We start from the raw sequence: 115,343 nt of genomic DNA, 5'->3' as shown, positions 1-115,343 counted from the left end.
AGTTCCATGTGAACGCCTGGGGCCTGCCGCACGCCACGTTCATGACCGGCATCAACATGCTGATGCCCGACCGCTTCCTGCAGCCCGCGCCCATCGCGGAGATGATCGAGCGGGAGCGGCCCTCGCACGCCGCGGCCGTCCCCACCATCTGGCAGGGACTGCTCGCCGAGGTGACCGCCAACCCCCGCGACCTGTCCTCCATGACGCAGGTCACCATCGGCGGCGCCGCCTGCCCGCCCTCCCTGATGGAGGCGTACGACAAGCTCGGTGTGCGGCTGTGCCACGCCTGGGGCATGACCGAGACCTCCCCGCTCGGCACGATGTCCCACCCGCCGGCGGGTCTGAGTGCCGAGGAGGAGTGGCCGTACCGCATCACGCAGGGCCGCTTCCCGGCGGGCGTCGAGGGCCGGCTGATCGGCCCCGGCGGCGAGACCCTGCCGTGGGACGGCGAGTCCGCGGGTGAGCTGGAGGTGCGCGGCGCCTGGATCGCGGGTGCGTACTACGGGGGCGCCGGCGGCGACGACTTCCGGCCCGAGGACAAGTTCAGCGCGGACGGCTGGCTCAAGACCGGCGACGTCGGTGTGATCAGCCCCGACGGCTTCCTGACGCTGACCGACCGGGCCAAGGACGTCATCAAGTCCGGCGGTGAGTGGATCTCCAGCGTCGACCTCGAGAACGCCCTCATGGCGCACCCCGAGGTCGCCGAGGCCGCCGTCGTCGCCGTCCCGGACGAGAAGTGGGGCGAGCGTCCGCTGGCCACGGTCGTACTGAAGGACGGTTCGACCGCGGACTACGAGTCGCTCAGGGCGTTCCTCGTCGAGAGGGTCGCCAAGTGGCAGGTGCCGGAGCGGTGGGCATTGATTCCCGCGGTGCCGAAGACGAGCGTGGGCAAGTTCGACAAGAAGGTGATCCGCAGGCAGTACGCGGACGGTGAGCTGGACGTCACCCAGCTCTAACGGTCACACCGGGCCCTGGTGCCCGGACGCGAGGGGCCGGCGGTCACGACCGCCGGCCCTTTCGCGCGTCCGTGGAACGCCTCTGCCCGGCGCCCTCAGTTGGTGCCGATCTTCGCGAGAAGATCGACGATGCGGGCCTGGACCTCGTCGCTCGTGGACCGTTCCGCGAGGAAGAGCACCGTCTCCCCCGACGACAGCCGCGGCAGTTCCTGCGGGTCCAGCCCGGCCGAGGTGTAGACGACCAGCGGGGTGCGGTTCAACTGGCCGTTCGCACGCAGCCAGTCGACGATCCCGGCGCGCCGGCGGCGCACCTGCATCAGATCCATCACCACCAGGTTCGGCCGCATCTGGCCGGCCAGCGTGACCGCGTCGGCATCCGCGCTCGCCCGGGCCACCTGCATCCCGCGCCGCTCCAGCGTCGCGGCCAGCGCCAGCGCGATCTCCTCGTGCTCCTCGATCAGCAGTACCCGCGACGGGTGCTGCTCGCTGTCGCGCGGGGCCAGTGCCTTGAGCAGGACCGCCGGGTCGGCGCCGTACGCGGCCTCCCGTGTCGCCTGCCCGAGTCCCGCGGTCACCAGTACCGGCACCTCGGCGGCCACCGCCGCCTGCCGCAGCGACTGCAGCGCCGTCCGGGTGATCGGGCCGGTCAGCGGGTCGACGAAGAGCGCCGCGGGGAACGCGGCGATCTGCGCGTCGACCTCCTCGCGCGAGTGCACCACGACCGGGCGGTAGCCGCGGTCGCTGAGCGCCTGCTGCGTGGAGATGTCGGGAGCCGGCCACACCAGCAGCCGGCGCGGGTTGTCCAGCGGCTCCGGGGGCAGTTCGTCGTCGACGGGGCGTGCCTGGGGCTGGTTGGACACCTCGACCGCACCGCCCGGGCCGTCCAGCGGCTCGGGTCCCTCGGCGCCCTCGTCCGGTGCGCCGATCGCGTACGCACGCCCCTGCGAACGGTCCGGGGTCAGCCGCTGACCACCCGGTGCCGCCGGTCCCGGATCGGGGACCGGCACCGGAGCCGCGGGCGGCACGGGAGCCGGGACCGGGGCGGCCTGGGGTTGCGGATGCGGGTGGACGGTGTGATCGGCCCGCCCGGTGTCGGGCGGCGTCGCCAGCTTGCGACGGCGGCCGGCGCCGAGTGTCTGCGGCGAGGGCTGGTTCTGCTGCTGGGCGATCTGCTGGGCGAACGGCACCCCTTGGCCGAGCGTGCGTACGCTGAACGCCCGCCCTTGCGTGGAGTCATTGGCGGCCGGTTCTTCGGCCGGCAGAGGCTGCGCCGCCCGCGTGGGGGCCGGCCGTGCGGGTGTGGCGGGGGGCAGCGGCAAGGACACGGAGCCGGTCCCGCCGGTCTGCGCGGGTGCGGCGGGAGTCGGGCCGGGCACTGCAGTGCCCGCATTCCCGCGAGCATCGGCCGTCGGCTGCTCGCCCGTCGACCCGCCTGCCGGTCCGCCGTCCGGGGCGGCCGCGGCGACGCCGCGGCCGGGGGTGTCGCTCGGCACCCACGCCGCCTGGCCGGAGGCCGTCGGACCGGACGGCGTCGGCGTCGCCGCCGGTGCCTCCGTGCCCTGCTCGGGCAGCGGCCCGGCCGACGGCGCCGCCCCGGGCGCGCGCCTGCGGCCCGTCGGTGCGGGATGCTGCTGCGGCGGAGTGTGGTGCTGGGTTCCCGGCTCGGTTGCCACGGCGTCATGCCGGTCCGGCAGGGATGCGTCCGTCGTGTCCTGCGCCGGGGCCGCTACCCGGTCCGCCTCGGCCGGCGGCAGCGCGAACGCGGTGCGCGCCTCGCCCTCCGTCCGGGCCGTCCTGCCCGTGGCCGTACCTTCCGGGCCCTCGGCCGGAACGGCCGCCAGCGCGCGCCGGGCCCGCCGCCCGCTCGAGGGTGCGTCGACAACCGGCGCGGACCCTGCCGTGGAAGCGGCAGGAAGCGCAGGCAGCCCGCCCTCCACGGCCTGCCGTGCCCGCCGCCCCGAAGGAGCGGCCGCCAGGCCGTGGGCATCGACCGGCATACCCTGCGGCGGTACGGTCTCGCCGCGCGCCGCGCGCCCGCCCGCACCCTCCGCGGCCGTCACCACCGCACCCTCGGCAGGCTGCGCGGCGGCCGGCACGTGAGCCTTCTCGGCCGGGCTGGGCCTGCCGCGCCGCCGCCCGGTCCCGCTGCTGCTGCCGTGGCCGCCCGAGTCCTGCGCCGGGATGAGGTCCTTGTCCACCTGGGCCGCCCGGCGCCTCCCGGTCGGCTGTGCGGCCACCGGGTCCTCCATGGCCACAGGGCTCTCCAGGAACGCGTCCGTGGAGGCCCGCCTGGCACGGCGGCGCCCGCCGCCGGAGGTGACCGGCGCCGGCTCGGACGACTGCTGGGCCGGGAGCGCGGGCGTGAGGTTCTCGGCGGGGGCGGGCGGCACGGTCCCCGCGCCGTCGCCCAGCGGCACCTCCAGTACGTACGCGCTGCCGCTCATTCCGGGCACCTCGTGCGTCTGCAGCACCCCGCCGTGCGCTTGTACGATCCCGCGCACGATCGGCTCGTGCACCGGGTCTCCCCCGGCGAACGGCCCGCGCACCTCGATGCGTACGACATCGCCGCGCTGCGCCGCGGCGACCACGATCGTCGAGTCCACGTACCCGCCGCCCGGCACGACCCTCGCCTTGCCGGTGGAGTCGACCCCGGCCACGTCCGCGACCAGATGCGCCAGCGCCGTGGCCAGCCGGACCCCGTCCACCTCGGCCTCTATCGGGGGCGCGTGCACGGCGAACTGGGCCCGCCCGGGACCGATCAGCTCGACCGCGCCGTCGATGCCGGCTGTGACGACGGCATCGAGCAGCACCTTGGCCTTGGTCAGTTCCTCCGCGCCCGTGTCGAGCCGCTGGAAACCGAGGACATTGTCGACGAGTGTCGTCATCCGGGCATAACCGGCGGCGAGATGGTGCAGGACCTGGTTGGCCTCGGGCCACAGCTGCCCCGCCGGGTCGGCGGCCAGCGTGCCCAGCTCGGCGCGCAGCTCCTCCAGCGGCCCGCGCAGCGACTCGCCGAGCACGGCGGTCAGCTGCGCATGCCGGGCGGCCAGCTGCGTGTACTGCTCATCACGCGCCTCGAGTTCGGAGGTGTACCGCTCGGCCTTGTCGGCGAGCTCGGCCTCGTACTCCTCGGACTTGGTCTTGAGCTCCGCGGTGAGCCGCTCGGAGGTCTCCGCGATCTCGGCCGTGAGCCGGTCCGTCGTCTCCGTCAGCTCCGCCGCGTGCTGCTGCGCCTGCTCCTCGAAGGGGCGCCGGTCGGTGAACGTCATCACCGCGCCGACGAGCTGGTCCCCGTCCCGCACCGGCGCGGTCGTCAGATCGACGGCGACCTTGTCGCCGCCCTTCGTCCACAGGACCTGCCCGCGCACCCGGTGCTTACGGCCGGACTTGAGGGTGTCCGCGAGCGCCGACTCCTCGTACGGGAACGGCTCGCCGTCCGCGCGCGAGTGCAGGATCAGCGGATGCAGCTCCTGCCCGCCGAGATCGCTCGCGCGGAAGCCGAGGATCTGTGCGGCGGCCGGATTGACCAGGACGACCCGCCCGTCGGTGTCGGTGCCCACGACGCCTTCGGACGCCGCCCGAAGGATCATCTCGGTCTGCCGCTGCGAACGCGCCAGCTCCGCTTCCGTGTCGACGGTCCCCGAGAGGTCCCGCACGACAAGCATCAGCAGCTCGTCCCCGGTGTAGCCGGTGTGAGAGTCGTAGGCCTCGCGCCCGTCCTCCAGGCTCGCGCTGGTGACCTCGACCGGGAACTCGCTGCCGTCCGTACGGCGCGCGATCATCCGGGCCGGCTTGGTGCGCCCGTGCTGGTCGGCGGCGTCGGGCCGGCGCATGGAGCCGGGGATCAGCCGGGAGTCGAACGCGGGCACCAGGTCGAGCAGCCCGCGGCCGACGAGGGCGGTACCGGGGGCCTCGAAGAGTTCGAGCGCGATGGTGTTGGCGTTGACGACCGTGCCGTTGGCATTGACGAGGACGAGCCCGTCCGGAAGGGCGTCGAGTATGGCTGCGAGGCGAGCAGCGCCTCGGGATGGCCTGCTGCTCACGACGACCGTTCCTCCCTGACCTACTGCATATTGCGGACGGCCGATCCCATCTTGCCCCTCGGGCTGCGACCTGTCACTGGAGCGAGTCTAAGGGCAGCAGGGACGCGGGTGGCGGTGGATGAGGGGGAGCTCTCACCAAGGATGTGTGCACATGCGTACGCCTCTGGCCTATGACCTGGTGTTCGGCAGTACGGGCTCCAGTGACTGCCAGCGTGAGATTTCGCAGCCGTCGGTCCGGCTGAACGAGGAGTCCACCTGACGCCCCCGCCAGATCCCGGTGATCCGCGCACTGGCCGGCCCACCCGACTGCTGGGTGCACATCTGGTCCTGGGGCGACGGTGCGAAGGGGTCGAGCCCCTTCCCCGCCAGCTCGTCGAGCCGCGCACACGCCGGCTCCGCCGCGGGGTGGGTGCCGCCCGCCGGCCCGCACTCCAGCTGGAACGTGCCGTTCGTCCGGAGGTTCCCCGTCTCCGAGACCGTCACGGTCAGCCGGTCCCGGTCCTCCACCGGCTGGGGCAGCGGCAGCGGGACGGGAGCGTCCGCGGCTCCCGCGGGCACGGCGCCGGCCAGCGCGGCGGCAGAGACGGCAGCGGACACGGCGGCGGTGCGTACGAGGCGGCTCAGCATGGGGGCTCCTGGGGAGAGTCACGGGTCCGGCCGGGGGCCACGCAGGCCCCCGGATCTCTAACGCTGCTCATGCCGCGGCGTTGCGCAACCGCAGATGCTTTGCTCTGTGGCCCGCGGTCCTAGTACCGTGGACAGCGATTGGTGACAGCCCACTGGGCTGTGTCATCATCTGCACGCACCACTCGCGTCCGCGCGGGTGTGCTGGAGGCGTCGCCTAGTCCGGTCTATGGCGCCGCACTGCTAATGCGGTTTGGGCCTTAAAGCCCATCGAGGGTTCAAATCCCTCCGCCTCCGCGCATCGATCACTGAAGCCCCGGCCAGACGGCCGGGGCTTCAGTCGTTCACGCGGTGTCCGCGAGGGGGCCATCCGGGTGTTTTCGCAGGTCAGATTGGGTATGGCTAATGGATTTCGCCCTACGGCGCGGGTCATGTAATGTTGTTCCCGCAACGCCGACCGGGCAGAAAAGCCCGGGAAGTAAGCACTCGTAGCTTAACGGATAGAGCATCTGACTACGGATCAGAAGGTTGCAGGTTCGAATCCTGCCGAGTGCACACAGATCAGAAGCCCCTCGGGATTGTCCCGAGGGGCTTCTGACATCAGCGGGTGACATCAACATCTCCGCCAGCGAACTCAGGCACCGGTGTCCGACTCAGCGTCGTCCCCGTCAACCTCCTCCGGCTCGTCTACTCCGAGCGCGTGGCCAGGGCCTCGTTCATCTTCAGGACGAAGTTCTCACCCGCACCCCAGTCCCAGTGGTCCAGCTCCACCTCGTAGCCGGCATCCACCAGCTGCCAGGCCACCCACTCCGCCCACGCCCGGTCCGCCCCCGCATGACTGACGAACACCCGACCGCCCTCGCCGACCAACCCACACCCCCGACGCAGCCCCAGCACCAGACCACCGACACTAGGCCGAACAACCCCACACCCGCCCACACATCACCTCACTCCCGACAGATTCACCAGCGACTCCCGTCGACGGCTCGAGCAGCGACGGCGCTGCCGGCTGCTGCACCACGGCCCGGGATACGCTCGGTCGCGGGCCCTGCATCCGGGGGTGCACGCGCCTACGGATCAGGTTGCGGGTTCGAGTCCTGCCGAGTGCACAACAGGCCAGGCCCCGTCGGAAGACCGACGGGGCCTCTGGTGTTTCCGGTGGCTTCTGGGAGGTGGGCATGGCCTGGCGGTGTGCCGGGATCAGTTGGCCGCGAGGCGCCCGGACGGGGGTGCTGGTGTGGGAGGGCGGGCGGGTCAGTCCGTTGGTGGCCGGGAAGGCGGTGGGGTTCCGGGCCGAGGGGGAGCGGCGCTGTGTCGGGGCGCGGGGCAATCCCTGTCCCGTCGGGGCCGTCGTGTCCGGGCGGGCAACGCAGGCGAGGTGTGCCGAGTGCGCGCGGCTGGACCGGGCGCATTCGGTGGCCGCTGACACCATGGCCGACGACCCGCGCACGTACCGTGTGTATCTCGCCTGGTTCGGGCCCGGGATGCTGAAGGTGGGGATCACCGCCGAGGAGCGTGGCCCGGCGCGGCTGCTGGAGCAGGGGGCCGTGGTGTTCAGCTGGCTGGGCCGTGGGCCGTTGATGGCGGCGCGGCGGACCGAGGAGCTGCTGCGTACGGCGCTCGGGGTGCCCGACCGTATTCCGTACGCCGCCAAGCGGGCGGCCCGTACGGCACTGCCCGGGACGGCGGAGCGGGCTGCCGAGGTCGCCGAGTTGCACCGGCGGGCCCTCGCGTTGCCCGAGTGGGCCCAGTCGCTCGAACGGATGGACTTCGAGGCGGTCGACCACACCGGGGTGTTCGGGCTCGACGGGCTGGAGCCCGCGAGCGCCGTGGTGCGTGAACTGATCGACGGCGGAGTCGTCGCGGGGGAGCTCGTCGCGGCGGCCGGGCCCGATCTGCATCTGCGTACGGCCGGTGAGGGGATCGTCGTGGTCGATACGCGGCTGATGACCGGGTGGTCGCTGACTGCAGCCGAGCCGACCGCGGGCGTGAGCGTGCCCATGACGGATGTACGGGCGGGGGATGTCCAGGGCGGACTGTTCTGACCGCGAAGGCAAAGACTTGGATCCCGTTCGGATCCCTTCCGGTCAACACCCTGGACACCGCCGTGACCTGCGACGGAAGGTGAGTGCCATGAGCATCCAACCTGTCGCGGGCATCGAACCGCCCTATTGGACCGTCGTTTTCACCGCGCTCCGTCCGGACGTCGCCGAGGGGTACGCCGAGACCGCCGTCCGGATGCGGGAGCTGGTCGAGGACGTGCCCGGGTTCCTCGGGTACGAGTCGGCCAGGACACCCGGAGGGCTCGGGATCAGCGTCGGGTACTTCCGCGACGCGGAGTCGATCGCGGCCTGGCAGCAGAACCTGGAGCACAGGGCGGCGCAGCGGCTCGGCCGGGCGCAGTGGTACGACAGCTACAGCGTGCATGTGGGCAAGGTCGAGCGGAGCTACAGCTTTGTGCGGGACTGAGACCGGGAAAGCGGCGGGCACGGCGGGCGAGGCCTCGGACGTACGGGCGTTCTGGGAGCGGCTGGGACTGCCGGGACTCGTCGACGTCCACACCCACTTCATGCCGGAGCGCGTGCTGCGCAAGGTGTGGGCCTACTTCGACGCCGTCGGCCCGCTGACCGGCATGGAGTGGCCCATCGCCTACCGGCGCGAGGAGGACGAACGGGTCGCGCTGCTGCGGGAGTTCGGGGTGCGGTCCTTCACCTCGATGCTCTACCCGCACAAGGCGGGGATGGCCGCCTGGCTCAACGGCTGGGCGGCGGACTTCGCGGCGCGGACACCCGACTGTGTGCACACGGCGACGCTCTATCCGGAGGAGGGAGTGGAACGGTACGTACGGGAGGCGGTCGAGGGCGGGGCGCGGATCTTCAAGTCGCATCTGCAGGTCGGGGCCTACGACCCGGGTGACCCCCTGCTCGACGCGGCGTGGGGACTGCTCGCCGAGGCCCGGATCCCCGTGGTCATGCACTGTGGATCCGGCCCGGCGCCCGGCAAGTACACCGGCCCCGAGCCGGTCGGCCGGCTGCTGGCGCGCCATCCCCGGCTGCGGCTGATCGTGGCGCACATGGGGATGCCCGAGTACACGGAGTTCCTGGATCTGGCCGAGCGCCATGCGGAGGTCCGTCTCGACACGACGATGGCGTTCACCGACTTCAGCGAGCGCCTCAGCCCGCTGCCGGAGCGCGAGAAGGCGCGGCTCGCGGACTTCGGGGACCGGATCCTGCTGGGGACGGACTTCCCGAACATCCCGTACCCGTACGCTCATCAGCTCCATGCGCTCGAGCGCCTCGGACTCGGGGACGACTGGCTGAGGGCGGTCTGCCACGACAACGGCGCGCGGCTCCTCGCCGGCCCGTGAGCGCGAGCGGCTTTCTCAGGGAATTCACAGGTTCGGGAAAGAAAGCCCTCAGGGTGAGGCCGGAGTGTGGCGGGTATGACCACGATCTCGCCCCGAGGGCGCACCGAACTGCTGAGGCCGGACGGTAGCCCTGTCCGCGTGCTCGTCGTGGACGACGAGGTGTCGCTCAGCGAGCTGTTGTCGATGGCACTGAGGTACGAGGGGTGGGAGGTGCGCAGCGCCGGCGACGGTTCGGGGGCGATGCGCACCGCCCGCGAGTTCCGCCCCGACGCCGTCGTGCTGGATGTGATGCTGCCCGACATGGACGGCCTCGCCGTCCTGCAGCGGCTGCGGCGCGAGCTGCCCGATGTCCCCGTGCTCTTTCTGACCGCGAAGGACGCGGTCGAGGACCGGATCGCGGGGCTGACTGCGGGCGGTGACGACTATGTCACCAAGCCCTTCTCGCTGGAGGAGGTCGTGGCGCGGCTGCGCGGGCTGATCCGGCGTTCCGGTGCCGCGACCGTACGCAGCGAGTCGCTGCTGACGGTGGGTGACCTCACCCTCGACGAGGACAGCCACGACGTGACGCGGGGCGGGGAATCGATCCATCTGACGGCCACCGAGTTCGAGCTGCTGCGCTATCTGATGCGCAATCCGCGGCGCGTGCTGAGCAAGGCGCAGATCCTCGACCGGGTGTGGAGCTACGACTTCGGCGGCCAGGCCAATGTCGTCGAGCTCTACATCTCGTACCTGCGCAGGAAGATCGATGCCGGCCGGTCCCCGATGATCCACACCCGGCGCGGCGCGGGATATCTGATCAAGCCCGGTGAGTGAGACAGCTGTGCGGGGGAGGGTGCGGCGGCGCTGGTCGCTGCGGACCCGGCTGGTGGTCTCCGCGGTCGCGCTGATCGCGGTGGTCGCCGCCGTCATCGGCACGGTCACATGGATCGCCTTCCGTACGCATCTGTACGGGCAGTTGGACGTGCAGCTGCGTGCGGTGGCGGCGCGGGCGGCCGGGCCGCCGGACATCGTCCTGGAGCCGCCGCCGGAGTTCCCGAAGGGAAAGCGGCCGCTCGATTTCGTCACGGGCGGCGGGGCGCCCCTGGGCACGGTCGGTGCTCAGCTCGCCGAGGACGGCACGATCACCGACGCCGTGGCCAGCACCGAGGCGGGGCCGCACCCGTACGGGCCGACCGCGGCCCGGCTCAGCAAGGCACAGAAGGCCGCCTTGGCGGAGGTGCCCCGGGACGAGACATCGCACACGGTGGAGCTGCCGGGGCTGGGCGACTACCAGATCAGGTACGAGGACGGGGTCCGCGGCGCCTATCTCGTCGGTGTGCCGACGGCCGATGTGCAGAAGGCGCTGGGCACGCTGGTCGTGGTCGAGCTGAGTGTCACCGGCGCGGGTCTGATCGCCGCGGGCATCGCGGGTGCCTCGCTCGTCGGGGTCGCGCTGCGCCCGCTGCGGCGGGTCGCGGCCACCGCCCGCCGGGTCTCCGAACTGCCTTTGCACAGCGGTGAGGTGGCGCTGCACGAGCGGGTGCCGGGCGCGGAGGCGGATCCGCGCACCGAGGTCGGCCAGGTCGGGGCGGCACTGAACCGCATGCTCGGGCATGTCGGGTCGGCGCTCGCTGCCCGGCAGGAGAGCGAGACGCGGGTACGGCAGTTCGTCGCGGACGCCAGCCATGAGCTGCGGACGCCGCTGGCGTCGATCCGCGGGTACGCCGAACTGACGCGGCGCGGGCGGGAGAGGGACACCGTCGGTCCGGACACCCGGCACGCGCTGGGCCGGATCGAGGCGGAGGCGAATCGGATGACGGGTCTGGTGGAGGATCTGCTGCTGCTGGCCCGCCTGGACGCGGGACGCCCGCTCTCGTACGAGAGCACTGATCTTTCCCCGCTCGTCGTGGACGCGGTCGCGGACGCGCGGGCCGCAGGTCAGGACCACGGATGGCGCCTGGAGCTGCCGGCCGAGCCGGCGACGGTTCGGGGCGACGCGGCCCGGCTCCATCAGGTGCTGGTCAACCTTCTGGGCAACGCCCGCGTCCACACCCCGCCGGGGACGACGGTCACCGCGCGGGTGGACATCAGGGCGGGGCGCTCCGGTGCGACAGGTTCCGTCGTCGTGCTCGAGATCGAGGACAACGGGCCCGGAATCCCGGCCGAGTTGCTTCCCCATGTCTTCGAGCGCTTCGCCCGCGGTGATGCCTCCCGGTCGCGGCATGCCGGAAGCACCGGGCTCGGTCTCGCCATCGTGCAGGCGGTGGTCGCGGCGCACGGCGGCACGGTGACCGTGCGGTCGGTGCCGGGACGCACCGTCTTCGGCGTCGAGATGCCGGCGGCGTGCGCGAGTCCCGCGCTCGCGGCCGTGCCGCGCCCCTCGGACGGGCTCGCGTACGGCTCACGGCTCGCGCACGACTCAGAGCCCGCGTACGACTCGGAGCCCGCGTACGACTTGAGCTCGCGCGCGACTCACAGACAAGGCACAGGCTGAGCACACAGCCGTGACAGCCCGCCCGTCGAGTGTCGTCAGCATGCGAACCGACACCCATGCGGGGACCCTGCCGGCCCGCGAGCATCTGCTCGCGGAGCCCGCCGGTCGGCCCGTACTCGACGTGGTGATTCCCGTCCACAACGAGGAGAACGACCTCGAGCGCTGTGTGCTGCGGCTGCACGAGCACCTCACGAGGACGTTCCCCTACAGCTTCCGGATCACCGTCGCGGACAACGCGAGCACCGACCGTACGCCCGAGGTGGCGGCCCGGCTGGCCCGATCGATGACCGAATTGCGGATGCACCGGCTGGAGTTGAAGGGCCGCGGACGTGCGCTGCGGACCGTGTGGTCGCACTCCGACGCGCCTGTGCTCGCCTACATGGACGTGGATCTGTCCACGGACCTCAACGCACTGCTCCCGCTGGTCGCCCCGCTCATCTCCGGGCACTCGGACCTTGCGATCGGCTCCCGGCTGACCCGCTCCTCGCGTGTGGTCCGCGGCCCCAAGCGGGAGTTCATCTCGCGCGCCTACAACCTGATCCTGCGCGGATCGCTCGCCGCGCGCTTCTCGGACGCCCAGTGCGGGTTCAAGGCGATCCGGCGGGACGTGGCCGAGCGGCTGCTGCCCATGGTCGAGGACACCGGGTGGTTCTTCGACACCGAACTGCTGGTGCTCGCCGAGCGGGCCGGGCTGCGTATCCACGAGGTGCCGGTCGACTGGGTCGACGACCCCGACTCCACCGTGCACATCGTGAGCACGGCGACCGAGGACCTCAAGGGCGTCTGGCGGGTCGGGCGGGCGCTCGCGGTCGGCGCCCTGCCGCTGGACCGGCTGGCGCGGCCCTTCGGGGACGACCCGCGGGACGGGCAGCTGACCGGTGTACCGGGCGGGCTGGCCCGCCAGCTTCTCGGGTTCTGCGCCGTGGGCGTGCTGTCCACGCTGCTCTACCTCGCTCTCTACTCGTCCTTCCGGGCCGGGGCGGCTCCCCAGCTCGCCAACGCGGCGGCCCTGCTGCTCTCCGCCGTCGCCAACACCGCCGCGAACCGGAGGCTCACCTTCGGGGTGCGCGGCCGGGAGCGGGCCATGCGCCATCAGGCGCAGGGCCTGGTCGTGTTCGGCATCGGACTGGCCCTGACCAGCGGCTCGCTCGCCGCCCTCGACGCGGCGGCGGGCAACCCCTCCCACGGCACCGAACTGGCGGTCCTGATCGCCGCGAACCTGGCCGCCACCGTGCTGCGGTTCCTCCTCTTCCGGGCGTGGGTCTTCCCCGAACGCCGGTACACCCACGACGACATGAGGTACACCCGATGACCACGAGCACGACCAGTCCCCCGCACGGCGGGCCGGCAGGGTCGGGCGCCGCACGCTCCGGCCGCGCCGCACGGCTGCTGCGCGGCCGCCCGGAGGACGCCCGCTGGGTGCGCCCCTCCTTCCTCGCCCTGCTGCTCGCGACCACGCTGCTGTACGTCTGGAACCTGGACGCGTCCGGGTACGCCAACTCGTTCTACTCCGCGGCCGCACAGGCCGGCAGCGAGAGCTGGAAGGCGTTCTTCTTCGGTTCGTCCGACGCCGCGAACTCCATCACCGTCGACAAGCCCCCGGCCGCGCTGTGGCCGATGGCCCTGTCCGTGCGGTTCTTCGGGCTCGGCTCGTGGCAGATCCTGCTGCCCGAGGTGCTGATGGGCGTCGCGACGGTGGCCGTGCTGTGCGCGGCCGTACGCCGGAGTTTCGGCGCGGCGGCCGGACTGATCGCGGGTGCCGCATTGGCTCTGACCCCGGTCGCGGCCCTGATGTTCCGCTTCAACAACCCGGACGCTCTGCTCGCGCTGCTGATGACGGTCGCCGTGTACTGCGTGCTCCGTGCCCTCGAAGGGGCGCGGACGAAGTGGCTGGTCTGGGCGGGCGTCGCGGTCGGGATCGCGTTCCTGACCAAGACCCTGCAGGCGTTCCTGATCCTGCCGCCGCTGGCGCTGGTGTACGCGGTGTGCGCACCGACGACCCTGCTCCGCAGGCTCGGCCAACTCGCTCTCGCCGCAGTGGCCGTGGTGGTCTCCGCCGGCTGGTGGGTGGCGATCGTCGAGCTGTGGCCGACGGCCTCACGTCCGTACATCGGCGGCTCGCAGACCAACAGCTTCCTGGAGCTGACCTTCGGCTACAACGGCCTCGGCCGGATCAACGGCAACGAGACCGGCAGCGTCGGCGGAGGCGGTGGCGGCCGCGGCGGCGGTGGCTGGGGCGAGACCGGCATCGACCGGATGTTCAACGACACGATCGGCGGCCAGATCTCCTGGCTGCTGCCGGCCGCGCTGCTGCTGCTCGTGGCGGGTCTGGTGCTCACCCGCAGGGCCGGGCGGACGGACACGGCACGGGCGGCGTTCCTGGTCTGGGGCGGCTCGCTGCTGATCACGACCGCGATCTTCAGCTTCATGGCCGGGATCTTCCACGAGTACTACACGGTGGCGCTGGCGCCCTGCATCGCGGCGCTCGTCGGCATGGGCGCGACGGTGCTGTGGGAGGAGCGGGCCGAGCTCGTCTGGTCGGCGGTGCTCGCCGGCACGGTCGCGGTGACGGCCTGGTGGTCGTACACGCTGCTCGGCCGGAGCGCGGACTATCTGCCGTGGCTGCGCCAAGTGGTGCTGATCGGCGGCCTGGTTGCCGCGGTGGGGCTGCTGCTCGCGGGCCGCGCAGGGCGGACCCTGGCGCTCGGGGCGGCCGGGCTCGGGCTCGCGGTGTCGCTCGCGGGACCGGTCGCGTACTCGCTGACCACGGTGAGCGAAGGGCACGCGGGCTCGATCGTGACGGCGGGGCCCGCGGTGGCGGGCGGTCGTGGGGGGCCGGGCGGCGGCGGTCCGGGTGGCGGCGACGGTATGCGGATGCAGCCCCCCGGTCAGGGCGGACAGGTTCCTGGGCAGGCCCAAGGACAAGGACAGGGGCAAGGGCCGGCGCAGGGACAGGGACAGGGTCCGCAGGGCGGGCCGCCGGGCGGCGCAGGGCAGCTTCCGCCCGGCGGCGGACCAGGCACCCTGCCCGGTACGGACGGACGCACGGGCCGGGGCGCCCAGGACGGCTCCGGCCGTGGCGGAGGTACGGGCGGACTCCTCAACGGCGCGAGTGTCGACGCCGAAACGGAGGCCGCGCTGAAGGACAACGCAGAGGACTACACATGGGTCGCCGCGGCCATCGGTTCCCAGAACGCCGCGAGCTACCAACTCGCCACCGAGCAGCCGGTGATGCCGATCGGCGGTTTCAACGGCAGCGATCCGTCCCCGACCCTCGCGCAGTTCAAGCAGTACGTGGCGGAGGGGAAGATCCACTACTTCATCGCCGGCATGGGCGGCGGGCCGGGCGCAGGCGGCGGCTCGGAGATCACCTCCTGGGTCGAGGAGACCTTCACCGAGGTCACGGTGGGCGGTACGACTCTCTACGACCTGACCGACGAGAAATAGCGTTGTACACCAGCGGCTCCACCGAGCGGGGCGAGTCGATCACCTCGGCCGTCCCGTCGGTCCGCACCCACGGGCCGTCCCACTCGTCCGGCAGGACGATCACTCCGACCCGCTCGTCCCGCGCGCTGTTACGGGTGTTGGCGTGCTCCGGGCAGGTCGCCGCAACCGTCCGTCCCGAGTCGTCGACGCCGCAGGTCGGCGGAGAGCTCTGGGGGAGTACGAACTCCGGCAACTGTTCACGCTCCACCGCGGTGTCGGTGGCGACGCCGGGGTGCCATGTGCGGCACCTTGCGGGCCAACTGCCACGAAGGCGGGGGCGGCAGGCCGTCCCTTGCCTGCCGCCCCCTCTGGGGGAACACCCCCGTGCCCGGCCGCGTATCCGCTCGGACGCGGCCGGGGGTCCGGTCACTCGTCCGGGTGCACGAGTTCGATGTCGTGGCCGTCGACTCCACGGCCGCGGACGGTCAGTGCCCCGGCCACCGGGGGATACCCCGTCGCGACGACCGTGTACTCCCCCGCGTCCAGGTCGGCGAACGCGTACGCCCCGTCGTCCCCGGTCGTCACGGTGGCGAGCACGTCGCCCGCGGCGTCCACCAGCGTCACCCGCGCGTCGGACAGCGGCCGGCCGGCGGCCCCGCCGCGTACGGTGCCCCGCACCACGGCGCCGGTGAGCAGGGCCGCCTCGATACGGGTCACGCCCTGCCCAACGATCTCGACGGGCATCGCCAGCGGCCGGTGGCCGTCGGCGTGCACGGCGAGGGTCACCGCACCCGGGACCAGGTCGCTGAAGGAGAACTCACCCCCTGCCGCGGTCGTTCCGGTGGCCAGCACCTCGCCGCGGGCATCCGTGACGACGACCATGGCTCCCTCGACCGGTGCGTCGCCGTCGGCGGCCCGCACGGTCCCGGTCAGCCCGCTGATGCAGTCCAGATGGATGTCGTACTCCCCAGAGGCCTTCGGCCCGGGAAGTGCTCCGCGCTCGTCGCCGACGGACACCGTGGCGGCCTGGGGCTGGAAGCCGTCGGCCGAGGCGATCAGTACGTACGAACCGGATGCGGGGGCATCCAGCGCGTAGCTGCCGTCCGCGTGGGCGACCGAGCGGCCGAGCTGGCGGCCGGCCGGTGAGATCAGAGTGACCACGGCGCGGGGCAGCGCGGCGCCGTCGGAGGCGCGCACCACGCCGCGGATCCCGGGGCCGGCCGCCTCGCCGGCAGGGACGGTGGGACCGGCGGTGTCGCCGGAGGCCTCCAGGGTGCTGTCCGCCGCGCTGCTCTTCAGTGCGACCTCCTTGATGAACAGCGTCACCAGGAAGGCGAGCAGCGCGAAGGGCGCCGAGTAGAGGAAGACGTCGCCGACGCCGTGCCCGTACGCCGTCTCCATCACCGTACGGATCGGCGCGGGCAGCGCGTCCAGGTCGGGGATGCCGCCGCCGCCCGTACCGCCGTGGCCCAGGGCCGCGCCCTTCGGGCCGAGTTCGGCGAGACCGTCCGTGACGTAGTGGGTGACCCGGTTGGCCATCACCGCGCCGAGCGCGGAGACGCCGATCGCACCGCCGAGGGAGCGGAAGAAGGTGACGACGGAGCTGGCCGCACCGAGGTCCTGGGGTGCCACCTGGTTCTGCGTGCACAGCACGAGGTTCTGCATCATCATGCCGAGGCCGAGCCCCAGGACCCCCATGAAGACCGCGATGTGCCAGTACTCGGTGTCGTGGCGGAGGGTGCCCAGCAGCCCGAGGCCCGCCGTCACCAGGACGCCGCCGCCGACAAGCCAGGCCTTCCAGCGGCCGGTCCTCGTGATGATCTGGCCCGAGACGGTCGACGAGACGAACAGACCGGCGATCATCGGGATCGTCATGACGCCGGACATCGTCGGCGACTTGTCGCGCGCCAGCTGGAAGTACTGGCTGAAGAAGACGGTGCCGGCGAACATCGCGACACCGACGAAGAGGGAGGCCAGCGAGGCCAGCGTGATGGTGCGGTTGCGGAAGAGCCGCAGCGGGACGAGCGGGTCGCTCGCCTTCGACTCCACCAGGAGGAAGAGCAGGCCGATCAGGACCGAGCCGCCGACCATCGCGTAGGTCTGCCAGGAGATCCACTCGTACTTGTCGCCCGCGAAGGTGACCCAGATCAGCAGCAGCGAGACGGCGGCGCTGATGAAGAACGCGCCCGCCCAGTCGACCTTGACCTTGTGTCCCGGGCCTTCGGCACGGGGGCCGGCGACGGGGAGCTTCAGGGTCTTCTGCAGCACGATCAGCGCGATCACCGCGAACGGCACGCCGACGTAGAAGCACCAGCGCCAGCCGAGCGAGTCGGCGTCGGTGATGACTCCGCCGAGCAGCGGCCCGCCGACGGTGGCGACGGCGAAGACCGCCCCGAGGTAGCCGCTGTAGCGGCCGCGCTCACGCGGGGAGATCATCGCGGCCATGATGATCTGGGCGAGGGCGGTGAGGCCGCCGACGCCGATGCCCTGGACGACACGGCAGGCGATCAGCATGCCGGTGCTCTGGGAGAGGCCGGCCACCACCGAGCCCGCGACATAGATGATCAGGGCCACCTGGACCAGCAGCTTCTTGCTGAACAGGTCGGCGAGCTTGCCCCACAGCGGGGTGGTCGCCGTCATCGACAGCAGCGCCGCGGTCACCACCCAGGTGTAGGCGCTCTGGTCGCCGTCGAGGTCCGTGATGATCTCCGGCAGCGCGTTGGAGACGATCGTGGACGACAGGATCGCGACGAACATTCCGAGCAGCAGCCCGGACATCGCCTCCATGATCTGGCGGTGGGTCATCGGCGCGGCGTCGCCGTCGGAGGCGTGACCTCCAGGCCGGGCGTGACCGCCCCGCACACCGGCTGGTGTGGTCGTAGCCATGGACTTCCTTCGCTGTGTCTAGGTCTGGGTGCGGGTGGTGGGTGCGGGGGTACGGACGGCGTGGGCCCGGCAGTCCCCGAAGGAGTTCCGGAGGCGGGCCAGCAACGCGCTGAGCTGTCCGACGTCGTCGTCGGACCAGTCTGTGAGGTGGTGGGCGAACAGGTCCGCGGTCCGACGGCCGAGGCCGTCGAGTACGGCCCTGCCCGCGGGGGTGAGCCGCAGGATGCGCGAGCGCCGGTCGTCCGGGTCGGGCGAGCGCTCGATCCAGCCGCGCTCCACGACATGCGCCACATGGCGGCTGGTCACCGACATGTCGACGGCGAGCAGCTCGGCGAGGCGACTCATCCGCATCTCTCCGTACCGGTCGATAAGGGCCAGTACGGACGCGGAACCGGAGGGGCACTCGGCGGGCAGCATCCGCGAGAGGCCCCGTTTGACGGCACCTATGGCACTGATCTGCCGGGCCAGCTCTTCGTACTGACTCCGCTCGGCCATGAGCACCCCCATCTTGTTGCTTAGGGCAACGATATAAGCGGTTGGTTGCTGCAGGCAAACGAAATGGGACCGTTTCGAGTAAAGGAACCCAAAAGGCTTTGCATATGCAGAGTCAGCTCACGTCATGGGCCGGTCATGGCCGTGACCGGTGACGATCGGGCCCCTGCCCGGGGTTGGGCCGAGGGCCCGGGTTCGCTAGGGTCCTGGCCCATGGCACACAACCCCCATGCTCCCCACGGCCAGGGCCCCGAGGGCAACTACGACCCCGCGGGCAACACGCAGATGTTCCGCGCCTTCGTCGACGAGGGCGCCCCGCAGGGCCGCCAGTCCGCCGCCGTGGCGCCGTCCTCCTCGCGGGCCGGGCTGATCGCCGGTGTGATCGCGGCGATCGTGATCCTGGGCGCGGTGGCCTGGCTCGCCCTGGGCTGATCGCCTGCGCCCCCCACGGCCGCAGAAGCGCCCCCACCTCCCCACAACTGCACAAAAGCTCCGGTCCGGGGCGCCTCGCACCCGCCGGCGCCCTGCCCGTCCCTGCCCCACGGCGAACCGCCGGGGTCACTTCCAGTCCGCGGTCACGTCCTGCGTCTCGATGTGCATGCCCAGCGGCACCCGCCATGCGTCCACGCAGACCGTGTACGCCTTCTTCCGTGCGGTGCCGGGCGCGATCGGGGCCGGCAGGGGCTGGGACGACTCGACCGTGGCCCAGTCGATCCCGAGCGCGCCGATGATGTGCGTGGCGAACGTGACCGTGCCCGAAGCCGCGGGCGTACCACCGGTGTTGCGGAACTCCACCGTCACTTTCTCGCACCAGCGCTCGTCCAGAGCGGCGCGGACCGGCTCGGCGAGCTGGAGCACGGCCGGGTCTGAGGGAGCGGGTGCCGGGGGCGGAGCCGGGCGGGTCGTGCTGCCGGGCGGGCCCGGGGTGTTCGGGGTGGTCGGTGGGCCGGGCGCCGGGCCGTCCGTATCGCCGGAGCTGCCCGTGCCTCCTCCTGTGCCGTCGGCGTCCGGGCGGTCGGGCAGCGCCGGTCCCCCCGACGCGTCGGTGGTGCCCGGCCGGGACGTCCCGGGGGGCGCCTTCGGGCCCTCTGGGTCTTCCCTCCCGCGCGGGCCCTCCCGAGAGCCGTCCAGCGGCACCAGGACCACATCGCCCTCCGGTGGGACCGCGGCCGTCGGGGACGGGCCCGAGCCCGCCGCACCGACCGGCACGCGGCCGTCGCCACTGCCGCCGCCGCACGCGGTCAGCGCCCCGCCCAGGCAGAGCGCCACCGCTGCGATCCCGGTCCGTCGTCGCATCGCGCCAGTGTGACTGGCGGACCGTCAACAGTGAACCCTCAGTCGGAAATCAGGCCTTCCCGCAGCTGCGCGAGCGTACGCGTCAGCAGGCGCGAGACATGCATCTGCGAGATACCGACCTCTTCACCGATCTGCGACTGGGTCATGTTGGCGAAGAACCGGAGCATGATGATCTGCCGCTCACGGGGCGGGAGTTTGGCCAGCAGAGGCTTGAGGGACTCGCGGTACTCGACGCCCTCCAACGCCGTGTCCTCGTAGCCCAGCCGGTCCGCGAGCGAGCCCTCGCCTCCGTCGTCCTCGGGGGACGGCGAGTCGAGCGACGACGCCGTGTACGCATTGCCGACGGCGAGTCCGTCGACCACGTCCTCCTCCGACACCCCGAGCACCGCGGCCAGTTCGGGAACGGTCGGCGAGCGGTCGAGCTTCTGGGAAAGCTCGTCGCTGGCCTTGGTGAGCGCCAGACGCAGCTCCTGCAGCCGGCGGGGCACCCGCACCGACCACGAGGTGTCGCGGAAGAAGCGCTTGATCTCGCCGACGACCGTCGGCATCGCGAACGTCGGGAACTCCACGCCCCGTTCGCAGTCGAACCGGTCGATCGCCTTGATCAGCCCGATCGTGCCGACCTGGACGATGTCCTCCATCGGTTCGTTCCGGCTGCGGAAGCGTGCCGCCGCGTAGCGCACGAGGGGGAGATTCAGCTCGATGAGGGTGTCGCGCACATAGGTGCGCTCCGGGCTGTCGTCGGCCGCGCCCTCGCAGTCCAGCGAGCGCAGCCGCAGGAAAAGGGAGCGGGAGAGAGTGCGGGTGTCGATGGCTTCCGAGCTGTCCGGCACGACAGGTGCGGGTGCGCCGGGAGCGCGTGTGAGCACCTTGGAGCTGCCCAGTTCTACGGACATGCCACCCCCTTTGAGGTCGCGGACGGTCGCGGTGGCCGCGACCATCGGAGGAACGCAGCCTCCACCTGAATACCGGCGGCGAGGCTGCGGCAAACGCGGTTCCGGCAGAATGTCACATGTCGGCAACACGCTGTAGTGACATGTCGACATGTACCAGGTGAGAATGCCCAGGAAAATGAAGGCATACAGCTTTTGTGACGGCTCGTGAGCTCCCGGAAGGGTGTACCCGTTTCGGCTACGCTTCGATCCTGTTTGCGGATCGAAGTCGCGCGAAACTTCGCGCCAGCAGCCTTGACACGTGCATCTGGGAGACACCCAGCTCCTGGCTGATCTGAGACTGCGTCAAGTTGCTGTAGTAGCGCAGCATCAGGATCCGCTGCTCGCGCTCGGGCAGCTGGACGAGCAGATGACGGACCAGGTCGCGGTGCTCCACCCCCGCGAGCGCCGGGTCCTCGTAGCCGAGGCGGTCCAGCAGCCCCGGCATTCCGTCGCCTTCCTGAGCCGCCTCCAGCGAGGTGGCGTGGTACGAACGCCCGGCCTCGATGCAGGCCAGCACCTCGTCCTCGCCGATCCTCAGCCGCTCGGCGATCTCGGCGGTCGACGGGGTCCTGCCGTGAGCCGTCGTCAGGTCCTCGGTCGCGCCGTTGACCTGGACCCACAGCTCGTGCAGCCGGCGCGGCACATGCACCGTGCGCACGTTGTCACGGAAGTACCGCTTGATCTCGCCGACGACCGTCGGCATGGCGAACGTCGGGAACTGCACGCCCCGGTCCGGGTCGAAGCGGTCGATCGCGTTGATCAGGCCGATCGTGCCGACCTGGATGACGTCCTCCATCGGCTCGTTGCGGCTGCGGAAGCGGGCGGCGGCGTACCGCACCAGCGGCAGATTGGCCTCGATGAGCGTCCCGCGTACGCGCGCGTGCTCCGCGGTGCCGGGTTCCAGCTCCTTGAGCCGGGCGAACAGGACCTGGGTCAGGGCCCGGGTGTCCGCGCCCCGGCTCTGTGGCTTGGTCTCGTTCTGGGGTGGCACCTGAGGCGCAGTACTGGCCGGCACGGTCACGCCACCCCTTTGCGGTCAGAATCGGTCAACTCATCCGTCAAAAGCGGTCATAGCATCACAAGACATGTCCACTGTGTGCAAGCACCCGATAACTCCGTGTTGACGGCGTAAATGCGGCCGATGGAGGTGGGCGCAATGGAAAAGCCCCTCGCCGGGAAGGCGGGGGGCTCGGAGGCGGTGCGGCCGGCGGGGCCGGCGGGGGATCAGAACTCGTAGTCGGCGATCACCCACGTGGCGAACTCGCGCCACCGTCCGGCGGCAGCCTGGTGCGCCGGGTGCTCCAGGTACCGCTTCAGCGCGTCCTTGTCGGCCACGGCGGAGTTGATCGCGAAGTCGTAGGCGACCGGCCGGTCGGTGATGTTCCAGGCGCACTCCCAGAACTCCAGCTCGGGGACGAGTCCGTCCAGATCCCGGAAGGCCTTCACCCCGGCGGCGACGCGCGGCTCGTCGCGCTCGACACCCTCGTTGAGCTTGAAGAGGACCAGATGGCGGATCACGGGGGCTCCCTGGCTGTACCGGCGGAAACCGGCTGGCTTAGTTGACGAGCTCGGTCATGAACTGTCCGACGCCTTGAGCGGCGCTCGATATGCCCTCGAACCCTACCTGGACCATGTCGGCGGCCTTGGCGGGGGACGTGATGATCGTGTACAGCACGAAGACGACGACGAGGTAGAGAGCGATCTTCTTCGTTTGCACCATCAGCCTCTGCTCCCCCTGCTGCCTCAGCCCTGCTCCTGCCCACGCGTCGCGTGAGTCTAACCGTTCGATATTGCACGGAGACTTCCAGGACCAAGGGCCCTCGAGCACGGGTCCTTTGCGCCCATGCGGACGGCTCGACCGGCGCACGAGGGAAGCGGGCCCGGCCGGGTGCGGCAGGAATCAGGCCGGGCGGGAACCGCCCCTCGCTGCGGGGTCCGCGCCGCACGTTTCCCGTGACTGTGCACGGACTTGAGGGACGGTTCCGGTCGGCTGGGGGTGCGAGTCGAATACTCCGAATTACTGATCATCTGGTGAGTTCCGGCCGGGGGTGACGAACTACCGGCTGCCTGAGGGTCAGGCTCAGCCCTGGGTCGAACTCGTCAAAAAGATCGGAAGAGGATCAAGTTCATGAATTCAGATAAAAGGACGGTGCCCCCGCTGGGGCCTCTGCCCCCTCGAGGCAAGTGGATGGCCGGCGGCGCGCTCACCTCGCTTGCGCTGGTCCTGGCTGCCGGAGTGGCCGGCCCGGCCGCGGCCACGGCTCAGAACACGGCTGACGGCGTGAGCGTGTCCAGCAGTGAGGGAAGCGGAGGCGACAAGTGCAAGGGCGGGTCGCACGGCGACGAGCTGAAGTCCCAGAAGGGTGACTGCAAGAGGGGAGCGACGGGTCCGACGGGTCCGACCGGTCCGACCGGTCCGACGGGACCGACGGGACTGACCGGAGCGCCGGGTACGCCGGGTACGCCGGGCGATCCGGGTTCCACCGGTCCCACCGGGCCTACCGGTCCCACCGGACCCACCGGTCCGACGATCGTGCGCGAGGTGGTCACCGAAGGCCCCTTCAGCCTTCCTCCCGGTGCGGCCGACTTCCAAACCCCGGAATGCCCTGCAGGACTGGAGCCCGTATCGGGGGGTGCAAGGTCCGGCACTGCCGCCACGACGATCGCTCAGTCGTACCCTGACACGACACTCAACGGTTGGTCGACCAACGTGCGTAACGACTCCACCGACCAGAATCCCGAAGTGACCTGGTTCACCGTCTGCGAAACGATTGCGTAAACGTCGGCCTGCCAGGACTCCCGTCGGTTCGCGGTTCCTCGCGCGGCAGGTCGATGGACTCATCTGGAAGCCTGCCGGAGGCGGCCCGGACGACGATGACGACGGGCTCGCCGGAGCGCTCGTAACGGCCGACCGAGACGGAACTGAGGCGGAGAATGATGAAGGGCGGTCCCGTTCGGGACCGCCCTTCATCTGCCAGCGGTAGCGGAGGGATTTGAACCCTCGGTGACTTGCGCCACACTCGCTTTCGAGGCGAGCTCCTTCGGCCGCTCGGACACGCTACCGGGAGAGAGCTTAGCCCAAGGTGGGCCGTGCTCTGAAATCCGTATCCGTCAGCGGTCGGTCCCGCGCTCCCGGAAGAAGCTCCGGAGCTGCGCCGAGCACTCCTTCTCGAGCACTCCGAGCACCACTTCGGGCCGGTGGTTGAGCCGCCGGTCCCGTACGACGTCCCATAGCGAACCGGCCGCGCCCGCCTTCTCGTCCCGGGCGCCGTAGATCACCCGTGCCACCCGGGACTGCACGATCGCGCCCGCGCACATGGTGCACGGCTCCAGCGTGACGACGAGCGTGCAGTCGGTCAGCCGCCACTCGCCGATGCGGGCGGCGGCCCTGCGGATCGCCAGCACCTCGGCGTGTGCCGTCGGGTCGCCCGTCGCCTCGCGTTCGTTGTGCCCTGTCGCCAGGACCGAGCCGTCCCCGGCCAGCACGACGGCGCCGACCGGCACATCTCCGGCCTGCGCCGCGCGCTCCGCCTCGTCCAGGGCGAGACGCATCGGCGCTTCCCATGGATCGCGTACGGGGTCGGGAACGGGAACCTCCACCCTCCGGGACACCGGATCGGGGACACCGTCCGGTGACGGGTGCCGTTGCCGGCCCTCGTCCTGGCCCTGGTCTCGGTTCTGGATGCGGTTGTGATGCGGTTCCGGTGCCGGGTCGGCAGGGACAGCCACTAGCGGACGGTCTCCAGCACTTCGCCCGCGCCGAGCGCGTCCGCGATCTCCATGAGCGCGTCCGTGTCCAGCGCCAGCAGTTCCTTCTCCGACAGGCCCAGGTCCCTGAGGATCTCGCGGTCGCCGACCGGTCCGGCCGGGACGGACTCGCCGGCTGCCACGGAGACGCGGTCCTCGTCGTCCGGGTCGTCCGCTTCCGGCTCGCCGTCCTCGGTGCCGTCGAGATCCAGCGCGTCCAGATCGTCGGCGGGGTCGTCATCGTCCCCGCCGAGCAGTTCATTGGTCAGGATCTCCCCGTAGGAGGAGCGTGCGGCCGCGGCCGCGTCCGAGACGAAGATACGAGGATCCTCCTCGCCCTCCACCCGGATGACGCCGAACCAGGCGTCCTCCTGCTCGATGAAGACGAGCACCGTGTCCTCGTCCACCGAGGCCTCGCGGGCCAGGTCGGTCAGATCCGACAAGGTCTCCACATCGTCGAGCTCTGTGTCGCTCGCTTCCCACCCGTCTTGAGTGCGCGCGAGCAGTGCGGCGAAGTACACCGTGACTCTCCCACTGATCAGAGGTGTGACGACCGGCGGTGCGCTGCTCTGCCCCGCCCACTCGGAATCGTGGCAGAAACATTCGCGATGCGAGAGGTCTTCCGTCGTTGCGTCGGCCATCAGTTCTTGAGGGCGGCTACCAGCGGAACGTCCGCATACGCATCTGCTGGCGCATCCGGGCGGCCCTGGCGCGCCGCGGCTGGACACGGTCACGCAGCGCCTTGGCCTCGTTCAGTTCGCGCAGGAACTGGGCGCGTCGCCTCCGGCGCTCCGCCTCGGTCTCCGTCTCTTCGCCCCGGTCGGGCTCGGGCTCCGGCATCGGCCACACCACCCCACGGCTGGATCCGTATTCCCCCGCGGCCCTGCGGCCTGGGGGGACCCCTCAACCACCTTCCCTCCGGAACCGTGGTTGACGCCAGTGGCGGCTACTGTGGGGCGCATGCGGATCCATGTCGTCGACCACCCGCTGGTGGCGCACAAACTCACCACGCTGCGCGACAAGCGCACCGACTCCCCGACCTTCCGGCGGCTCGCCGACGAGCTGGTCACCCTGCTCGCGTACGAGGCCACCCGGGACGTGCGCACCGAGCAGGTCGACATCGAGACCCCGGTGACTGGGACGACCGGCGTGAAGCTGTCGTACCCGCGGCCGCTGGTGGTGCCGATCCTGCGGGCCGGACTGGGCATGCTCGACGGCATGGTGCGGCTGCTGCCGACCGCCGAGGTGGGCTTCCTGGGGATGATCCGCAACGAGCAGACGCTGGAGGCCTCGACCTACGCGACCCGTATGCCGGAGGACCTCTCCGGCCGCCAGGTGTACGTGCTCGACCCGATGCTGGCGACCGGCGGCACGCTGGTGGCGGCGATCCGGGAGCTGATCAAGCGCGGCGCGGACGATGTGACCGCGGTCGTGCTGCTGGCCGCGCCGGAGGGCGTCGAGGTGATGGAGCGCGAGCTCGCGGGTACGCCGGTGACCGTGGTGACGGCGTCGGTCGACCAGCGCCTGAACGACCACGGGTACATCGTGCCCGGGCTCGGTGACGCGGGCGACCGTATGTACGGGTCGGCGGAGTAGCCGACGCGGACCCGGGGCGCCGGGTCCGTCAGCACTTCTTGGAGGGCGCGGGTGCGGGCCTGGTCAGTGCGGCCAGGGCCACGTCCGCGTCCTTCTTCGCGTCCAGGGACCTGAACGCCGTGCCAAGGATCAGGTCCACGTCCGCCGTCTCGCGTGCGTCGGTCTTCAGCTCGGAGCCCCGCAACTGCGTGGCCAGCACCCGGAAGGCGCCCTGGTAGGCCTCCGGGCCGCCGAGCAGTATGGCGGCGCCGGGGACCTTCTTGTCGTACGCCGGCGTGGCGTTGCCGACCTTGCCGATCGTGAACCCGCGTTTCTTCAGCTCGTCGGCCGCCGCCTTGGCGAGTCCGCTGCGCGGCGTCGCGTTGTAGACGTTGACCGTCACCTGCCCCGGCTTCGGAGGCGGGGGCGCGGCCGAGACGGTCGGGGTCGGGGCGGGCTTGCAGTCCGGGCCGTGACTGCTCGCCGTCGTGTTCTCGGCGCCGCCGGAGAACACATCGATGAGCTGCAGTGTTCCCCAGCCGGCCAGGCTGAGTGCGACCGCCGCGGCGAGGCCGGCGAGGACGATCCTGCGGCGGTTGCGAGGGCGTCGCATGCGCGGGTACTTGTCGCCCGTAATGCGGTACTTTCCGCCCATGCCTGGCGGAGTGAGCATGCTCATGGGCGCAGCGTAGTGCCGCCCGATGGTTATGCCTACTAAACGATCAATGGATTGCGTCCGTACGGTGCCGAAAGAGCCCGAAAGGGTCAGTCGGCCGTCCGCCGGGTCCTGGGATCAGCCCAGTTCGAGGACGCGGGCGTGCAGCACCTGCCGCTGCTGGAGCGCCGCGCGCACCGCCCGGTGCAGGCCGTCCTCCAGATACAGGTCGCCCTGCCACTTCACGACATGCGCGAAGAGGTCGCCGTAGAACGTCGAGTCCTCGGCGAGAAGTGTCTCGAGATCCAGCTGGCCCTTGGTGGTCACGAGCTGATCGAGGCGGACCGGGCGCGGCGCGACGTCCGCCCACTGCCGGGTGCTTTCCCGGCCGTGGTCGGGGTACGGCCGTCCGTTGCCGATGCGCTTGAAGATCACACGGAAAGCCTACCGGTCAAGAGGCTCCGGGCGCAGCCATGGAACCGTAGTGCGATCCTGTACAAAGTCTGGCAAATCGCGAAACAGGGGTCCCTCATGACAGCTCAGGAGCCGGCCGGGCGGGCGGTTTCCGAGGAGATCGGACGGGCCGCGGCGCTGCCGCAGCCCGCTCTGGAGATCGCGGCGGGCTATGCCCTGACCGGCCCCGCGCTCGATCTCGGCGCTCTGGTCTGGGACGGCCGGTGCCTCCCCGATGCCCGGATCCGTGTCCCGCTGTCCATGCTCAACCGGCACGGTCTGGTCGCCGGAGCCACCGGTACCGGCAAGACCAAGACGCTCCAGCTGATGGCCGAACAGCTCTCGTCGGCAGGTGTGCCGGTCTTCCTCGCCGACATCAAGGGCGATGTCTCCGGCGTGTCGGCGCCCGGCCAGGAGAGCGACCGCGTCCGCGAGCGCGCCGCGCAGGTCGGGCAGGACTGGTCGGGGCAGTCGTTCCCGTGCGAGTTCTACGGGCTCGGCGGGATCGGCCCCGGTATTCCGCTGCGCGCGACGGTCACGGACTTCGGCCCGCTGCTGCTGGCCAAGGTGCTGCAGCTCAACCGGACGCAGGAGCAGTCGCTCGGGCTGATCTTCCACTACGCCGACTCCAAGGGCCTGGAGCTGGTGGACCTGAAGGATCTGCGGGCCGTGGTCGCCTTCCTCGTGTCGGACACCGGGAAGGAGGAGCTCCGGGGTCTCGGCGGCATCTCCACCGCCACCGCCGGGGTGATCCTGCGCTCGCTCACCGCCCTGGAGCAGCAGGGCGCGGCCGCCCTGTTCGGCGAGCCCGAGTTCGACACCGCCGACCTGCTGCGGACGGCGCCGGACGGTCGTGGGGTGGTGTCCGTACTGGAGCTGCCCACGGTCCAGGACAAGCCGCAGCTGTTCTCGACGTTCCTGATGTGGCTGCTCGCCGATCTCTTCCACGATCTGCCCGAGGTCGGCGACGTGGACAGGCCCAGGCTCGTCTTCTTCTTCGACGAGGCGCATCTGCTGCTCAACGGTGCGTCCAAGGCGTTCCTGGAGTCGATCACGCAGACCGTGCGGCTGATTCGCTCGAAAGGGGTCGGGATCTTCTTCGTCACGCAGACGGCGAAGGACGTCCCCGTCGATGTGCTCGCCCAGCTCGGCAACCGGGTGCAGCACGCGATGCGCGCCTTCACGCCCGACGACGCCAAGGCGCTCAAGGCGACCGTGAAGACCTTCCCGAACTCGGCGTACGACCTCGAGGAGGTGCTCACCGGTCTGGGGACGGGAGAGGCGGCGATCACCGTGCTGAGCGACAGAGGGGCGCCGACACCGGTCGCGGTGACCCGGCTGTGGGCACCGCGGTCGCTGATGGCGCCGATCGGTGCGGGTGCGCTGGACGCGGCGGTGAAGGCGTCGCCGCTGTACGCGCGTTATGCCGAGCCGGTCGACCGGGAGTCGGCGTACGAGAGGCTGACGGCCGAGCAGCGGGCCGCGGAGGAGGCTGCCGAGCGAGCTGCTCGGCAGGTGGAGGAGGCCCGGGAGGCCGAGAGGGTGCGGCAGGCGTCAGGCGCGCCGCAGCGGCGGGTCGGGCGCGAGGAGTCGCTCGCCGGGCAGGTGATGGGGAGCGGGATTTTCAGATCGCTGGCGCGGTCGGTGGGGACGCAGCTGGGGCGGGAGATCACACGCTCTCTCTTCGGAACGGCGCGCCGCAGGCGGTGAGCCTGCGGCGCACCGCGCCGGAGATGACGTCCTACTCGGTCACCTCGTGGTCGTGACCGTCGTGCAGGCCGCCGCCGCTGCCCGCGTCACCGTCCGTGGGGACGGAGGTGACCGGCTTGCGCAGCGAGCTCAGGTCGTGGGTGTAGGTGCCCACCGCATTGGCGATGACGCCGATGTTCACCCGGAACGCCGTCATGTTGATGTTGCTGAGGTTGTCGCCCTTGGCGTGGTAGTTCACGTCGTACGCGACGCCCGCCGTGCCGCCGAACTTCGCTGCCTGCGCCTCGGTCTTGATGCCCTCGGCGCCGGTGAAGGTGCCGCCGGAGGGGATGCCGACCTCGATGAACGGCCCGTAGTCGGAGCGGCCGGTGAAGTCGGTGCCCTCGTGCGGGGTGCCGCGCTTGTCGAGGAACTCGTTGATGTCGCGCTCGAGTTGGGCCGAGCCGGCAGGACCCGCCGGCGAGCCGACACCGTCGGAGTTGTCGCCGTCGTAGACGAAGAGCCCGTAGTTCGGCGAGGCGATCATGTCGAAGTTCAGATAGAGCTTGATCTCCTTCTTGCCCAGGTCGCTGAGGTTCGCGACATAGTGCTCGGAGCCGAGCAGGCCGTTCTCCTCGGCCGACCACCAGGCGAAGCGCACCTTGTTGGCGGGCCGCTTCTCCGCCTTGGCCAGTTCCTCGGCGACCTCGAGCAGACCGGCCGAGCCGGAGCCGTTGTCGTTGATGCCGGGGCCGGCGGTGACCGAGTCGAGGTGCGCGCCGAGCATCACGGTGTTGGCCGCGTTGCCGTGGCGGGTCTCCGCGATGACGTTGTTGGTGCTCCGCATCTGCTGGAACTCGCGGATCTCGAAGGAGATGTTCACCGGGCCCTTGGCGAGGTCCGCGGCGAGCTTCTCGCCCTCGGCGAGGGTGACGCCACCGGTCGGGATCTTGCCGGCGGCGACCTCGCCGAGGGTGCCGGAGAGCGCGCCCTCGGTGTTGTTGTAGATGATGGCGCCGATCGCGCCCGCGTCGGCCGCGGCTGCCTGCTTGGCGGCGAAGGTGCACCCGCCGCGCTTGATCAGCGCGATCTTGCCGGTGAACGTGCCCGACGCGTAGTCGGTGGCCTCACAGCCGGTGGTGGCGTCCACGGGCACCGCCGCCAGATCGGCCTTGACGCCGCCCACCGGGGTGGACTTGGTGTAGGTCATCGCCTCGATCGCGATGTCACGGGGCGCGGGGGATATGACGGAGAGCTTCTCGGCGAGCGTCTCGGTGTACATGAAGTCGAAGCGCTGGTACGAGACGTCGTACCCGTACTTCTTCAGCTGCTGGTACACGTACGCGGCGGACGCGTCGTGCCCGAGCGAACCGGCGGCGCGGTGTCCGTCGGTCGTGTCGGCTATCTGCTGGAACTTCTTCAGATGTTTGTAGGCGTCCTGCGCGGACGACTTGTCGACCAGCTTCCGTGCCAGCTTCGACGCGTCCTTGGCCGCCCGGTCAGCGGGGTCCAGACGGTGCGCTGCGGACGGGGAGGCGGATGCCAGCAGGAGCGGGGTCGCGAGTGCGGCTGCGGCCAGGGTGGCCACGGCTCTGCGATGGGATGCGTTCACAGAGGTCCTTCCCGGTGCGAACGTGGGTTGAAGGGAAGTTAGCGATCTCTGCGGATTCTGGGAACACCTGAGCCACAACTGACGGCGTATTTCGTGTCATCGGCCCCCGGAGCCGAATCATCCACTTCAACCCGGCCCGGATCAGGCCTTTTTGGCGGTCGCTGCCGCTTTTGCGGCACGCTTCATCTCCTGCTTGTGCTCCCGCACCTTGGCGAGCGACTCCGGCCCGGTGATGTCGGCGGCCGACCGGTAGGAGCCCTTCTCGCCATAGGCACCGGCCGCCTCGCGCCAGCCCTTGGGCTGCACCCCGTACTGCTTGCCCAGCAGCGCGAGGAAGATCTTGGCCTTCTGCTCGCCGAAGCCGGGCAGTGCCTTGAGGCGGGCGAGCAGTTCCGCGCCGCTCGTCACGTCCCGCCACACGGCGCTCGCGTCGCCGTCGTACTCGGCGACGAGGTACTGGCACAGCTGCTGGATCCGCTTGGCCATCGACCCCGGGTAGCGGTGGACGGCCGGCTTCTCCTTCAACAGTTCGGCGAAGGCCTCGGGGTCGTACGCGGCGATCTCCGCGCAGTCCAGATCGTCGCTGTCCATACGCTGCGCGACGGTGTACGGGCCCAAGAACGCCCACTCCATCGGTACCTGCTGATCGAGAAGCATCCCCACCAGGGCGGCGAGAGGGCTGCGGCCGAGCAGTTCGTCGGCCTCGGGCTGCTGGGCGAGATGAATGGTGGCGTCCATGGACCGATGATCGCCCGGTGGCCTGGGCGCCGCCAGTGACAGGGGCGCGGACGGGTTCCCGGCAGCTGCGGGGAATCCGAGTGCGCGTGCGAATGCGGCGCTCATAGACTCCCGGATGTGATCGAAGAGCCCCATTCCCGCGCCGATTCCCACGCCGCCCCGCCGGTCTCACCCGCCGGACAGGACGCACGCGCCGTGCGCGTCGCCGTGGCCGCCGCGCGGGCGGGGCTGGTCGACCGGGAGATCGTGTCGGAGACCGTGGTGCTCTGCGCCGTCGCCGGTGAGCACCTGCTGGTGATCGGGCCGCCCGGAACCGCCAAGTCCGAGGCGGTACGACGGGTGTCGCAGCAGCTCGGCGGGCAGCTCTTCGAGTATGTCCTGGGCCGGTTCACCGAGCCCAACGAGCTTTTCGGGCCGGTCGACCTGCGCCGGCTGCGCGAGGGCGTCGTCGAGGTGGAGACCACGGGGATGCTCCCGGAGGCCGACGTCGCCTTCCTGGACGAGGTGTTCCTCGGGTCCACCGCGATCCTCAACACCCTGCTGGGGCTGCTCAACGAGCGCACCTTCCGGCGTGGCAGCACCTCGGTGGACGTACCGCTGCGGGTCTGTGTCGGCGCCGCCAACACGCTGCCGGACGACCCGGCGCTGGGTGCGTTCGCCGACCGCTTCCTCGCCCGGATCTTCGTGGAGCCGGTCCCGGACGCACGCCTGGAGGAGCTGCTCGAATCCGGCTGGTCGCGGTCGGCGGCGCCAGGTCCCGCCGACAGCCTGCTGCCCGTCGTCGACCGGCTGGCCGCGGCGGCGCGCGACTGCGACCTGAGTGCGGTACGGCCCGCGCTGGCCGCCGCGGTACGGAGGCTGCGGTCGGCCGGAGTGCCGCTGAGCGACCGGCGCGCGGTACGCACCCAGCGACTGGTCGCCGCCGCCGCGGTGCTCGACGGGCGCGCCGCGGCGACCGAGGCGGACCTGTGGGTGCTGCCGCTGGTGGCGCCCACCGCGGACACCCAGGCGCTCGCCCGTGACACCCTCGCCGATCTGCTGGGCGCCGCCCGCAACCAGAGCCTGCTGCACGCCGCCGAGGAACTGGGCCGGGGCCCGCTGGCCCGCGCCGAACGGCTCGCCCGCGCCGGCTCCACGCTCCTCGCAGGCCTCGGCCTGCCGCCGCACCCGCGTGACGACCGGATCCGGGTGGAGGCGACGCTTCGCGAGATCGACGCCTCGTTCGCGGCGGATGCGGTGCCGGACCAGCTGCGCGCGGTCCGTGAACGCCTGGTCGCCGCGGTCACGGGCCCATGACGCGCTCCGTGCCGGGGGCGGCCGGGACCCTGGGGCCGTCGGTACCGCCCTTGCCCGGGCGGGTGGCTGTTCCCGCTGTCCCCCCTGTCGCCGCGGAGCCGGGGATGCCGGTGCCGGAGGCGGCCGGGGCCCGGGTGCCGCCCGCTGGGCCCGTGACGTCGTCGGGCGCAACGGCCGTGCCGTCAGACGAACGGGCCGTAGCCGGCCCGGTCGTGCGGCCCCGTTGGATCACCCGTGAGCCTCCCCTGCCCGCCGTTGCCGTGGCTGCCGAGGGGGCCGGTGCCAAGGCGCTCGCCGCGGCTGTGTCCGCGGGGCTCGACGACGGACACGGCGCACGGCTGCGTGCCGTACGCGGTGACGGCTGGCTGGTCGTCCTGTCCGACGACCCCACCGGCTCCGACCTGCCCTGGGCCGACGGCGTCCACTGGCTCGGGCGGGACGGCGGTGGTCTGCTGCTGCCCACCCATCTGAGCCTCGACCCCGCCCCCGACCTGGTCGTACGTGCCGCGGCCCGGCGCGTCCCCGCGTCGCACACGCTGCTGGTGATGCTGCCCGGCCGGCTGCTGTCCGGGCCCGCCCCGCAGCGGCCGGTGACGCGAGAGCTCCTCGTATGACGGGTCGGCTGCCTTCTCATCTCGCCCCCTGGGCCGGGCAGTTCGACGCCCTCGACCCCCGGTGTGCCGTGGCGCTCGGGCCGTTCGTGCGTGCGCTCGACACGCTGCTGGGCGGCGATGCGCACAGCAGCGGCAGCCAGGGCGAGTTCGACGGCTACGACGGACTGAGCCGGTCCGGCACCCCGGAGCGGCTGCTGATGTCGCAGTGGCTGCTGGCGGAGGCCGCCCCGGAGGAGTTCCTGCGGCGTGCGGCCCAGCGCGAGCTGCTGCATCTCGCCCCGGCCCGCCGCTCCCCGGAGCCGCGCGGCAGCATCGCCGTACTCGTCGACACCGGCCCCTCCCAGCTCGGGGCCGTCCGGCTGGTCCAGCTGGCCGCGCTGATGGTCGCCCACCGGCGGGCCGCAGCCCGTGGCACCGGGCTGCGTCTCGGCCTGCTCGGCCGGAAGCCGGGCGACTGGCACGAGGGCGCCGAGCTGCCCGAACTGCTGCACGGCTGGCTGGCCGCCCGCAGTGCCGTCGAACCCGACCCCGTCGATGTGGAGGCATGGAGGGATTCGCTGGACGCCGCGGACGAGGCCTGGGTACTGACGGGCGAGCCGCTGGCCTCCCGGCTCGTGTTGCCCGGCCGCCACAAGGTGCTGGCCGGCCGGGAGAGCGCCTGGTCGGACAAGGGTGCCGCGGAGATCACCGTCACCCTCGGCGGGCGGACGGCGCGGCTCGCGCTCCCGGATCCGCGCACCGGCGCACGGATCCTGCGCGGCGAGGGCTGGCGGCGGACCGGGGCGCCCACGCCGGGCAAGGCCCTCAGCGGCGGCGTACGGCGGATGGCCTTCGTGGGGGCCGGCCGGCAGCTGCTGCTCGGGTCGGGCGATCCGGCACAGGTGATGACCGCCCGGGTGCCGCACAAGGCGCGCGGCGACCAGCAATACACCGTGCGGCGGCACACGTTCCCCGCCCCGGTCCTGGCGGCCGGGTACCACGGCCGCCGGCTGGTGGGCCTGTACCTGAGCCGCGGCACCGTACGGGCGCATGTGGTCGGCAAGCCGTGGCCGACCGCGTCCGGCTTCGCGGTGCCCACCGATGAACTGGACATCTCGGAGGAGCGCCTCACGGCGCTCGCGCACGAACGGATCACGCCGCTCGTCGTCGACGAGCGGCACATGCTGTGCTGCTGGGACGGCGACTGGTACCGCTTCGGCTGGGACGGTTCGGCGGCCCGGGTCACGGACCTGGTGGCCGCGATCCCCGGCGGTGCGACGGCCTGCCGGGAGGGTGAGGCGCTGCGCCTGCCCCATCTCGGCCCGGACGCGCCGTCGTTCAGGGAGCATCATGTGATCCTCGGCCCTGACAGCTCCCACGCGCGTTCCATGGCCGGTCAGGTATGGACACTCGCGGGCCCGGCGAACGGGACCACCTGCCGCCTCGAGAAGGGTGAACAGCCCCTCGGCTTCGTGCTGCTGGGCGGCGAGCCGCGCCTCGTGACCCGGTCCGCCGCCGGTCACCTGGTGCGCATCCGCGGCGGCAGGCGGGACACCGTGCTCACCAAGGCGTCCGGTACGTCGGATGCGCCCCTCGTGCACCCGGTCCTGCCGCTGCTCGCGCTGCGCCGTGACGACGGCACGGTCGAGGTGTTCGACCTGGAGTCCCTGGAGCGGGTCGTGATCCTGCGGAAGGGCCTCGCATGACGACGCTGAATCCGCCGCCGGCCTTCCGGGGGCGGGTCGAGGCACACGCGCTGGTGCTCTTCGCCGCGCTCCTCGGCGAAGCCGAGGCCCGGGCCCGCGTGCTGGAGCTGTGGCTCCCCGGCACCACCGTGTACGCGCTGCCGGACGGCGGTGACTGGCTCGTGCTGTTCGGGGAGGCGCGCTCACTGCGCGCCGAGCATGCCCTCGGGCTGCCGATCGCCACCGCTGCGGCCGGCGGCCGGATCGACCTGCCACGGGCCGGTCGTACGCGGACGTACGACCTCCAGAGCCTGCCCGTACTCGACCCGGCCGACTGGCTCGGCCTGGACGGCTTTGCCCGGCACGCTCTGGCCCCGCTGGAGCCGCCGGAGCCCGCGCCCGCGGCCGTCGTGGCGCCGCAGCGCACGGCCGGACCCGACCTGCGGGCGGTCGCCGGGGTCGGGGAGGCATCCGCGCGGACCGCCCGCCGGCTGCAGGAGACCGGGCCTCGTGGCGGCACGGCCGCGGGCCGGGCGCCGACGGGTCCCGTGCGCGACGGCCTGCTGGCGCGGCTCGTGCTCGGTACGCCGGCCGAGGCACTGGTGCGCAGCCGCCACGAGCGGTATCTGCGCCGCCTCACACGGCAGTTCGAGAACCGCAGCTGGAACGAGGCCTTGCGGGACGCGGTCGCGCTCGGCGGAGGTGCGGGCGGCGGGCGGACGACGCTGCGGCTGCCCGGCCACCGCGGCGGCCCGCTGCTGCCCACCGCCGTGCGCACCCCGGGCGGTGCGGTGATCCCGTACGGCGCGTCCGCGCAGCAGCAGCTGCGGGTGCTGTACCGCGAGGCGGTCACGGCGCTGGAGAAGGAGAGCCGTATCGAGGAGGCGGCCTTCGTGCTCGCCGATCTGCTCGACGACGCGGCCGAGGCCGTCGCCCTGCTGGAACGGCACGACCGGCTGCGTATCGCCGCCGAACTCGCCGAAGGCCGCGGCCTGGACGCCGCCCTCGTCGTACGGCTGTGGTGGCGGGCCGGGGAACGGGCGCGTGCACTGGACGTGGCGCGGCTGCGCGGTGCGTGGGCCGCGGCCGTCGACCGGCTCGGGCAGCTGGACGGCGACGCGGCGCGGCAGCTGCGCGCCGAGTGGTCAGCCGAGCGGTACGCGGCGGGTGATCTGCTGGGCGCGATCGAAGCGGCATGGCCGGATCCGGAGTTGCGGCCGGGGGCGGTGTCGCTGGCCCGCCGGGGACTCGACGGCGACACCCCGAACCGGGCCGCGCTGCTGTGCTACGCCCTGTCCCGGCAGCCCGACCCTGCCCATCTCGACGAGGCGCGGACCCTGCTGGCGACGCTGTACCCGGACGAGGCGGACCGGCGCGCGCAGCGTGTCCTCGTCCGTACGCTGCGCGACGTCGTACCTGAAGTGCCCGCTGTGGACCGTGAGTTGAGCACGGGCGCGCTGCGTGCCCTGCTGCGCGGAGCGCCGCACGAGACCGATCCCGCAGAGCGGCAGCGCATCGTCAAGGCGCTGCGCCGGCGCGCGGATCCGCTGTACGTCGCCGACCTTGTGCCCGCCCCGCCGCCGGCCGACCGCGCCACGCTCCATCTGAGCGCCGAGCGGGAACCGGGACAACTGCCGCTCGTCGACGCGGTCGCGCTCTCGCCAGGGCTGATGCTGACCGCGCACGGCGATCTGGGTGTCCGGCTGCTGGGCCGCGACGGCCAGGTCAAGGCCCGCTGGGACGTACCGGCCCACCGGCTGGTCGTCGCGGACCACGGCGGCACCGCGCTCCTGGTCGCGCGCCGCGGGGAAGTGCACGACATCCGCCGCCTCGATCTCGCGACCCGGCGGGTCCGGCCCTGGACGACGCTGCGCGCGAAGGAGGTCGCCTCCTCGTACGACGGCAGCGTGCTCACGGTCGTCGACGAGGACGGCATCGCGTTCGTCGCCACGGACGCGGACCGGCCGCGGGCCCTGTGGCGTGAGCTGGAACGCGACCAGGACGTGGAGTCGATCGCCCGGGGTCCCGGTCATCTCGCCGCGGTCGTGCGGACGCCCGGAGGGTTCAACCTCCCCGACAGCCGCGAGGTGTGGCGCTGGGACCTGCCGGAGATCGTGCTGCGCGCCCGCAACCCCGTGCCGCCGGACGGCCCGCCGATGGCGCTGCTCTCGGACGGCACGGCCCTGCACGTCGAGAGCGAGGACGGCATCGGCGCGGAGCTGCGGCTGCACGCGTACGGCACGCACCCGACCGGTTCGACGCCGTACCCCGTACCGGCCGACACCACCGGACTGCTGCAGGACGGCAGCACCCTCGCGACGGTCGTCGCGGACGAGTCCCGCAGCAGTGTCCGGTTCGCCGAGCGCCCGGGCGGCCGCACATGGGCCTGTGTCACCTTCCCCGAGGACGCGTCACCGCGCCTGCGGGTCCATGCGGGCCTGGCCACGCTCCACGACGGGCAGGGCCGGATCGTCGTCCTGGACCTCACGCATCGCTCGGTGGCACTGAACCTGCGGACGGCACTGCGCTGACGGCCGGGCCGCGGGAGTGCGCGAACCGGGCCCGTTCAGCCGCCTTCCAGCCGGGCCGCCCGCATCTGGAGGTATCGGGCCTCGGGCACGCTCAGCGTGCGTTGCGCCGCCGACTCGTAGGCCGCGCGGGCGGCTTCGGTGTCGCCCGCCTTCTCCAGCAGATGCGCGCGTACCGCGTCCAGCCGGTAGTGGCCCGCCAGCCGGTCCTCCAGCTCGGCGATGTCGGCCAGCCCTGCCCGCGGTCCCTGCACCATCGCCACCGCGACCGCCCGCCCCAGCCGCGCCATCGGCTCCGGGGCCCGCTCCACGAGCAGGTCGTACAGGGCGAGGATCTGCGGCCAGTCGGTGGCGCCGGCGGTCGCCGCCTCGTCGTGGAGCGCCGCGATCGCCGCCTGCAGCTGGTATGCGCCGGCCGGGCTCTGCGACAGCGCCTCTTCCACCAGCGCGGTGCCCTCGGCGATCGCTTCCCGGTCCCAGCGGTCGCGGTCCTGTTCGTCGAGCGGGATCAGTTCGCCGTGGGGGCCGGTGCGGGCCGCACTGCGGGCCTCGGTGAGCAGCATCAGTGCCAGCAGACCGGTGACCGCGCCCTCCTCGGGCAGCAGCCGGCGCACCGCGCGGGCCAGCCGGATCGCCTCGCCTGCGAGGTCGGAGCGGTGCAGGTCGCGGCCGGTGGTCGCCGTGTACCCCTCGTTGTAGATCAGATAGAGGACCTGGAGGACCACCGCGAGGCGGGCGTTGCGGTCCGCGGGAGAAGGCTGCCGGAACGGCACCCTCTTGATCTTCTGCTTGGCCCGGCTGATGCGCTGCGCCATCGTGGCCTCCGGTACCAGATGCGCCCGGGCGATCTCCAGCGTCGTCAGGCCGCCCACGGCCCGCAGGGTGAGCGCGATCTGCGCGGCGGGGGACAGTTCGGGGTGGCAGCACAGGAAGAGCAGTGTGAGGGTGTCGTCCTCGGACGGCGCGCGGCCCTCACCGGGGGGCGGCGCCGTGAAGGCGTCCCGCGGGGTGAGCCGGGCGGCCGACTCCTCCCGGCGGCGGCGCGCCTCCTCGCTGCGCAGCAGATCGGTCAGCCTGCGGGCGGCGACCCGGATCAGCCAGCCGCGCGGATTGGCGGGAACGCCGTCGTCGGGCCACTGCTGCGCGGCCGCCAGCAGCGCCTCCTGCACGGAGTCCTCGGCCAGATCGAAGTGGCCGTACCGGCGTACCAGCGCGCCGAGGACCTGCGGCGCGTGGCGGCGCAGCAGGTCCTCGACCTCTCTCGTACCTCTCACCCGCACACATCGCCTCCGCCGTTGTCGATGGGCCGGATGACCACGGGGTAGTCGGGGCTGCCCTCGGGGACCGGGCACTGGGCGACGCGCGCCGCGATCTCCGTGACCCTCTCCAGGCTCTCGCACTCCAGGACCCAGTAGCCGGCGAGAAGTTCCTTGGTCTCGCTGTACGGCCCGTCGGTGATGACCGGCCGGCCGTCCTTGCCCGCCCTGACGTGGCGGGTCCGCGCGGGCTCGACCAGTCCCTGCGCGTCCACGAGCTCCCCGGACTCGGCGAGGTCGTCGTTGACGGCCTGCATGAAGGCGAACATGGACTGCATGTCCTTCTCGCTCCACACCGGGGAGTGCTCGGACGGCTTCCCGCGCATCGCCTCGTAGTCGGCCTGCGTGCCCTGCACCATCACCAGGTACTTCATGGTCGTGCTCCCTCGGGATGAGTGGTCGCCCTTGTGGGCAACTTTCACAGGGGACGTCGGAGCCGGTGACGGATTCTCGACAGGCGCGCCGGACTTTTTCCGGGGAAGTTCACCCGGCTCGTAGAAACCGCAGGTCACGGGCGACGACCCGGTCGCGTGGGCCCGCTGCCCGCAGCACGACATCGAGAACCGGGCCGTCGTCCGCGCAGTAGCTGTGCGAGAACCAGGGCATGTTCGCCTCCACCGTGGCCCAGTGTTCCTGCCCGGTGTCCGGGTCCAGTACGAGTCCGATGTCGACGGTCACCGCGCTGGGCAGCGAGTCCGCGACGGCGTCGAGCAGGCGCCCGGCGAAGCGCAGGGCGTCCCGGTCGCGGGGGCGGTCCGGGTGGAGTGGGGCCGTGTCGAGGCGGCCGAAGGTGGCGTACCGGCTCGCCGCCGCGACCTGCCCGTCGAGCACGAACAGCCGGTACTCGACGGCGAACGTCACCACGTCGGAGACCAGCACCGGCGTGTCCGGCCCGATGCCGTCGCCGGCGCGGGGCAGCCTCGCGCCGTCCGCGTACACGGCGGCCGGCAGCGTCTTGTCGCTGGGCGGCTTGACGAAGACCGGACTGCGCGCGGTCCAGGCCTCCGAAAGCGTGGTCAGCTCCATCCGTCGCCGGGTGTACTCGTGCGGCAGCCGCACGAGCCAGTCGTCGGGCGGCTCCAGCAGCGCGAGACCGACCTGGCCGCTGATCCGCGCCGCGGCGATCGGCCCTCCGTACCAGTGCACGTGGCGGCCGCCCAAGCCGTCGAGCGAGCCCGGGCCGGTGACGACACGGACGTCCATGCCGCGCCGCGCGGCAGCCCGCGCCAGCAGCGCGGTCGTGGAGGTTTCCTGCACGGAGGTGAGCAGCACCCCCGGCGCCGTGTTCCCGTTCATCACCGACGTCACTCCCCCATGCCGAGTCGCTCACCGTACAAGGCATGCCTTCGAGAACGCTCCGGCATTCGGCGGCGGGCGCGGGTGGCCGGGGCGCGCAGCGGCGTGTGACCGCCAGGCCTGAAGACTTCCCGGAGCTCAGCGCAGCCCGTGTCTGCGGGCCACCATCCGCTCGACCGCCGCCCGCGGCAGCAGCCGGCGCAGCGCGAACACCGCGGGCGCGTTGCTGCCCACCGCGTACAGCGGCTTCGGCCGCGCGGCCTCGATCGCGCGGACCACGGTGACGGCGACCTGCCCGGCCGAGATGCCGTTCGCCTCGTTGGCGTTCAGCGCGGCCAGCATGGTGCGGTACTCGGCCTCGAAGGGCGAGCCGTCGGCCAGGTACTGCGTGCGCCGCTCGCTGATGCCGGTCCTGATGGAACCGGGTTCGACGGTGGTGATCCCGATGCCGTACGGCGCGACCTCGCGCCGCGCGGCATGGGCGAAGCCCTTGATCGCGGCCTTGGAGGCCACGTACGAGGAGCGGTACGCCAGCGGGAAGCTGGCCAGCATCGAACCGACCATGACGACGCGGCCGTGACCGCGGGCGCGCATGCCGGGCAGCACGAGCTGGGTGAGCCGTACGGCGCCGAAGACATTGAGCCGGAACAGCCGCTCGACCGCTTCCATGGGCAGTTCCTCGATCGGCCCGTTCTGGCTCTCGCCCGCGTTGTTGACCAGGACGTCGACCTCGCCCGCCGCTGCCGCGCACGCCTCGATGGAGGCGTTGTCGGTGAGGTCGAGCGCGACGTACTCCACGCCGGGGACCGGCTCGGTGACCGTCTTCGGACTGCGGCTTGTGCCGACCACGCGGTAGCCGCGTGCGACGAGCGCCGCGGCCACGGCCGCGCCGATGCCGGAGGAGGCGCCCGTCACCAGCGCGGTGCGGCCCGCGCCGGGTGCGGGGGCGCTCATGCGAGGCCCCCGGCGAGGGCGCGGCCCGCCGCGCGCCCGGAGAAGATGCAGCCGCCGAGGAAGGTGCCCTCCAGCGCGTTGTAGCCGTGCACACCGCCGCCGCCGAACCCGGCGACCTCGCCCGCCGCGTACAGCCCGTCGAAGACGGAGCCGTCGGGGCGCACGACCTGCGAGTCGAGCGTGGTCTCGAGCCCGCCGAGGGTCTTGCGGGTCAGCAGATGCAGCCGTACGGCGATCAGCGGACCGTGTGCCGGATCGAGCAGCCGGTGCGGTTTGGCGACCCGGGTGATCTTGTCGGGCCAGTAGGCGCGGGCGTTCCTGACCGACATCAGCTGGAAGTCCTTGGAGTACGCGTTGCCGACCTCCCGGTCGCGCGCCACGACCTCCCGCTCGACCTGGGCGAGATCGAGCTGCGGGCCCGGCGAGATCGCGTTCATGCCCTCGACGAGCTCCTTGAGGGTGCGCCGTACGACGAAGTCCTCGCCGTGGTCGAGGAAAGCCTGTACGGGGCCGGGAGCGCCCTTCCTGCCCCGGGACAGCACGAGCTTCAGGTCCTTGCCGGTGATGTCCGGATTCTGCTCGGACCCGGAGAGCGCGAACTCCTTCTCCACGATCGAGCGGGTGAGGACGAACCAGGTGTGGTCATGGCCCGTACCCACGATGTGCTTCAGCGTGCCGAGCGTGTCGTGCCCGGGGAACAGCGGCACCGGAAGCCGCCGGCCGGTCGCGTCGAGCCACAGCGACGAGGGCCCCGGGATGATGCGTATCGCGTGATCGGGCCAGATCGGGTCCCAGTTCTTGATGCCCTCGGTGTAGTGCCACATACGGTCGCGGTTGACGATCGAGCCGCCCGCGCTCTCGGTGATCTCCAGCATCCGGCCGTCGACGTGCGCCGGGACGCCGGTGATCATCGATGCGGGGGCGGGTCCGATGCGCTCGGCCGGCCAGTTCTTGCGTACGAGCTCCGGGTTGCCGCCGATCCCGCCGGACGTGACGACCACGGCCTGGGCGCGCAGCTCGAACTCGCCCGCCGCCTCGCGGGACGAGGCGACGCCGCGGGACTCCGAGGAGGGAACGAGGACCGTCCCGCGCACGCCGACCGCGGCGCCGTTCTCGACGATCAGGGAGTCGACCTGATGGCGGTACTTGAAGGTGACCAGGCCGCGTGCGGCGGCCTCGAGCACGGGCTCGCGGAACACCCGGACGACCTCGGGCCCGGTGCCCCAGGTGAGGTGGAAGCGGGGTACGGAATTGCCGTGGCCGCCCGCGGTGCCCGCGCCGCGCTCCGCCCAGCCGACCGTCGGCATCACGCGCAGTCCGAGCCGGTGCAGGTAGTCCCGCTTCTCACCGGCGGCGAAGTCCACGTACGCGTGTGCCCACTGCCGCGGCCAGTGGTCCTCACGGTCCCGGTCGAAGGCGGCCGAGCCGAGCCAGTCGGCGAGTGCGAGGTCGCGGGAGTCCTTGATGCCCATGCGGCGCTGCTCGGGGCTGTCGACGAGGAACAGCCCGCCGAGCGACCAGAACGCCTGGCCGCCCAGATTGGCCTCGTTCTCCTGGTCGACGACGGTCACCCGCCGCCCGGCACGGGTCAGTTCGTATGTTGCGACCAGCCCGGCAAGACCGGCACCCACCACGATGACATCGGCGTCGTCGCTCATTGCGGCTCCTCGGTGATCGGCGTGCTGTACGCGTGCAGCACGTTCATGAACAGCTCCTCGCGCCGGCGGCGCACGACCTCGCTGCCGGGTTCGAGCAGCACCTGTACGGCGGTGCCGTCGTGCACGGCGACGAGCGCGTGCCCGAGCGCCGCCTCGTCCCCGACGCGCCGTCCGGTCCTCGCGAGCGCCTCGACCACGAAGGGCAGGAGCGTGTCGAGGATCGACTGCTCGCGCGCGGCCATCACGCGCCGCAGCGACGGATTGCGCAGCGCGTGCGCGGTGAACTCGGCCGTCACCCGGTACCAGGCGTCGTCGACGGGGATCGCGGCGAGCACGGCCCGCATCGCCTCCTCCGGCGCCTGGGACGACACCTTGTCCAGCGCCTCGCGTGCGTCGGCGAGCATGCGCTGTGAGCGCTCCTCCCACATGGCGAGGAACAGCTCGTCCAGCGAGGTGAAGTTGGAGTAGAACGCGCCGCGCGTGTAGCCCGCGCGCTCGCAGACCTGCTCCACGGTCGAGCGCCCGAAGCCCTCATCGGCGAACACCTCGAGCGCGGCGTCGAGCAGCCGCCGCCGCGTCTGCGCGCGGCGCGCGGTGACGCGCTTGGGGGCTGTTGCGGACATCGCCTCTCCCTCTTTCAGTACATGAACGTATTCGATGCATGCATGTATCGACAAGGCCCGTGCGCGGCCTTCCCGCGCTACTCGGCGCCGTGCTCCCGCAGCCATCGGACGACGTCCTCGGCCCCTTGTGCCGCGGCGATGTCGACGGGCCGGGCACCGCCGTGGCCGATCCGATCCACGTCCGCGCCGTGCGCGTGCAGCAGTCGTGCGACCGCGAGCTGTCCGCCATGACATGCGCCCCAGAAGGCCGAGGTCACCTCGTCGGCGGTCGGCGGCTCGTCCCCGGCGAGGAACTCCTCGACCTGTCCGACGAGCCCCAGCGTCGCGGCGTCCTCCAGCGTGACCCGCGCTCCGTGCCCGAGCAGCCGGTGCGCGGCCTCCCACTGCCCGAACCCGCGCGCGTCGGCCAGTGGCGTACCGGCCCCGATGACGCCGCCGGTGGCCTCGATGTCGGCCCCTGCCTCGATCAGCGCGTCCAGCACGGCGACGTCGTTGCTGCTGGCGGCCCAGTGCAGTGGAGTCTCGGCATGGGCACCCGCGAACCGCGCGTCGGGATCGGCACCGGCGCGTACGAGAAGGGCGACGACCTGCGGCCCGTTCGGAAAGTGTCCCGGCCAGTCGGTGGCGAGATGCAGCAGACTCCGCCCGCCCGCTCCGCCGCATCCTTCGCGCGGCTCCTGCACGATCCGCGCGGAGGCGAGCCCCGGATGCCTGTCCAGCAGCCGCCGCAGCTCAGGCAGGTGCCCGCTCCGGATCGCTTCGGTGACGGCGACGGGGTCCTGCGCGTCGAGCTTCTGCACGGGCCGGCCTCCTGGGGCTGGTGTCGACAGGGGGAACCCGGAGAGAAGCGACGGTGGGGTCGCGACCGGCCGCGGGTACCGGGAGGACCATGATGGGCCGCCGCCCGACCGGCATGTGGCGCCGGCCCGTCGGCCACGGACGAGTTCGCCGACGGTGACGGCCCGGGGTGACCTCGCCGGTCGTGTCCGGCCCGGCGTGACCCGGGGCCGCCACGTACGCCGATGAGTCGGCGGTCCCCGAGCTACGTACTGATCCGTGGTGGCCTCGGTGGACGCGGGCGGCCCCTGGACCCCCGCCTCCACCGAGGCCCCCGCCAGCCTCTTGGCACGAGTTCGTCGCATCTCACGGCGGCGTGGCGCGGCCCGCCGGGCGGCCGGAGACCATCAGCAGCGTCTGGGTCAGCGCGGCGGCCGCCAGCACCCCCGCCGTGAGGAAGAACCCGGTGGCGAACGCGTCACCCGGCAGCGGCGCCCGCCCCGAGTGGGCGGACAGGAGCGTCGCCCCCACGACCGCGGTGCCGAGCGTTCCGCCGACCTGCAGGCACATCTCCAGAAGCCCGGACGCACCGCCGCGACGGCTCGTCGGCGGTGCGGCCATGGCGACCGACATGGCGGGGTTGTAGATGAACGGGATCGACATGCCCCAGACCAGCAGAGCCGCACCGAAGGGCCAGTAACTCCTGACCTCGACCGCGGCACCCATGAGGGCGAAGCCCAGCGCGCCGCCCACCGCGCCCGCCACCGTCAGGGTCCGGGCGCCGAAGCGCCGGGACAGCGCCCCGGTGGCCGGTGCGAGCACCACGGTCGGCGCCATGGCGGGCAGCATCGCGAGTCCTGCGGCCGACGGGCTGAGCCCGAGCGAGTCCTGCACATAGACGGCCCCGTAGATCACCGCCGCGAGGAAGCTGAACTGCGCAGAGAGAACCATGACCGCCGAGCCCGCGAACCGGCGCTCGGCCAGCAGTCCCACGTCCACCAGCGGCACCCTGCGGCGCGTCTCGATGCGTACGAACACGCCCAGCAGCACCAGGCCGGCCCCGAGCAGCGCGAGCACCGCGACAGCGGAGGGGCCCTGGCCGCCGGACTGCATGAGCGCGGTCACCACGGCCCCGAGACCTGCCACGGAGGTGACCAGGCCCCAGCCGTCGAAGCCTCCCGATGACGCGCCCGCGGGCTGCCGGCCGATCACGGTGCACGCGATCAGGAGGACGGCTGCCGCGGGCACGAGGTTCACGAAGAAGATCCAGCGCCAGCCGAGGTGCTCGGTGAGCAGGCCGCCCAACAACGGACCGGCGGCGAGCGCGACCGAGGCGGCGCCGACATACGTCCCGATCGCCTTGCCCAGCCGGTCCGCCGGGAAGGTGTTCGTGATGATCGCCATCGTCTGGGGCAGCATGGCGGCCGCCGCGGCGCCCTGGACCGCGCGGGCCACCACCAGTGCCCCGCCGCTGTCGGCCAGTCCGCACAGCAGTGAGGCGACGGCGAAGGCCAGAGTGCCGAGCAGGAACATCCGCCGCGTACCGAAGAGGTCGCCGAACCGGCCGCCCGCGGCGGCGAGAGAGGCGAAGGCGAGGATGTAGGCGTTGGGCACCCAGTGCGAGAGCGCGACGCTGATACCGAGGTCGTCCCGGATCGTGGGGAGGGCCACCCCGACGACCGTCTCGTCGACGAACGTCATGGCCAGCGCGAGGCTCGACGCAGCCAGCACCCACCGCTCCTGCCGGAGGCCGGGTGCGGCCTCCGCATCCCTCGCTGCCCTCGGCCGAGCCATGGGGCGACTTTACGGAGCCTGTCCGTCAATGCGGTGATTCACCACAAATGAACTGAAGCGTGACCCGAAGCGGGCTCCGAGGCGCGGTTCGAGGCGCGGTCCGAGGTGCTACCGATCCGAAGCGGAATGACCCGGGCCCGGAACGGAGAACGGCGAAGGCCCCTGTAGCTCATGCTGCGCCGATGGGCGCGGGGCCTTCGCCGGTTCGTCGGGTCCCTCAGCGGGCCGTTCCGAAGTCCTGCGTCCAGTAGCTGTTGGGCTGCGCGAGCGCGACCCCGATCTCCTTGAACGCGCAGTTCAGGATGTTCTCCTTGTGGCCCGGACTGGCCATCCAGCCCGCCATGACGCTCTCGGGCGAGTCATAGCCGTAGGCCACGTTCTCGCCGTACGTGCTCCAGGTGTAGCCGGCGCGCGTGATGCGGTCGCCCGGCGAGGAGCCGTCGGAGCCCGTGTGCGACATGTTGCTGTGGGACGCCATGTCCTTGCTGTGCGCCTCAGCGGCCTTGGTCAGCTTCGCGTTGACGGTGACCGGTGAGCATCCGACCTTGCTGCGCTCGGCGTTGACCAGCTGCACGACGCGGGCCACATCCCCGGACGCCGGGGCCGCCGGAGTGCTCGGCTTGCTCGGGGTCGCCTTGGCGGGCGGCTTCGTGGCGGGCGCGGCCGGCTTCTTGGCCTCGGGGGCGGGTGCCTTCGTCGCGGGGGCGCTCGGCTTCTCGGCGGGAGCCTTGGTCGCCGGGGCGGCCGGCTTCCTGTCGCGGTCGGCCTGCGACCACCGCTTGTCGGAAGACGGCCGGTCCCACTCGCCGTGGGATCGCTCCCAGTCGCCGTGGGAGGTCCGCTCCCACTGCCCGGCGGACCGGTTTTCCTGGCTTGCCTGGGGATCCCAACAGGCCATGGCGGCGGAGGGCACTGCCACGGCGCTCAGGGCGACGGCAGTGATCGTTATCTTCCGGTAGTGGGTCGTCCTGCGGTGCTTCCTCATGCCTGACCTCGCTAGGTAAATCGCGGAGCTCGTCCCCGGATGCGGTCAGCCGGCACAGAACCCTGTGCCTGAGCTGCGGAGACGCCTTGCGGGCCGCCATTGTTAGAACCGCTGGACGCGCAGGGCAACGAGCCTCACCACTACCCCGGCTCGTAGCGATGGACGGCTCTTGTCACGGGTGCACGGGCATGCAGGCCCGGTTTCCGGATCTTCCGGTACAAGCTGATGCCGGGTCAGAAACCCCTGTGAGCTCGATGAACGGGCGAAAGTGCCGAGCGGGTCGAATGTCGCGAATACTTACGTGAGGCATATCTATGCCAAGACGGACAAGTACCTTTTGTCGCCCGGGACACATCTACTATTCCGTAGCCTTAGTACCGGAAGTGGGTGTGACGCATGTCATGGCGTCGCCCCTTTTGGCCGGCCCTGGCGGGTTACAGGGAGGTGGCGTACGGGGCCCGGAGCCGTGCGGCCCGCTGTGATCCGGGAATAACCAGCCTCTAACCGTCACGAAACCCTGCCGGGCACCCCGGTTCGTAGCGTTGTCCGCGTGATGCGTACTCGATCTGTCACGCGGAGTCGCCGGCCTCTGCCGCGTCCGCCCGCTCTGCCCGGCTGGAGCACCATCCGCGGCCGGGTGGCCGTTGTGCTCGCCGTACCCACCTGTCTGCTGCTGATCGTGACCGGCCTCGGTGTCGCCGACCGGGCGGCCGACTGGTCCGCGTCGCGCGAGACCGCCGCCCGGGTGGAACTCGTCATCAAGGCCCAGGACCTCGTGCGCGAGCTGCAGCGCGAGCGCGGCCTCACCAATGGGCTGCTGGGCGGCGCCGCGGAGTACCGCGACGACGTCGACGTCCAGCGCGCACGCACCGACACCGGCCGCAAAGGGTTCGACGCCCTGCTCGAAGCGGGCGGCGCGGGTGCGGACACCGCCGGCGCCTTACGTGACGCGCTCGTCCCGGTCGGGGCCCTGGCCGGGGTACGCACCCAGGTCGACAACGGCACCGCACAGCGTGCCCCGACCCTGGCCGCCTACACCGAGGCGATCGACCAGCTGATCGGTGCCGCGGCGGCCGGACCGGCTCGGGGTGAGGGAGTCGTCGCCGAGTCGATGGGCGCCCTGGAGGCCCTCGCGCGCGCCACCGAGGCGGTCGCTCTCGAGCGCGGCTTCCTCAACGGCGTCTTCGCGGCAGGCCGGTTCAAGGGGAGCGAGTTCCTCGACTTCACCGAGGTACGGGCGGACCGGCTGGCCTCCCTCGCCCAGTACGCCGAACTCGCCACCCCCGCCCAGCAGTCCGCGCTCGATGCCGCCTTCGAAACCCCCGAGGCCCGGCGCGCCCTCGGCTACGAGAAACAGGCGGAGCGAGGCGCGGACGGCGACCGGCTCGACGTGAAACCGAGCAGCTGGTGGTCCTCGATGACGGCCCTCGTCGATCAACTCCACGTCGTCCAGCGGCGCATCGGCGACGAGACAAGGGCGCGCGCCGAGGAGGCCGGGGACGAGGCCACCGGACAGCTGGGCGGCTTCATCGCCCTCGGGCTGCTGATCGTCGCCGTCGTCACCGCGCTCGCCGTGCTCTCCGCCCGCTCGATCACCCGGCCCCTCGTCGCACTCGCCGACGAGGCCGACTCGGTCGCGCGTGACGGGCTGCCCGCCGCCGTGGCCCGGATCCAGGAGGCCGACGCGCGGGACGAACTCGCCGCCGCGCCGCGGCGCCGGGTGCCCGACGGGGCCCGTGAGTTCGCCCGGCTCGCCGGCGCCCTGCACAACGTCGAGCACACGGCGATCGGTCTCGCGACCGAGCAGGCCGTGCTGCGCCGCAACAGCTCGGAGTCGCTCGCCAGCCTCGGCCGCCGCAACCAGGCGCTGCTCTCCCGCCAGCTCGGCCTGATCACGGCCCTGGAGCGTCAGGAGATCGATCCGGACGCACTCGGCGGGCTCTTCGAACTCGACCACCTGGCGACCCGCATGCGCCGCAATGCCGAATCCCTGCTCGTGCTCGCGGGGGAGGAGCTGCCGCCGCGCACCTGGTCGGGCCTGGTGACAGCGGCGGAGGTGGTGCAGTCGGCGATCGCCGAGGTCGAGCAGTACCAGCGTGTCGCCGTGGTCGACATGGAGCCCAGCAGGATCCGTGGCCGCGCCGTCGCGGAGCTCTCCCATCTGCTTGCCGAACTCATGGAGAACGCCCTGGTCTTCTCGCCCCCCACGCAGCAGGTCGAGGTCTACGGCTGGCGCGACGGCGCCGAGTACTGCCTCGCCGTCGTCGACCGGGGCTTGGGCATGACCGCCGAGGAACTGGCCCGCTCCAACGCCCGGCTCGCGGGCCGCGAGCCCTTCCTGGTCGCCCCTTCCCGCTACCTCGGCCACTACGTGGTCGGAACCCTGGCGGCCAGGCTCGGCGCCCAGGTGGAACTGCGTCCCACCGAGGGGCAGGGCGGCACCGGCGGAGTCACCGCGTACATCGCCCTGCCCGCCGGTCTCATCGAGGCGCCGGACACGGAACCCGCCGCCAGCTCACCCCGATGAGAACCGCACCGGCCACGTCGATTCGTGGCCGGTGCGGGCCTTCGGGTCGCGGACGGCACCGTGTCCTTCCGGGCGGTGCGCCGCCGGGGCGCCGTCCGTCAGTACGGGTGCCGGTCGGGCTTGCCCGACCACGCCGCGTATGCTTCCGCGCCCAACTCCGGGTAGATCTGCTCGATATGGATCCGGCGTTCGTCCATCGGCTTCTCGAAGTCCTCGTACTGGTAGGCGTCGTCGAAGCCGATCTCCCGCGTGGCCTTCAGATCGCAGCTGAAGAAGACGTTGTCGATGCGCGACCAGTAGATGGCGCTCATGCACATCGGGCACGGGGCGCCGCTGATGTAGATCGAGCAGCCCTGGAGCATCCGGGCCCGCTCGGGCACCGGGTCAGGAGATCCTTCGGGACGCGGCACGTAGGCGAGAGTGCTCTCGTTCTGGTGCTCCTCCGAGATGGAGGGCGCCTCCGGGTTGAGGCGCTGAACCGCCTTGCGGATGGTCTCCACTTCGGCGTGTGCGGTGGGATCGCCGGTCAGGAGCACGCGGTTCTGGCCACGGGCGAGGATGTCACCGTTGTGCGTGATCACGGCGCCGAACGGCCCGCCCCAGCCTTGCTCCACCGATTCTGTCGCCAGCCGCACCGCTTCTGCCAGGAACTCCTTGTGGCCCATGTCCGAACCTCCACTCGGGCGCCAATTTCCCTTGTAGCCCAATTTGGCCCATAAGTCCGTTTGTAATTACGCTACTCGGTATGAGCGCCAGTGCAAGCCGCGGGTCTGCCGGAGCCGGTGCCACCGTCGTGACGTCCCAGAAGGTCCTTCAGGGGTGCGAGGAGGACTACAAGCGTTGGCAGGAGGTCATGAACCGGGCCGTACGAGGCTTCGACGGGTTCGAGGCGACGGAGCAGTACCCTCCGGCCACCGGCGGCGACAACGAATGGGTGGTGGTGTTCCGGTTCTCCCGTGTCGACCAGTTGAGCGCCTGGCTCCGGTCCGGCACGCGCCAGGAACTTCTCCATGAAGGCCGCGGGCTGTTCGAGGAGGAGCCGGCCCAGGAGGTTCTCAGCGGTGGCGCCCCTGCCGACGAAAGGGAAGTGGTGACGGCAGTCATCTCGCACCAGGTGAGGCCGGGCCGGGAGCAGGACTTCGTGCGCTGGCAGGACAAGGCCCTGAAGGTACAGGAGAGTTATCCCGGCTTCATGGGCTCCGAGTTGTTCGCGCCGGTGGAGGGGATCCAGGACCGCTGGGTGGTCGCTTTCCGCTTCGACACCCGCGAACACCTGGATCAGTGGCTGAAGTCCGACGATCGCGAGAAGCTTCTGCGCGAGGGGCGCGAATACTTCGAGACCTACAACATGCGGCACATCGGATCATCGTTCAGCGGCTGGTTCCGGTTCGGCAAGGGCGAGCAGGAGGGCATCCCGCCCAACTGGAAGCAGGCCATGGCCGTTCTTCTGGCGCTCTTTCCCTGCGTCATGGTGCTCAATCTGACGGTGGGCGTTGCGCTCAGGGACGCCGGTGTCCCGGACTACCTCGGCCTTTTCATCGGGAACCTGCTGAGCGTCGGCCTTCTGACGTGGCTCCTGATGCCACTGGTGAACGGCGCGCTGGCCTTCTGGCTGCTGCCCCGCCGGGCACGCACCCTGCGTGTCCACATAGCGGGTGCGGCTCTGGTGATGCTGTGCTACGCGCTGCTGCTCGTACTCTTCGCCCTGATCACCTGACTGCCTGACCACCTGCCCGCGGCGGCATGACGGGCTCTCTCCGGCGCTGTTGCTCAGGCGTAGGCAGGGATGCGCCAAAGTGGTGCCGCGTACTGCTCCGGGCGGCTGCTGACAAGGAGAGCTCTCAGGTCCTCGCGCTGTGCGCCGCCGAGGCCGAGGGCCTCGGTGATCCGGCGGAACGTCGTATGGCTGACACCGCGGGTGCGGGCCTCGGCCTCGAACTGGTCGAGTTGGAGCAGAGCGCGCTCCGGGTCGAGCTGCTGCTCCGGCCGGCGCTCGAGCCAACTGGCCTTGTCGCGTTCGTAGTCGATCTCGGAGCAGCCGCAGATCTCCCGACTGCGCTGCTCGGCTTCGTCGAGCGTCTCCGTCGCGAGAAGGGCTCGGGCGAGCGCGTTGCGGTCGAGGGCGTCGTCCAGGTCGACTTCGTGGACGGTGGGCCCTTCGTCGGTGAGGGGCACGGGCAGGCCTGCGTCCCTGACCTCGCACAGACCGCGGACTCCTCGTGCCGTGGCCGCGAACATGGCTGTGGCCTCCGAAGGGTGCCACTCGAGTACCGAGCTGACCGGCTGGACGTCTGCGGTCGTGAGTGTGAGAACCGATGACCCCAAGCGGTCGCGCAGATCGTCTGCGGCCAGCTCACCGTCCAGGCCGGGACCGGCGACCAGCAGCCGTACCGGGGCGTTGACCTGACAGCACCCGGCGAGTGTGAGGGCGTCCGCGAGAGGGCTGCGGAGTGCGGGCTCGTCGCCCTTGGCGAGGATGTCTCCGCCGACGTCCAGGAGGTCGATGGACTCGGGGGCCAGGTGCTGGACGAGCTCTTCGACCTGGCGCGTGATGCCCTCGGCGCCGTGGTGCGGATCGATCAGCGCGAAGGTCTGCGGGAGCTCGGCGGCGAGCCGGGGAAGCGTGGAACCTGCGGGGGCGATCGGGGAGGCGCCGGCCGGCACCGTCCGGACGCTTCTGGTGAGGGGGCGAAGACCTGTGAAGTCCGCCGGCCCCCGTGGACCCGGGACGGGGTCGATCAGCAGCCGGTCCCACGCGTAGGTGAGGACCACTGCCGGGCCCTCGCCGCCGTACAGGGCGGCGTCGAGCATTGCGGCGGCGACAGCGTCGCCCCCTCCGCCCGCTGCCACGATCAAGCGCGTCACCCTCGTCAGCGTACGGCTGCCAGGTGGCCGACGCCCTCTGGGAGCGGCCGGAGGCCGACCGAGGCGGGCGACCGGGGGCCTTGTACGGGCCCGCTCACCTGCGTACATGCCGGGTCCGCGTCGGTGTTCGACCAGCCTGCCATGCCGTCCTGAACGGCTTCGAACGGCAGTGGGACAGATTCAGAGGCGGCCCGGCGTCTGCCGAGCCGCCTCGTGGGTCGAGCGAGCCCCGATGTCCCTCTGCGCGCAAGGGCGCCACGGCACGCGGGAGATCATGAACGGGATCTTCGCCGTGTGCCGACGCGACCGCCTGCCTACATGGCGGATCCGGCCCTACGACGGCGCGTGACGAAAACGGCCCCGGCACCCAGGACAACCGCAGCCCCACCGATGGCGAAGGCGGTCGGCAGTGTGCTCGAGGTACCGGTCTCGGCGAGCCTGCCGCTGACCGGGATCTCGGCCAGGTCGCCCTGCGGTGCGGGCGTGTTCCCGTCGCCGTGCTTGCCCTCGGCGGCCTCGTCCTCGATGTCCTCCACCTTGCCGGGCTTGCCCTCGGCGTCCCCCGTCTTGCCGGGGTCGCTGCCGGGAGCGAGGACCGTGAAGTCGAACTGGCTGATGTCGTCGAAGCCACACTGGCCGTCTTCGCCGTACGAGTGGCCGACGGTGAAGAAGTAGCCGGTTCCCGCCTTGGCCTTCGCACCGACCTTGATGCGCATCTTGGCGTCCGCGTACTCGCCCGGTTCGAGGGTCTTCACGGTGGCGAACTCGTTGTTGCCGAGGACATCGGCACCCTCGCCCTCGATGGCCTTCCACGTGCCGGCAGCCGAGTTGAACCACTCGACCGTGACGGCCAGTTCGGAGACGTCGTCAACCTTCGGGTCGGCCGTGCCGAGGTGGAGCGAGACGTCGGTCTCCATCACCTTGATCTTGGACACGTTGGTCACGCGGTAGGTGAAGCCGTGCCAGCCGGACCCGGCGACGATCTTGCTCGGGAGCCCGTGCAGCGCCGTCTTGCCGCGCTCCTCGTCCGGGATGCCGGAGCAGAACGTCGGGCGGGTGTACGTCGGGGACGGCGCGGCGCTCGGCTTCGCCGACTCCGAAGTGGTTGCCCCGGCCGTCACCGAGGGGGACACCGTGCCGGTCGACGGCTCGACCGGGCCCTGCCCATCGCCGTCGGCACCAGTGGTGGAGGACGGCTCGGGCGCCGTCGTGGGGGCAGTCGCCGCGGAGGGGGTGTGGTCGGCCGGTGCCTCCCCGGTCGCGTATGCAGCCGGAGCGGCGAACAGCGCCACGGGGCTGATGACAGCCGTGACGGCTGCGGTTGCCAGAACGCGGGGGAGCTTCATTGAATCCTTCCGTGGAGCTGAGCTGAACGGCCGCCTGGCGCGGGGGCGCGGGTATGGCCGCACGGGTGCACATGGATGTGATCAGTGAGGCCGCCGGAAGGTTGTGCGGTGAGCGGACGCCTTCTCCGTGATCGCCCTCACGGCACATGGGTGGGGCCAGGGTGGGGGAGCGACTGCCGGCACCGGGCCGTGCCCGCGCTGCCGCATCCGATCGAACCCGGGTTTCGCGGCGCTGAGACGGACAACGTCGAAGGGCCCCACCGCGAACGGTGGGGCCCTTCAACGAATTGCCCGGTGAGAGCAATGGCGGAGGATACGAGATTCGAACTCGTGAGGGGTTGCCCCCAACACGCTTTCCAAGCGTGCGCCCTAGGCCTCTAGGCGAATCCTCCGCCGCAAACAATACAAGACGTTGAGGAGTGCTCGCGAACCTGTTCCGGAGCCCTGCCCAAGGGGGGTCCGACCACCCCTGCGGATCGGGTAACCTGGGCACAGCCCCTCACGTGGCGCTATCTGACTGAACTCCCCCAGGGCCGGAAGGCAGCAAGGGTAGGTCGGCTCTGGCGGGTGCGTGAGGGGCGCTTTGCGTCCCCCCGTGGTTCTCGGCGGCTGCCGTGGTTGTCGGCCCGCCCCGATAACCTCGTAGGCGTGTCGTCCCTTGCGCTGTACCGCCGCTACCGTCCCGAGTCATTCGCCGAGGTCATCGGGCAGGAGCATGTCACCGACCCGCTGCAGCAGGCCCTGCGGAACAACCGGGTCAATCACGCGTACCTGTTCAGCGGTCCCCGCGGCTGTGGCAAGACGACCAGCGCGCGCATCCTCGCCCGGTGTCTGAACTGCGAGCAGGGGCCGACGCCGACACCGTGCGGTGCGTGCCAGTCCTGCCAGGACCTCGCGCGGAACGGGCCGGGATCGATCGATGTCATCGAGATCGACGCCGCCTCGCACGGTGGTGTGGACGACGCCCGTGACCTGCGGGAGAAGGCATTCTTCGGACCGGCGTCCAGCCGGTACAAGATCTACATCATCGACGAGGCCCACATGGTCACCCCGCAGGGCTTCAACGCTCTGCTGAAGGTGGTCGAGGAGCCGCCGGAGCATCTCAAGTTCATCTTCGCGACCACCGAGCCCGAGAAGGTCATCGGCACCATCCGGTCGCGTACGCACCACTACCCCTTCCGGCTGGTGCCGCCCGGGACGCTGCGCGACTACCTCGGTGAGGTGTGCGGACGGGAGCAGATCCCCGTCGCGGACGGTGTGCTGCCGCTCGTCGTGCGGGCGGGAGCCGGGTCCGTGCGTGACTCCATGTCCGTCATGGACCAGCTCCTCGCGGGCGCGACCGAGGAAGGTGTGACGTACGCCATGGCGACCGCCCTCCTCGGGTACACGGACGGGTCGCTGCTCGACTCGATCGTGGACGCCTTCGCGTCGGGTGACGGGGCCGCGGCCTTCGAGGTCGTCAACCAGGTCATCGAAGGGGGCAACGACCCGCGCCGGTTCGTCGCCGATCTGCTGGAACGGCTGCGGGACCTGGTGATCCTGGCCGCCGTTCCGGACGCGGGAAGCAAGGGGCTCATCGATGCCCCCGCCGATGTGGTCGAGCGGATGCAGGCGCAGGCCTCGGTGTTCGGCGCGGCCGAGCTCAGCCGGGCGGCGGACCTCGTCAACACCGGGCTGACCGAGATGCGCGGCGCGACCTCGCCCCGGCTGCAGCTGGAGCTGATCTGCGCGCGCGTGCTGCTGCCGGCCGCTTTCGACGACGAGCGTTCGGTGCAGGCCCGCCTCGACCGTCTCGAGCGGGGTGCGGCGGCGGCCGGGACGGGACCCGCGGCGTTCTCGGCCGGGGCGCCGGGACCCGCCATGGGGTATGTCCCCGGGCCCGAAGCCCAGGCTCACGCTCCCGTACCGCCGGGTGGCGGGCCTGCCGCGGCACGGGCCGCCGTCCGTACGGATGCTCCGCCCCCGCCTGCCGCGCCCGCCCCGTCGGCACCCGCGTCCGCGCCTGCGCCCGCCCCGTCGGCACCCGCACCTGTGTCCGCACCCGCACCGGCCCCCGCTCCGGCCCCCGAGCCCGCGGCACCGCGCCCGGGGGCCTGGCCTGCGGCGGCCGGTCCCGGTGGCGGGAGCGGTGCGGAGACCGGCGCGCGGCGCCCCGGCGGCTGGCCCACGGCCTCCGCCCCGGGACAGGGCACCCAGCCCACGCCGCCGCCCGCGGCCCCCGCGCCGGCACCGGCCGCTCAGGCCCCTGCCTCCGTGCCCGCCCCCGCCGCGCAAGGCGCGGGCCAGGTGCGGAACATGTGGCCGGACATCCTGGAGGCGGTCAAGAACCGCCGCCGCTTCACCTGGATCCTGCTGAGCCAGAACGCACAGGTGGCCGGTTTCGACGGCACGACCCTCCAGCTCGGCTTCATCAACGCCGGCGCGCGGGACAACTTCGCGAGCAGTGGCAGCGAGGAGGTCCTCAAGCAGGCGCTCGCCGAGCAGTTCCATGTGCAGTGGAAGGTCGAGGCGATCATCGACCCGTCGGGCGGCGCAGGCGGCTCCGGCGGTGGTCAGCCCCCGTCCGGCGGTTCCGGTGGCTACGGCTCCGGTGGCTACGGAGGCTCCAGGCCCGCGCCCGCCGCGTCGGCGCCCGCACCCGCCCCGGCTCCTGCCGCCCGCCCCGCACCGCAGGCCGGCCCCCAGCCGGGCTCCGCCCCGCAGGCGACCGGCCCCGAGCCGTCGCGCCCGGCCCAGGTGCACACCCCGCCCCCTGTGGCCCCCGAGGACGACGTACCGGAAGAGGACGACCCGGATCTCGTCGACTCCGCGCTGTCCGGCCACGACCTGATCGTGCGCGAGCTCGGTGCCACGGTCGTGGAGGAATATACGAACGAGTAGCGGGTCCGTCCTCGGAGGCCCGTACGACGACTTCCGGCGCCCGGCGGTTAGGCTGACTGCCGTGAAGGTCCTCGTCATCGGCGGCGGCGCCCGCGAACACGCCCTGTGCCGCTCTCTGTCCCTCGACCCCGGCGTCACCGCCCTGCACTGCGCGCCCGGAAACGCCGGCATCGGCGAGGTCGCCGAGCTGCACCCGGTCGACGCGCTGGACGGCGCGGCCGTGGCGCGGCTCGCCACCGAGCTCGGAGCCGGGCTGGTCGTCGTCGGCCCCGAGGCGCCGCTGGTCGCCGGTGTCGCCGACGCCGTGCGCGCCGCGGGCATCCCCTGCTTCGGCCCCTCCAAGGAGGCGGCCCGGCTGGAGGGCTCCAAGGCCTTCGCCAAGGATGTGATGGCGGAGGCGGGAGTGCCGACCGCCCGCAGCTATGTGTGCACGACCCCGGAGGAGATCGACGGGGCTCTCGCCGCCTTCGGCGCTCCGTACGTCGTCAAGGACGACGGCCTGGCCGCCGGCAAGGGCGTCGTCGTCACCGAGGATCTCACCGCTGCCCGCGAGCACGCGCTGGCCTGTGGCCGGGTCGTCATCGAGGAGTTCCTCGACGGCCCAGAGGTGTCCCTCTTCGCCGTGACCGACGGCGAGACGGTCGTCCCGCTGCAGCCCGCCCAGGACTTCAAGCGCGCTCTGGACGGCGACGCGGGCCCCAACACCGGCGGCATGGGCGCGTACTCCCCGCTCCCGTGGGCCGACCCCAAGCTGGTCGACGAGGTCATGGACACGGTCCTGCAGCCCACGGTCGACGAGCTGCGCCGCCGCGGTACGCCCTTCTCCGGTCTGCTGTACGCGGGCCTGGCGATCACGTCGCGCGGTGTGCGGGTGATCGAGTTCAACGCCCGGTTCGGCGACCCCGAGACCCAGGTGGTCCTTGCCCGGCTCAGGACCCCGCTGGCGGGTCTGCTGCTCGGTGCCGCGAACGGCACGCTGGACCAGCAGCCGCCGCTCCAGTGGCACGACGACGCGGCCGTGACCGTGGTCGTCGCCTCCCACAACTACCCCGATACGCCGCGCACGGGCGACCCGATCGAGGGCCTGGACGAGGTCGCGGCCGAGGACGCCCCCCATGCGTACGTCCTGCACGCCGGTACGAAGCGGGACGGTGACGCGGTCCTGAGCGCCGGTGGCCGGGTGCTGTCGGTCACGGCGACGGGCAAGGATCTCGGAAAGGCCCGTGAGCGCGCCTACCGGGCGGTGGCCCGGATCCGCCTCGACGGCTCCCAGCACCGTACGGACATCGCCCGCAAGGCCGCCGAGGGCTGATCCCCGCCGCTAGGCCGGGCGGCGCCCGCCCGGCCGATCCGGACCGGCTGCTACGCCGAACGGTGTCCCCGCGGCGCCCGCGACCGCCCCGCGTGCTCGCCTCACGACCCGCCCGGAAGACGGCCCTGAGTCCGGCCCCGAAGACGGCCCCGAGTGTCGGAGCCTTTGCCCAAAGCCATTCCATCGAGTGATGGCTGACCCATCCGGATGACTGCCGCCGGAGCCCCAACTATGGTGCGGCGCAGGCGTTCCGGCACTTGGCCCACCGGCATTGCGATGTCGGTGGGCGGTGCCACAGTGGGGGAGTGACCAACACCGTCGCAGGGCAGAGGGGGTGAGGTCCGGACGTGTCCGGTACCGGTATCGGGGAGTCGATCGGCGAGCAGGGCGCACGCTCCCGTGCCCTCGCCGTGCTGCATGTGCGCAGCAGGGCAGCCGCTGTGGCGCTGCTTCCCGCAGCCGCCGCCGTCGTTCTGCTCGCCGGCGGGGCCATGGGGCACATGTCCGGTGCCGGCTGGGACGCCGCACGCTGGGTCGTCTCCGGCTGCGCGCTCGTCGTGCTGGTTCTCGCCGTCGTCGTCGCCACCGTGATCGTGCGGGCCACGCCGGCACTCAGCCCGACCGTGGAGCTCCCCGAGCGCGCCGCCCCCGACCTGTACCGAATGGTCCGCGATCTCGCGGAGCGTCTCGATGTGCCGGCCCCCTCCGCGCTGGCGCTCACCCCCGACTGCGACAGCTGGCTCGAGGACCGTACGCATCCCTCGCACGCGATATCCGACGGCAGTCGCCGGCGCTCCGCGCAGGCACCGGTCCTGGTGATCGGATCGCCGTTCCTGTGGTGGATGCGGGTGGCCGAGCTGCGGGCCGTGCTCGCGCCGGTCGTCGCCGCCACCGGGCCCGCCGCCAACCCCGACATAGACGCCGCCCGCCGCTTCGTACGGGGCCTGGACGCGGCCGTCGCCGATGCCGCCCGCCCCGGCCTTGGGGTGATACGCAAGGCCGGCGCCGGTTTCACCGGCACCGTCGCCCGCGTGCTGCTGCGCAGCTGCCAGGCGCATGCCGCAGAGATGGAGCGGGGGGTGGCCGCCGCCGCGTCCGAGCGTGCACAGGCTGTGGATTACGGTCTGCGGATCGTCGCCCAGGAACAGGTCGGTCTTGCCTACGCGGGCTGGGACCGGCTGCTGACCCGGGTCGCGCTGCCCGCCTGGCGCATGGGCCGCTGGCCCGCACGGCTGGATGCGGGCGTGGTCTCGGCACTGACCGAGCTCTCGCGCCGCGACCGGCTCGCCGAGGGCTTCGCCTCCCGGCTGGGCGAGCGCCCCGCCTGCGATCTGCTGGAGGAGCCCGGCGCGGTGGACGAAGCGGCGTCGCTGCTGGCCGCGCGCCTGTTCCACGGCGGCCCGGCCGAGACGGGTCCCGACTGGTCGCCGGTGGACTGGCAGCACTATCCCGAAGAGGTCGTCGACCGTAAGTGGCGTACGGAAGCGGCCCGGATCCACCGCGTTCTCGACGAGCTGGGCGTGCCGCCGTCGACCGGCCGTCCCGAGGGCCCGACGCTCGCCCGGGTGATGGACCACCTGTCCGCCCGGCCGGGCGGCGATGCGAGTGACGACCTGGCGGCCGCGATGACGGCCCAGGTGGCCCGCGAGGAGTCGGCCCGCGAGGCAGCCGCACCCGCGCCGCACCCGTCACCGGCCGGGACCTCGAGCGCCCCCATGGGCGATGCCCTGGCCTTCTGGGGCGGCAGCCCCCTTCCCCTCTTCCCGCTGCAGCCGCCGCGTACGGGCCGCGAGCTGCTGGCCGACCACGTCGTCGCGATGGTGTGCTGCGCGGCTGTCGACACGGCGGGTGCTGTGCCCGGCCTGGACTGGCTCGACGGCCCGGCACTCCTGGTCGCCGGCGAGCGCCGCTCGGATCTGGTGGCGCCGGTGCTCAGCCTGGTGGAGGACGGCGACGCGCAGCCGCTGCGCGTCTGGCTCGGTTCGCTCGGCGTCCGTGCCGAGAAACCGGTCCGCCTGGTCTGAGCCGTGGCCCGTTCCCACCCGGCCCACCGCCCCACTGCCGATGACGCCAATTCACGACGAACGGTGACGGAGTGAGCGCGTTATGTGATGTGCTGGAGGCCGGCACTGACCGCTCGGTGCCGGGCCGTTGCTGCAGACCCGCAGCGCAGTCACCGCACAGTTGTCCCGGGGGAGACCGAGGGAGGGCGCACCATGGGGGCGGAGCAGATCCGACGGTGGGAATCGGGCGCCCTCGCGCACGCCGTGACGGACCCGTTCGGCCAGGGCCCGCTGCCCTGGCTGCGCGGCAGCGAGCAGTACTTCGGCGACACCGGTCAGGTCGTGCCCTGGTACGCCGACCCCACCCTGGCCCGCGGCGGCTCCGGCCGCCCCCGCAGCGCCGACGACGTCCGCCGCCAGATCAAGGGGTTCGCGACCCCGGGCGCCGCCGCACCAGGTGAGTCGCTCGACTTCCACATCACGGTCGACCCGCCCCAGCAGTTCTCCGTCGACATCTACCGCATCGGCCACTACGGCGGGGACGGCGCGGCCAAGATCACCACCAGCCCGCGGCTCTCCGGCATCGTCCAGTCGGCCCCGCTCACCGCCGACCGCACGGTCTCCTGCCACCACTGGTGGCTGTCGTGGCGGCTTCAGATCCCCTCGTACTGGTCGATCGGCGCGTATGTCGCCGTGCTCACGACCGTGGACGGCCACCGCTCCCACATCCCCTTCACCGTCCGCGACGACCATCCCGCGGACCTCCTGCTGCTCCTGCCCGACGTCACCTGGCAGGCGTACAACCTCTACCCGGAGGACGGCCACACCGGTGCCAGCCTGTACCACGCCTGGGACGAGGAGGGCCGCCTCCTCGGCGAGGAGGACGCAGCGATCACGGTCTCGTTCGACCGCCCGTACGCGGGAGCGGGGCTGCCCCTCCATGTCGGCCACGCCTACGACTTCATCCGCTGGGCCGAGCGGTACGGCTACGACCTCGCCTATGCCGACGCGCGCGATCTGCACGCGGGCCGGGTCGACCCCGCCCGCTATCGCGGACTGGTCTTCCCCGGTCACGACGAGTACTGGTCGGCGCCCATGCGGCGCACCGCAGAGCAGGCCCGCGACCGCGGCACCTCGCTCGTCTTCCTCTCCGCCAACACCATGTACTGGCGCGTCGAGTTGGGCCCGTCCCCCTCGGGGGTGCCCGAGCGGCTGCTGACCTGCCGCAAGCGGCGTGGCCCGGGGAAACCCGCCCTGTGGCGCGAGGTGGACCGGGCGGAGCAGCAGCTGCTGGGCATCCAGTACGCGGGCAGGGTCCCCGAACCCCACCCGCTGGTGGTGCGCAACGCCACCCACTGGCTCTGGGAGGCGACCGGCGCGAACGAGGGCGACGAGCTGCCGGGCCTGGTGGCGGGCGAGGCCGACCGCTACTTCCCGCGTACCGCGCTGCCCGAGCACCAGGGCCGCATACTGCTCGCCCACTCGCCCTACCGGGACACCGAGGCGGCGACCCGCCACCAGGAGACCTCGCTGTACCGGGCTCCTTCCGGCGCCCTGGTCTTCGCGTCCGGCACGTTCGCCTGGTCCCCGGCGCTCGACCGGCCGGGCCATGTCGACCTCCGCATCCAGCGCGCGACGGCGAATCTGCTCGACCGCATCTGCAAGCGCGGATAGGCCGAAACCCACCCGGGCCACCCTGGTCGGGCCCGCCCTCCCCTCATACGGGACAATCGGACGCGTTGGACATAATCACGGGGAGGAACCGTGTCCGGATTCGTTGAAAAGCCCGAACCGCTCCAGGTGCCGGGCCTGGTGCATCTGCACACCGGCAAGGTGCGCGACCTGTACCGGAACGAGGCCGGCGACCTCGTGATGGTCGCCAGCGACCGCATCTCCGCGTACGACTGGGTGCTGCCCACCGAGATCCCCGACAAGGGCCGGGTACTGACCCAGCTGTCGCTGTGGTGGTTCGAGCGCCTCACGGACCTGGTCCCCAACCATGTCCTGAGCACCGAGCTGCCGCAGGGCGCCCCCGCCGAATGGGCAGGCCGCACGCTGGTGTGCAAGTCCCTGCGGATGACCCCCGTCGAGTGCGTGGCCCGCGGCTATCTCACCGGCTCGGGTCTGGCCGAGTACGAGCAGACCCGGACGGTCTGCGGACTGGCGCTGCCCGAGGGGCTGAGCGACGGCTCCGAGCTGCCCGCCCCGATCTTCACCCCCGCCACCAAGGCGGCGGTCGGCGACCACGACGAGAACGTGTCGTACGAGGAAGTGGCCCATCAGGTCGGTTCCGAGACGGCGGCCCTGCTCCGCCGGACGACGCTGGCCGTGTACGGCCGTGCCCGTGACATCGCCCGTGAACGCGGCATCATCCTCGCGGACACCAAGTTCGAGTTCGGGTTCGACGGGGACGACCTCGTCCTCGCCGACGAGGTGCTGACCCCCGACTCGTCGCGCTTCTGGCCGGCCGACCAGTGGCAGCCGGGCCGCGCCCAGCCGTCGTACGACAAGCAGTTCGTGCGCGATTGGCTGACCTCCCCCGCGTCCGGCTGGGACCGCAGGAGCGAGCAGCCGCCGCCCTCGCTGCCGCAGGAGGTCGTGGGCGCGACCCGGGCCAAGTACGTGGAGGCGTACGAGCTGCTGACCGGGACGACCTGGTCGTAGACACGAAGAAGCCCCCGGCGAGATCGCCGGGGGCTTCTTTCTCTGAGCGGACGACGAGATTCGAACTCGCGACCCTCACCTTGGCAAGGTGATGCTCTACCAACTGAGCCACGTCCGCATGCGCCGTAGCGCGGAGACCACTATACCCAACCTCGGCGGCGTGCGAGACGTGCCGCCGTGTGCCGGTTCTCGGCGCCGAGTTTTCCGGCCGCCGACGAGAGGTAGTTCCGGACGGTTCCCTGGGAGAGCGAGGCGCGCTCGGCGATCTCCGCGATGGGCGCTCCGTCGGCCGCCAGCGCCAGCACTTCGGCCTCACGGGCGGTCAGTGGTGAGTCGCCGGCCGAGATCGCGTCGGCCGCCAACTCCGGGTCCACATAACGGTTTCCGGCGTGCACGGTACGGATGATCTCCGCGAGCCGCTGCGCACTCACGGTCTTCGGGACAAAGCCCCGCACTCCGGCTGTGAGCGCCCTTTTCAGATGGCCGGGCAGCCCATGACTGGTCACGATCATGGTCCGGCACTCCGGTAGTTCGGTCCGCAGGGATGTGGCCACCGTCACACCGTCCGCGCCGGGCATCTGCAGATCGAGCACCGCGACATCGGGCCGGTGGGCACGTGCCATGGCGAGCGCCTCAGGGCCGCTGGCGGCCTCGGCGACCACGACGAGATCGTCCTCGAGAGCGAGCAGGGCGGCGAGCGCGCCGCGGATCAGATGCTCGTCGTCGGCGAGCAGTACGCGTACGGTCACACCGCCTCCCTCAAGTCCTCGACCGGCTGCGGCTGCGGCTCCGGTTCCGACTGCGGCTCCGGCTCCGGCTTCAGCGGAACGCGGGCCGTCAGCCGGAAGCGCCCGTCGGCGCACGGCCCCGCCTCCAGCGCACCGTCCACCGCCGACAGACGCTCCCGCAGCCCCGTGAGGCCCGAACCGCCGGTGTCCGCGGGCACCTGACCCGCCCCGTCGTTCTCGACGACCAGCACCGCGGTACCGTCCGCCGCGCGCACCGAGATCGTGCAGTGCTGCGCGTCGCCGTGACGCAGCACGTTCGTCGTCGCCTCCCTGACCACCCAGCCGAGCGCCGACTGGACCTGGACCGGCAGCCCCCCGTCCCCCGCCTCGATGGTGCACACGATCCCGGCCGCCTCCAACACGCCCCGTGCGCCCTCCAGTTCGGCTCGCAGGTCCGCGTCGCGGTAGCCGCGCACCACCTCGCGTACCTCTCGCTGCGACTCCCGGGCGATGCGCTGGACCTCGGTCATCTGGTCGACCGCCTCCGGCCGTCCGCGCCGCACCAGTTGCACGGCCAGCTCGCTCTTGAGCGCGATGACGGCAAGGTTGCGGCCCAGCACGTCGTGCAGATCCCGGCCGAAGCGCAGCCGCTCCTCCGCGACCGCGAGCCGCGCCTGTACGTCGCGGGCCTCGCGCAGCTCCCACATCACGCCGAGCACCCACAGCGAGACGCGGACCGCGAAGGCGAGCCAGCCGGTGAGGAAACCGACGGTCACGGTGGTGACCACGACCACGTGCAGAGGCCGCCCGGTCAGCGGGAGCAGGGTGGCCAGCACGGCGAGCGTGCCCGCCTGGTGCAGGGCAATGATCCTGGGGCGCACGATCAGGCAGTGCCCGCTGAAGAACGGGACCAGTACCGAGCCCAGCAGCAGCGGCATCAATCCGGTCAGGTCGACGGTCGTGGCGAGCGCGGTGACCCCCGCGGCCAGGGTGGCCGTCGTGACCGCCGCCGGGACGACGTCCCGCGGCGTGATCTCCCCCCGCCTCAGGTACGTGTCCATCGCGCGCCGGGCGAGGCGGTGGCAGAGCACGCCGTTGGCGACATCGCCACATAGGCGGAGACGAGGTTCATGTGGACGACGAGGAGCAGAACCATCCCGATCCCGCTGGTCATCGCCGCCTCGGAGACACTCATCCCGGCCTTGCCGAGATCCATCTGGTCCAGCGTCGACTTCGTCACCAGGATCATCGCCGCAGGCATCAGCAGCGCCACGGAGAGCGCGGTCCGGTTCCTTGCGAGAAGCGTCAGTTCGGCCCGCCCGAGAGCGGTGAGCCGTGCCGTGGTCGCCGTCATGTCACACACCCGCCGTTTCGGTACGCGCGATGTCGAGGAACGCCTCTTCGAGGGAGGCGGATCGGGCGTCGAGCCCTTCGAGTCGTACCGCGGACTCCTCGGCCCACCGCAGCAGTTCGCCGAGCGACTTCTGGAGCGTGTGGGTACGGATCTCGATGTGCCGTCCTCCTCCGGAGCTTCGCCCGGCAGGTACCTCCGCCTCAGCCGCCTGCAGTCCGAGCGGCAGCCGCCCGGCGGGCACCCCGCCGGGCAGCACGAACCGGATCCTGGCGGGCCGTGTCGCCGTGACCTCGGCCGGGGTGCCCGTCGTCACGATCCGCCCCCGGTGCATGATCGCCAGCCGGTCGGCGAGCAACTCGGCCTCCTCCAGATAGTGCGTGGTCAGCAGCACGGTCGTACCGGCCTGCCGCAGAGCCCGTACCAGCTCCCAGGTGTCGCGGCGTCCCTCCGCGTCCAGGCCGGTGGTGGGTTCGTCGAGGAAGAGCACCTCGGGCCGCCCGAGCAGGGCCAGCGCCAGGTCGAGGCGTCTGCGCTCGCCGCCGGACAGCTGCTTCACACGCACTCGGGCCCGCTCGCCGAGCCCCACCAGGGCCAGTGCCTCCGTGGTCGGCCGCGCCCCGGTGGTGCACGCCGCCCACATGCGAGTGGTCTCGGCGACGGTCAGTTCGGAGGGAAAGCCACCCTCCTGGAGCATCACGCCGGTCCTCGGGCGTACGGCGGCACGCTCGCGGTACGGGTCGTGGCCGAGGACCCGTACCGATCCGCCGCCGGGCGCGGCGAGGCCCTCGAGCAGCTCGACCGTGGAGGTCTTGCCCGCACCGTCGGTCCCCAGCAGGGCGAAGATCTCACCGCGGGCGACGTGGAAGGAGATCCCGCTGACGGCCTCGAAGCCTCCGGCGTAGGTGCGCCGGAGGTCGTCCGCCTCGATCACGTACTCGTCGTCGGTCATGACTCAAGATTCGGACCGGCCGAAGGCGTGGGGCAGTGCGCGCTGTCATCGCTGCTCATGACAAATGTCATCGGTGGTGGATGCCCGGGCGGGGAAACGAAGAAGCCCCCGGCGAGATCGCCGGGGGCTTCTTTCTCTGAGCGGACGACGAGATTCGAACTCGCGACCCTCACCTTGGCAAGGTGATGCTCTACCAACTGAGCCACGTCCGCATTGCTGCCGCTCAGCTCTCACCGGGCGGTGCGTCCACCACTGTACCTGATCCACCGGAGTGGCCGGTAAAGCGATGAGAGCGGGTGACAGGAATTGCACACTGCGCCTTCCCCCTGGAAGGGGGATGTTCTACTACTGAACTACACCCGCACGCTGCGTGAAGCGGGGCCTTTCGGCCTTGCCCCTCGGCGTGGTCCAGACTCTAGCCGACCAGCAGGGGTGCAGCGCAACTCGGTTCGCCGCGGGGTGCCCGGCGGGGCCGCTCAACTGGCCTCGCGGAACGCCTCGTAGACCCGCTTGGGGATCCGGCCGCGGGCCGGTACGTCCATTTTGTTGGACTGCGCCCAGGCGCGCACCGCCGCGGGATCGGGCTCGAGGGCGGTGTGCTTGTAGGTGAGGGGCGACCTGCCGCGCTTGCCGGTGATCGCCCGCTTGCGGCCGGCCGCCATGTACGGCGCCAGAGCCTTGCGCAGTTTCTTTGCATTGGAGGGATTGAGGTCGATCTCGTACGACTTCCCGTCCAGGGCGAACCGCACCGTTTCCGCCGCTTCTCCGCCGTCGATGTCGTCGGAGAGTGTGACCACTACTCGCTGAGCCACGGATATCGGTCCTTTCCCTGCGGTATCACCGGTTCTGACGTGCGGGGATACCGGCTTTCGGCTGGTGAGGGGCATTGCTGCTTTCCTCTGTATTCCTTTGTACAGCGATGAGTGGTGCAATGTGAAGACCTGGCAATTAGCTGCGCGTGTCCGCCGCAAAGATCTCCGGGATTCTTTCTTCGGATTTCCCCGTGCGTTCTCTTGATATCTACTCGCGTAGATTTTCCGGCCGGGTACGCTGAGGGAACCGCCCTCGCAACACACCACCGGGAGTGCCCGTGGCTCGCGTCGTAGTCGACGTCATGCTCAAGCCGGAGATCCTCGACCCCCAGGGACAGGCGGTGCAGCGTGCACTGCCTCGTCTGGGGTTCGCCGGGATCGCGGATGTCCGTCAGGGGAAGCGCTTCGAGCTGGAGGTGGAGGGGCCGGTCGACGACGCCGCCCTCGCCCGCATCCATGAGATGGCCGAAACGTTCCTCGCCAACACCGTCATCGAGGACTTCGTCGTGAAGGTGGAGTCGTGACCTCTCGTATCGGAGTCGTCACCTTCCCCGGCACGCTCGACGACCACGATTCGCTGCGTGCCGTGCGGCTGGCGGGTGCCGAGCCGGTTTCGCTGTGGCACCGCGACAAGGACCTGAAGCAGGTCGACGCGGTCGTGCTCGCCGGGGGCTTCTCGTACGGCGACTATCTGCGCGCCGGAGCGATCTCGCGTTTCTCGCCGGTGATGGAGACGATCATCGAGCAGGCCAGGGCCGGTATGCCGGTGCTCGGTATCTGCAACGGCTTCCAGATCCTCACCGAGGCGCATCTGCTGCCGGGCGCCATGCTGCGCAACAACCATCTGCACTTCATCTGCCGCGACCAGAAGCTGCGGGTGGAGAACGCTGACACCGCCTGGACCGTCGACTACGAGGCGGGCCAGGAGATCTCCGTACCGCTGAAGAACATGGACGGACGGTACGTCGCCGACGAGCGTGTGCTCGACGAGCTGGAGGCCGAGGGGCGGGTGGCGTTCCGCTACGTCGCCCCCGGCGAAGCCGCTGACGGATACGGAAACCCGAACGGGTCGCTGCGTGACATCGCGGGCATCACCAATGCCGCGGGCAATGTGGTCGGCCTGATGCCGCACCCCGAGCACGCCGTGGACCCGTTGATCGGTACGGGCCGCACCGACGGGCTCGGCTTTTTCACTTCGATCCTCAAGAAGCTGGTCAACGCATGAGCCTGGATACGGTCAAGCACGCGGCCGAGACCCCGGACGTCGAACAGCCCTGGAAGGAACTCGGCCTCAAGCAGGACGAGTACGAGCGCATCCGCGAGATCCTGGGCCGCCGCCCCACCGGTGCCGAGCTCGCCATGTACAGCGTCATGTGGTCGGAGCACTGCTCGTACAAGTCGAGCAAGGTGCACCTGAAGCAGTTCGGCGACAAGGCTCCCGAGAACGACGCGCTGCTCGTGGGCATCGGTGAGAACGCGGGCGTGGTGGACGTCGGCCAGGGGTACGCGGTGACCTTCAAGGTCGAGTCGCACAACCACCCGTCGTACATCGAGCCCTACCAGGGCGCGGCCACCGGCGTCGGCGGCATCGTGCGCGACATCCTCGCCATGGGCGCCCGCCCGGTCGCCGTCGTCGACCCGCTGCGGTTCGGCGCGGCCGACCACCCCGACACCAAGCGTGTGCTGCCCGGTGTCGTCGCGGGCATCGGCGGCTACGGCAACTGCCTGGGTCTGCCGAACATCGGCGGCGAGGTCGTCTTCGACCCGTGCTACCAGGGCAACCCGCTGGTCAACGCCGGCTGCATCGGTGTGATGAAGCACGAGGACATCCACCTCGCGAAGGCATCCGGACCCGGCAACAAGGTCATCCTGTACGGCGCCCGCACCGGCGGCGACGGCATCGGCGGCGTGTCCGTCCTCGCCTCGGAGACCTTCGAGTCGACCGGTCCCGCCAAGCGTCCGGCCGTCCAGGTCGGCGACCCGTTCCAGGAGAAGCTCCTGATCGAGTGCACCCTTGAGATCTTCAAGGAGAAGCTCGTCGCCGGCATCCAGGACCTCGGCGGCGCGGGTCTGTCCTGCGCCACCTCCGAGCTGGCGAGCGCCGGCTCCGGCGGTATGCGGGTCGAGCTGGACACCGTGCCGCTGCGCGATGCGACGCTCTCGCCGGAGGAGATCCTCATGAGCGAGTCGCAGGAGCGCATGTGCGCGATCGTCGAGCCGCAGCACGTCGAGCGTTTCCTGGAGATCTGCGAGAAGTGGGACGTCATCGCCACCGTCATCGGTGAGGTGACCGACGGCGAGCGACTGGAGATCTTCTGGCACGGCGAGCAGATCGTCGACGTGCTGCCGGGGACCGTCGCCCACGAGGGCCCTGTCTACCACCGCCCGTACGCCCGCCCGGAGTGGCAGGACGCGCTGCAGGCCGACGACGCGGGCAAGCTGCCGCGGCCGCAGAGCGCCCAGGAGCTGCGTGAGCAGATCCTGAAACTGGTGGCGTCGCCGAACCAGGCGTCGAAGGCGTGGATCACGGACCAGTACGACCGTTTCGTGCAGGGCAACACCGTGCTGGCGCAGCCCGAGGACGCGGGCATGGTCCGGATCGACGAGAAGACGAACCTGGGCGTGGCCATGGCCACCGACGGCAACGGCCGGTACGCGAAGCTCGACCCGTACACCGGCGCGCAGCTCGCGCTGGCGGAGGCGTACCGCAATGTGGCCGCCTCCGGTGCGAAGCCGCTGGCGGTCTCGGACTGCCTGAACTTCGGCTCGCCCGAGGACCCGGCCGTCATGTGGCAGTTCGCCGAGGCCACTCGTGGTCTGGCGGACGGCTGCCTGCAGCTGGGCACCCCGGTGACCGGCGGCAATGTCTCGCTCTACAACCAGACCGGTGAGACGGCGATCCACCCGACGCCGGTCGTGGCCGTGCTCGGTGTGATCGACGACGTCACCCGCCGTACCCCGATCGCGTTCGCCGAAGAGGGCCAGCTGCTCTACCTGCTGGGCGACACCCGCGAGGAGTTCGGCGGCTCGGCCTGGTCCCAGGTCGTCCACGACCACCTCGGCGGACTGCCCCCGCAGGTCGACCTCGACCGCGAGAGGCTGCTGGCCGAGATCCTGATCTCGGCATCCCGCGACGGCATGATCGACGCGGCGCACGACCTGTCCGACGGCGGTCTGATCCAGGCGGTCACCGAGTCCTGCCTGCGCGGCGGCAACGGCGCGCGGCTGATCGTGCCGGACGGTCTGGACGCGTTCACCTTCCTGCTGAGCGAGTCGGCCGGCCGTGCCGTCGTCTCCGTCCCGCGCAGCGAGGAGCTCCGCTTCACCGACATGTGCGGCGCGCGCGGACTGCCCGCCACCCGTATCGGTGTCGTCGACGGCGACGAGGTGGAGGTCCAGGGCGAGTTCAGCATCCCGCTGAGCGAGCTGCGCACCGCGCACGAGGAGACCATCCCCGGTCTGCTCGTCTGACCCGCCTGCTGGTTGAGCGTACGGCCCTGCCCGGTCACGGGTGGGGCCGTCCTCGTCGGTGGCTTCGGCGGCCAGGACCGGATCACGAGGAGTGCACGACAAGCGGGCGCCGTGACGTCAGCAGGCTGCACGTTGCGTGAGGTGGTTCCCCAAGGCCGCCGACGTCGCGGAGGGCCGGACCGGCCGACAGCCGCCACCGCTGTCGTACCGATCCCCTACTGTCGCCCGTATGCCCCCGGCCAGGAAACGCCTCCGCAGCTACGACCACGACACGATCCGCGCCGCCGTGCTCGCCCAGTTCGGGCATGTCCGGCAGGCGGTGGAGTCGCTCACCCCCGAGCAGTTGGCGCTGCCCACGCGCCTCGGGGACTGGACCGTGCGCGAGCTGAGTGCGCACATCGCCATGACGTCCGGCCTGGTCGCCCGCTACGTCACGCTGCCGGAGCCCGAGAGGGCCGACGTCGCCCTGCTGGACTGGCCGTTCGCGACGGTCACCGCCGCCGGACAGGTCGACGAGGACACCCGGGCCTTCGCGGCGGACCAGGAGCCCGCCGAGCTCTTTGCCCGCGTCGCCGCACGGATCGGGGAACTGCTGCCGGCCGTTCCCGCCGACCGGCTCGTGCCCATGCGGTTCGGGGGCATGCGGCTCGGGGACTTCCTGGTCACCCGGACCGTGGAGCTGATCGTCCACACCGACGACCTGAACGCGGCGACCGGGCTGGAGATCCCGTACGACCGCAAGGCGCTCGCGGCCTGCACGCGCCTGCTGGCGGACGCCCTCGCGGTCAAGGCACCGGGGGCGTCCACGGAGGTGCGGATCCCGCCGTTCGCGGTGGTCCAGTGCATCGAAGGGCCCAGGCACACCCGGGGCACCCCGCCCAATGTCGTCGAGACGGATCCGCTGACCTGGATCCGCCTGGCCACCGGACGTACGGGATGGCGGGAGGCGGTCGACGCGGCGCAGGTCAGCGCGAGCGGTGAGCGGGCCGATCTCGGGGGGCTGCTGCCGATCCTGGGCTGAGGGCCCGGTGAGGCCCGGTGCGGCAGCGGGCCGGGGGGAACCGCCGCCGCACCCGCCCCGTCCCAGCTGTATGCGTAGTCAGCTGAGCATCCCCGCCACCATCCTGGCCCTCTTCGCGCTCGCCGCCTGCGGCACCCAGACGGACTCCGGCGACGGCAGCGGAAGCGGCACGGTCACGACCGATCTGCCCGTCACGGGCGTGCACTGGTCCGTCGAGAGCGTCACCGTCGACGGCAGGAAGACCGCGGCGCCCGCCGGGGCGCATGTCGAGATCACCGACAAGGGCCGCGCCCAGGGCAACTACGGCTGCAACCACTTCGGTGCCGACGTGAAGATCGACGGCGACACGATCACCGTGGGCCCGGCCGAGATGACCGAGATGAGCTGCGGGAAGAAGATCCAGAGCTTCGAGGAGGCCCTGAGCGCCGCCCTCTCCGGCAAGCTCGAGGCGAAGCTCGCCGACGGCGGGCTCACCCTCACCACCGAGAAGGGCGACGCGATCGCGCTGACCGAAGAGAAGCCGGCCGCGCTGGTGGGCACCAAGTGGTCCGTGACCTCCCTGCTGTCCGGCGACACCGCCCGGTCCCTGCCCGCCGGCACTGAGAACAAGGCGCATCTGACCTTCGCCAAGGACGGCACCGTGGGCGGCAGCCTCGGCTGCAACCGCTTCAGCAGCACCGCGGAGATCTCCGGGGACACGATCACGTTCGGCAAGATCGCCGCCACTCGCAAGCTCTGCCCCGGGCCGGAGATGACGGTCGAGCGTGAGCTGATGGAGGTGCTGAGCGGGAAGGTGACGTACGACCTGAGTCATCGCTCCCTCTCACTGACCGCGGCCGACGGCAAGGGCCTGGCCGCCACGGCCACCACCGCCGCGCCGGCCGGGAAGTCCGGCTGACCGGACGCGTGACTGCATGCTGACCGGACGCCCGATCGGACCGCCGGACCCGTCGGCCGGCCCTCCGCACAGTGATGTGCGGCACGCCCCGGCACCTGGGGTACCAGCCGGTAGGTCCCTCTAAAGGCTTCATTCTGCGGCTTTTGTGTGAAGCTCCGAGCGGTGCCGTCCACCTCCCCAATTCGGACCGGTGGTCGATCTCGCCTACACTCGGTGCCGTGCCACGTGGTGACGGACGACTCAACCACGACCTGCTCCCCGGTGAGAAGGGCCCCCAGGACGCTTGCGGCGTCTTCGGTGTCTGGGCTCCGGGTGAAGAGGTCGCGAAGCTCACTTACTTCGGGCTCTACGCCCTCCAACATCGAGGCCAGGAATCCGCGGGTATCGCGGTGAGCAACGGCTCCCAGATCCTCGTCTTCAAGGACATGGGACTGGTTTCCCAGGTCTTCGACGAAACCTCTCTCGGCTCCCTCCAAGGTCATATCGCGGTCGGTCACGCCCGCTACTCGACCACGGGCGCCTCCGTGTGGGAGAACGCGCAGCCGACCTTCCGGGCCACCGCCCACGGCTCCATCGCGCTCGGCCACAACGGCAACCTGGTCAACACGGCCCAGCTCGCCAAGATGGTCGCCGAGCTCCCCAAGGAGAACGGCCGCGCCACCCAGGTCGCAGCGACCAACGACACGGATCTCGTCACGGCGCTGCTCGCGGGCCAGGTCGACGACGACGGCAAGCCCCTCACCATCGAGGAAGCCGCCGCCAAGGTCCTGCCCGAGGTCCGGGGCGCGTTCTCGCTCGTCTTCATGGACGAGGGCACCCTGTACGCGGCACGTGACCCGCAGGGCATCCGCCCGCTGGTGCTGGGCCGTCTCGAGCGCGGCTGGGTCGTGGCGAGCGAGTCCGCCGCCCTTGACATCTGTGGCGCCAGCTTTGTCCGGGAGATCGAGCTCGGCGAGCTCATCGCCATCGACGAGAACGGCATCCGCAGCTCCCGCTTCGCGGAAGCGAAGCCCAAGGGGTGTGTGTTCGAGTACGTCTATCTCGCCCGTCCCGACACCGACATCGCCGGCCGGAATGTGTATCTCTCCCGTGTGGAGATGGGCCGCAGGCTCGCCAAGGAAGCCCCTGTCGAGGCCGACCTGGTGATAGCGACGCCGGAGTCCGGCACTCCCGCGGCCATCGGCTACGCAGAGGCCAGCGGCATCCCGTACGGCTCCGGCCTGGTGAAGAACGCCTACGTGGGCCGTACCTTCATCCAGCCGTCCCAGACCATCCGCCAGCTGGGCATCCGCCTGAAGCTGAACCCCCTCAAGGAAGTCATCCGGGGCAAGCGTCTGGTCGTCGTGGACGACTCGATCGTCCGCGGCAACACCCAGCGCGCCCTGGTCAAGATGCTCCGCGAGGCCGGCGCCGCCGAGGTCCACATCCGGATCTCGTCCCCGCCGGTGAAGTGGCCCTGCTTCTTCGGCATCGACTTCGCGACCCGGGCAGAGCTGATCGCCAACGGCATGACGATCGAGGAGATCGGTACCTCGCTGGGCGCCGACTCCCTCTCGTACATCTCCATCGACGGCATGATCGAGGCGACCACCATCGCCAAGCCGAACCTGTGCCGCGCCTGCTTCGACGGTGAGTACCCGATGGAGCTGCCGGACCCCGAGCTGCTCGGCAAGCAGCTTCTGGAGACCGAGCTGGCGGGCGGCGCGGACGCCGCCGACGCGCTCCGTCGTCCGTAAACCCCTGCAGTACGACACGAAAGTTCTCCAGCATGTCTGCTGAATCTTCCGAGCGTGCTCCGCACGCGGGCACCGGCGCCAGCTACGCAGCCGCGGGCGTCGACATCGAAGCGGGTGACCGCGCCGTCGAGCTCATGAAGGAATGGGTGAAGAAGACGCAGCGCCCCGAGGTCCTCGGCGGCCTCGGCGGTTTCGCGGGCCTCTTCGACGCCTCGGCCCTCAAGCGCTTCGAGCGCCCGCTGCTCGCCTCCGCCACCGACGGCGTCGGCACGAAGGTCGACATCGCCCGCCAGATGGGCGTGTACGACAGCATCGGCCACGACCTGGTCGCCATGGTCATGGACGACATCGTCGTCTGCGGCGCCGAGCCGCTGTTCATGACCGACTACATCTGCGTCGGCAAACTGCATCCCGAGCGTGTCGCCGCCATCGTCAAGGGCATCGCCGAAGGCTGTGTGCTGGCCGGCTGCTCCCTGGTCGGCGGGGAGACCGCCGAGCACCCCGGTCTGCTGGGCCCGGACGACTTCGATGTCGCCGGCGCGGGCACGGGCGCGGTGGAGGCGGACCGGCTGCTGGGCCCGGATCGTATCCGTTCGGGTGACGCGGTCATCGCGATGGCGTCGTCCGGCCTTCACTCCAACGGGTACTCGCTGGTCCGGCATGTGCTGTTCGACCGCGCCGGCATGAGCCTGGACGCGCAGGTCGAGGAATTCGGCCGCACGCTGGGCGAGGAGCTGCTGGAACCCACCAAGATCTACTCGCTGGACTGCCTGGCGCTCACCCGCACCACCGAGGTCCATGCGTTCAGCCACATCACCGGTGGCGGGCTCGCCAACAACCTGGCCCGGGTCGTCCCGGACTCGCTGCACGCCGTGGTCGACCGTGGCACCTGGACCCCGGGCGCGGTGTTCGATCTCGTCGGCACGGCCGGCCAGGTCGAACGTCTCGAGCTGGAGAAGACCCTGAACATGGGCGTGGGCATGATCGCCGTGGTCCCCGAGGGGTCCGTGGACGTGGCGCTGGCCACGCTCGCCGACCGTGGCGTGGACGCGTGGGTCGCCGGTGAGATCAGTGAGCGCGGTGACCGCACGACGGGCGCCGAGCTCGTTGGCGACTACGCAAACTGACAGCACAGAACCCGGTCCGGGGCAGGGCCCCGGACCGGGTCAGTGGTGACTACGTCAAGCGCCGCGACGCTGTGACGACGGACCGGACTCGTCGTCCTCGTCCTCGTCGTCGTTGTACAGGTCGGCGTACCGCGCGTACGGGTCGTCTTCCTCGTCGTCGTCCTCGAACGGCTCGCCATTCGGCGGCTGGCTCGAGATCGGACTCGAAGTCGAAGCGCCCAGCTCGTTGGCCAGACGCGACAGGTCAGTCCCGCCGCTGTTGTACTTCAGCTGGCGGGCGACCTTTGTCTGCTTGGCCTTGGCCCGGCCGCGCCCCATGGCTCGACCCCCTCGGTGACGGGGCTCGACGGCCCCAGAGTCTTGACACGCGTTCATGATTCGGAACGGGCTCTCCGTGAAGAGCTCGGTCCGTAGGGCTTCAACGGTACCTGCTTCCGCGGCCATACGGTACGCCGCCCGCATCACGTGCCACTTCGCAGAACCCTCGAGGAGCCCTTTCCTCGCTGGTCAACTGCGATTTTAACCTCTTCCTGGCGGCCGACCCGCCGACCGGTGGTGAGTCTTGTCTCCCCCGGGCGGCGGGCCGGCCCCTGCGCAGGTCAGCGCCTGCCTGCCTCCGCCATGCGCTGCTCGGCGATCCGGTCGGCCGCGGCGGCCGGCGGAATGCCGTCTTCCTTTGCGCGTGCGAATATCGCCAGCGTGGTGTCGAAGATCTTGGCCGCCTTCGCCTTGCACCGGTCGAAGTCGAACCCGTGCAGCTCGTCGGCCACCTGGATCACGCCGCCGGCGTTCACCACGTAGTCGGGGGCGTAGAGGATTCCGCGGTCCGCGATGTCCTTCTCCACGCCCGGGTGCGCGAGCTGGTTGTTGGCCGCGCCGCACACCACCGCCGCCGTGAGGACGGGGACGGTCGCATCGTTGAGGGCGCCCCCCAGTGCGCACGGCGCGTAGACGTCCAGGCCCTCGGTACGGATCAGGGTGGCGGTGTCCGCGACGGCCGTGACCTGCGGGTGCTTGTCACGGATCCGGCGCACGGACTCCTCGCGCACGTCGGTGATCACGACCTCGGCGCCGTCGTCCAGCAGGTGCTCGACCAGGTGGTGGCCGACCTTGCCGACACCCGCGATGCCGACCTTGCGGCCCTGAAGCGTGGGGCTGCCCCACAGGTGCTGGGCCGAGGCCCGCATGCCCTGGAAGACGCCGTACGCGGTGAGCACGGACGAGTCGCCCGCGCCCCCGTTCTCGGGGGAGCGGCCGGTCGCCCAGCGGGTCTCACGGGCCACGACGTCCATGTCGGCGACGTAGGTGCCCACGTCGCAGGCGGTCACGTAGCGGCCGCCGAGAGAGTCCACGAAACGGCCGTAGGCCAGCAGCAGCTCCTCGGTCTTGATCCGCTCGGGGTCACCGATGATCACGGCCTTGCCGCCGCCGTGGTCGAGTCCGGCCAGAGCGTTCTTGTACGACATGCCCCGGGAGAGGTTCAGCGCGTCGGAGACGGCCTCTTCCTCGGACGCGTACGGGTAGAAGCGGGTGCCGCCGAGGGCGGGGCCCAGGGCGGTCGAGTGGAGGGCGATGACGGCCTTCAGGCCACTGGCGCGGTCCTGGCACAGCACGACTTGCTCGTGGCCGCCCTGGTCCGATCGGAACAGGGTGTGCAGGACGCCGTCGGTCACATCGGTCACGGTGGTGACTCCCAAGTACGAAGCGGCGGACAGAGGTCTTCCCTGGGGTGTCCCCATCGCTTGTGGCAGGGGAAAATCCAAGGAAGCCCAGTTGGGCAAGAGAGTAAGTCCTACGCGTGCGTAGATCCGACGCAGTGCCGAGGATCACCCTCTCCCGGAGTACGGCCGTGGAAGGATTTGCGGGATGCCAGCGCTGTCCTCGGTTCTTGTCCCTTACGCGGCCTATCTGCGGATCTATGAGCCGCTCGCGGCGTTTCCCGAGCCCGAACGCACCCACTGGGCACGCTACGCCCGCCGGGACGCCACCCCCACCGCCCAGGACGAACTGCGCCGCTCGCTCGCCGACTTGCTGCCCACCCCGCCGGTTCCGGTGCCCGTCCACGAGAGCGGAGACGCGTTCGTGACCCGGGTGGACGGGGTGCTGTGCGTCTGCCCGTGGCGGACCAGGCTGCGCGGCTGGCTGGCGCTCGAGGAGCTGACCCGCCGGCTGCCCGCCATGCTGCTGGACGCGGCCTTGCCGCCGGTGGTCCGCGGCCAGGCGGCCGCGGACTACGAGCAGTGGCGCGAGGAGAACCCTGACGCCCGGCCCTGGATCCGCACGGCGGTGTGGCAGGTGCCGGTGGGCTGGTTCGTGCTCTTCGCCGACGAGGAGCGTGAGTACGAGGCGGTCCAGGAGGCCCCGGTGCTGCGCTACCGCACCCCGATGGTGGAGGCCCGCCGGCGGATGGCCCGGGCGCTGAAGACGCTGCGGGAGACGATCGACGAGGGGCCGCTGACCGAGGCCCTGGTGGATGTGGGGCGGTGGCTGGAGGAGTTCCATCCGCGCTCGCTGGTGGAGCTGGACTACGGCGGGCTGGTTCATGCCCTGCCGGGGGAGCAGCTTGCCGGCGACCGCTCGGCGGCGGACGTGGCGGACGGCATCGCGGCCCTGCGGGCCGGTGACAGTGAGGGCGCGTCGGCCGCGTACGGGCGGCTGACTGATCGCTGGCGGTCCGTCAGGGACCGTCAGTTCGCGAACTGAAGAGCGGACTGACGGGGTGTGCGCCGCGTCACAGCTTCCTCGCGCGGGGACGTAGGTCCCGATCCGGGCCTATGGGTCCAAGCGTGACGGACGGCACTAACCGCGCCCTTGCGCCCATCGCCCACCCTCGTGTCAAAATAGGACAAGGAGTCCGGGGAAGGCTCCCTCTGTCCAACTAAGGGCGGAATACTCAGCATTGCACTCTATGGGGGGTCCTGCGGACTCCTGATCGCTCTATAACTGATCGTCACTGTGGGGTGACTGTCCGTTATGACACGGTCCATCGGGCTTCCGCCACTGATGAGCACCTGAGAGGGCAATTCCATCGGTTTGGCCGACGTGGCTGGACAGATGGTGTAGTTGTAGTGCCGAGGACAAGCCGTTCGTCCTATAACCGACTCGACCCGCGTCCGCCATATCGGGCAACGCGGGTCAAGGTGCAGAATTTAGAGGAATGAACCGAGAAGCTTCGGTTCTCCCGAGGAGGCCGCTCATGACCGCTCGCACCCCTGATGCCGAGCCGCTGCTGACCCCGGCTGAGGTTGCCACGATGTTCCGCGTGGACCCGAAGACCGTCACGCGCTGGGCCAAGGCAGGCAAGCTCACGTCCATCCGCACGCTCGGTGGACATCGCCGGTACCGCGAGGCTGAGGTCCGCGCACTGCTCGCGGGTATCCCGCAGCAGCGCAGCGAGGCCTGAACACCCCGCTGATCGGGCATTTCCGGGACCCCCATCCCGGACAAGCCCACCTAATAGCTCCATAGGCGCGTGTCTGCCCCAACAGGCCTTCGTCTTTGATCGCGCTGGACTCCGCCGGGTCCAGCGCGATTTTTTTGTGCCCCGGGACGGGGGGAAAGCGGTGCCCGACCGGCCGCCGGCGGGGGTGCGGGTGGGATTCGAGGGGCTGGTGGGGCGCACTCGACAGGCGGTGCAATGGCACATATTAAATTGGCCCGTTGTAGGGAGGGGGTAAGTTGACCCGTTTCGAAAACCCCTTCAGTGACTCCCGTCACAGTGTCCGACTCTTGCCAAAGCTGGGTGCGGCCCGGAAAAAGCGGCGTCCGAACGGGTGTTGGTCACTCCTCCGCGGGGCTCTCGTCATCGGTGGCCGGCTGCTGATCGGGCCGCTCCAGAGCCAGGCGCATGAGCCGATGGCAGATGGGACAACTGCGCGTCAGATGGCGATAGCCGGACGCGGCAGCCAGATGGGCGCGCAACAGCGCTCGGGTTTCGTACCGCCTTGCCGTGGACGCCGCCATGCACGTCACCTCCGGGTGTGTGCCGTCCTCTAGTGACTGGGTACCGGTGGCAGGTGACGCCGTCAAGACGGCCGGGGCGCGGCCTTGGAACACGGGAACGACGAAGGCCCGCGTCGTGATGACGCGGGCCTTCGTACCCAGTGCGGTCCTGACGGGATTTGAACCCGCGGCCTCCACCTTGACAGGGTGGCGAGCACTCCAAACTGCTCCACAGGACCAGGTTTCGCAGCCGGACTCTGCGTTGGCTGCGAGAGAGACTGTACAGCAGGTCAGCGGGTCTGGTCGAACTCATACGTGGTGACGCTCGTTTTACGGTGCCGCCGCGTCGATCGCCTTCACGATCCGCTTGTCGGAGACGGGGTGCGCGGTGCCCAGCGCGTGGGCGAAGTAGCTCACGCGCAGCTCCTCGATCATCCAGCGGATGTCCAGGACCTCCTGCGGCACAGGGCGTCCCTGCGGCATCTGCTCCAGCAGCCACGCGTACTCGTCCTGCATCTCGTGGACCTTCTCCATACGCGTGGTGTCCCGCTGCACGGCCGTCGGCATCTGCTGCAGGCGGCGGTCCACGGCGACCAGGTAGCGCATCAGGTCCGGCAGACGGCGCAGGCCCGTACGCGTGACGAAGCCGGCCGGCATGAGGGCCGCCAGCTGCTCGCGTACGTCCTGGACGTTGTTGACCAGGACCAGGCTGTTCGTGGCCTTGAGACGGCGCTCACAGGCCTGCCAGGCCGCCAGGATCTGCTGGACCCGGTCGATGGTGCGCACGGTCAGGTCGACAAGGTCGGCACGGACCTTGTCGTACAGCTTCCGGAAGGACTCCTCGTCCCAGACCGGCCCGCCGTGGTCCGCGATCAGCCGGTCCGCCGCCGCCGTGGCGCAGTCCTCGAACAGCGCCTGGATGGAGCCGTGCGGATTACGGGAGAGCGCCAGTTTCTGCTGGTTGGTCAGCTTGTCCGAGGCGAACTTCGCGGGGTTCACCGGAATGTTGAGCATGATCAGCCGACGCGTGCCCTGCCACATGGCCTGCGTCTGCTCGGCCTCGGTGTCGAAGAGCCGTACGGCCACGGACTCGCCCTGGTCGACCAGGGCCGGGTACGCCTTGACCGGCTGGCCCGCCCGGCGAGTCTCGAAGACCTTCGTCAGCGTGCCGACCGTCCAGTCCGTGAGGCCCGAGCGCTCCAGGGACTGCCCCGAGGGACCGGATGCGGCGGCCGCCGCGGCCTTGGACAGGGCCTGGCGCGCCTTGGGCTTCAGCTGGAGCTTCAGCGCCTCGAGGTTCTTGTCCTCGGCGAGATTCCTGCGGCGCTCGTCGACGATCCTGAACGTGATCTTGAGATGGTCGGGCACCTTGGACAGGTCGAAGTCGCCGGCCGTGACCGGCACGCCCACCATGCCCTGCAGCTCGCGCGCCAGTGTCGCGGGAAGGGGCTCCTGCGGAGGCTGTGCCTGACTGCGCCCCTCCGGGGACGACGCCCGCTCCAGGAACGCCTTCGCGTAGTTCGGCGCCGGTACGTAATGGCGGCGGATCGGCTTCGGCAGGGAGCGGATCAGCTCGATGACCACGTCCTCGCGCAGGCCCGGAATCTGCCAGTCGAAGCCCTCGTCCGTCACCTGGTTCAGCACCTGGAGCGGGATGTGCACGGTGACGCCGTCTGCGTCCGCGCCCGGCTCGAACTGGTACGTCACCCGGAACTTCAGCGGGCCCTGCCGCCACGAGTCCGGATAGTCGTCCTTGGTGACCGACCCGGCCTTCTCGTTGATGAGCATCTCGCGCTCGAAGTCGAGCAGTTCGGGCTGCTCACGGCGCTTGTGCTTCCACCAGGAGTCGAAGTGGGCGCCGGACACGACATGTTCGGGCACCCGCTGGTCGTAGAAGTCGAAGAGCGTCTCGTCGTCCACGAGGATGTCGCGACGGCGGGCGCGGTGCTCCAACTCCTCGACCTCGGTGAGGAGTTTGCGGTTGTCCGCGAAGAACTTGTGGTGCGTGCGCCAGTCGCCCTCGACGAGCGCGTTGCGGATGAACAGCTCGCGGCTCGTCTCCGGGTCGATCCGGCCGTAGTTCACCTTGCGCTGGGCGATGATCGGCACGCCGTACAGCGTGACCTTCTCGTAGGCCATCACCGCCGCCTGGTCCTTCTCCCAGTGCGGCTCGCTGTACGTGCGCTTGAGCAGGTGCCCGGCGAGCGGCTCGATCCACTCGGGCTCGATCCTGGCGTTGACCCGGGCCCAGAGGCGGGACGTCTCGACGAGCTCGGCCGACATGACGAAGCGGGGCGGCTTCTTGAACAGCGCCGAGCCGGGGAAGACGGCGAACTTCGCGTTGCGGGCGCCCAGGTACTCGTTCTTCGCGCCCTCCTTGATGTCCTTCATCCCGACGTGGGAGAGGAGGCCGGCGAGCAGCGAGATGTGGACGTGCTGCTCGGGCGCGTCGTCCTCGTTGAGGTGGATGCCCATCTGCTTGGCGACCGTACGCAGCTGCGCGTAGATGTCCTGCCATTCGCGGATGCGCAGGAAGTTCAGGTACTCCTGCTTGCACATGCGGCGGAAGCTGGACGAGCCGCGCTCCTTCTGCTGCTCGCGCACATAGCGCCAGAGGTTGAGGAAGGCAAGGAAGTCGCTGGTCTCGTCCTTGAAGCGGGCGTGCTGCTGGTCGGCCTGCGCCTGCTTGTCGGAGGGGCGTTCGCGCGGGTCCTGGATGGACAGCGCGGCCGCGATCACCATGACCTCGCGGACACAGCCGTTCTTGTCCGCCTCGATGACCATGCGGGCCAGTCGCGGGTCCACCGGCAGCTGGGAGAGCTTGCGGCCGAGCTGCGTGAGCTGCTTGCGCGGGTCCTTCTGGGCGGGGTCGAACGCGCCCAGTTCCTGCAGGAGCTGGACTCCGTCGCGGATGTTGCGGTGGTCCGGCGGGTCGATGAAGGGGAACTTCTCGATGCCGCCGAGGCCCGCCGCGGTCATCTGCAGGATGACGGACGCCAGGTTCGTGCGGAGGATCTCTGCGTCCGTGAACTCGGGGCGGGCGTTGAAGTCGTCCTCGGAGTAGAGGCGGATGCAGATGCCGTCGGACGTACGGCCGCAGCGGCCCTTGCGCTGGTTGGCGCTGGCCTGGCTGATCGGCTCGATGGGCAGGCGCTGGACCTTGGTGCGGTGGCTGTAGCGCGAGATCCGGGCGGTGCCCGGATCGATCACGTACTTGATGCCGGGGACGGTCAGGGACGTCTCGGCGACGTTCGTGGCGAGCACGATCCGGCGGCCGACGTGCGGCTGGAAGACGCGGTGCTGCTCGGCGTGCGACAGGCGGGCGTAGAGGGGAAGGACCTCCGTGAAGCGGTACTGCTTCTTGTTGAGCGCGTCCGCGGTGTCGCGGATCTCGCGCTCGCCGGAGAGGAAGACGAGGATGTCGCCCTTGCCCTCGCCCTGCAGTTCCTCGACGGCATCGCAGATCGCGGTGATCTGGTCGCGGTCGCCCTCTTGGTCGTCAACAGCCTCGGAGCCCTCTTCCAGGAGGGGGCGGTAGCGCACCTCGACGGGATACGTACGGCCGCTGACCTCGACGATGGGCGCGTCGCCGAAGTGGCGGGAGAAGCGCTCGGGATCGATCGTCGCGGACGTGATCACGACCTTGAGGTCGGGACGCCGGGGCAGCAGCTGCGCGAGATAGCCGAGCAGGAAGTCGATGTTCAGGGACCGCTCATGGGCCTCGTCGATGATGATCGTGTCGTACGCGCGCAGCTCGCGGTCCGTCTGGATCTCGGCGAGCAGGATGCCGTCCGTCATCAGCTTGACGAAGGTGTCGCCGCCGACCTGGTCGGTGAAGCGGACCTTCCAGCCGACCGCCTCGCCGAGCGGGGTGTGCAGCTCCTCGGCGACCCGTTCGGCGACGGTACGGGCGGCGATCCGCCTCGGCTGCGTATGGCCGATCATGCCCCGTACGCCGCGCCCGAGCTCCAGGCAGATCTTGGGGATCTGGGTCGTCTTTCCCGACCCGGTCTCGCCCGCGACGATCACGACCTGGTGGTCCCGTATCGCCTCGGCGATCTCGTCCTTCCGCTGGCTGACCGGCAGCTGCTCGGGGTACGAGATCCCGGGCACCCGCGCGCTCCGCTGCGCGGTGCGGGCAGCGCACTTCTCGGCCTCGGCGGCGATCTCGTCCAGCACGGCCTGCCGCGCGTCGGGCTTACGGATGCGGCGGGCGCCCTCGAGACGGCGGCCGAGCCGGTGGGCGTCGCGCAGCGACGCCCCGGCCAGCAGGGTCTGGAGGTCGGCGAAGGAAGTAGACATACGGGGTCCAGGATCGCACCCCGTGGAAAGCACTGGCGAACCCATTTCGTCCGCAAGCTGGTGCAGTATGGATCAGATCCGATCACCTCCCCGCGAAGGGAACGCACGTCCATGCTGCTCGGCCGCGACCTACCGCACCGGATTCCGGTGGCTGCGGCACCGCTGCCGGGCCTGCCGGCGCTCGTGGCCGCTCTCCCGGCCCCCTCGACGGCAGCGCCCGCCGACGCGCCCCGGGAGCAGGTGCCTGCCTGGGCCGTATCCGGTCCGGTGCCGGTCACTCCGCCCTCTCCGGCGGATCTGTCCGTGTTGCGCGTGTAGGCCGTCCGCCCGGGCCCGCAGCAGTGTGCCCGCACCCTCGCGATCTCTTTCATGGCCCTTGCTCAGGAGCACCGCACCCATGCCTTCGTCGTCGTCCACCTCCTCGTCCCGCACGCCGATCGCGATAGGGGCGGGCGTCGCCGCGGCCGCGCTGCTGCTCGGCTACGCCTCGTACACCGCGACCAAGCCGGATACGCCGTTCTCCGGGCCTGCGTCCGTGGCCGAGGCTTCGGCGGACCCGCGGACCGGCGCGGATCCGAAGCTCGAGAAACTCGCCCGCCGCGACGCCCGTGACCCGCTCGCCGCCGGCCGCGCGGATGCACCGGTCGTGATGATCGAGTACGCGGACTTCCAGTGCGGCTACTGCGGCACGTTCGCCCGTGACACCGAGCCCGAACTGATGAAGAAGTACGTCGAGGACGGCACTCTGCGCATCGAATGGCGCAACTTCCCGATCTTCGGCGAGGAGTCGGAAGCGGCGGCGCGCGCGGCCTGGGCCGCCGGGCGGCAGGGGCGCTTCTGGCAGTTCCACGCCGCGGCGTTCGCGGACGGGGCGAAGGAGAAAGGCTTCGGCGAGGACCGGCTGACGGCTCTGGCGCGCGCCGCGGGCGTCAAGGACCTCGACCGCTTCGACCGTGAGAGGGACAGCGCCGCGGCACGGAAGGCGGTGACCGAGGACCAGGCCGAGGGTTATGAATTCGGCGCGGCCTCCACACCGACTTTCCTGGTCAACGGGCAGCCGATCGCCGGGGCGCAGCCGCTGGAGACGTTCACCGAGGCCGTCGAAGCGGCGAAGAAGGCGGCGAGCAAAGCGGCCGCGAAGGCTGAGCGGTGAGTGACATCGGCTATCTGGCGGCGTTCCTCGGCGGCCTGCTCGCCCTGATCAGCCCGTGCAGCGCTCTGCTGCTCCCGGCGTTCTTCGCGTACTCCATCGACTCGACGGGCCGACTCCTGGCCCGGACCGGGATCTTCTACGCGGGCCTGGCCACCACCCTGGTCCCGCTGGGGGCGGCCGGGTCGTTCGCCGGACGGCTGTTCTACGGTCACCGTGACCTGCTGGTCCCGGCCGGCGGCTGGCTGATCGTCGCACTCGGCGTGGCGCAGATCCTCCAGATGGGCTTCGCGTCGCGCCGGATCGCCGCGGTGTCCGGCCGGATCCGCCCGACCACTGCCCTGTCCGTGTACGCCCTGGGCCTGGTCTACGGCCTCGCGGGCTTCTGCGCGGGCCCGATCCTCGGCGGCGTGCTGACCGTGGCGGCGGTGAGCGGCAGCCCCGTCTACGGGGGTCTGCTGCTCGCCGTCTATGCCCTGGGCATGGCGGTGCCGCTGTTCGTGCTGGCCCTGCTGTGGGACCGCTTCGACCTGGGCAGCCGCGGCTGGCTGCGGGGGCGCGAGGTGCGACTGGGCCGGATCCGGGCGCATACGACGACGCTGGCGTCGGGCCTGTTCTTCGTCCTTCTCGGCACACTCTTCCTGGCCTTCGACGGCACGACGGCCCTGCCGGGCCTGCTCTCGGCCGACGACTCGTTCGCCGCGGAGCAATGGGCCGCGGCCGTCGGGCGCTCGGTCCCGGACTGGGCGCTGCTGGTTCTGGTGGTGGCACTGGGGGCAGTGGTGGCCGTCTTCCTGGGAGTACGGGGGCGCCGCGAGGCGCGACGGGAGCAGCCGTAGGGAACCAGGGCCGGGCCCGGTCCTTGCGACCGGGCCCCTGGGATGTCCGCCGGAAAACGGCGAAGGCCCCGATCCAGGGGATCGGGGCCTTCGGTGGTGGCTGGGGCCGGGGTCGAACCGGCGACCTATCGCTTTTCAGGCGATCGCTCGTACCAACTGAGCTACCCAGCCACGAAGCTCTGACGAGCTTCAGCGGTCCTGACGGGATTTGAACCCGCGGCCTCCACCTTGACAGGGTGGCGAGCACTCCAAACTGCTCCACAGGACCAAGCAATGTGCGAGACCAAGTCTCGCACACGGTAAAGCGTGCCCCCAACGGGATTCGAACCCGTGCTACCGCCTTGAAAGGGCGGCGTCCTGGGCCACTAGACGATGAGGGCTAAGGGCCCACCTGGGCGCTTTGCAGCGCGTCGGGGACGTGAGAAGCATATGGGATGCGGGGAGCTATCGCCAAAACGCTTTTGGAGGGCCGGGCGCCACCCCCCGGAAAGACGCTGTCGGCGAGGGGGTCGGCATGCTCGGCGAGGGCGAGGGTTCCTGCCGGTTCTCCTCCGCCACATGACGGCTGACCTCGGCCGTCGTCAGACCGAGACCGCCCAGCTTGATCTCGTCCCACGCCTGCAGCCGACGTGTCGAACGGTCCAGGTAGAGCACCGACGCGCGGATCTTCTCCGGTTGCTCGTTCTGGACCGCACGCAGACCGCCGCCGCCCGTCGAGCCCTCGATCTTGAGACGGGTGCCGTACTTCATCAGCTCCGTCCGGGTCTGGTGGATGTGACCTGCCAGAACGAGGGGGACCGTGCCGTCGGTCTTGCGGGCCGCGACCGGGTTGTGGGCGACCGCGATGTCCACGGGGGTGCCGGCGCTTCCCTGGTCGCGCAGGGCGGAGGCGAGGCGGATGCCCGTCATCCGCTCGGCCGGGTCGCCCGCGGCGACGACGGAGCGGTCCGGGGTGAACTGCGGGTCGCCGCTGCCGGCGATGCGCAGTCCCGCGACCGTGACGGCCTTGCCCTCGTCGAGGACATGCACGTTGTCGAGGTCTTCCAGATAGTCCTGGGTGGTGCGGGAGTCATGGTTGCCGCGGACCCAGACGTAGGGCGCGCCGAGCCCCGGGATCGGGTCGAGGAAGCCGTTCTCGGCGGAGGACCCGTGGTCCATGGTGTCGCCGGAGTCGATGATCACGTCGATGCGGTACTGCTTCACGAGCGAGCCGATGATGTGCCAGGCCGCCGGGTTGAGGTGGATGTCGGAGACGTGCAGCACCCGCAGAGTGCCGGGGTCCGGCTGATAGGTGGGCAGTGTCGAGGTCGCCTCGTACAGCTTGGTGACGTTGGTGACCAGGCGGGCCAACTCCTGCTGGTAGACATCGAATTCGGTGACGATGGAGCGGGCGTTTCCGACGACCGAGGGGGCGCCGGCGAGCAGGCCGGAGAACTTCGGTTCCAGTACGGACTTCGGGTTCCAGGTGACGTACGCGCTGATGCCGGACGCCGCGAGGAGGGTGAGCGCGAGCCCGCCGGCCGCCAGGGCGCGGCGCGGGCGGCGGTAGACGGCGAGGCCGAGGGCGGTCGCGCCGGAGACGACGGCCACGCAGGAGCGCCCGGCGAGTTCGGTGGTTCCTTCGCGTACGTCGTGGGTGACCTCGTCCTGGAGGCCTGACAGGAGCTCGGGGCGTTCGACGAACACCTGGGAGCGGACCGGGTCGAGCCGGTCGACGTCGACGTCGAGCCGGATGGGGGCGACGTGCGAGTCGAGTTCCAGGGCACCCAGCGGCGAGACGTTGATCTTCGTGCCGCCGGACAGGGACGGGCGCAGGGTCATCGTCGTGTCCATCGGCCCCACGGGGGTACGGACGTTGCCGACGACGAGCAGTCCGAGCCAGGCGCCGAGCAGGACGACCGCGACCAGTCCGAAGCCCCGCGCCCAGGGGTGCGGGGGATGCGCGAGGGGGGCGGCGGCGTCCGCGGCGCGGGCGGGCCGCAGACGGGTGAGCACGGCGCGGATCGGACGGAGCATGAGGGGCGTTTCCGGGGCTTCGCGTGCCATTGGTCCCGTATGCCCAGTCGGGCAGGCGGCCATGCCGGGGCGACCGGCCGCACGGCGTACGTGACAATGGCCACGTGCTGGAGATGACGCGCGAGGAGTTCGAGGAACTGGTCGCCGAGGCCCTCGACAGGATCCCGCCGGAGCTGACGCGGCTGATGGACAACGTCGCGGTGTTCGTGGAGGACGAGCCGGCCGTCGACGACCCCGAGCTGCTCGGGCTCTACGAAGGGACTCCGCTGACGGACCGCGGTGAGTGGTACGCGGGGGTGCTGCCGGACCGGATCACCATCTACCGGGGGCCGACGCTGCGGATGTGCGAGACCCGCGAGGACGTTGTCGCGGAGACCGAGATCACTGTCGTGCACGAGATCGCCCATCACTTCGGGATCGACGACGAGCGCCTGCACGCACTGGGTTACGGGTGAGTTCTGAGGCGGCCGGCGCTGCGGAGGCCGCGGATGCGGTCGATCCGGATGTCGATCTGCATGTGGCGGCGCAGCGCACGGAGACCGCCGGGGCGCACAAGTGGCCGGTGCTCGCAGCGATCTCGGCCGGCGGCGCGGCAGGAGCCTCGGCGCGGTACGGGGCCCAGCTGCTGTGGCCGGTGCCGGACGGCTCGTTCCCGTGGACGGTGCTCGGGGTCAACGTGCTGGGATGTGCGCTGATCGGCGTGCTCATGGTGCTGGTCACCGAGCGCGGCGGCAGGTGGGCCCACCCGCTGGTGCGGCCGTTCCTCGGGGTCGGTGTGCTCGGAGGGTTCACGACGTTCTCGACGTACGCCCTCGATTTCTCGACGCTCCTGGAGCACGGGCGGGCCGGCCTCGCGCTCGCCTACGCCGGAGGGACGGTCGGGGGAGCGCTGCTCGCCGTGTGGCTGGCGGCCGCGGGAACGAGGGCTGCGCTGAGGTGAGCTGGCTGCTGGTGATCGCGGGGGCCGCGATCGGCGCCCCACTGCGCTATCTGACGGACCGTGCGGTGCAGGCGCGCCACGCGTCGGTGTTCCCGTGGGGGACGTTCGTGGTCAATGTGTCGGGGAGTCTGGTGCTCGGGGTGCTGGCCGGCGCGTCGGTGTCGTCGGGGGTGTACGCGCTGTGGGGGACCGGGCTGTGCGGGGCGCTGACGACGTACTCCACGTTCTCGTACGAGACTCTGCGGCTGGCCGGGTCCGGACGGACGTTCCTGGCGGTGGCGAATGCGGGCGGCTCGCTGCTCGTCGGTTTCGGGGCGGTCATCGCCGGCGAAGTGTGGGGACGTGCCCTGAACGGGTGACCCGGCAGGTCAGGCGCCGGCGTCCGAGGCGGACCGTCCCGCCGCGCGGTGGGGGCGGGATTTCGGGCGTGTCCCTGGCGGGGTGCCGGGAGTTGGGCAGGGAGACTTGTGTCTTCTGCCTCGGAGGTACCCCCGTGCGCCAGTTGTCAGCATGTGGCCGATCGGCCGTCCGGACCGCCGCCGTGCTGGCCGTCCTGGCCTCGGCCGGCTGCATGAGCGTGAGCGACGAGGAGGGCAGGAAGCCTGCCCCGAGCACGTCGGCCGAGCGGCCGGGTGCCGGCGCGCAGCCGGACGGCCCGGGCGGGCTGCCGGGCGGACAGCAGGTCCGCGGGGGCATGAGGGACTCGGACGGGGACGGCAAGGACGACAAGAAGACCTCGCCCAGCCCGAGCGGGTCCGCGAGCGTCACGCCCAAGCCCTCGGCAGGCGGGCCGCGGCCGCAAGCCCCGGCGAAGCCGACGCAGACGCGGGACGGCAGCTCCCCGTCCGTACCGGAGCCGCCTGTTCCGCCGTCCGATGCGCCGCCCGAGCCCCCGGCGAGTCCCAGCCCACCGCCGGGCGACCCGACCGATCAGCCGTCCGCCTCGTCCGCGCCCGAGGTGCATGCCGGGGCGATGCGGGTGGTGCAGGTGCCGGGCATGCAGACGCAGCCGGTGGCATCGCCGCAGATGGGACCGGTGTAACGGGGCTCACTCCGATCGGGTTTGCCTTGACCCGGGGGGAGTGCGTATGGTGGTAGATCGTTTGATCCCATTGCCCGGCGCCGACACAGAAGAGCGCCGCGTGGCGCGTTACTCCCTAGCCGTGGCTGACCGCATTGAGGCGGTCGAATTGCGAATTCACGGAGTTTGGGCGCGTGCCGAGACTCCGGAAGGTTTCGCATTTCGCATGTCCAATTTCAGTACTGATCACGCCGTCATGCCCGAGAACGCGGAGATCGTCACCGAGACGGTCGAAGCCGTAGAGGCTGTCACCGACGCTGCTCCCGAGGTCACCTTCGCGGACCTCGGCCTCCCCGAGGGTGTCGTCCGCAAGCTCGCCCAGAACGGCGTGACCACGCCCTTCCCGATCCAGGCCGCGACCATTCCGGACGCCTTGGCCGGCAAGGACATCCTCGGCCGCGGCCGCACCGGCTCCGGCAAGACCCTCTCCTTCGGTCTGCCGACCCTGGCCACGCTGGCCGGCGGGCACACCGAGAAGAAGAAGCCCCGCGCGATCATCCTCACTCCGACGCGTGAGCTCGCGATGCAGGTCGCGGACGCGCTCCAGCCGTACGGCGACGTGCTCGGCCTGAAGATGAAGGTCGTCTGCGGCGGTACGTCCATGGGCAACCAGATCTACGCCCTGGAGCGTGGCGTCGACGTCCTCGTCGCCACCCCGGGCCGTCTGCGGGACATCATCAACCGCGGCGCCTGCTCCCTCGAGAACGTCCAGGTCGCCGTCCTCGACGAGGCCGACCAGATGTCCGACCTGGGCTTCCTGCCCGAGGTCACCGAGCTGCTCGACCAGATCCCCGGCGGCGGTCAGCGGATGCTCTTCTCCGCCACCATGGAGAACGAGATCAGCACGCTGGTCAAGCGCTACCTGACGAACCCCGTCACCCACGAGGTCGACAGCGCGCAGGGCAACGTCACGACCATGACGCACCACGTGCTCGTCGTGAAGCCGAAGGACAAGGCGCCGGTCACGGCCGCCATCGCCGCCCGCAAGGGCCGCACCATCATCTTCGTGCGCACCCAGCTGGGCGCCGACCGCATCGCGGAGCAGCTGCGTGACTCCGGCGTGAAGGCCGACGCGCTGCACGGCGGCATGACCCAGGGCGCCCGCACCCGCACGCTGGCCGACTTCAAGGACGGTTACGTCAACGCGCTCGTCGCGACCGACGTCGCCGCCCGCGGTATCCACGTCGACGGCATCGACCTGGTCCTGAACGTGGACCCGGCCGGTGACCACAAGGACTACCTGCACCGTTCGGGCCGTACGGCCCGAGCCGGCAAGTCCGGTGTCGTCGTCTCCCTCTCGCTGCCGCACCAGCGCCGCCAGATCTTCCGCCTCATGGAGGACGCGGGCGTCGACGCCTCGCGCCACATCGTCGGCGGCGCCGGCGCGTTCGAGCCGGAGGTCGCCGAGATCACCGGCGCCCGTTCGCTGACCGAGGTCCAGGCCGACTCCGCGAACAACGCGGCCAAGCAGGCCGAGCGCGAGGCCGCCCAGCTCACCAAGGAGCTGGAGCGGGCGCAGCGCCGCGCCGCCGAGCTGCGCGAGGAGGCCGACCGTCTGGTGGCCCGCGCCGCGCGCGAGCGGGGCGAGGACCCGGAGGCGGCGGTCGCCGAGGTGGCGGAGGCCGCTGTGGCCGAGGTCGCCGCGGAGGTCTCCGTGCCGGAGCAGCCCGCCGCCCGCGAGGTGCGCGAGTCTCGTGACGAGCGTCCTTCGTACGACCGCCGGGACGACCGTGGCAACTTCGAGCGCCGGGAGCGCCGGGACGGCGACCGCGGTGGCTTCAACCGTGACCGTGACCGTGGCTTCGAGCGCCGTGACAACGACCGTGGTGGGCGTTCCTTCGAGCGTCGTGACGACCGTGGTGGCCGTCCCTTCGAGCGTCGTGACGACCGTGGCGGGTTCCGCCGTGACGAGCGCCGTGACAACGACCGTGGCGGCTTCAACCGTGACGACCGTGGTGGGCGTTCCTTCGAGCGTCGTGACGACCGTGGTGGCCGTCCCTTCGAGCGTCGTGACGACCGTGGCGGGTTCCGCCGTGACGAGCGCCGTGACAACGACCGTGGCGGCTTCAACCGTGACGACCGTGGTGGGCGTCCCTTCGAGCGTCGTGACGACCGCCCGTCGTCCGGCTTCCGTCGTGACGACCGTCCGTCCGGCCACCGTGGCAGCGACCGTCCGTTCAACCGCGACCGCCGTGACGACCGCCCGTCGTCCGGCTTCCGCGCCGGTGGCGGCGACCGCCCGTACGGCCGCCGCGACGACCACCGCGGTGGCGCCGGTTCGAGCTCCGGCTCGTTCGGCCGCCGGGACGACAAGCCGCGCTGGAAGCGCAACGGCTGACCGGTTCGCCGGCAGTGGCTGACTGAGCGGCAGGGCCCGTACGACACCTCGGTGTTGTGCGGGCCCTGCCGCTTCTCACCTGCCGGGACGAACCGCGAAGGTGCCCACTTGGGAGGGCTTCGGGCCCAGGGACATGACGGGGAAGGGATACCCGATCGGCTCCGGGGATCTCTCCGGCTATGCTCAGGGGTGTTGTGTCGAGGGCCGTTAGCTCAATTGGCAGAGCAGCGGACTTTTAATCCGTTGGTTGTGGGTTCGAGTCCCACACGGCCTACCGCTCAGCCCCAGGTCAGATCCGTTCCGGCCTGGGGCTGACCTTGTTCTCGGGGCCGATCCGGCCGATTGCTCGGCCGGTCACGGTGTCGTTCGAGGACAACGAACGGGACATCCCTTCCCGGAACGGGGAACACCTGTGCGGCACCATGACCGCATGAAGTCTCTCGCGCGCCTGCCGCGCCTCCTGTTGCCCGTGACGGCCGTGGCACCCCTTGCCCTTGCCCTGGTCGCCTGCGGAACGGAAACCGCCGGAACGGAAGCCGCCGGGACGGGAACCGCCGCATCGGGAACCTCTGGTAGCGGATCCGCCGGCTCTGGAGCGGACCGGTCCGAGCTGGAGGCACGTGCGCGTGCCGCCCAAGTGGCGATCGAGAACGTCTACGTCACCGAGGTGTCGGGCTATGAGGTGGCCAAGCAGTCCGTGGGCGTCCTCGGCGCCGACGGGTTCTCGGCGACGTATGTGGAGCAGGGCACGGGTGTGCAGATACGCCTGGGTGTCGATCGGGGCTCCATGGACGCGGCAAGCTGCCCGAAGGCCCCGCTCGGTGTCGGCAGCGCTGCGACCGGCGGCGCCGTCGAGTGCGTGGAGGACGGCAAGAGGTGGTACCGCAGGAGCGGCTCGGAACACGAGTACGTGACCGAGGTGGACGGGCGGCTGGTGCGGGTCAACGCCGACACCGGGAGCGTGGATCGTGCCACCCTGCGCAAGGCGGCCGAGGCCGCGCACGCCGCCGACGACGCGGAACTCGACGCCGTACTTCCTCCCGGGCAGGGCGACGACGGGCAGCCGGTCGAGCGCGGCGATCTGCCGCCGGTCGGTGACGGGGCGCCGAACAACGAGGTGGGAACGAGCGGTTGAGCACCGGGGCCGGCCCCCGGCCCCGAGACGGGCATGGGGCCGCCGGCGGCCTGACCCGTCGGCCCTGTCCTGATCCCCCGGGAGCGGGCGACGGCGGACGGACGGCGGACGGTGAACGGAGCGGAATGAGGCGGCGGACCCGATGCCGTGTCGATGCGGCGGCGCGGGCGGCGGTGGCCGCTTGTGCGGCTGCCGCCCTTGCCGGCTGCGTCGGCACGAGAGACGAAGCGGAGAGCGAACCCGGTCCCGCGGCGGTCGAGATCACCGCGGTGCGCGGCGACGAGACGTACCCCCTGACCGCCAAGATCACCGAGTGGGAGGTGCGACCGCACCCGCAGGTTCCCGAGGGCGGAGACGCGGTGCACTTCGCCTACCGCACGACCAAGGCGCGGCCCCTGCCGGTCACTTCGGTGGAACTCGCGGTCTGCGCGGTGGACTCGGCGGACGTCGTGCTGCTGTGCAGCACCATCGCCGTGGACGACAGGCCCGGCGACTCGCGGCTGGAGGACGGCGACTCCTGGATCGGCCCCGTCACCGATCCGGACCTGTCCGACACGGCCCGCGTCCTCCTCCTGCCCGACCAGCTCCGCCCTGGCCTCCATGCAGGCGACCCCAAGGACGACGACGGCTATGACCCACCCCTCCTCCCGGGGCCCGGCGACCGGCTGCACACCCGCTGAAGGCCGCCCGGCCCCTCGGCCTGACGATCCCCACCATGATCTTCCGAGGTGCTACCACGGACGCGACGGCGGAGCCCTGCATCAGGCCACCCCCTAATGCGCATGCTGAATGCCAATTTGATAGCTTCATGGTGTGCGACTGACCAAGTTCACCGATCTGGGCCTCCGCGCCGTGATGCGTCTCGCCGTTGCCGAGCACGGCGGGTCGCTGACCACCCGCGAGGTGGCGGAGGCCATGAACGTGCCCTACGCGCACATGGCCAAGGCCATCGCCCGGCTGCAGCACCTCGGGGTCGTCGAGGCGCGGCGGGGGCGCGGCGGTGGGCTTGCGCTGACCGGACCGGGGCGTGAGACCTCGGTCGGCCGGCTGGTCCGGGAGCTCGAGGGGGAGGGGGAGGTTGTCACCTGCGAGGGTGACACGCCCTGCCCGCTGCGCGGGGCGTGCCGGCTGCGGCGGGCGCTGCGCGACGCGCAGGAGGCCTTCTACGCCACCCTCGATCCACTGACCGTGGCCGACCTGGTGGCCTCGCCGACCGGGCCGGTGCTGGTGGGTCTGACCGGGCGCCGCATCGAGTGAAATCCGTCCTCGTTCCGGGGTCGGCCGCGGCCAAAAATACGAAGATTAAATACCAATTAGGAGTCGCTGTGCTCTCCGAGCAGTCCGTGCCGATCGTCCGCGCCACCCTGCCTGCCGTCGGTGCCGCCATCGGCGACATCGCCGAGCTCTTCTACCGGAAGCTCTTCGAGGACCGGCCCGAGCTGCTGCGGGACCTGTTCAACCGCGGCAACCAGGCCAACGGGGAGCAGCGGCAGGCCCTGGCCGGTTCCGTCGCCGCCTTCGCCGGCATGCTGCTGGAGCACCCCGGTGAACGGCCGGACGCGATGCTCGCCCGCATCGCCAACAAGCACGCCTCGCTCGGTGTCACCTCCGACCAGTACAAGCTGGTCCACCAGCATCTCTTCGCCGCGATCGCCGACGTGCTCGGTGACGCCGTCACCCCCGGGGTCGCCGCCGCCTGGGACGAGGTCTACTGGCTGATGGCCAATGCGCTGATCGCCGCCGAAGCCCGCCTCTACCAGGAGGCCGGGACCGCCGAAGGCGACGTCTGGCGGCAGATGGAGATCGTCGAACGGCACGAGGAGACCCCCGAAGTGGTCTCCTTCCGTCTGCGGCGCACCGACGGACACCCCGTCGCGCCCTTCCGGCCGGGGCAGTACGTCAGCGTCCAGGTGCAACTCCCCGACGGCGCACGGCAGATCCGCCAGTACAGCCTCTCCGCGGCGCCCGGTTGCCCGCAGTGGCGCATCACCGTCAAGCGCGTGCGGGGTGCGCGCGGTCCCGAGGGCGAGGTTTCGTCGTGGCTCCACGAACACGCAAGGGTGGGCGATGAGTTGACCGTGTCCGTCCCGTTCGGCGACCTCGTGCTGCGCGAGGGCGACGGTCCGCTGCTGCTGGTCTCCGCCGGCATCGGCAGCACACCGATGCTGTCCGTGCTCGATCACCTGACCGCCGTCGGATCGACGCGCTCTGTGGTCGTGGTCCATGCCGACCGGAGCCCCGCCGAGCACGCGCACCGTGACGAGTTGTGCCGGCTCGTCGAGGCGCACCCGAACGCGAAGCTGCACCTTTGGTACGAGGAGGCCGGTGATCCGGCCGGTGAGGCCGCGACCGGGCAGGCGGACGTCGGAGTGCTGGATCTGCCCGAGGGGCTGACCGCCTACCTGTGCGGCCCGCTGCCGTTCATGCGCGCGGTGCGCCGCGATCTGCTGCTGCGGGGTGTACCCGCGCGGGCGATCCACTACGAGGTCTTCGGTCCCGACCTGTGGCTCGGTCAGCAGAAGGAGAAGGCGCAGACCTGAACCCGGACACGACAGTCCCCGGCGGTCCTCATCGGTTCCGCGAGTCTCAGTCGTCGCTGAGGACTCTTGTCGCCGACAGGATCTGCCGGGGGCCTGGCCAGAGCCGAGACTAGGGTCACGCAGGCTTCTGGACGTCTCCAGGAGGCGGGTGCGGCTCCATCCGGTTGTCCGGTGTATGCAGAATTTTCCTCCTTATTTCTCCCTAGTCAAGAACTATGTTCGGTTTGGTTCTATTGGGATCCCGTGCTCCTGCAGCGGCCGGCTCACCGGTCCTCGGCAGCCGCGGATGAGGCTTCCGCCCGGGCGGAAGCCTCAAAGAACTGACGGACGAGGGCAGGGGCGATGTGACAGGAAAAACGGGGAATATGGCCGTCGGCCGGAAAATTGGTCGGGACCGTGCTCCGGATGGCGTAAGGTTGTGTTCACCGACGCGGGGTGGAGCAGCTCGGTAGCTCGCTGGGCTCATAACCCAGAGGTCGCAGGTTCAAATCCTGTCCCCGCTACTAGCAGGCAGTGGCCCGGTTCCCGATCGAAAAGATCGGGAACCGGGCCTTTGTCGTGTGCCGGAGAGCCGGCCCCTTCGCCCGGTCGGAGGACGGCGGGTCGCTGTTCGGCCCGGCAGCCGGGAGCCTTGAGGGGGCGCGGTACCGTCCGCGCCCGGAGGAGGACCGGGCAGGAGAACGGCATTGGGGCGAGAGCAGGGCAGGATCTGGAGCGCTCAGAGCCTCGTCCGAGTGCTGCCCCCGCTGATGATCGTCGGTGGGGTGGTCTTCGATCTGCTGACTCCGCCCCAGTTCACCGCGGTCCCGATGTTCGCGGCGGCTCCGCTGATCGCCGCACCGCTCTTCAGCTGGTTCATGACATTGCTGACCGGGATCGCGGCGGTCATGGGTGTGACCGGCCTGCACTTCTACAACCAGTCCATCGGGGAGATCACGTCGTACACCGAGGTGAGCACCGTGGTCACCGTCTCGGCGCTCGCCCTGCTGATCAACACGGTCGTCCGGCGCAGTGGCGAGCGGCTCGCCTCCGCGCGGGGGATCGCGGAGGCGGCGCAGCGGGCCGTGCTGCCGGAACCGGCGGGGCGGATCGGCGGACTGCAGGTGGCTGCTCGGTACGAGGCCGCCCAGGCGGACGCGTTCATCGGCGGCGATCTGTTCGCCGTGCAGGAGACGCCGCACGGTGTGCGGCTGATCGTCGGGGACGTACGCGGCAAGGGGATGGGCGCGGTGGCGGTCGTGGCCGTCATCGTCGGGGCCTTCGGCGAGGCGGCCGAGCAGGAGGGCTCGCTGGAGGGCGTGGCCCTGCGGCTGGAGCGGGCACTGGCACGCGAGACCCCCCTGCGGGAGGGCCTGGACGCCGTCGAGAGCTTCACCACAGCCGTACTGGGTGAGATCCCGCGCGAGGGCGGCCTGGTGCGGCTGGTGAACCGCGGCCATCCGGATCCGCTGGTGCTGCACGGCGACGGGAAGGTGGACAGCCTGGTGCCGTCCGAGGCGTCGCTTCCCCTGGGAATGGGGGACTTGGGGAGGTGGCCGGACCGGGCGGAGGAGTATCGGGTGCCCGCCGGGTCCACGCTGCTGTTCTACACCGACGGGCTGTCCGAGGCGCGCGATGCCGACGGGGTGTTCTACGACCCCCGGGCGCGGCTGCGCGGCCGGCTGTTCGCCGGGCCCGAGGAACTGCTCGACGCGGTGGTCGCCGACGTACGACGGCACACCGGCGGTGGGGCGAACGACGACATGGCGCTGCTGGCGGTCGCCCGGCCCGCGGAGAGACGGCCGGAGCCGGGCGCGAGGGTGCCCGTGACGGCCGCAGAGGAGGAGTAGCGACCCCGGCGCCACGCTGTGTGATCGAAGGACACCACTCCGCATAACATTTGACGAACCGTCAGAACAGGGAGTGTCCTGAGTGGCGATCAAGTCGCCCGATTCCGGACGGTTGTGTCCAGATAAGTCCTGGCCAAAGCCGTTAATGATCAGTCGGAACAGCTTGGAATCCGGCCCCCGTGTCTATTAACGTTCGATAACGCAGCGCGGTCGTCACAACCGTCGCAAGAGACGGCACCGTGCGCACGCGCCGAATCCCGCAAGGGAACCGGGGAACCACCAATTGGGGTGAATCGGGCGTCTTTTGCCGTGCTGTACGCGGCCGAAGTGCCTGTAGGAGACCTTCCTGCTCCGAACCCGTCAGCTAACCCGGTAGGCGAGAAGGAAGGAAAGGAGTGCGCCTTCGTGGCGTCCAACATGCCTGCCCCCGAGGCCCCCTTCGTAACGAGTCCCTTCGGTGACGATGCCGGGGAGCGGGAGTGGGAGGAATGGAACCCCACCGCGGACTCCGTCCGTCCGGTGCGCGGCCGGCACCGGGTCGTCAAGCAGCGCGGCGGTCTCGCCCGTAGCTCCACGGTGCTCGGCGTCGGTGTGATCGCCGCAGTCGGCGCGGGTGGCATGGCCACCGCGCAGGACAAGCCGGCGGTCTCGATATCGCTTCCCGACGCGATCACGGACAAACTCCCCGACGCCAAGTCCCTGCCGGGCGTCGGCTCCCTCATGTCCGACGACTCGGACTCGGGGAACGACAACACCACGACGCTCGGCGGCGTGACGACCGCCGTCGCCGACGGCGACGCGGCGGGCTCCCAGCGGACGGCCGACGCGGGCGAGGCGCTGCGCGCCCGGATCCTGCAGCAGGCCGAGCAGCAGCAGGCCGAGGTGGACGCCGAGGCGAAGGCCGCAGCCGAGAAGGCCGCCGCCGAGCAGGCGGCTGCCCTGGCCGAGAAGCAGCAGACCGCGGCAGAGGCCAAGGCCGCGGAGGAGAAGCGCAAGGCCGAGGAGGCCGCCGCGGCCAAGGCGGAGGCCGAGCGCCTCGCCAAGCTCGCCGCGAGCTACTCGCTGCCCACCTCCTCGTACACGATCACCTCCACCTACGGCGAGTCCGGCTCCATGTGGTCCTCCGGCCAGCACACCGGCCTGGACTTCGCGGCCCCGACGGGCACGCCGGTCAAGGCGGTGCACGGCGGCACCGTCACATCGGCCGGCTGGTCCGGTTCGTACGGCTACCGCATCGTCCTCGAGCTCGAGGACGGCACCGAGGTCTGGTACGCCCACCTCTCCTCGATGACCGCCACCGCGGGCCAGAAGGTGACCACCGGCGAGACGATCGGCCGCGTCGGCGCGACCGGCAATGTCACCGGGCCTCACCTGCACCTCGAGGTGCACACCGCGGGCGGCTCGGGTCTCGACCCGATGGCGTGGCTGCGGGACAAGGGCCTCACCGTCTGACGGTCCCCACACCGGCCGATTCACCGCTTTTCCGTCCGGATCGCCCGCCCCCTCACCCCCGTGGTGAGTACGGGGCCGGGCGGCTTCCGGCTGCCCGCGCACCGGTGGCGGGCACCGCGTACCCCGGCGGTCGCGGTGTCCCCCGACCTCCGGGCTGCCGGTCCCGCCCTTCGTCAGATCCGGTAGGGGTTGGGCCCGCCGTAGTTGCGGTACGGAGGTGGCACCCGCACCCGTCCGGTGGCCTGCGCCGCATAGCTGAGCGAGGGACCGGCCACCTCCCTGCGCTGCCACAGATGGTGGAGCAGCTCCTGCTCGCGCTCCGCGAAGTCCGGGCCCATCGCGCCGCGGTGGGCCCGGTGGCGCAGAAACGCGAGCGAGGTCGCGAACGCCTCGTACTCCGAGACAGCATGCCCCGCGGCCGGGCCGTAGGTCCGCCGGGCGAAGTCGCGGGCCATCGTGCGCGCCCGCATGGACGACAGTGCGGGCGGCTCGGCGGGCAGCAGCCAGCCGGCCGCGGCGTACGCGGGCAACTGCAGGGATATCGTGCGCAGCTCGCGCTGCCTGGTCCATATCGTCAGCCAGGTCAGCAGCCCGAACGCGGGCACCATGAACGCCCCGTACACCGCGTAGAAGCCCCACGGGCCGAACAGCGAGACGGAGCCGTTCCACAGGGCGTGCACGCCCATCGCGAGGACGAGACCCAGCAGCGGCAGCGCGATGCGGCGGATCCGGCGGCGCCGGGCGGCGAGCGCGGCCATCCCGAAGCCGATGCCGGTCAGCACCGTGAAGAGGGGGTGCGCGAACGGCGACAGCACGATGCGTACGAAGAAGGTCGCGGCGGTCACGGACGCCAGTCCCGAGGTGCCGATCTCCTGGTCCTCGCCGAAGGCGTTCCCGAGATAGAGGATGTTCTCGGTGAAGGCGAAACCGGTCGCGGTGAAGCCGGCCACCACCACGCCGTCGACGATCCCTGTGAAGTCACGGCGGCGGAAGAGGAAGATCAGCAGGATCGCGGCGGCTTTGGCGCTCTCCTCGACGACCGGCGCGATCACGGTCGCGCCGAGCGTGTCCGCCGATGCCGGATCGGCGGTGGCCGTGGCGATCCAGCGGGTCGCGAAGGTGTTGGCGATGATCGCGATCAGCGCGGCGGCGCAGGCGCCCCACGAGAACGCGAAGAGGAGATTGCGCCAGGGGCCCGGTTCGACCCGGTCCAGCCAGCGGAAGGCCGTCATGAGCAGCGGGACGGGCAGGGTGGCGAGTCCGAGCCCGACCAGGAACCCGTGGGTGCCGGTCTGTTCCCGTACCAGCGCGAGGATCACCAGTCCGCACAGGGCCAGCAGCGTGATCAGCACACCCGCGCGGACCGCCTTGCTCCGCCACACGCGGGCCGCGCGCGGCCGGTAGCGCGGACGCCCGCGCTGCGGCACGGCGGTGAGCAGATGGTCCATCTGCCGCTGTTCGCAGGCGGGCACTGCCGGATGCGACGGCCCCGTCGGGGTGTTCGGCGGCGGCGGCGCGTGCTGCGCGGACGGCTGGGACATCCGTCGACCCTAACGAGGGCCACCGACACCTGGCGATGGTGTTTGCCACAGGCCGTGGCAGCAGAGGGTCAACCGGTGGGCAGTACGCGGCGGAACAGCAGGTCGTGGACCTTGTGCCCCTTGTCGAGCCCCTGTCCCTCGAAGCGGGTCAGCGGGCGGAAGGCCGGCCGCGGGGCGTAGCCGCCGTCCTCCTGGGTGTTCTCGAACTCCGGGTGCGCCGAGAGGACCTCGAGCATCTGTTCCGCGTACGGCTCCCAGTCGGTCGCGCAGTGCAGCAGCGCGCCGGGCCTGAGTCGCTGGGCGGCGAGGGTGAGGAACTCGGGCTGGATCAGCCGGCGCTTGTGGTGCCGCTTCTTGGGCCAGGGATCCGGGAAGTAGACCCGCAGGCCGTCGAGCGAGCGGGGCGGGAGCATCTCGCGCAGGAGGATGATCGCGTCACCGTTGGCCACCCGGATGTTGGACAGCCCGTTCCGCTCCGCGAGACCGAGGAGGTTGCCCTGGCCCGGGGTGTGGACGTCGGCGGCGAGAATCCCGGTCTCCGGGTCGTCGGCGGCCATCTGCGCGGTGGCTTCGCCCATCCCGAACCCGATCTCCAGGACGACGGGCAGCCCGCCGAACATCTCCTCGAGATCGAGCACACCGTGCCCGTCGATGTCGAGGCCCCACACCGGCCACAGCCGCTGCAGCGCATCGCCCTGTCCCGTGGTCACCCGGCTCCGCCGCGGCTGGAAGCTGCGGATACGGCGCTCGTGGTGCGAACCGGCGGGATCGGCTGCGGGCCCGCCGGGGAAACGGGGCTCGCCCTTGGCACGTATGAAGGGCGGCCGGTGGGCGTCGGGGGTGGGGTTTCGAAGCTCAGACACAGTGCCGTCGATTCTACGAGCCCTCCGGTACGGCTCGGGTCCGTGCGTCCGGGGCAGAGGCGCTGGGGCTGGGGCCTGCCCGGCTCGCCCGCCCGGATCCTGCCCTGTCGCCCCGCCTCTGTCGCCCCGCCTCTACCGTGCCGCCCGGGCCGGACGGTCCGCCGCCAGCGCGGTCAGGGCCCGGCGGGCCACCTCGCGGCCGATCGGCAGGGAAGCCGTCGCCGCAGGCGACGGCGCGTTCAGCACATGGACCGTGCGTGGTGCCTCGCGGATCAGGAAGTCGTCCGCCAGCGTCCCGTCCCGCAGCACTGCCTGGGCCCGCACCCCCGACGGGGCCGGCCGCAGATCGGACTCCGTCACAGGGGGCAGCAGCCGGCGCACCGCCTCGGTGAAGGCCCGCTTGGACAAGGAGCGGTGCAGCTCGCCCGCGCCGTAGCGCCAGTGGCGGCGCGCGATGCGCCACGAGCCGGGCCAGACGAGCGTGCCGGCGAGATCCCGGGGACGCAGCTGCGCCCAGCTGTAGCCCTCGCGGGCCAGCGCCGGGACCGCGTTCGGGCCGACATGGACGCCGCCGTCGATGCCACGGGTCAGATGCACGCCGAGGAAGGGGAAGGCCGGGTCCGGCACCGGGTAGACCAGGCCGCGTACGAGATCCGGGCGGGCCAGCTCGTAGTACTCGCCCCGGAAGGGGACGATCCGCATCCCTGGGTCGTCGCCCGCCAGCCGAGCCACCCGGTCGCAGTGCAGCCCCGCGCAGTTGACCAGCACCCGCGCCCGCACCACCGCCCCGGACGCGGTGCGCACGGCGACGCCCCAGGGGCGCCGGTCGACAGCGGTGACCTCTTGGCCGTACCGCACATCCGCGCCCGAGGCGGTCGCGAGTTGCGCCGCCACTGCGCCGAAGTCGCACACCCCGGTCGTACCGACATGGATGGCGGCAAGGCCCCGCACATGGGGCTCGTACTCGCTGATCTGGGCCGGGCCCAGCTCGCGCACCGGAATGCCGTTCTCACGGCCGCGCTGGACCAGGGCGTGCAGCCGCGGCAGCTCGTCGCGGCCGGTGGCGACGATCAGCTTCCCGGTGACCTCGTGGTCGATGCCGTACTCCGCGCAGAACTTCACCATCTCGGCCGCACCGCGCACCGCGAACCGTGCCTTCAGCGAGCCGGGGCGGTAGTAGATCCCGCTGTGGATCACTCCGCTGTTCCGCCCGGTCTGGTGCCGTGCCGGGCCCCACTCCTTCTCCAGCACCGTCACCGTGGTTCCGGGAGCCGCGCGCGTGAGGGCGTACGCCACCGACAGACCGACGATCCCGCCGCCGATCACCAGCACGTCACAGTCGTATGCCGTCGTCACCGCACACCTCCCACCCCGATAGTGCACTGGCCCACCGACAATGCGCTTAAACCAGGCCCGTGCCGTTGCCGGGCCGGGGGAGCGAAGTGCCGTGCGGCCGCCTGGCCGTGTCTGACACGTCCCGCCTGGTGCGTGACGCCCGGCAGCCCTCCCCCGGAGCTTCGCCCGGGGGTACCCCCGGCTGCGTTGTCGGTGTCATCCGAGTACGTCCGGTACGAGGATGATCTCCCCCGGCCTCCGGCCGGGGGGTACCACCCTTGCGATTGCATGCACCGGATGCCGCGCACCCCGCCCTGCGGGCGGACGGCGCCATGTGGCAGACACGGCCTAGGCCGGGGCGACCAGCAGCGGCCGGGCCCGCTCCCTCAGCTCCACGACCCGCGGCTCGTCGCCGTACGGCTCGAGGCGGTGCAGCAGGTCCCGTACGTACTCGGTCGTACGCGCCGAGGAGATCCGGCCCGCGACCTCCACCGCCCGGGTGCCGGCCGCGCATGCCGCGTCCAGATTGCCCGACTCCAGCTCGGCGACCGCCGAGACGACCAGACGTAAGCCGTGCGAGCGCACGAACTCCTCCGTCGGCCGCGACAGCGCCTGCTCGGTGAATCGGCGTACCTCACGCGGCGCCTTCAGGTCCCGGTAGCACTCGGCCGCGTCCGCCGCGAACCGGTCGTACGAGTAGAAGCCCAGCCAGGTCGGGTCGGTGTCGCCCTCGCGCGAGCGCTCCAGCCATCCCTCCGCCGACTTGAGCGCGGCGCCGGCCGCCGCCGCGTCGTTCGCCTTGGCGTGCGCCCGTGCCTCCACCAGGCGGAAGAAGCTCATGGTGCGGGCGGTGGCGAGGCCACGGTTGCGCTCCAGCGCTGCCTGGGCGAGGTCGACCCCTTCGTCGGCGAAGCCCCGGTAGGTCGCCTGCAGCGACATCGACGCCAGGACATAGCCGCCCAGCGGTACGTCGGCCGCGGCGCGGGCCAGGCGCAGTGCCTGGATGTAGTACCGCTGCGCGGCCTCCTGCTGCCCGGTGTCGAAGGCCATCCACCCGGCCAGCCGGGTCAGCTCGGCGGTGGCCCCGAACAGCGCGCGGCCCACCTCGTCCGAGTACGAGCCCAGCAGCAGCGGTGCCGCGTCAACCCGGAGGCACTCCGGCACCATCGACGAACGCCAGTCCCCACCCCCGTACTTGGAGTCCCAGCGGCGGGCATCCTCTGCGGCCTCGCGCAGCTTGGCGACATCGCTGTGGCCCACCCGGACCGGGGAGTCCGCCGTCTCCGGCAGCTCCGTGGCCCCGGGGGCTCCTGGGGCCCCTGCGGTGTCAGAGGTGCCCCTCGCCGTGTCCACCGAGCGCTCGACGGATGAGTCGGCGGGGGTTATCAGCCAGCGTGAGGCCGGTGTGGCGTAAGCGCTCACTGCGAAGGATCCGGCCAGTGACTGCCAGATGCCGCCGCCGCCCGCCCGGCGACCGGCCAGGTCGAGGCGGTAGAGCTCGGTGGCCGATTTCACCGCCTCGCCCACATCGCGCGGGAAGGCGAGACCGACCTCCGGCGCCGGGTCGGCGTCGGCGAGGCCGATCTCGTGCAGCGGCACGGGACGGCCCAGTTTCGCGCCGATGGCGGCGGCGATGAGATGGGGCGCGGAGCCCTGAGGCACCATGCCCTTCGACACCCATCGCGCCACCGACGTCTTGTCGTAGCGAAGGGTCAGACCGCGCTGCGCACCGAGGTCGTTGACCCGCCGGGCGAGGCCGGCGTTGCTGATTCCCGCGAGGGCGAGAACGGTGCCGAGCTTCTCGTTCGGCCCGCGTTGCTCCCTGGACATGCGCCACCCCTCGACACACAGACGGCCGCCGCGTCGCGCGAGGCGCACGGCATTCGTACTGTGTCCTCCTGGTTTGCACAGCACCCTTGGACCGGTCCCGGCTGCAAAAGCACCCGTCCGAGCCCTTCGGAATATGCGCGCCCGCGGAGGACAGCAGTAAACACAGCGTAGTTCGCCACATCCCGACCGTTAAGAGGCGGTCTTCCGTATGGCGAGATTGTTGTCTGTACGGGCGGTTGGCGCGTACGCCCCCGTGCCCCCGCCGTGTGGCCGTGCGCCCGTTCGTGCGCTCTGGCCGGGGCGTGTCGGGAGCGCTTCCATGAGTCCTGCGTGGGTCGGCCCACTGCGACTGGAAACCAGTGGGCTGGGGGACACCGCCGTCTCAATCCCCGCGGGCGGCGGACCGGTCCGGGAGGTGAATCGAGTTCAACTGATCCTCCCGGACTGCGAGTTGAGCTGAAACCGGTGCGTGTGCACGAACACAGAATGGCCGAATGACGTCTGTCCCCAAAGGCCCTTCGAGGCCCCGTGCAGACCCTCGGCGGTCCCCGGGCGGGGCCGGCGACCGTCACCAAACGGCCATTGCCAGGGGCGTGTTCACTTTTTGCGCGCGCTACCCGGACACCCTCCTGCGCGCCTCCTTCGTGGCAGCATGTTCCCGAACGGCTTCGGGAATGTGGTGGAGGCGGCGATGCGGTGGCTGGTGGGGTGGAGCAGTATCGCCGCGAACTTCGGTACGGCAGGGGCCGTCGGGGCATCCGGCGAAGGCCGAACGGTCCACCCCGTAGGAGCCCAACTGCTGTGGGGCGATCCCGATCCGCTGTGGGCGGTCGGCGACTGGCGCCCCGATGAGGTCAGGGTCGTCACCGTCGCCCCGCCCCAGCGCAACGTCCCGGGCGGCACGAGCGCACCCGCCGTCACCCGCCTCGCCGTCCTCGGCTGCTGCGCCGCCAGCGACGAGGAGCTGCGGGTCGGGCTGTTCGCCGCCCGTGGCGGCGCGCTGCGCCATCTGACCGCATGGGCCGGCAGCTACACCGCCGTCGTCCAGGTCGGCCGCCGGATCACCGTGGTGGGCGACCTGGCCGGGGCGAGACCCGTCTTCTACACCCCCTGGGCGAACGGCACGGCCTACGCCACCGCGGCCCTGCCGCTCGCCGACCTCATCGAAGCCCAGCTGGACATCGGCCACCTGGCCGCGCTCCTGGCCTGCCCCGAGACCCCGGAAGCGCTGCGCGACTCCACCCCGTACGCCGGGGTCAGACGCATCCCGCCCGGCCATGCGCTGATCCTGCGCGAGGGCTCGCGGGAGATCACCGGGTACGAGCCGGTGGCGTCGCTTGCCGTCGCCGGGCCGCAGATCGAGGCCGGGCGCGCCATCGACGGCGTGCGGGACGCGCTCGTCGAGGCGGTACGGGCGAGACTCACCGCACCTCGGCACGCCCCGGAGACCCTGCCGCCCGACCCGGGGCCCGTACCCGGCATGGGGCCCGCCGAACGCCGCGCGGCACGGGGGGCGCCTGCGCCCGGAATCGGTGCGGACCTGTCAGGGGGCAGCGCCTCCAGCACCCTCGCCCTGCTGGCGGCCGGACTGCCCGGCGTGCCGGGCACCGTGCTCGGCCATGGCACCGGCGCGGGTGAACGGCTGCTCGCCGTCACCTTCAACGACCTCGCCACCGGCGATCACGAGGCCCGTGAACCCGAACTGGAACGGGCCCGGGCGATCGCCGCGAACCCGCGACTGCACCATGTCGTGGTCGCCGGCGGGGAGGAGACACTGCCGTACGCCGGGCTCGACACGGGCCCGCTGACCGACGAGCCCGCGCCGTCCCTGGTGGTCGCCGAACGCCACCGGGGCCGCCTGGCCGCGGGCAGCGCCGACCACTTCACCGGGGCGGGCGCACGGCAGGTGCTCGACGCGCACCCGGCGCGCCTGGCCGATCTGCTGCTGGACCGGCGCCGGCGCCATCTGCTGCGGCCGGTCACGGCGCTCGCCCGCGCCGAAGGACCTTCGCCGCAGTCGCTGTTCGTACCGCTCACGGTGTACCGGGCGGCGCGGCGCCTGGCCCGTACGCCGTACCGCACCGGCCTGGAGACGGCGGCGGACCGGCTGCTGGCGGCGAACCGTCCGGGCGGCGGGCCGCCGGGCGGACCGGTGGGTGCCTCACTGGCCGCCCTGACCTGGTCACGGCCGGGACCGGCGGCGCGCTGGCTGACGGGAGAGGCACTCGCTGAAGTATCGGTTCGTCTGACGGAGGCGGCGACCCGGCCGACGTCCGTCCAGCGGCCCGGCGAGGCACGGGCACGGGCCGCTCTGACCCGGCACGCCGCGGACCAGCGGATCCTGGAACAGGCCGCAGAGATCCGCAGCCAGCGGCTGCACGCCCCCTTTCTGGACAACCAGGTCGTACGGGCCTGCCGGGACCTGCCCGAGTCGCTGCGGGTCCAGCCGGGGGCGCGCACCGCGGTGCTGCGGGCGGTCCTCGCGGGCACGGGCATCCACGATCTGCCGACGGGGTGGGGCGCCCCGACCCAGGCTGCCTCATCCACGACGGCCCGGGCAGGCCTGCGGGCGGCGCTCCCGCATCTGATCGCCCTCTTCGACGCCCCCTTGCTCGCGGACGCCGGTCTCGTGGAGGCGCGGGTCGTCCGCAAGGCGCTGCGGGCCGCGTCGGAGGGCGAACCCGTGCCGTTGGACGGCCTGACCGACCTGATCTCCACCGAGCTGTGGCTGCGCAGACTGCTCTCGCGCCGCGGCACCTGCTGGACGGGCACGGCCGCTCCGCGCTCGCGCGCGGTCGCGGGTGGTGTACCGCAGAGGCCCACGCTTCAGGCCTGAGACTTCGGCGCGCCGCGCGGGAGAAGGGCGGTGCTTGCCGCGTCCGGTCCGCCCTGGCTAGTGGCAGGTGATCTGCGCCTGGGCCCAGTCGGCGAGCGCCACCGATCCGGCCGGCGTGCGTGGTTCGACGACGAGGCGGATCGTCTTCCGGCCGGAGAGCGGCACATGCACCGGCACGGCGGAGTCCCCGCGGCGGATCACCGCAGACCGCCACAGCGGCGCGCCGTCCCCGTACACGGAGAAGCGCACCGCGCCGGGTCCGAGCGTCATGTCGTCGACCCCGACGAGTGCGTCATAGGAGGTGCACCGGCGGTTGAGGTCGATGGTGACGGACGACGTGGCGTGCACGGTCACACCGTGTCCGTACCGCTTGCCGTCGATCGACATGCCCCAGCGCTGCCACAGCCAGGTGCTCCCGCGAAGGCGCACCTCCGGCTCGGTGTGGTCGCCGAACGCGCCGTACTCGAGCCTGTTCACCTGGTAGACCTCGGCCGCCGGAGGGGGAGGCGGCGGAGGTGGCGGAGCCGTGGGCGGGGCGGGAGGCACCGGGGCGGGCTGCTGAGGCCGGGACGGCGTCGGGGTGGGGGTCGGGCTGGGCGCGGGCGGCGCCGGGGCCTCGGACGTGGGCGTCACCGCAGCCGCCTGCCGGGGGGATGTGGGCGCAGGCGACGGTGCGGATTCCGCTCGCCGCGTCGGGGTGGGTGCGGACGAAGCCGGCGGCTCGGGTTCCGGGCCCGGCGCCGGCGGCCGCGATTCGACGGGCCTGATGGCCGCCGGCCTGGCCTCCGGCCTGGTCGTCTGCTCGGGCTCACTGGACATGGCCCACACCAGCCCGGCGGTCGCGGCAACGCCTGCGGCCGCCGCGATCCCCGCCTTCGCGGGCGCGCCCAGCCCTTTTGCCACCGCCCCACCGGCGGCTGCGCCGCCAGAGGCGCTGCCTGCCGCCGAGCCACCCGCAGCGGTGGCAACCCCGGCCACCCCGGCCGCTCCCGCGGCTCCGCCGGCCACGATCCCCGCGGCCTGGAGCGAGTAACCGGCGGCGAACCAGCCGATGACCGCGACCGGGAGCAGCGCGGGGATCCCGGCGTTGACATGCGCCAGCTCACCCGCGGCCAGACGGCACTTGACGCACTCCTCCAGATGCTTGCGCAGCCCACGCTCCGCCCGCATCCGTAACCCGCCCCGCGCGTACGCGCCCAGCCGGTCCGCGTACCGCGCACAGTCGCCACCCGAGGTGAGGGCGGTGGACACATGGGCCTGGAGGTAGGCCTGCCTGAGCCCCTCGCGGGCCCGGCCGGCCAGCACCGCCGTGGCATTGGCGGTCAGCCCGAACAGCGGTGCGACCTCGCTCGGCGACTCCTCCTCGACGGTCGTGTGCCACAGCACGGCCTGCCACCGCTCGGGCAGGGAGCGGAAGGCCTGCAGGGCGAGCGACTGCTCGGCCTCGTGCATCGCCCGTACGTCCGCGCCCAGATCGAGCGTTTCGTCGCCCGACACGTCCGTGCTCGCAGCGGCCGCCGCGGCGAACACCGCGAAGTCGTCTACCAGTTGCTCGCGCTTCGCCGTCTTCGCCCACGCCGCGGCCACGCGCCGCACCGTCGTCAGCAGGTACGCCCGGACCGCCTGCCGGGGCCCGGAGCCACCGCGCACCGCCTGCAGTGTCCGCGCGAACACCTCGGCCGTCAGGTCGTCCGCTGTGTGCGCATCCCGGCAGCAGGTGCGCGCGTATCTGCGGACGGCCTGCGCGTGCCTGCGGAACAGTTCCTCGTACGCGCTGTCGTCGCCGTCCCGCATGCGCTGGACCAACTCGCCGTCCGACCAGGGCATTTCGCGCGACTGCGGCAGGGCGGCGCCGCTGCGGCCGCCCTCGCGCTGCGGCGGTACGGCGTACTCCTCGGCGGGGTCGGACCGGTAGCCGGCGGTCCCTGACGCATCCACCGGGCCGCCCTGGACAGGCACTTGACGAGACGGATTCCCGGTGGTGGCCCTGCTCGCACCGTCGAGTGACTCGTCCCGACCGTCACCGCTCATCGCGACAAGCTCCTGTAAGCACCCGCGGACCCGAACACCGGGCAAGCGTGACACAGAGAGGCCATGCACCGAACCCCCGTGTCCGGCAACCACCCATCCGGGGAGACTTCCCCGAAAACGAGCACGGTCCATCACTCGTTCGGGGAAGGCTCATCGGCCGCATGGTCGCCGAGCCACGGTGTCGTTCGGCGTCGTCCGGCATTCGTGCGGCGGGCGTCAGGCGTTCTCAGGCCGACCGCGGGCGCAGACCCTCCAGAAGAATCTCCAGCAGCCGGGCCGAGGCCGCTTCCTGCTGCGCGGCATCCGGCAGCGAGGGCGCGGCCGTGGCTATCACCAGCAGCACGTCCGCCACGGTCACATCACCGCGCAGCTCACCCGCCGCCCGCGCCCGGTCGACCAGCTGACCCACGACCTCCAGCAGGTCCGCGGCACCGGCGTCGTCCCGCTCCTCTGCCGGCGCCGACCGAGGCGCGACGACGCGCAGCCCAGGCTGCGTACCGTGCCGCTGGTGCAGCACCCGAGGCACGTCATGCGCCTCGCGCAGACCGCCGCTCGCGGCGTCCCCGGGCTCCTCGCCGTCCGCGCCGACCCTCAGTACGTGCGGCGGCAGCAGGCGCCCGGCGCCGGACGCAACCGACGTGCGCAGGAAGCGGGAAAGCGCCGACCACGGCTCCTCCTCCTGCCCCAGCGCCGTACGCGCCTGCTCGGTCAGCCGGGAGGTCTCCTCCTCGGCTATCCGCCGCACCAGCACGTCCTTGCTCGGGAAACGGCGGTACACCGTTCCGACACCGACCCTGGCCCGTCGCGCCACATCCTCCATCGGTGCGCCGTAGCCCAGTTCGCCGAACACCTCGCGCGCGGCGCGCAGTACGTGCTCGAGATTGCGCTGTGCGTCCACCCGCAGCGGTGTCGAGCGGCTGGCCCCGCCCGATCCCGCCTGTCCGTTCCCACTACTGTCCGCGGCCGAGGCCACGGCCGATGCGGACGACGCATCCGCCGCAGCAGACGAGACAGCAGCAGCCTGCCAATGCGAATCCTGAATATGCATAAGCGTTCCCCCGGTCATGTTGTCTCCCCCCGGAGACCTCCCCGCCCAGTCCGCCGGGCGTGCCGTGACCCGGCACCCCGACCGAGTACGAACATAGTTGAGCCAGGGTCAATTCAGAAGGGGGTACTTCCGCACACTGCGCCCCCCGATCGGAGCAAGGGCCGGAAGGTTCCCTATTCGGCCCCCTCCCAGCACCCTTCTCGACCGGTCTGACCTGCGGACCTTCCCTTTCGTCCGAAACCGTGCCCCGGTCGGGCCACAGTCGTCTTCCGGTCACACAATTTGCCGGGGCTGTGGACAAACGCTTGAGCCCGTTGCGTCATGGGAAGGTGAAGGCTGCAAACACCCGGGGCGCGACCCCCGGCACCCCGCCGCGCACGCGCATTCTCGTCGTCGGCGGCGGTTACGTCGGGATGTACACGGCACTGCGCCTCCAGCGGAAGCTGAAGCCCGAGCTCGGGCGCGGCGATGTGGAGATCGTCGTGGTCACACCCGATCCGTACATGACGTATCAGCCGTTCCTCCCGGAAGCCGCGGCCGGCTCGATCTCCCCACGTCATGTCGTGGTCCCGCTCCGTCGCGACCTCGACGGATGCACGATCGTCATCGGCGAGGCCCGGACAATCGATCACGCCAAGCGCACGGTGACCGTCGCGACACTCGCCACCGAGGAGGAGGGCACCGGCGCGACCGAGTTCACCTACGACGAACTCGTCCTCGCACCCGGATCCATCTCCCGTGCCCTGCCGGTCCCCGGCCTCGCCGACTTCGGTATCGGTTTCAAGACCGTCGAGGAAGCCATCGGCCTGCGCAACCACGTCATCGAGCAGATGGACATCGCATCGTCCACGCGCGATCCGGCCATCCGCGACGCCGCCCTCACCTTCGTCGTCGTCGGCGGCGGTTACGCGGGCGTCGAGGCGCTGGCCGAGCTCGAGGACATGGCCCGCTACACCTCGCGCTACTACCACAACCTCAAGCCCGAGGACCTGAAATGGATCCTGGTGGAAGCGGCCGACCACATCCTGCCCGAGGTCGGTGAGGAGTTGGGCAGGTACGCCGTACGCGAGCTGCGCGCCCGCAACATCGACGTACGTCTCGAGACCCGCCTGGACTCCTGCGAGGACCGTGTCGCCGTCCTGAGTGACGGTTCGCGCTTCCCGACCCGTACGGTGGTGTGGACGGCCGGGGTCAAGCCCGCGCCGATCCTCGCCGCCACCGATCTGCCCCTGAACGAGCGCGGCCGGCTGACCTGTACCGCCCAGCTCTCCGTCGCCGGCGTCGAGCACGCCTGGTCGGCGGGGGACGCGGCGGCGGTCCCCGACATCACCTCGGACGAGCCGGGCGCGGAATGCGCGCCCAACGCCCAGCACGCCGTGCGCCAGACCAAGGTTCTGGCCGAGAACATCGTGGCGTCGCTGCGCGGCGAGCCCCTCCAGGAGTACGCCCACAAGTACGTCGGGTCGGTGGCGTCCCTCGGCCTCCACAAGGGTGTCGCCCATGTCTACGGCCGAAAGCTCAAGGGTTATCCGGCCTGGCTGATGCACCGGGTCTACCACCTCAGCCGCGTGCCCACCTTCAACCGCAAGGCCCGCGTACTCGCCGAATGGACCCTGGCAGGCCTGTTCAAACGCGAGATCGTCTCCCTCGGCTCGCTCGAGCACCCGCGTGCGCAGTTCGAACTGGCCGCAGGCGGCCGGCGCAACGGGCGGGGCAACGGCAACGGCGCGAAGAAGAAGGAAAAGGACACGGGGCCGCAGGACGGATCCGATCCCGGCAGCTCCAGAGGCAGCTGACGGGGCTCCGGATCCGGCCGACGGCGCTCGGCAAAGACGACTGTCAGTCCGGTCGGCCACACTGGACGTGTGACCATAGGTGGGCTCACACCTGCACAGAGTGACCCTTGGCGACAAACCCATTGAGGCTAGAAAGTCAGTGAACTTCACGCGTTGGAGCCCAAGGCTCCCCGGTACGCAGCGTCGCGCCGCAGCGCGGGGGACCGATCACGGAATCTCCCCGGCCCAGCGAGGCGAAGGCGCCGTACCCGCGGCCCGCGGCGAGTACGGACAGCAGCTCGAGCCGCTGCCCGATGTCCCCGCCCTCGAGGACTTCTCCGCTCCTGAGATCCTCGGCCGCCTTCCCGCCCTGGTCGCGCTCGTGTACGGCACCGAGCACCGCATCGCCTACGTCAACGACGCCTACGCCCAGGCCTTCGGCCACCGCCCGGCCGGATCGGTCGCCGCCGAGGCCTGCCCCGAGCTCGTCGAGCTGGGCCTGCTGCCGCTGATGGACCAGGTCCTGCGCAGCGGCAAGCCGCGTACGGTCAAGTCCCGCAGGACCCAGGGCGGCGGCTCGTACACGGTCACCTGCCTGCCCGCCGAGTGGTCGGGCGATCACAAGGACACCGAGGGCGTGCTCGTCTTCGCCGCCGATGTCACCGACCACGCCGAGGCGGCCGAACGGCTGCGGGCCAGCGAGCGCCGTCACCGCGAGACCGCGGTGACGCTCCAGAGGTCGTTGTTGCCGCAGGAGTTGGAGCAGCCCGACGATCTGCGCTTCGCCGCCACGTATCAGCCGGGCGGCACGGACGCCGCGGTCGGTGGCGACTGGTACGACGTGATCACCCTCGGAGCCGGCCGCACCGCCCTGGTCATCGGCGACGTGATGGGCCGTGGGGTTCGCGCTGCCGCCGTCATGGGCCAGCTCCGCACCGCCGTACGGGCCTACGCCCGCCTCGACCTGCCGCCGCACGAGGTGCTCCAGTTGCTCGACGGCCTCGCCGCCGAGATCGACGCCAGCCAGATCGCCACCTGTGTCTATGCCGTCCACGATCCGAACGAAGGCCGGCTCGTCTACGCCTCCGCCGGCCATCTGCCGATCCTGGTCCGCGACGAGGACGGCACGGTCCGCCGCGCGGCCGAGCCGACCGGCCCCCCGCTGGGCACCGGCGGCTGGCTGCACACCTCGGGGACGATCGACCTTCCGCCCGGCTCCACCGCCGTCCTCTACACGGACGGCCTGGTCGAGCGGCGCGGCGAGGACATCGACGAGGGAATGGCTGCTCTGGAGCGGGCGCTCGCCGGCGCGACCGGGACCCCGCAGGTGGTCTGCGACCGGCTGATCCGCTCCCTGGGGGTGACGGCGGATCATGACGACGATGTCGCCGTTCTGGTGATCCAGCATCCGACGCGTACGGGAGGGGACGCCGAGCTGTTCCACAACGCCGCCCTCGACCTGCTCGGCGGCATCGAGGCGGCGCCCCGCGCACGGGCGTTCGCGTCAGGGGTGCTGGCCTCGTGGCGGTTCTCGCCGGAGCTGCACGATCTGGGAGTGCTGGCGGCCAGCGAGCTGGTCGCCAACTCCTTGCAGCACGGCGTCCCGCCGATGGGTCTCAGACTCCGGCGCACCGACCGGCGGCTGATCATCGAGGTGACGGACGGGGACGATCATCTTCCGCGCCGCCGTCGCGCGGAATCGGAGGACGAGGCGGGTCGCGGGATTTCCATCGTCGCGACGATCGCCTCGTCCTGGGGGTCCCGCCGCACACCGGGCGGCGGGAAGGCGGTCTGGTGCGAGTTCGCCCTGCCTCAGTGAGCTGAGGCAGCGACCACGGGCTGTGTGTCCTGCCCGGTCTGCGGATCCTGCTCGACCTTGTGCACCGCCACCACACGCGACTTCGCGGCGAGCGACGGCTGGTCCTGCGCGGGGGTGAGCCGCCTGCCCAGGCGCAGCGCCAGCACCGTGATGCCCAGCGAGAACAGCGTGAACGTCACGATGTATGGCCCGTGCAGCGCGGCACCCATCGGGCCGCCGACGGCCGGGCCGACCGCGAGGGCGAGCTGCTTGACCAGGGCGAACGCAGAGTTGTACTGACCGACCATCCCCTCTGGGGCGAGATCGGCCACCAGCGGGGCCACGGTCGGCGACAGCATGGCCTCGCCGAGCCCGAACAGCGCGTACGTGGAGATGAACGCGGCCGTCGCCATCGCCTGGCTGCCGTGGCCGAGCCCGGCGTACCCCGCCGCGATCCAGGCGACGGCCCAGATCAGCCCGACCGAGGCGATCACCCGGCTGCGCCTGCGGCGCTCCACGAACCTCAGTACGAGGAACTGCGCGGCCACGATCACCGCGGTGTTGGCGGCCAGCGCCGTCCCCAGCGTCGCGGGCTCGATCCCTGCGGCCTCGGTGCCGTATGCGGCCAGGCCCGACTCGAACTGTCCGTAGCAGGCGAAGAAGAGGACGAAGCCGAGGACGCACAGTTGCACCATCGCCCGGTGCCCGAGCAGTGCCCGTATGCCGCCCCTCGCCTTGGCCTCGGTGTTCGCGGGCCGGGCCTCCTGGAGGGTGAGTGAGCGGGGCAGCCGCACGGTGAGCGCGATCGCGGCCAGCACCAGGAACATCGCGGCCTCGATGCCGAACAGCAGGGTGAAGCTGGCGGGCCGGCTCTCGTCCACGATGTGGCCGCCGATCAGACCGCCGATGCCGAGCCCGAGGTTCTGCAGAAAGAACTGCATGGCGAACGCGCGGGTCCGGGTCGCGCTCTCCGAGCACCAGACGATCATGGTCGCGAGTGCGGGCTGCATCACGGCCGTGCCGGCGCCGAGCAGCGCGGTGGACATGACGACGGCCGGTACCGAGGTCGCGAGCCCCATCCCTGCGGCACCGACGGCCGCCAGCACGGCAGCCCCCACCAGCACCGGCAGCGGCCCGCGCCGGTCGATGACCCGTCCGGTGAACGGGAGGGCGACGAGTGCGGCCATCGCGAAGACCGCGAGCACGGCACCTGCCGAGCTCGAGCCCAGGTCCCGCACCTGCGCCACATAGACGTACAGATACGGAACGGTGAAGCCGAGTCCGAACGCGCTCAGCGCGTTCCCCGCCTGGATCCGGCGCATCGCTGCACCCTTCGCCTTGGTCACGTTCACCCACTTCAGGTATCAGAGGACTGAAGCCTCAAGACTTCAACAGTAAAGTTAGAACGTCAACAGTACACATCGAAGGACTTCGACGCCAATCGAGCCGTGCGATACTTCGGCGCATGCCTACTGCGACCCCTGACGGCCCTGCGTCGCCCGGCCCCCAGGAGCCCGGCCTCGACGAGCAGATCGCCGCCTACCAGCGCGAATTCGGCGATCTGGACCCCCAGGTCGAGAAGGTGGTGTCGGCCCTGGGCCGGCTCAACCGCCGGATGAACGTCGCGTACGGCCGCCAGGTGGCCGCCCTGGGCATCAGCAACGCCGAGTGGGAGGTCCTCAAGACACTCGTGCTCGCAGGCTCTCCCTACCGCCTCGGCCCAGGGGAACTCGCCAAGCGCCTCGGTCTGACCCCGGCTGCCATGACCCACCGCATCGACCGCATGGCGGCCGAGGGACTGGTCACCCGCGACCGCGACGAGACCAACAGGGTCCGCGTGATCGTGGAGCTGACGGACGAGGGCCGCACGAAGTGGCTCGAAGCGATGCGCATGGCGACGAACTTCGAGGAGGACCTGCTCCAGGACCTCTCGGGCGCCGAGCGGGCTGTCCTCGGCGAGCTGCTCATCCGCGTGCTGCGCCGGGTGGAACACACTCAGCCGGACGCCGGCGGCAGGCTCACCGACCTGGAGTAGAACGTCACACGGCGGAGGTTGACACGGCCCTCGCCGGTCCGTAAGGTTCTTCGAGTTGTCGCGGGACCGGAACGGTTCTGCGACGGCCACTCACGCCGCTGATGCGGCAACCAAACTCAGCACGAACTCCCGGTCGGGATGATTTCGGCATGCCGAAATCTATTTCGAGGGCTCGATTATGAGCCGCCTGGGAAATCCGCTAGAGTTTCGGACGTCGGAACGGCCCAACAGCCGGAAAGACAACTCCCGCTGACTGGGAATCAGGCCCGAAAGGATCTGATAGAGTCGGACTCGCCGGAAAGGGAAACGCGAAAGCGTGGAACCGGAAAGCGCCCGCCGGCCGGGAATCGGACACGAAAGAGTCTGATAGAGTCGGAAACGCAAGACCGAAGGGAAGCGCCCGGAGGAAAGCCCGAGAGGGTGAGTACAAAGGAAGCGTCCGTTCCTTGAGAACTCAACAGCGTGCCAAAAATCAACGCCAGATATGTTGATACCCCGTCCATCTTCGGATGGCAGGGTTCC

Annotated in this window: 93 protein-coding genes, 13 tRNA genes, 1 other RNA gene, 2 pseudogenes and 1 riboswitch (1 of these 110 running past the window's edge); of the genes and pseudogenes, 53 read left to right on the top strand and 56 right to left on the bottom strand. The window is 71.2% G+C overall.

Going from position 1 to position 115,343, the window contains the following annotated elements; translation table 11 throughout:
* A protein-coding gene (locus tag ABZ208_RS06405; RefSeq protein ID WP_356908419.1) for a long-chain fatty acid--CoA ligase crosses the window boundary here: on the top strand, nt 1-956 show its 3' portion. Its footprint begins 691 nt before the window's first position; 956 of the gene's 1,647 nt are visible here — the last part of the coding sequence; the start codon falls outside the window, past its left edge; it ends in the stop codon at nt 954-956.
* Between the two features lie 95 nt (nt 957-1,051).
* Here ABZ208_RS06405 and ABZ208_RS06400 read toward each other — a convergent pair whose 3' ends face one another.
* Nucleotides 1,052-4,999: a PAS domain-containing protein gene (locus ABZ208_RS06400; RefSeq protein ID WP_356908418.1), complete on the bottom strand. Its 3,948-nt coding sequence runs from the start codon at nt 4,997-4,999 to the stop codon at nt 1,052-1,054.
* Nucleotides 5,000-5,167: 168 nt separating this feature from the next.
* Nucleotides 5,168-5,626 carry an SSI family serine proteinase inhibitor gene (locus ABZ208_RS06395; RefSeq protein ID WP_356908417.1) on the bottom strand — a complete coding sequence of 153 codons (459 nt, stop codon included), beginning with the start codon at nt 5,624-5,626 and terminating at the stop codon, nt 5,168-5,170.
* 203 nt (nt 5,627-5,829) lie between these two features.
* Between ABZ208_RS06395 and ABZ208_RS06390 the strand changes: the two genes are divergently transcribed.
* Nucleotides 5,830-5,920, top strand: a tRNA-Ser gene (locus ABZ208_RS06390).
* A gap of 185 nt (nt 5,921-6,105) precedes the next feature.
* A tRNA-Arg gene (locus ABZ208_RS06385) sits at nt 6,106-6,178 on the top strand.
* Between the two features lie 132 nt (nt 6,179-6,310).
* Here the strand turns inward: ABZ208_RS06385 and ABZ208_RS06380 are convergent.
* A complete protein-coding gene (locus tag ABZ208_RS06380) occupies nt 6,311-6,472 on the bottom strand; it encodes a toll/interleukin-1 receptor domain-containing protein (RefSeq protein WP_356908416.1) in 162 nt (53 codons plus the stop codon).
* A 329-nt stretch (nt 6,473-6,801) separates the two neighbouring features.
* Between ABZ208_RS06380 and ABZ208_RS06375 the strand changes: the two genes are divergently transcribed.
* The 7 genes from ABZ208_RS06375 to ABZ208_RS06345 all read left to right on the top strand — a co-directional run bounded on the left by ABZ208_RS06375 (nt 6,802) and on the right by ABZ208_RS06345 (nt 14,910).
* Nucleotides 6,802-7,668: a DUF2797 domain-containing protein gene (locus ABZ208_RS06375; RefSeq protein WP_356908415.1), complete on the top strand. Its 867-nt coding sequence runs from the start codon at nt 6,802-6,804 to the stop codon at nt 7,666-7,668.
* A gap of 88 nt (nt 7,669-7,756) precedes the next feature.
* On the top strand, nt 7,757-8,092 hold the full coding sequence (locus ABZ208_RS06370) for an antibiotic biosynthesis monooxygenase (RefSeq protein WP_356908414.1): 336 nt from the start codon (nt 7,757-7,759) through the stop codon (nt 8,090-8,092).
* Nucleotides 8,079-8,990, top strand: a complete 912-nt coding sequence (locus ABZ208_RS06365) for an amidohydrolase family protein (protein WP_356908413.1) — start codon at nt 8,079-8,081, stop codon at nt 8,988-8,990. Before ABZ208_RS06370 ends, ABZ208_RS06365 begins: the two co-directional genes overlap by 14 nt.
* A gap of 75 nt (nt 8,991-9,065) precedes the next feature.
* On the top strand, nt 9,066-9,803 hold the full coding sequence (locus ABZ208_RS06360) for a response regulator transcription factor (RefSeq protein WP_328398972.1): 738 nt from the start codon (nt 9,066-9,068) through the stop codon (nt 9,801-9,803).
* 19 nt (nt 9,804-9,822) lie between these two features.
* The gene (locus ABZ208_RS06355; RefSeq protein WP_356908506.1) at nt 9,823-11,463 is read left to right on the top strand and encodes a HAMP domain-containing sensor histidine kinase; all 1,641 of its coding nucleotides are present in this window, start codon (nt 9,823-9,825) and stop codon (nt 11,461-11,463) included.
* A 40-nt stretch (nt 11,464-11,503) separates the two neighbouring features.
* Nucleotides 11,504-12,775, top strand: a complete 1,272-nt coding sequence (locus ABZ208_RS06350; RefSeq protein WP_356908412.1) for a bifunctional glycosyltransferase family 2/GtrA family protein — start codon at nt 11,504-11,506, stop codon at nt 12,773-12,775.
* Nucleotides 12,772-14,910, top strand: coding sequence for a glycosyltransferase family 39 protein (locus ABZ208_RS06345; protein ID WP_356908411.1), 2,139 nt, complete (start codon nt 12,772-12,774; stop codon nt 14,908-14,910). The genes ABZ208_RS06350 and ABZ208_RS06345 overlap by 4 nt, the downstream gene beginning before the upstream one ends.
* A gap of 7 nt (nt 14,911-14,917) precedes the next feature.
* On the opposite strand, the pseudogene ABZ208_RS06340 reads toward ABZ208_RS06345, so the two are convergent.
* The 3 genes and pseudogenes from ABZ208_RS06340 to ABZ208_RS06330 form a co-directional block, all read right to left on the bottom strand.
* Nucleotides 14,918-15,157: pseudogene (locus tag ABZ208_RS06340) on the bottom strand (pyridoxamine 5'-phosphate oxidase family protein); the annotation flags it as partial.
* A gap of 158 nt (nt 15,158-15,315) precedes the next feature.
* Nucleotides 15,316-17,775, bottom strand: a complete 2,460-nt coding sequence (locus ABZ208_RS06335) for an MFS transporter (protein ID WP_356908410.1) — start codon at nt 17,773-17,775, stop codon at nt 15,316-15,318.
* An 18-nt stretch (nt 17,776-17,793) separates the two neighbouring features.
* Complete coding sequence (locus tag ABZ208_RS06330; RefSeq protein WP_356908409.1) at nt 17,794-18,270, bottom strand: MarR family winged helix-turn-helix transcriptional regulator; 477 nt, start codon at nt 18,268-18,270, stop codon at nt 17,794-17,796.
* A gap of 210 nt (nt 18,271-18,480) precedes the next feature.
* Between ABZ208_RS06330 and ABZ208_RS06325 the strand changes: the two genes are divergently transcribed.
* Nucleotides 18,481-18,699, top strand: a complete 219-nt coding sequence (locus tag ABZ208_RS06325) for a hypothetical protein (RefSeq protein ID WP_328398978.1) — start codon at nt 18,481-18,483, stop codon at nt 18,697-18,699.
* Between the two features lie 126 nt (nt 18,700-18,825).
* Here the strand turns inward: ABZ208_RS06325 and ABZ208_RS06320 are convergent, their stop codons facing one another.
* The 9 genes from ABZ208_RS06320 to ABZ208_RS06280 all read right to left on the bottom strand — a co-directional run bounded on the left by ABZ208_RS06320 (nt 18,826) and on the right by ABZ208_RS06280 (nt 25,085).
* The gene (locus ABZ208_RS06320; protein WP_356908408.1) at nt 18,826-19,563 is read right to left on the bottom strand and encodes a hypothetical protein; all 738 of its coding nucleotides are present in this window, start codon (nt 19,561-19,563) and stop codon (nt 18,826-18,828) included.
* A gap of 38 nt (nt 19,564-19,601) precedes the next feature.
* On the bottom strand, nt 19,602-20,459 hold the full coding sequence (locus ABZ208_RS06315) for an RNA polymerase sigma factor SigF (protein WP_328398980.1): 858 nt from the start codon (nt 20,457-20,459) through the stop codon (nt 19,602-19,604).
* Nucleotides 20,460-20,694: 235 nt separating this feature from the next.
* Entirely contained in the window at nt 20,695-21,489 is a 795-nt protein-coding gene (locus ABZ208_RS06310; RefSeq protein ID WP_356908407.1) for an RNA polymerase sigma factor SigF, read from the bottom strand.
* A gap of 233 nt (nt 21,490-21,722) precedes the next feature.
* Nucleotides 21,723-22,016, bottom strand: a complete 294-nt coding sequence (locus ABZ208_RS06305; protein ID WP_356908406.1) for a Dabb family protein — start codon at nt 22,014-22,016, stop codon at nt 21,723-21,725.
* Between the two features lie 37 nt (nt 22,017-22,053).
* Nucleotides 22,054-22,218: a hypothetical protein gene (locus tag ABZ208_RS06300; RefSeq protein ID WP_356908405.1), complete on the bottom strand. Its 165-nt coding sequence runs from the start codon at nt 22,216-22,218 to the stop codon at nt 22,054-22,056.
* Nucleotides 22,219-23,476: 1,258 nt separating this feature from the next.
* Nucleotides 23,477-23,561, bottom strand: a tRNA-Ser gene (locus tag ABZ208_RS06295).
* Nucleotides 23,562-23,609: 48 nt separating this feature from the next.
* Complete coding sequence (tadA, locus tag ABZ208_RS06290) at nt 23,610-24,050, bottom strand: tRNA adenosine(34) deaminase TadA (protein WP_356908404.1); 441 nt, start codon at nt 24,048-24,050, stop codon at nt 23,610-23,612.
* A 176-nt stretch (nt 24,051-24,226) separates the two neighbouring features.
* Nucleotides 24,227-24,766, bottom strand: a complete 540-nt coding sequence (locus tag ABZ208_RS06285) for a hypothetical protein (protein WP_356908403.1) — start codon at nt 24,764-24,766, stop codon at nt 24,227-24,229.
* Nucleotides 24,767-24,902: 136 nt separating this feature from the next.
* Nucleotides 24,903-25,085, bottom strand: coding sequence for a hypothetical protein (locus ABZ208_RS06280; RefSeq protein WP_356908402.1), 183 nt, complete (start codon nt 25,083-25,085; stop codon nt 24,903-24,905).
* A 120-nt stretch (nt 25,086-25,205) separates the two neighbouring features.
* Here ABZ208_RS06280 and upp point away from each other — a divergent pair, with 120 nt between their 5' ends.
* The gene (upp, locus tag ABZ208_RS06275; RefSeq protein WP_356908401.1) at nt 25,206-25,841 is read left to right on the top strand and encodes a uracil phosphoribosyltransferase; all 636 of its coding nucleotides are present in this window, start codon (nt 25,206-25,208) and stop codon (nt 25,839-25,841) included.
* Between the two features lie 28 nt (nt 25,842-25,869).
* Here upp and ABZ208_RS06270 read toward each other — a convergent pair whose 3' ends face one another.
* Both ABZ208_RS06270 and ABZ208_RS06265 read right to left on the bottom strand, forming a co-directional pair.
* The gene (locus ABZ208_RS06270; RefSeq protein WP_356908400.1) at nt 25,870-26,499 is read right to left on the bottom strand and encodes a LytR C-terminal domain-containing protein; all 630 of its coding nucleotides are present in this window, start codon (nt 26,497-26,499) and stop codon (nt 25,870-25,872) included.
* 114 nt (nt 26,500-26,613) lie between these two features.
* A complete protein-coding gene (locus ABZ208_RS06265) occupies nt 26,614-26,910 on the bottom strand; it encodes a type II toxin-antitoxin system VapB family antitoxin (RefSeq protein WP_003955420.1) in 297 nt (98 codons plus the stop codon).
* Between the two features lie 96 nt (nt 26,911-27,006).
* Here ABZ208_RS06265 and ABZ208_RS06260 point away from each other — a divergent pair, with 96 nt between their 5' ends.
* The gene (locus ABZ208_RS06260) at nt 27,007-28,638 is read left to right on the top strand and encodes a helicase HerA-like domain-containing protein (RefSeq protein ID WP_356908399.1); all 1,632 of its coding nucleotides are present in this window, start codon (nt 27,007-27,009) and stop codon (nt 28,636-28,638) included.
* A 31-nt stretch (nt 28,639-28,669) separates the two neighbouring features.
* On the opposite strand, the gene ABZ208_RS06255 is transcribed toward ABZ208_RS06260, so the two are convergent.
* Together ABZ208_RS06255 and ABZ208_RS06250 are read right to left on the bottom strand one after the other, a co-directional pair.
* A complete protein-coding gene (locus ABZ208_RS06255) occupies nt 28,670-30,205 on the bottom strand; it encodes a M28 family metallopeptidase (RefSeq protein WP_356908505.1) in 1,536 nt (511 codons plus the stop codon).
* 165 nt (nt 30,206-30,370) lie between these two features.
* Nucleotides 30,371-30,967, bottom strand: a complete 597-nt coding sequence (locus tag ABZ208_RS06250; RefSeq protein WP_356908398.1) for an HhH-GPD-type base excision DNA repair protein — start codon at nt 30,965-30,967, stop codon at nt 30,371-30,373.
* A gap of 117 nt (nt 30,968-31,084) precedes the next feature.
* Here ABZ208_RS06250 and ABZ208_RS06245 point away from each other — a divergent pair, with 117 nt between their 5' ends.
* From ABZ208_RS06245 to ABZ208_RS06230, 4 genes are all read left to right on the top strand, one after another.
* Nucleotides 31,085-32,263 (top strand): AAA family ATPase, encoded by a 1,179-nt coding sequence (locus tag ABZ208_RS06245; protein ID WP_356908397.1) that lies wholly within the window; start codon nt 31,085-31,087, stop codon nt 32,261-32,263.
* 212 nt (nt 32,264-32,475) lie between these two features.
* Entirely contained in the window at nt 32,476-32,877 is a 402-nt protein-coding gene (locus tag ABZ208_RS06240; protein ID WP_356908396.1) for a hypothetical protein, read from the top strand.
* Nucleotides 32,874-34,562, top strand: a complete 1,689-nt coding sequence (locus ABZ208_RS06235; protein ID WP_356908395.1) for a hypothetical protein — start codon at nt 32,874-32,876, stop codon at nt 34,560-34,562. The genes ABZ208_RS06240 and ABZ208_RS06235 overlap by 4 nt, the downstream gene beginning before the upstream one ends.
* Nucleotides 34,559-37,072: a bpX6 domain-containing protein gene (locus ABZ208_RS06230; RefSeq protein ID WP_356908394.1), complete on the top strand. Its 2,514-nt coding sequence runs from the start codon at nt 34,559-34,561 to the stop codon at nt 37,070-37,072. The genes ABZ208_RS06235 and ABZ208_RS06230 overlap by 4 nt, the downstream gene beginning before the upstream one ends.
* A gap of 35 nt (nt 37,073-37,107) precedes the next feature.
* Here the strand turns inward: ABZ208_RS06230 and ABZ208_RS06225 are convergent, their stop codons facing one another.
* The 9 genes from ABZ208_RS06225 to ABZ208_RS06185 all read right to left on the bottom strand — a co-directional run bounded on the left by ABZ208_RS06225 (nt 37,108) and on the right by ABZ208_RS06185 (nt 46,472).
* Nucleotides 37,108-38,343, bottom strand: a complete 1,236-nt coding sequence (locus ABZ208_RS06225; RefSeq protein ID WP_356908393.1) for a sigma-70 family RNA polymerase sigma factor — start codon at nt 38,341-38,343, stop codon at nt 37,108-37,110.
* Nucleotides 38,340-38,759, bottom strand: coding sequence for a YciI family protein (locus ABZ208_RS06220; protein WP_356908392.1), 420 nt, complete (start codon nt 38,757-38,759; stop codon nt 38,340-38,342). The genes ABZ208_RS06225 and ABZ208_RS06220 overlap by 4 nt, the downstream gene beginning before the upstream one ends.
* A 109-nt stretch (nt 38,760-38,868) precedes the next feature.
* Nucleotides 38,869-39,681 (bottom strand): ATP-grasp domain-containing protein, encoded by an 813-nt coding sequence (locus tag ABZ208_RS06215; protein WP_356908391.1) that lies wholly within the window; start codon nt 39,679-39,681, stop codon nt 38,869-38,871.
* Between the two features lie 138 nt (nt 39,682-39,819).
* Nucleotides 39,820-40,635 (bottom strand): SDR family oxidoreductase, encoded by an 816-nt coding sequence (locus tag ABZ208_RS06210; protein WP_356908390.1) that lies wholly within the window; start codon nt 40,633-40,635, stop codon nt 39,820-39,822.
* Nucleotides 40,632-42,293, bottom strand: a complete 1,662-nt coding sequence (locus tag ABZ208_RS06205; protein ID WP_356908389.1) for an FAD-binding dehydrogenase — start codon at nt 42,291-42,293, stop codon at nt 40,632-40,634. Before ABZ208_RS06205 ends, ABZ208_RS06210 begins: the two co-directional genes overlap by 4 nt.
* On the bottom strand, nt 42,290-42,916 hold the full coding sequence (locus tag ABZ208_RS06200; RefSeq protein ID WP_356908388.1) for a TetR/AcrR family transcriptional regulator: 627 nt from the start codon (nt 42,914-42,916) through the stop codon (nt 42,290-42,292). The genes ABZ208_RS06205 and ABZ208_RS06200 overlap by 4 nt, the downstream gene beginning before the upstream one ends.
* Before the next feature lie 77 nt (nt 42,917-42,993).
* Entirely contained in the window at nt 42,994-43,716 is a 723-nt protein-coding gene (locus ABZ208_RS06195) for an ankyrin repeat domain-containing protein (protein WP_356908387.1), read from the bottom strand.
* Nucleotides 43,717-44,059: 343 nt separating this feature from the next.
* Nucleotides 44,060-45,487, bottom strand: coding sequence for an MFS transporter (locus ABZ208_RS06190; RefSeq protein ID WP_356908386.1), 1,428 nt, complete (start codon nt 45,485-45,487; stop codon nt 44,060-44,062).
* A 217-nt stretch (nt 45,488-45,704) separates the two neighbouring features.
* Nucleotides 45,705-46,472 (bottom strand): CAP domain-containing protein, encoded by a 768-nt coding sequence (locus tag ABZ208_RS06185; protein ID WP_356908385.1) that lies wholly within the window; start codon nt 46,470-46,472, stop codon nt 45,705-45,707.
* Nucleotides 46,473-47,109: 637 nt separating this feature from the next.
* Between ABZ208_RS06185 and ABZ208_RS06180 the strand changes: the two genes are divergently transcribed.
* Nucleotides 47,110-48,999, top strand: a complete 1,890-nt coding sequence (locus ABZ208_RS06180) for a nitrate- and nitrite sensing domain-containing protein (protein ID WP_356908384.1) — start codon at nt 47,110-47,112, stop codon at nt 48,997-48,999.
* 98 nt (nt 49,000-49,097) lie between these two features.
* Here the strand turns inward: ABZ208_RS06180 and ABZ208_RS06175 are convergent, their stop codons facing one another.
* Nucleotides 49,098-49,664 carry a nucleoside deaminase gene (locus ABZ208_RS06175; protein ID WP_356908383.1) on the bottom strand — a complete coding sequence of 189 codons (567 nt, stop codon included), beginning with the start codon at nt 49,662-49,664 and terminating at the stop codon, nt 49,098-49,100.
* Nucleotides 49,665-49,744: 80 nt separating this feature from the next.
* Here ABZ208_RS06175 and ABZ208_RS06170 point away from each other — a divergent pair, with 80 nt between their 5' ends.
* The gene (locus ABZ208_RS06170) at nt 49,745-50,716 is read left to right on the top strand and encodes an antibiotic biosynthesis monooxygenase (RefSeq protein ID WP_356908382.1); all 972 of its coding nucleotides are present in this window, start codon (nt 49,745-49,747) and stop codon (nt 50,714-50,716) included.
* 53 nt (nt 50,717-50,769) lie between these two features.
* On the opposite strand, the gene ABZ208_RS06165 is transcribed toward ABZ208_RS06170, so the two are convergent.
* From ABZ208_RS06165 to ABZ208_RS06155, 3 genes are all read right to left on the bottom strand, one after another.
* Nucleotides 50,770-51,864 carry a DUF1152 domain-containing protein gene (locus ABZ208_RS06165; RefSeq protein ID WP_356908381.1) on the bottom strand — a complete coding sequence of 365 codons (1,095 nt, stop codon included), beginning with the start codon at nt 51,862-51,864 and terminating at the stop codon, nt 50,770-50,772.
* A 314-nt stretch (nt 51,865-52,178) separates the two neighbouring features.
* Nucleotides 52,179-53,210, bottom strand: coding sequence for an LPXTG cell wall anchor domain-containing protein (locus tag ABZ208_RS06160; RefSeq protein WP_356908380.1), 1,032 nt, complete (start codon nt 53,208-53,210; stop codon nt 52,179-52,181).
* A gap of 304 nt (nt 53,211-53,514) precedes the next feature.
* Nucleotides 53,515-53,602 (bottom strand) — tRNA-Ser (locus ABZ208_RS06155).
* A gap of 98 nt (nt 53,603-53,700) precedes the next feature.
* Between ABZ208_RS06155 and ffs the strand changes: the two genes are divergently transcribed.
* The 6 genes from ffs (at nt 53,701) to ABZ208_RS06125 (ending at nt 62,069) form a co-directional block, all read left to right on the top strand.
* Nucleotides 53,701-53,799, top strand: an RNA gene (gene ffs, locus ABZ208_RS06150) — signal recognition particle sRNA small type.
* Between the two features lie 59 nt (nt 53,800-53,858).
* Nucleotides 53,859-56,090 (top strand): DNA polymerase III subunit gamma and tau, encoded by a 2,232-nt coding sequence (locus tag ABZ208_RS06145; RefSeq protein ID WP_356908379.1) that lies wholly within the window; start codon nt 53,859-53,861, stop codon nt 56,088-56,090.
* Nucleotides 56,091-56,151: 61 nt separating this feature from the next.
* A complete protein-coding gene (gene purD / locus ABZ208_RS06140; protein WP_356908378.1) occupies nt 56,152-57,402 on the top strand; it encodes a phosphoribosylamine--glycine ligase in 1,251 nt (416 codons plus the stop codon).
* Nucleotides 57,403-57,749: 347 nt separating this feature from the next.
* Nucleotides 57,750-59,426, top strand: a complete 1,677-nt coding sequence (locus ABZ208_RS06135; RefSeq protein ID WP_356908377.1) for a hypothetical protein — start codon at nt 57,750-57,752, stop codon at nt 59,424-59,426.
* A gap of 192 nt (nt 59,427-59,618) precedes the next feature.
* Entirely contained in the window at nt 59,619-61,079 is a 1,461-nt protein-coding gene (locus ABZ208_RS06130; protein ID WP_356908376.1) for a N,N-dimethylformamidase beta subunit family domain-containing protein, read from the top strand.
* Nucleotides 61,080-61,169: 90 nt separating this feature from the next.
* Nucleotides 61,170-62,069, top strand: coding sequence for a phosphoribosylaminoimidazolesuccinocarboxamide synthase (locus ABZ208_RS06125; RefSeq protein WP_356908375.1), 900 nt, complete (start codon nt 61,170-61,172; stop codon nt 62,067-62,069).
* Between the two features lie 45 nt (nt 62,070-62,114).
* Here ABZ208_RS06125 and ABZ208_RS06120 read toward each other — a convergent pair.
* From ABZ208_RS06120 to ABZ208_RS06085, 8 genes and pseudogenes are all read right to left on the bottom strand, one after another.
* Nucleotides 62,115-62,187, bottom strand: a tRNA-Gly gene (locus ABZ208_RS06120).
* Nucleotides 62,188-62,209: 22 nt separating this feature from the next.
* Nucleotides 62,210-62,818, bottom strand: a complete 609-nt coding sequence (locus tag ABZ208_RS06115; protein ID WP_356908374.1) for a response regulator transcription factor — start codon at nt 62,816-62,818, stop codon at nt 62,210-62,212.
* Nucleotides 62,815-63,858: a histidine kinase gene (locus tag ABZ208_RS06110; RefSeq protein WP_356908373.1), complete on the bottom strand. Its 1,044-nt coding sequence runs from the start codon at nt 63,856-63,858 to the stop codon at nt 62,815-62,817. Before ABZ208_RS06110 ends, ABZ208_RS06115 begins: the two co-directional genes overlap by 4 nt.
* A 44-nt stretch (nt 63,859-63,902) precedes the next feature.
* A pseudogene (locus ABZ208_RS06105) lies at nt 63,903-64,151 on the bottom strand (ABC transporter permease); the annotation flags it as partial.
* A 1-nt stretch (nt 64,152) separates the two neighbouring features.
* Entirely contained in the window at nt 64,153-65,100 is a 948-nt protein-coding gene (locus tag ABZ208_RS06100) for an ABC transporter ATP-binding protein (protein ID WP_356908372.1), read from the bottom strand.
* A 139-nt stretch (nt 65,101-65,239) separates the two neighbouring features.
* Nucleotides 65,240-65,312: transfer RNA gene (locus tag ABZ208_RS06095), tRNA-Gly, on the bottom strand.
* 79 nt (nt 65,313-65,391) lie between these two features.
* Nucleotides 65,392-65,463, bottom strand: a tRNA-Gly gene (locus ABZ208_RS06090).
* 113 nt (nt 65,464-65,576) lie between these two features.
* Entirely contained in the window at nt 65,577-65,912 is a 336-nt protein-coding gene (locus tag ABZ208_RS06085; RefSeq protein WP_356908371.1) for an Lsr2 family protein, read from the bottom strand.
* Between the two features lie 278 nt (nt 65,913-66,190).
* Here ABZ208_RS06085 and purS point away from each other — a divergent pair, with 278 nt between their 5' ends.
* The 7 genes from purS (at nt 66,191) to purM (ending at nt 74,165) form a co-directional block, all read left to right on the top strand.
* Nucleotides 66,191-66,436, top strand: coding sequence for a phosphoribosylformylglycinamidine synthase subunit PurS (purS, locus tag ABZ208_RS06080; protein ID WP_015035032.1), 246 nt, complete (start codon nt 66,191-66,193; stop codon nt 66,434-66,436).
* Nucleotides 66,433-67,137: a phosphoribosylformylglycinamidine synthase subunit PurQ gene (gene purQ / locus ABZ208_RS06075; RefSeq protein WP_356908370.1), complete on the top strand. Its 705-nt coding sequence runs from the start codon at nt 66,433-66,435 to the stop codon at nt 67,135-67,137. Before purS ends, purQ begins: the two co-directional genes overlap by 4 nt.
* A complete protein-coding gene (gene purL, locus ABZ208_RS06070; RefSeq protein WP_356908369.1) occupies nt 67,134-69,383 on the top strand; it encodes a phosphoribosylformylglycinamidine synthase subunit PurL in 2,250 nt (749 codons plus the stop codon). Before purQ ends, purL begins: the two co-directional genes overlap by 4 nt.
* A gap of 229 nt (nt 69,384-69,612) precedes the next feature.
* Nucleotides 69,613-70,404 (top strand): sterol carrier family protein, encoded by a 792-nt coding sequence (locus ABZ208_RS06065; protein WP_356908368.1) that lies wholly within the window; start codon nt 69,613-69,615, stop codon nt 70,402-70,404.
* 70 nt (nt 70,405-70,474) lie between these two features.
* Entirely contained in the window at nt 70,475-71,302 is an 828-nt protein-coding gene (locus tag ABZ208_RS06060; RefSeq protein WP_356908367.1) for an META domain-containing protein, read from the top strand.
* A gap of 218 nt (nt 71,303-71,520) precedes the next feature.
* Nucleotides 71,521-73,038 (top strand): amidophosphoribosyltransferase, encoded by a 1,518-nt coding sequence (gene purF / locus ABZ208_RS06055; RefSeq protein ID WP_328399023.1) that lies wholly within the window; start codon nt 71,521-71,523, stop codon nt 73,036-73,038.
* 32 nt (nt 73,039-73,070) lie between these two features.
* Complete coding sequence (purM, locus tag ABZ208_RS06050; RefSeq protein ID WP_356908366.1) at nt 73,071-74,165, top strand: phosphoribosylformylglycinamidine cyclo-ligase; 1,095 nt, start codon at nt 73,071-73,073, stop codon at nt 74,163-74,165.
* A 54-nt stretch (nt 74,166-74,219) separates the two neighbouring features.
* Here the strand turns inward: purM and ABZ208_RS06045 are convergent, their stop codons facing one another.
* Together ABZ208_RS06045 and ABZ208_RS06040 are read right to left on the bottom strand one after the other, a co-directional pair.
* Nucleotides 74,220-74,483 carry a DUF3073 domain-containing protein gene (locus ABZ208_RS06045; RefSeq protein WP_356908365.1) on the bottom strand — a complete coding sequence of 88 codons (264 nt, stop codon included), beginning with the start codon at nt 74,481-74,483 and terminating at the stop codon, nt 74,220-74,222.
* Nucleotides 74,484-74,764: 281 nt separating this feature from the next.
* Nucleotides 74,765-75,847, bottom strand: coding sequence for a Glu/Leu/Phe/Val dehydrogenase dimerization domain-containing protein (locus ABZ208_RS06040; protein WP_356908364.1), 1,083 nt, complete (start codon nt 75,845-75,847; stop codon nt 74,765-74,767).
* A gap of 184 nt (nt 75,848-76,031) precedes the next feature.
* Between ABZ208_RS06040 and ABZ208_RS06035 the strand changes: the two genes are divergently transcribed.
* Together ABZ208_RS06035 and bldC are read left to right on the top strand one after the other, a co-directional pair.
* On the top strand, nt 76,032-76,868 hold the full coding sequence (locus ABZ208_RS06035; protein ID WP_356908363.1) for a hypothetical protein: 837 nt from the start codon (nt 76,032-76,034) through the stop codon (nt 76,866-76,868).
* A gap of 493 nt (nt 76,869-77,361) precedes the next feature.
* Nucleotides 77,362-77,568: a developmental transcriptional regulator BldC gene (gene bldC, locus ABZ208_RS06030; protein ID WP_003949541.1), complete on the top strand. Its 207-nt coding sequence runs from the start codon at nt 77,362-77,364 to the stop codon at nt 77,566-77,568.
* A 377-nt stretch (nt 77,569-77,945) separates the two neighbouring features.
* Here bldC and ABZ208_RS06025 read toward each other — a convergent pair whose 3' ends face one another.
* The 3 genes from ABZ208_RS06025 to hrpA form a co-directional block, all read right to left on the bottom strand.
* Complete coding sequence (locus ABZ208_RS06025) at nt 77,946-78,128, bottom strand: DUF6274 family protein (protein WP_356908362.1); 183 nt, start codon at nt 78,126-78,128, stop codon at nt 77,946-77,948.
* Nucleotides 78,129-78,271: 143 nt separating this feature from the next.
* Nucleotides 78,272-78,346: transfer RNA gene (locus ABZ208_RS06020), tRNA-Asp, on the bottom strand.
* Between the two features lie 91 nt (nt 78,347-78,437).
* Nucleotides 78,438-82,409, bottom strand: a complete 3,972-nt coding sequence (gene hrpA, locus ABZ208_RS06015) for an ATP-dependent RNA helicase HrpA (RefSeq protein ID WP_356908361.1) — start codon at nt 82,407-82,409, stop codon at nt 78,438-78,440.
* Between the two features lie 397 nt (nt 82,410-82,806).
* On the opposite strand from hrpA, the gene ABZ208_RS06010 reads away from it, so the two are divergent.
* Complete coding sequence (locus tag ABZ208_RS06010; RefSeq protein ID WP_356908360.1) at nt 82,807-83,562, top strand: DsbA family protein; 756 nt, start codon at nt 82,807-82,809, stop codon at nt 83,560-83,562.
* A complete protein-coding gene (locus ABZ208_RS06005; RefSeq protein WP_356908359.1) occupies nt 83,559-84,398 on the top strand; it encodes a cytochrome c biogenesis CcdA family protein in 840 nt (279 codons plus the stop codon). The genes ABZ208_RS06010 and ABZ208_RS06005 overlap by 4 nt, the downstream gene beginning before the upstream one ends.
* A 94-nt stretch (nt 84,399-84,492) precedes the next feature.
* Here ABZ208_RS06005 and ABZ208_RS06000 read toward each other — a convergent pair.
* The 4 genes from ABZ208_RS06000 to ABZ208_RS05985 form a co-directional block, all read right to left on the bottom strand.
* Nucleotides 84,493-84,569 (bottom strand) — tRNA-Phe (locus tag ABZ208_RS06000).
* A 22-nt stretch (nt 84,570-84,591) separates the two neighbouring features.
* Nucleotides 84,592-84,666: transfer RNA gene (locus tag ABZ208_RS05995), tRNA-Asp, on the bottom strand.
* 39 nt (nt 84,667-84,705) lie between these two features.
* A tRNA-Glu gene (locus ABZ208_RS05990) sits at nt 84,706-84,778 on the bottom strand.
* A gap of 64 nt (nt 84,779-84,842) precedes the next feature.
* Complete coding sequence (locus tag ABZ208_RS05985; protein WP_356908358.1) at nt 84,843-86,414, bottom strand: metallophosphoesterase; 1,572 nt, start codon at nt 86,412-86,414, stop codon at nt 84,843-84,845.
* A gap of 104 nt (nt 86,415-86,518) precedes the next feature.
* Here ABZ208_RS05985 and ABZ208_RS05980 point away from each other — a divergent pair, with 104 nt between their 5' ends.
* The 13 genes from ABZ208_RS05980 to ABZ208_RS05920 all read left to right on the top strand — a co-directional run bounded on the left by ABZ208_RS05980 (nt 86,519) and on the right by ABZ208_RS05920 (nt 97,729).
* Nucleotides 86,519-86,869 carry a metallopeptidase family protein gene (locus ABZ208_RS05980; RefSeq protein ID WP_328399034.1) on the top strand — a complete coding sequence of 117 codons (351 nt, stop codon included), beginning with the start codon at nt 86,519-86,521 and terminating at the stop codon, nt 86,867-86,869.
* Entirely contained in the window at nt 86,866-87,354 is a 489-nt protein-coding gene (locus ABZ208_RS05975; RefSeq protein WP_356908357.1) for a CrcB family protein, read from the top strand. The genes ABZ208_RS05980 and ABZ208_RS05975 overlap by 4 nt, the downstream gene beginning before the upstream one ends.
* The gene (locus tag ABZ208_RS05970) at nt 87,351-87,713 is read left to right on the top strand and encodes a CrcB family protein (RefSeq protein WP_356908356.1); all 363 of its coding nucleotides are present in this window, start codon (nt 87,351-87,353) and stop codon (nt 87,711-87,713) included. The genes ABZ208_RS05975 and ABZ208_RS05970 overlap by 4 nt, the downstream gene beginning before the upstream one ends.
* A gap of 134 nt (nt 87,714-87,847) precedes the next feature.
* Nucleotides 87,848-88,396, top strand: coding sequence for a hypothetical protein (locus ABZ208_RS05965; protein WP_356908355.1), 549 nt, complete (start codon nt 87,848-87,850; stop codon nt 88,394-88,396).
* 205 nt (nt 88,397-88,601) lie between these two features.
* Entirely contained in the window at nt 88,602-90,773 is a 2,172-nt protein-coding gene (locus tag ABZ208_RS05960) for a DEAD/DEAH box helicase (RefSeq protein WP_356908354.1), read from the top strand.
* 201 nt (nt 90,774-90,974) lie between these two features.
* A tRNA-Lys gene (locus tag ABZ208_RS05955) sits at nt 90,975-91,047 on the top strand.
* A gap of 156 nt (nt 91,048-91,203) precedes the next feature.
* Nucleotides 91,204-91,908: a hypothetical protein gene (locus ABZ208_RS05950; protein ID WP_356908353.1), complete on the top strand. Its 705-nt coding sequence runs from the start codon at nt 91,204-91,206 to the stop codon at nt 91,906-91,908.
* 125 nt (nt 91,909-92,033) lie between these two features.
* Entirely contained in the window at nt 92,034-92,588 is a 555-nt protein-coding gene (locus ABZ208_RS05945; RefSeq protein ID WP_356908352.1) for a hypothetical protein, read from the top strand.
* A gap of 133 nt (nt 92,589-92,721) precedes the next feature.
* Entirely contained in the window at nt 92,722-93,165 is a 444-nt protein-coding gene (locus tag ABZ208_RS05940; protein WP_356908351.1) for an Rrf2 family transcriptional regulator, read from the top strand.
* Between the two features lie 68 nt (nt 93,166-93,233).
* Entirely contained in the window at nt 93,234-94,448 is a 1,215-nt protein-coding gene (locus ABZ208_RS05935) for a globin domain-containing protein (protein WP_356908350.1), read from the top strand.
* A 429-nt stretch (nt 94,449-94,877) separates the two neighbouring features.
* Nucleotides 94,878-94,951, top strand: a tRNA-Met gene (locus tag ABZ208_RS05930).
* 183 nt (nt 94,952-95,134) lie between these two features.
* Complete coding sequence (locus tag ABZ208_RS05925) at nt 95,135-96,277, top strand: PP2C family protein-serine/threonine phosphatase (protein WP_356908349.1); 1,143 nt, start codon at nt 95,135-95,137, stop codon at nt 96,275-96,277.
* A gap of 238 nt (nt 96,278-96,515) precedes the next feature.
* A riboswitch (cyclic di-AMP (ydaO/yuaA leader) is annotated at nt 96,516-96,671 on the top strand.
* Between the two features lie 11 nt (nt 96,672-96,682).
* The gene (locus tag ABZ208_RS05920; RefSeq protein WP_356908348.1) at nt 96,683-97,729 is read left to right on the top strand and encodes a M23 family metallopeptidase; all 1,047 of its coding nucleotides are present in this window, start codon (nt 96,683-96,685) and stop codon (nt 97,727-97,729) included.
* Between the two features lie 173 nt (nt 97,730-97,902).
* Here the strand turns inward: ABZ208_RS05920 and ABZ208_RS05915 are convergent, their stop codons facing one another.
* From ABZ208_RS05915 to ABZ208_RS05900, 4 genes are all read right to left on the bottom strand, one after another.
* Nucleotides 97,903-99,177, bottom strand: coding sequence for a PrsW family intramembrane metalloprotease (locus ABZ208_RS05915; RefSeq protein WP_356908504.1), 1,275 nt, complete (start codon nt 99,175-99,177; stop codon nt 97,903-97,905).
* Between the two features lie 161 nt (nt 99,178-99,338).
* Nucleotides 99,339-100,085, bottom strand: a complete 747-nt coding sequence (gene trmB, locus ABZ208_RS05910; RefSeq protein WP_356908503.1) for a tRNA (guanosine(46)-N7)-methyltransferase TrmB — start codon at nt 100,083-100,085, stop codon at nt 99,339-99,341.
* Nucleotides 100,086-100,265: 180 nt separating this feature from the next.
* Entirely contained in the window at nt 100,266-101,489 is a 1,224-nt protein-coding gene (gene lhgO, locus ABZ208_RS05905; RefSeq protein WP_356908347.1) for an L-2-hydroxyglutarate oxidase, read from the bottom strand.
* A 327-nt stretch (nt 101,490-101,816) separates the two neighbouring features.
* Nucleotides 101,817-103,298, bottom strand: a complete 1,482-nt coding sequence (locus ABZ208_RS05900; protein ID WP_356908346.1) for an MFS transporter — start codon at nt 103,296-103,298, stop codon at nt 101,817-101,819.
* A gap of 691 nt (nt 103,299-103,989) precedes the next feature.
* Here ABZ208_RS05900 and ABZ208_RS05895 point away from each other — a divergent pair.
* Complete coding sequence (locus tag ABZ208_RS05895) at nt 103,990-106,134, top strand: asparagine synthase-related protein (protein ID WP_356908502.1); 2,145 nt, start codon at nt 103,990-103,992, stop codon at nt 106,132-106,134.
* Nucleotides 106,135-106,191: 57 nt separating this feature from the next.
* Here the strand turns inward: ABZ208_RS05895 and ABZ208_RS05890 are convergent, their stop codons facing one another.
* Nucleotides 106,192-108,165, bottom strand: a complete 1,974-nt coding sequence (locus ABZ208_RS05890) for a sigma-70 family RNA polymerase sigma factor (protein ID WP_356908345.1) — start codon at nt 108,163-108,165, stop codon at nt 106,192-106,194.
* A gap of 226 nt (nt 108,166-108,391) precedes the next feature.
* Complete coding sequence (locus ABZ208_RS05885; RefSeq protein WP_356908344.1) at nt 108,392-109,213, bottom strand: helix-turn-helix domain-containing protein; 822 nt, start codon at nt 109,211-109,213, stop codon at nt 108,392-108,394.
* Between the two features lie 413 nt (nt 109,214-109,626).
* Between ABZ208_RS05885 and ABZ208_RS05880 the strand changes: the two genes are divergently transcribed.
* The gene (locus tag ABZ208_RS05880; RefSeq protein WP_356908501.1) at nt 109,627-111,009 is read left to right on the top strand and encodes an FAD-dependent oxidoreductase; all 1,383 of its coding nucleotides are present in this window, start codon (nt 109,627-109,629) and stop codon (nt 111,007-111,009) included.
* 139 nt (nt 111,010-111,148) lie between these two features.
* Entirely contained in the window at nt 111,149-112,807 is a 1,659-nt protein-coding gene (locus tag ABZ208_RS05875; protein WP_356908343.1) for a SpoIIE family protein phosphatase, read from the top strand.
* Here the strand turns inward: ABZ208_RS05875 and ABZ208_RS05870 are convergent.
* Nucleotides 112,801-114,108, bottom strand: coding sequence for an MFS transporter (locus ABZ208_RS05870; RefSeq protein ID WP_356908500.1), 1,308 nt, complete (start codon nt 114,106-114,108; stop codon nt 112,801-112,803). The genes ABZ208_RS05875 and ABZ208_RS05870 overlap by 7 nt on opposite strands.
* Nucleotides 114,109-114,251: 143 nt before the next feature.
* Between ABZ208_RS05870 and ABZ208_RS05865 the strand changes: the two genes are divergently transcribed.
* Nucleotides 114,252-114,821, top strand: coding sequence for a MarR family transcriptional regulator (locus ABZ208_RS05865; protein WP_328399050.1), 570 nt, complete (start codon nt 114,252-114,254; stop codon nt 114,819-114,821).
* Nucleotides 114,822-115,343 lie beyond the last annotated feature (522 nt).

It is taken from the genome of Streptomyces sp. NPDC006208 (assembly GCF_040613775.1).
In the GTDB taxonomy this organism is placed as follows: domain Bacteria; phylum Actinomycetota; class Actinomycetes; order Streptomycetales; family Streptomycetaceae; genus Streptomyces.
Note: the sequence above shows the minus strand (reverse complement) of the source record. Positions and strands in the feature narration are given on the sequence as shown.

Coding starts and splice junctions, on each gene's coding strand:
- ABZ208_RS06345 (WP_356908411.1), top strand. CDS start 12,772: ATGACCACGAGCACGACCAGTCCCCCGCACGGCGGGCCGGCAGGGTCG.
- ABZ208_RS06215 (WP_356908391.1), bottom strand. CDS start 39,681: ATGAACGGGAACACGGCGCCGGGGGTGCTGCTCACCTCCGTGCAGGAA.
- ABZ208_RS05945 (WP_356908352.1), top strand. CDS start 92,034: ATGAGGCGGCGGACCCGATGCCGTGTCGATGCGGCGGCGCGGGCGGCG.
- ABZ208_RS05950 (WP_356908353.1), top strand. CDS start 91,204: ATGAAGTCTCTCGCGCGCCTGCCGCGCCTCCTGTTGCCCGTGACGGCC.
- ABZ208_RS06370 (WP_356908414.1), top strand. CDS start 7,757: ATGAGCATCCAACCTGTCGCGGGCATCGAACCGCCCTATTGGACCGTC.
- hrpA (WP_356908361.1), bottom strand. CDS start 82,409: ATGTCTACTTCCTTCGCCGACCTCCAGACCCTGCTGGCCGGGGCGTCG.
- ABZ208_RS05865 (WP_328399050.1), top strand. CDS start 114,252: ATGCCTACTGCGACCCCTGACGGCCCTGCGTCGCCCGGCCCCCAGGAG.
- ABZ208_RS05915 (WP_356908504.1), bottom strand. CDS start 99,177: ATGGACCATCTGCTCACCGCCGTGCCGCAGCGCGGGCGTCCGCGCTAC.
- ABZ208_RS06045 (WP_356908365.1), bottom strand. CDS start 74,483: ATGGGGCGCGGCCGGGCCAAGGCCAAGCAGACAAAGGTCGCCCGCCAG.
- ABZ208_RS06065 (WP_356908368.1), top strand. CDS start 69,613: ATGCCCCCGGCCAGGAAACGCCTCCGCAGCTACGACCACGACACGATC.
- ABZ208_RS06315 (WP_328398980.1), bottom strand. CDS start 20,459: ATGTCCGTAGAACTGGGCAGCTCCAAGGTGCTCACACGCGCTCCCGGC.
- ABZ208_RS06330 (WP_356908409.1), bottom strand. CDS start 18,270: ATGGCCGAGCGGAGTCAGTACGAAGAGCTGGCCCGGCAGATCAGTGCC.
- ABZ208_RS06235 (WP_356908395.1), top strand. CDS start 32,874: ATGACGGGTCGGCTGCCTTCTCATCTCGCCCCCTGGGCCGGGCAGTTC.
- ABZ208_RS06025 (WP_356908362.1), bottom strand. CDS start 78,128: ATGGCGGCGTCCACGGCAAGGCGGTACGAAACCCGAGCGCTGTTGCGC.
- tadA (WP_356908404.1), bottom strand. CDS start 24,050: ATGCGTCTCGCCCTGGACGAGGCGGAGCGCGCGGCGCAGGCCGGAGAT.
- ABZ208_RS06300 (WP_356908405.1), bottom strand. CDS start 22,218: ATGGTGCAAACGAAGAAGATCGCTCTCTACCTCGTCGTCGTCTTCGTG.
- ABZ208_RS06185 (WP_356908385.1), bottom strand. CDS start 46,472: ATGAGGAAGCACCGCAGGACGACCCACTACCGGAAGATAACGATCACT.
- ABZ208_RS05880 (WP_356908501.1), top strand. CDS start 109,627: ATGTACACGGCACTGCGCCTCCAGCGGAAGCTGAAGCCCGAGCTCGGG.
- purM (WP_356908366.1), top strand. CDS start 73,071: ATGTCTGCTGAATCTTCCGAGCGTGCTCCGCACGCGGGCACCGGCGCC.
- ABZ208_RS06260 (WP_356908399.1), top strand. CDS start 27,007: ATGACAGCTCAGGAGCCGGCCGGGCGGGCGGTTTCCGAGGAGATCGGA.
- ABZ208_RS05890 (WP_356908345.1), bottom strand. CDS start 108,165: ATGAGCGGTGACGGTCGGGACGAGTCACTCGACGGTGCGAGCAGGGCC.
- ABZ208_RS06230 (WP_356908394.1), top strand. CDS start 34,559: ATGACGACGCTGAATCCGCCGCCGGCCTTCCGGGGGCGGGTCGAGGCA.
- ABZ208_RS06200 (WP_356908388.1), bottom strand. CDS start 42,916: ATGTCCGCAACAGCCCCCAAGCGCGTCACCGCGCGCCGCGCGCAGACG.
- ABZ208_RS05895 (WP_356908502.1), top strand. CDS start 103,990: ATGCGGTGGCTGGTGGGGTGGAGCAGTATCGCCGCGAACTTCGGTACG.
- ABZ208_RS06205 (WP_356908389.1), bottom strand. CDS start 42,293: ATGAGCGACGACGCCGATGTCATCGTGGTGGGTGCCGGTCTTGCCGGG.
- ABZ208_RS06210 (WP_356908390.1), bottom strand. CDS start 40,635: ATGAGCGCCCCCGCACCCGGCGCGGGCCGCACCGCGCTGGTGACGGGC.
- ABZ208_RS05960 (WP_356908354.1), top strand. CDS start 88,602: ATGTCCAATTTCAGTACTGATCACGCCGTCATGCCCGAGAACGCGGAG.
- ABZ208_RS06130 (WP_356908376.1), top strand. CDS start 59,619: ATGGGGGCGGAGCAGATCCGACGGTGGGAATCGGGCGCCCTCGCGCAC.
- ABZ208_RS06280 (WP_356908402.1), bottom strand. CDS start 25,085: ATGCCGGAGCCCGAGCCCGACCGGGGCGAAGAGACGGAGACCGAGGCG.
- ABZ208_RS06220 (WP_356908392.1), bottom strand. CDS start 38,759: ATGAAGTACCTGGTGATGGTGCAGGGCACGCAGGCCGACTACGAGGCG.
- ABZ208_RS06035 (WP_356908363.1), top strand. CDS start 76,032: ATGCCAGCGCTGTCCTCGGTTCTTGTCCCTTACGCGGCCTATCTGCGG.
- ABZ208_RS06250 (WP_356908398.1), bottom strand. CDS start 30,967: ATGGACGCCACCATTCATCTCGCCCAGCAGCCCGAGGCCGACGAACTG.
- ABZ208_RS06395 (WP_356908417.1), bottom strand. CDS start 5,626: ATGCTGAGCCGCCTCGTACGCACCGCCGCCGTGTCCGCTGCCGTCTCT.
- ABZ208_RS06160 (WP_356908380.1), bottom strand. CDS start 53,210: ATGAAGCTCCCCCGCGTTCTGGCAACCGCAGCCGTCACGGCTGTCATC.
- ABZ208_RS05985 (WP_356908358.1), bottom strand. CDS start 86,414: ATGCTCCGTCCGATCCGCGCCGTGCTCACCCGTCTGCGGCCCGCCCGC.
- ABZ208_RS06375 (WP_356908415.1), top strand. CDS start 6,802: ATGGCCTGGCGGTGTGCCGGGATCAGTTGGCCGCGAGGCGCCCGGACG.
- bldC (WP_003949541.1), top strand. CDS start 77,362: ATGACCGCTCGCACCCCTGATGCCGAGCCGCTGCTGACCCCGGCTGAG.
- ABZ208_RS06190 (WP_356908386.1), bottom strand. CDS start 45,487: ATGGCTCGGCCGAGGGCAGCGAGGGATGCGGAGGCCGCACCCGGCCTC.
- ABZ208_RS06360 (WP_328398972.1), top strand. CDS start 9,066: ATGACCACGATCTCGCCCCGAGGGCGCACCGAACTGCTGAGGCCGGAC.
- ABZ208_RS05900 (WP_356908346.1), bottom strand. CDS start 103,298: ATGTCCAGGGAGCAACGCGGGCCGAACGAGAAGCTCGGCACCGTTCTC.
- ABZ208_RS05870 (WP_356908500.1), bottom strand. CDS start 114,108: ATGCGCCGGATCCAGGCGGGGAACGCGCTGAGCGCGTTCGGACTCGGC.
- ABZ208_RS06350 (WP_356908412.1), top strand. CDS start 11,504: ATGCGAACCGACACCCATGCGGGGACCCTGCCGGCCCGCGAGCATCTG.
- upp (WP_356908401.1), top strand. CDS start 25,206: ATGCGGATCCATGTCGTCGACCACCCGCTGGTGGCGCACAAACTCACC.
- ABZ208_RS06320 (WP_356908408.1), bottom strand. CDS start 19,563: ATGCGACGACGGACCGGGATCGCAGCGGTGGCGCTCTGCCTGGGCGGG.
- ABZ208_RS06110 (WP_356908373.1), bottom strand. CDS start 63,858: ATGGACACGTACCTGAGGCGGGGGGAGATCACGCCGCGGGACGTCGTC.
- ABZ208_RS06175 (WP_356908383.1), bottom strand. CDS start 49,664: ATGGGCCACAAGGAGTTCCTGGCAGAAGCGGTGCGGCTGGCGACAGAA.
- ABZ208_RS06335 (WP_356908410.1), bottom strand. CDS start 17,775: ATGGCTACGACCACACCAGCCGGTGTGCGGGGCGGTCACGCCCGGCCT.
- ABZ208_RS06060 (WP_356908367.1), top strand. CDS start 70,475: ATGCGTAGTCAGCTGAGCATCCCCGCCACCATCCTGGCCCTCTTCGCG.
- ABZ208_RS06325 (WP_328398978.1), top strand. CDS start 18,481: ATGGCACACAACCCCCATGCTCCCCACGGCCAGGGCCCCGAGGGCAAC.
- ABZ208_RS06100 (WP_356908372.1), bottom strand. CDS start 65,100: ATGACCGACGACGAGTACGTGATCGAGGCGGACGACCTCCGGCGCACC.
- ABZ208_RS05885 (WP_356908344.1), bottom strand. CDS start 109,213: ATGCATATTCAGGATTCGCATTGGCAGGCTGCTGCTGTCTCGTCTGCT.
- ABZ208_RS06170 (WP_356908382.1), top strand. CDS start 49,745: ATGAGCGCCAGTGCAAGCCGCGGGTCTGCCGGAGCCGGTGCCACCGTC.
- ABZ208_RS06010 (WP_356908360.1), top strand. CDS start 82,807: ATGCCTTCGTCGTCGTCCACCTCCTCGTCCCGCACGCCGATCGCGATA.
- ABZ208_RS06270 (WP_356908400.1), bottom strand. CDS start 26,499: ATGAGCATGCTCACTCCGCCAGGCATGGGCGGAAAGTACCGCATTACG.
- purL (WP_356908369.1), top strand. CDS start 67,134: ATGAGCCTGGATACGGTCAAGCACGCGGCCGAGACCCCGGACGTCGAA.